General features: G+C 74.4%; 117 protein-coding genes, 1 pseudogene and 2 riboswitches (2 of these 120 only partly in view). Of the genes and pseudogenes, 44 read left to right on the top strand and 74 right to left on the bottom strand.

All coding sequences use genetic code 11. The features are described 5' to 3' along the window. Positions 1 to 1219: the final stretch of an AMP-binding protein gene (locus LIX60_RS00230; protein WP_227956629.1), read on the top strand. Its footprint begins 1523 nt before the window's first position; 1219 of the gene's 2742 nt are visible here — the last part of the coding sequence; its start codon lies beyond the left edge, outside the window; the stop codon is at positions 1217 to 1219. 33 nt (positions 1220 to 1252) lie between these two features. Here the strand turns inward: LIX60_RS00230 and LIX60_RS00235 are convergent, their stop codons facing one another. Then, a complete protein-coding gene (locus LIX60_RS00235) occupies positions 1253 to 2395 on the bottom strand; it encodes a site-2 protease family protein (RefSeq protein ID WP_227956630.1) in 1143 nt (380 codons plus the stop codon). 327 nt (positions 2396 to 2722) lie between these two features. Between LIX60_RS00235 and LIX60_RS00240 the strand changes: the two genes are divergently transcribed. Together LIX60_RS00240 and LIX60_RS00245 are read left to right on the top strand one after the other, a co-directional pair. Continuing rightward, complete coding sequence (locus tag LIX60_RS00240) at positions 2723 to 4525, top strand: serine/threonine-protein kinase (protein ID WP_227956631.1); 1803 nt, start codon at positions 2723 to 2725, stop codon at positions 4523 to 4525. Beyond that, the gene (locus LIX60_RS00245; RefSeq protein WP_227962982.1) at positions 4522 to 5523 is read left to right on the top strand and encodes a hypothetical protein; all 1002 of its coding nucleotides are present in this window, start codon (positions 4522 to 4524) and stop codon (positions 5521 to 5523) included. The genes LIX60_RS00240 and LIX60_RS00245 overlap by 4 nt, the downstream gene beginning before the upstream one ends. Before the next feature lie 93 nt (positions 5524 to 5616). Here the strand turns inward: LIX60_RS00245 and LIX60_RS00250 are convergent, their stop codons facing one another. The 5 genes from LIX60_RS00250 to LIX60_RS00270 form a co-directional block, all read right to left on the bottom strand. Beyond that, positions 5617 to 7707, bottom strand: coding sequence for an ABC transporter ATP-binding protein (locus LIX60_RS00250; RefSeq protein WP_374117767.1), 2091 nt, complete (start codon positions 7705 to 7707; stop codon positions 5617 to 5619). Further along, a complete protein-coding gene (locus LIX60_RS00255) occupies positions 7704 to 8138 on the bottom strand; it encodes a lasso peptide biosynthesis B2 protein (protein ID WP_227956632.1) in 435 nt (144 codons plus the stop codon). Before LIX60_RS00255 ends, LIX60_RS00250 begins: the two co-directional genes overlap by 4 nt. Continuing rightward, positions 8135 to 8392 carry a lasso peptide biosynthesis PqqD family chaperone gene (locus LIX60_RS00260; protein WP_043462551.1) on the bottom strand — a complete coding sequence of 86 codons (258 nt, stop codon included), beginning with the start codon at positions 8390 to 8392 and terminating at the stop codon, positions 8135 to 8137. The genes LIX60_RS00255 and LIX60_RS00260 overlap by 4 nt, the downstream gene beginning before the upstream one ends. 140 nt (positions 8393 to 8532) lie before the next feature. Then, positions 8533 to 10410: a lasso peptide isopeptide bond-forming cyclase gene (locus LIX60_RS00265; RefSeq protein ID WP_308100936.1), complete on the bottom strand. Its 1878-nt coding sequence runs from the start codon at positions 10408 to 10410 to the stop codon at positions 8533 to 8535. Between the two features lie 20 nt (positions 10411 to 10430). Beyond that, positions 10431 to 10541 (bottom strand): keywimysin-related RiPP, encoded by a 111-nt coding sequence (locus LIX60_RS00270; RefSeq protein WP_125626283.1) that lies wholly within the window; start codon positions 10539 to 10541, stop codon positions 10431 to 10433. A gap of 631 nt (positions 10542 to 11172) precedes the next feature. Between LIX60_RS00270 and LIX60_RS00275 the strand changes: the two genes are divergently transcribed. The 4 genes from LIX60_RS00275 to LIX60_RS00290 all read left to right on the top strand — a co-directional run bounded on the left by LIX60_RS00275 (position 11173) and on the right by LIX60_RS00290 (position 13645). After that, positions 11173 to 11574, top strand: a complete 402-nt coding sequence (locus LIX60_RS00275; protein ID WP_374117950.1) for a DUF2243 domain-containing protein — start codon at positions 11173 to 11175, stop codon at positions 11572 to 11574. Next, complete coding sequence (locus tag LIX60_RS00280; protein WP_227956634.1) at positions 11571 to 12446, top strand: cytochrome c oxidase assembly protein; 876 nt, start codon at positions 11571 to 11573, stop codon at positions 12444 to 12446. Before LIX60_RS00275 ends, LIX60_RS00280 begins: the two co-directional genes overlap by 4 nt. 92 nt (positions 12447 to 12538) lie before the next feature. Beyond that, positions 12539 to 12778, top strand: coding sequence for a DUF6411 family protein (locus tag LIX60_RS00285; RefSeq protein WP_043462553.1), 240 nt, complete (start codon positions 12539 to 12541; stop codon positions 12776 to 12778). Between the two features lie 228 nt (positions 12779 to 13006). Then, on the top strand, positions 13007 to 13645 hold the full coding sequence (locus LIX60_RS00290) for a hypothetical protein (RefSeq protein ID WP_227956635.1): 639 nt from the start codon (positions 13007 to 13009) through the stop codon (positions 13643 to 13645). A gap of 277 nt (positions 13646 to 13922) precedes the next feature. Here LIX60_RS00290 and LIX60_RS00295 read toward each other — a convergent pair whose 3' ends face one another. From LIX60_RS00295 to LIX60_RS00375, 17 genes are all read right to left on the bottom strand, one after another. After that, on the bottom strand, positions 13923 to 14138 hold the full coding sequence (locus tag LIX60_RS00295) for a ferredoxin (protein WP_176743609.1): 216 nt from the start codon (positions 14136 to 14138) through the stop codon (positions 13923 to 13925). Between the two features lie 2 nt (positions 14139 to 14140). Then, complete coding sequence (locus LIX60_RS00300; RefSeq protein WP_227956636.1) at positions 14141 to 15334, bottom strand: cytochrome P450; 1194 nt, start codon at positions 15332 to 15334, stop codon at positions 14141 to 14143. 167 nt (positions 15335 to 15501) lie between these two features. After that, positions 15502 to 17001: an NADH-quinone oxidoreductase subunit N gene (locus LIX60_RS00305; RefSeq protein WP_227956637.1), complete on the bottom strand. Its 1500-nt coding sequence runs from the start codon at positions 16999 to 17001 to the stop codon at positions 15502 to 15504. After that, positions 16998 to 18509 (bottom strand): NuoM family protein, encoded by a 1512-nt coding sequence (locus LIX60_RS00310; protein WP_227956638.1) that lies wholly within the window; start codon positions 18507 to 18509, stop codon positions 16998 to 17000. The genes LIX60_RS00305 and LIX60_RS00310 overlap by 4 nt, the downstream gene beginning before the upstream one ends. A gap of 5 nt (positions 18510 to 18514) precedes the next feature. Further along, positions 18515 to 20509 carry a proton-conducting transporter membrane subunit gene (locus LIX60_RS00315; protein WP_227956639.1) on the bottom strand — a complete coding sequence of 665 codons (1995 nt, stop codon included), beginning with the start codon at positions 20507 to 20509 and terminating at the stop codon, positions 18515 to 18517. Next, positions 20506 to 20811, bottom strand: a complete 306-nt coding sequence (locus LIX60_RS00320) for an NADH-quinone oxidoreductase subunit K (protein WP_019706390.1) — start codon at positions 20809 to 20811, stop codon at positions 20506 to 20508. The genes LIX60_RS00315 and LIX60_RS00320 overlap by 4 nt, the downstream gene beginning before the upstream one ends. Further along, positions 20808 to 21371 carry an NADH-quinone oxidoreductase subunit J gene (locus LIX60_RS00325; protein WP_227956640.1) on the bottom strand — a complete coding sequence of 188 codons (564 nt, stop codon included), beginning with the start codon at positions 21369 to 21371 and terminating at the stop codon, positions 20808 to 20810. Before LIX60_RS00325 ends, LIX60_RS00320 begins: the two co-directional genes overlap by 4 nt. A gap of 18 nt (positions 21372 to 21389) precedes the next feature. Next, a complete protein-coding gene (locus tag LIX60_RS00330) occupies positions 21390 to 22334 on the bottom strand; it encodes an NADH-quinone oxidoreductase subunit H (RefSeq protein WP_227956641.1) in 945 nt (314 codons plus the stop codon). Then, complete coding sequence (locus tag LIX60_RS00335; protein ID WP_227956642.1) at positions 22327 to 23757, bottom strand: hypothetical protein; 1431 nt, start codon at positions 23755 to 23757, stop codon at positions 22327 to 22329. Before LIX60_RS00335 ends, LIX60_RS00330 begins: the two co-directional genes overlap by 8 nt. Then, positions 23748 to 24098 carry an NADH-quinone oxidoreductase subunit A gene (locus tag LIX60_RS00340; protein ID WP_227956643.1) on the bottom strand — a complete coding sequence of 117 codons (351 nt, stop codon included), beginning with the start codon at positions 24096 to 24098 and terminating at the stop codon, positions 23748 to 23750. The genes LIX60_RS00335 and LIX60_RS00340 overlap by 10 nt, the downstream gene beginning before the upstream one ends. A 184-nt stretch (positions 24099 to 24282) precedes the next feature. Then, complete coding sequence (locus LIX60_RS00345) at positions 24283 to 25323, bottom strand: C40 family peptidase (RefSeq protein WP_227956644.1); 1041 nt, start codon at positions 25321 to 25323, stop codon at positions 24283 to 24285. A gap of 342 nt (positions 25324 to 25665) precedes the next feature. Next, a complete protein-coding gene (locus LIX60_RS00350) occupies positions 25666 to 26295 on the bottom strand; it encodes a DUF305 domain-containing protein (RefSeq protein ID WP_227956645.1) in 630 nt (209 codons plus the stop codon). Between the two features lie 84 nt (positions 26296 to 26379). Beyond that, on the bottom strand, positions 26380 to 26784 hold the full coding sequence (locus LIX60_RS00355) for a DUF6153 family protein (RefSeq protein WP_227956646.1): 405 nt from the start codon (positions 26782 to 26784) through the stop codon (positions 26380 to 26382). A 274-nt stretch (positions 26785 to 27058) separates the two neighbouring features. Then, positions 27059 to 27613 (bottom strand): TerD family protein, encoded by a 555-nt coding sequence (locus tag LIX60_RS00360; RefSeq protein WP_227956647.1) that lies wholly within the window; start codon positions 27611 to 27613, stop codon positions 27059 to 27061. Between the two features lie 368 nt (positions 27614 to 27981). Next, complete coding sequence (locus tag LIX60_RS00365; RefSeq protein ID WP_227956648.1) at positions 27982 to 29469, bottom strand: UDP-N-acetylmuramoyl-L-alanyl-D-glutamate--2,6-diaminopimelate ligase; 1488 nt, start codon at positions 29467 to 29469, stop codon at positions 27982 to 27984. 607 nt (positions 29470 to 30076) lie between these two features. Continuing rightward, positions 30077 to 30685: a hypothetical protein gene (locus LIX60_RS00370; RefSeq protein WP_019708382.1), complete on the bottom strand. Its 609-nt coding sequence runs from the start codon at positions 30683 to 30685 to the stop codon at positions 30077 to 30079. A 268-nt stretch (positions 30686 to 30953) separates the two neighbouring features. Beyond that, complete coding sequence (locus LIX60_RS00375; protein WP_043462573.1) at positions 30954 to 31316, bottom strand: helix-turn-helix transcriptional regulator; 363 nt, start codon at positions 31314 to 31316, stop codon at positions 30954 to 30956. 124 nt (positions 31317 to 31440) lie between these two features. On the opposite strand from LIX60_RS00375, the gene LIX60_RS00380 reads away from it, so the two are divergent. Then, entirely contained in the window at positions 31441 to 31689 is a 249-nt protein-coding gene (locus LIX60_RS00380) for a hypothetical protein (RefSeq protein ID WP_227956649.1), read from the top strand. A 64-nt stretch (positions 31690 to 31753) separates the two neighbouring features. Here the strand turns inward: LIX60_RS00380 and LIX60_RS00385 are convergent, their stop codons facing one another. Continuing rightward, positions 31754 to 32314 carry a hemerythrin domain-containing protein gene (locus LIX60_RS00385; protein ID WP_227956650.1) on the bottom strand — a complete coding sequence of 187 codons (561 nt, stop codon included), beginning with the start codon at positions 32312 to 32314 and terminating at the stop codon, positions 31754 to 31756. A 224-nt stretch (positions 32315 to 32538) separates the two neighbouring features. On the opposite strand from LIX60_RS00385, the gene LIX60_RS00390 reads away from it, so the two are divergent. Then, complete coding sequence (locus tag LIX60_RS00390) at positions 32539 to 34626, top strand: SpoIIE family protein phosphatase (protein ID WP_227956652.1); 2088 nt, start codon at positions 32539 to 32541, stop codon at positions 34624 to 34626. 66 nt (positions 34627 to 34692) lie between these two features. On the opposite strand, the gene LIX60_RS00395 is transcribed toward LIX60_RS00390, so the two are convergent. After that, a complete protein-coding gene (locus LIX60_RS00395) occupies positions 34693 to 34887 on the bottom strand; it encodes a hypothetical protein (RefSeq protein ID WP_227956653.1) in 195 nt (64 codons plus the stop codon). Here LIX60_RS00395 and ctaD point away from each other — a divergent pair. Together ctaD and LIX60_RS00405 are read left to right on the top strand one after the other, a co-directional pair. Beyond that, positions 34874 to 36637: a cytochrome c oxidase subunit I gene (gene ctaD, locus LIX60_RS00400; protein WP_227956654.1), complete on the top strand. Its 1764-nt coding sequence runs from the start codon at positions 34874 to 34876 to the stop codon at positions 36635 to 36637. The two genes, LIX60_RS00395 and ctaD, sit on opposite strands and share 14 nt — an antisense overlap. Positions 36638 to 36644: 7 nt before the next feature. Further along, entirely contained in the window at positions 36645 to 36998 is a 354-nt protein-coding gene (locus LIX60_RS00405) for a hypothetical protein (RefSeq protein ID WP_227956655.1), read from the top strand. 12 nt (positions 36999 to 37010) lie between these two features. Here the strand turns inward: LIX60_RS00405 and LIX60_RS00410 are convergent, their stop codons facing one another. The 3 genes from LIX60_RS00410 to LIX60_RS00420 form a co-directional block, all read right to left on the bottom strand. After that, a complete protein-coding gene (locus LIX60_RS00410; RefSeq protein ID WP_227956656.1) occupies positions 37011 to 38402 on the bottom strand; it encodes a lysine N(6)-hydroxylase/L-ornithine N(5)-oxygenase family protein in 1392 nt (463 codons plus the stop codon). Between the two features lie 402 nt (positions 38403 to 38804). After that, positions 38805 to 39254 (bottom strand): SRPBCC family protein, encoded by a 450-nt coding sequence (locus LIX60_RS00415; RefSeq protein WP_227956658.1) that lies wholly within the window; start codon positions 39252 to 39254, stop codon positions 38805 to 38807. Between the two features lie 145 nt (positions 39255 to 39399). Next, entirely contained in the window at positions 39400 to 39714 is a 315-nt protein-coding gene (locus tag LIX60_RS00420) for a multidrug efflux SMR transporter (protein ID WP_227956659.1), read from the bottom strand. Positions 39715 to 39981: 267 nt separating this feature from the next. Between LIX60_RS00420 and LIX60_RS00425 the strand changes: the two genes are divergently transcribed. From LIX60_RS00425 to LIX60_RS00435, 3 genes are all read left to right on the top strand, one after another. Then, positions 39982 to 40767 (top strand): CHRD domain-containing protein, encoded by a 786-nt coding sequence (locus LIX60_RS00425; protein ID WP_227956660.1) that lies wholly within the window; start codon positions 39982 to 39984, stop codon positions 40765 to 40767. Positions 40768 to 40812: 45 nt separating this feature from the next. Beyond that, positions 40813 to 41472 (top strand): class F sortase, encoded by a 660-nt coding sequence (locus tag LIX60_RS00430; protein ID WP_227956661.1) that lies wholly within the window; start codon positions 40813 to 40815, stop codon positions 41470 to 41472. Between the two features lie 256 nt (positions 41473 to 41728). Continuing rightward, positions 41729 to 41902, top strand: coding sequence for a hypothetical protein (locus tag LIX60_RS00435; protein ID WP_227956662.1), 174 nt, complete (start codon positions 41729 to 41731; stop codon positions 41900 to 41902). Between the two features lie 64 nt (positions 41903 to 41966). On the opposite strand, the gene LIX60_RS00440 is transcribed toward LIX60_RS00435, so the two are convergent. Together LIX60_RS00440 and LIX60_RS00445 are read right to left on the bottom strand one after the other, a co-directional pair. After that, a complete protein-coding gene (locus tag LIX60_RS00440) occupies positions 41967 to 42341 on the bottom strand; it encodes an RNA-binding S4 domain-containing protein (protein ID WP_227956663.1) in 375 nt (124 codons plus the stop codon). 59 nt (positions 42342 to 42400) lie between these two features. Further along, positions 42401 to 42997: a TetR/AcrR family transcriptional regulator gene (locus LIX60_RS00445; protein ID WP_227956664.1), complete on the bottom strand. Its 597-nt coding sequence runs from the start codon at positions 42995 to 42997 to the stop codon at positions 42401 to 42403. 56 nt (positions 42998 to 43053) lie between these two features. Here LIX60_RS00445 and LIX60_RS00450 point away from each other — a divergent pair, with 56 nt between their 5' ends. Further along, positions 43054 to 43413 carry an STAS domain-containing protein gene (locus tag LIX60_RS00450; protein ID WP_227956665.1) on the top strand — a complete coding sequence of 120 codons (360 nt, stop codon included), beginning with the start codon at positions 43054 to 43056 and terminating at the stop codon, positions 43411 to 43413. A 355-nt stretch (positions 43414 to 43768) separates the two neighbouring features. Here LIX60_RS00450 and LIX60_RS00455 read toward each other — a convergent pair whose 3' ends face one another. Continuing rightward, complete coding sequence (locus LIX60_RS00455; RefSeq protein WP_227956666.1) at positions 43769 to 44221, bottom strand: hypothetical protein; 453 nt, start codon at positions 44219 to 44221, stop codon at positions 43769 to 43771. Positions 44222 to 44569: 348 nt separating this feature from the next. Here LIX60_RS00455 and LIX60_RS00460 point away from each other — a divergent pair, with 348 nt between their 5' ends. Beyond that, the gene (locus tag LIX60_RS00460; protein WP_227956667.1) at positions 44570 to 46147 is read left to right on the top strand and encodes an SDR family oxidoreductase; all 1578 of its coding nucleotides are present in this window, start codon (positions 44570 to 44572) and stop codon (positions 46145 to 46147) included. A 112-nt stretch (positions 46148 to 46259) separates the two neighbouring features. Here the strand turns inward: LIX60_RS00460 and LIX60_RS00465 are convergent, their stop codons facing one another. Further along, positions 46260 to 47243 (bottom strand): aldo/keto reductase, encoded by a 984-nt coding sequence (locus LIX60_RS00465; protein ID WP_227956668.1) that lies wholly within the window; start codon positions 47241 to 47243, stop codon positions 46260 to 46262. A gap of 182 nt (positions 47244 to 47425) precedes the next feature. Between LIX60_RS00465 and LIX60_RS00470 the strand changes: the two genes are divergently transcribed. Continuing rightward, complete coding sequence (locus tag LIX60_RS00470) at positions 47426 to 48691, top strand: acetyl-CoA carboxylase biotin carboxylase subunit family protein (RefSeq protein WP_227962559.1); 1266 nt, start codon at positions 47426 to 47428, stop codon at positions 48689 to 48691. A 3-nt stretch (positions 48692 to 48694) separates the two neighbouring features. Further along, positions 48695 to 50722 (top strand): CocE/NonD family hydrolase, encoded by a 2028-nt coding sequence (locus tag LIX60_RS00475; RefSeq protein WP_227956669.1) that lies wholly within the window; start codon positions 48695 to 48697, stop codon positions 50720 to 50722. Between the two features lie 187 nt (positions 50723 to 50909). On the opposite strand, the gene LIX60_RS00480 is transcribed toward LIX60_RS00475, so the two are convergent. From LIX60_RS00480 to LIX60_RS00490, 3 genes are all read right to left on the bottom strand, one after another. Further along, positions 50910 to 51821, bottom strand: coding sequence for a helix-turn-helix transcriptional regulator (locus tag LIX60_RS00480; RefSeq protein WP_227956670.1), 912 nt, complete (start codon positions 51819 to 51821; stop codon positions 50910 to 50912). An 85-nt stretch (positions 51822 to 51906) separates the two neighbouring features. Next, positions 51907 to 52164 carry a DUF397 domain-containing protein gene (locus LIX60_RS00485; protein WP_227956671.1) on the bottom strand — a complete coding sequence of 86 codons (258 nt, stop codon included), beginning with the start codon at positions 52162 to 52164 and terminating at the stop codon, positions 51907 to 51909. 163 nt (positions 52165 to 52327) lie between these two features. Continuing rightward, positions 52328 to 53170 (bottom strand): SAM-dependent methyltransferase, encoded by an 843-nt coding sequence (locus tag LIX60_RS00490; protein WP_019708366.1) that lies wholly within the window; start codon positions 53168 to 53170, stop codon positions 52328 to 52330. A gap of 221 nt (positions 53171 to 53391) precedes the next feature. Here LIX60_RS00490 and LIX60_RS00495 point away from each other — a divergent pair, with 221 nt between their 5' ends. Further along, on the top strand, positions 53392 to 54156 hold the full coding sequence (locus LIX60_RS00495; protein ID WP_227956672.1) for a class I SAM-dependent methyltransferase: 765 nt from the start codon (positions 53392 to 53394) through the stop codon (positions 54154 to 54156). A gap of 588 nt (positions 54157 to 54744) precedes the next feature. Here LIX60_RS00495 and LIX60_RS00500 read toward each other — a convergent pair. The 3 genes from LIX60_RS00500 to LIX60_RS00510 all read right to left on the bottom strand — a co-directional run bounded on the left by LIX60_RS00500 (position 54745) and on the right by LIX60_RS00510 (position 55986). Continuing rightward, the gene (locus LIX60_RS00500; RefSeq protein ID WP_095756390.1) at positions 54745 to 55131 is read right to left on the bottom strand and encodes a DUF2267 domain-containing protein; all 387 of its coding nucleotides are present in this window, start codon (positions 55129 to 55131) and stop codon (positions 54745 to 54747) included. A gap of 296 nt (positions 55132 to 55427) precedes the next feature. Further along, complete coding sequence (locus LIX60_RS00505) at positions 55428 to 55610, bottom strand: hypothetical protein (protein WP_227956673.1); 183 nt, start codon at positions 55608 to 55610, stop codon at positions 55428 to 55430. A 22-nt stretch (positions 55611 to 55632) separates the two neighbouring features. After that, positions 55633 to 55986, bottom strand: a complete 354-nt coding sequence (locus tag LIX60_RS00510; RefSeq protein ID WP_227956674.1) for a PRC-barrel domain-containing protein — start codon at positions 55984 to 55986, stop codon at positions 55633 to 55635. A 286-nt stretch (positions 55987 to 56272) separates the two neighbouring features. On the opposite strand from LIX60_RS00510, the gene LIX60_RS00515 reads away from it, so the two are divergent. Further along, complete coding sequence (locus tag LIX60_RS00515) at positions 56273 to 56566, top strand: hypothetical protein (protein ID WP_227956675.1); 294 nt, start codon at positions 56273 to 56275, stop codon at positions 56564 to 56566. Positions 56567 to 56644: 78 nt separating this feature from the next. On the opposite strand, the gene LIX60_RS00520 is transcribed toward LIX60_RS00515, so the two are convergent. The 6 genes from LIX60_RS00520 to LIX60_RS00545 all read right to left on the bottom strand — a co-directional run bounded on the left by LIX60_RS00520 (position 56645) and on the right by LIX60_RS00545 (position 62471). Continuing rightward, positions 56645 to 57034, bottom strand: a complete 390-nt coding sequence (locus tag LIX60_RS00520) for a DUF2267 domain-containing protein (protein WP_308100955.1) — start codon at positions 57032 to 57034, stop codon at positions 56645 to 56647. 148 nt (positions 57035 to 57182) lie between these two features. Further along, the gene (locus tag LIX60_RS00525) at positions 57183 to 57605 is read right to left on the bottom strand and encodes an Hsp20/alpha crystallin family protein (RefSeq protein ID WP_039820952.1); all 423 of its coding nucleotides are present in this window, start codon (positions 57603 to 57605) and stop codon (positions 57183 to 57185) included. Positions 57606 to 57772: 167 nt separating this feature from the next. After that, a complete protein-coding gene (locus tag LIX60_RS00530; RefSeq protein ID WP_227956677.1) occupies positions 57773 to 58591 on the bottom strand; it encodes a MerR family transcriptional regulator in 819 nt (272 codons plus the stop codon). Positions 58592 to 58700: 109 nt separating this feature from the next. Beyond that, entirely contained in the window at positions 58701 to 59957 is a 1257-nt protein-coding gene (locus LIX60_RS00535; protein WP_227956678.1) for a glucarate dehydratase family protein, read from the bottom strand. Then, the gene (locus LIX60_RS00540) at positions 59954 to 60898 is read right to left on the bottom strand and encodes a 5-dehydro-4-deoxyglucarate dehydratase (RefSeq protein ID WP_227956679.1); all 945 of its coding nucleotides are present in this window, start codon (positions 60896 to 60898) and stop codon (positions 59954 to 59956) included. Before LIX60_RS00540 ends, LIX60_RS00535 begins: the two co-directional genes overlap by 4 nt. Positions 60899 to 60953: 55 nt before the next feature. Next, on the bottom strand, positions 60954 to 62471 hold the full coding sequence (locus LIX60_RS00545; RefSeq protein ID WP_227956680.1) for a sodium:solute symporter family protein: 1518 nt from the start codon (positions 62469 to 62471) through the stop codon (positions 60954 to 60956). 141 nt (positions 62472 to 62612) lie between these two features. Here LIX60_RS00545 and LIX60_RS00550 point away from each other — a divergent pair, with 141 nt between their 5' ends. Beyond that, positions 62613 to 63431, top strand: coding sequence for an IclR family transcriptional regulator (locus LIX60_RS00550; RefSeq protein ID WP_227956681.1), 819 nt, complete (start codon positions 62613 to 62615; stop codon positions 63429 to 63431). 120 nt (positions 63432 to 63551) lie between these two features. On the opposite strand, the gene LIX60_RS00555 is transcribed toward LIX60_RS00550, so the two are convergent. From LIX60_RS00555 to LIX60_RS00590, 8 genes and pseudogenes are all read right to left on the bottom strand, one after another. Further along, positions 63552 to 64661 (bottom strand): S1 family peptidase, encoded by a 1110-nt coding sequence (locus tag LIX60_RS00555; protein ID WP_227956682.1) that lies wholly within the window; start codon positions 64659 to 64661, stop codon positions 63552 to 63554. Between the two features lie 236 nt (positions 64662 to 64897). After that, positions 64898 to 65962 carry a hypothetical protein gene (locus LIX60_RS00560; protein WP_227956683.1) on the bottom strand — a complete coding sequence of 355 codons (1065 nt, stop codon included), beginning with the start codon at positions 65960 to 65962 and terminating at the stop codon, positions 64898 to 64900. 92 nt (positions 65963 to 66054) lie between these two features. Then, entirely contained in the window at positions 66055 to 66300 is a 246-nt protein-coding gene (locus LIX60_RS00565) for a DUF2277 domain-containing protein (RefSeq protein WP_227956684.1), read from the bottom strand. Between the two features lie 114 nt (positions 66301 to 66414). Next, positions 66415 to 67467 carry a phosphatidylinositol-specific phospholipase C domain-containing protein gene (locus LIX60_RS00570; protein WP_227956685.1) on the bottom strand — a complete coding sequence of 351 codons (1053 nt, stop codon included), beginning with the start codon at positions 67465 to 67467 and terminating at the stop codon, positions 66415 to 66417. A 569-nt stretch (positions 67468 to 68036) separates the two neighbouring features. Beyond that, a pseudogene (locus LIX60_RS00575) lies at positions 68037 to 68867 on the bottom strand (energy-coupling factor ABC transporter ATP-binding protein); the annotation flags it as partial. Continuing rightward, on the bottom strand, positions 68864 to 69613 hold the full coding sequence (gene cbiQ / locus LIX60_RS00580; protein ID WP_227956686.1) for a cobalt ECF transporter T component CbiQ: 750 nt from the start codon (positions 69611 to 69613) through the stop codon (positions 68864 to 68866). The pseudogene LIX60_RS00575 and the gene cbiQ, both read right to left, overlap by 4 nt. A gap of 6 nt (positions 69614 to 69619) precedes the next feature. After that, entirely contained in the window at positions 69620 to 70150 is a 531-nt protein-coding gene (locus LIX60_RS00585) for an energy-coupling factor ABC transporter substrate-binding protein (RefSeq protein ID WP_227956687.1), read from the bottom strand. Continuing rightward, complete coding sequence (locus LIX60_RS00590) at positions 70147 to 70854, bottom strand: energy-coupling factor ABC transporter permease (protein WP_227956688.1); 708 nt, start codon at positions 70852 to 70854, stop codon at positions 70147 to 70149. Before LIX60_RS00590 ends, LIX60_RS00585 begins: the two co-directional genes overlap by 4 nt. 28 nt (positions 70855 to 70882) lie before the next feature. Further along, a riboswitch (cobalamin riboswitch) is annotated at positions 70883 to 71075 on the bottom strand. Positions 71076 to 71306: 231 nt separating this feature from the next. Between LIX60_RS00590 and LIX60_RS00595 the strand changes: the two genes are divergently transcribed. Next, positions 71307 to 71507, top strand: a complete 201-nt coding sequence (locus tag LIX60_RS00595) for a hypothetical protein (protein WP_019708355.1) — start codon at positions 71307 to 71309, stop codon at positions 71505 to 71507. Positions 71508 to 71650: 143 nt separating this feature from the next. On the opposite strand, the gene LIX60_RS00600 is transcribed toward LIX60_RS00595, so the two are convergent. Next, positions 71651 to 72064: an SH3 domain-containing protein gene (locus LIX60_RS00600; protein WP_227956689.1), complete on the bottom strand. Its 414-nt coding sequence runs from the start codon at positions 72062 to 72064 to the stop codon at positions 71651 to 71653. Positions 72065 to 72189: 125 nt separating this feature from the next. Beyond that, positions 72190 to 73587, bottom strand: a complete 1398-nt coding sequence (locus LIX60_RS00605) for a hypothetical protein (RefSeq protein WP_374117769.1) — start codon at positions 73585 to 73587, stop codon at positions 72190 to 72192. 206 nt (positions 73588 to 73793) lie between these two features. Here LIX60_RS00605 and LIX60_RS00610 point away from each other — a divergent pair, with 206 nt between their 5' ends. Both LIX60_RS00610 and LIX60_RS00615 read left to right on the top strand, forming a co-directional pair. Beyond that, entirely contained in the window at positions 73794 to 75131 is a 1338-nt protein-coding gene (locus LIX60_RS00610) for a molybdopterin-dependent oxidoreductase (RefSeq protein ID WP_227956690.1), read from the top strand. Beyond that, a complete protein-coding gene (locus LIX60_RS00615; RefSeq protein WP_227956691.1) occupies positions 75095 to 75631 on the top strand; it encodes a hypothetical protein in 537 nt (178 codons plus the stop codon). Before LIX60_RS00610 ends, LIX60_RS00615 begins: the two co-directional genes overlap by 37 nt. Before the next feature lie 196 nt (positions 75632 to 75827). Here LIX60_RS00615 and LIX60_RS00620 read toward each other — a convergent pair whose 3' ends face one another. From LIX60_RS00620 to LIX60_RS00630, 3 genes are read right to left on the bottom strand one after another with little or no spacing between them, the layout of a single operon-like run. Next, on the bottom strand, positions 75828 to 76499 hold the full coding sequence (locus LIX60_RS00620; RefSeq protein WP_227956692.1) for a methyltransferase domain-containing protein: 672 nt from the start codon (positions 76497 to 76499) through the stop codon (positions 75828 to 75830). Further along, positions 76496 to 77146 (bottom strand): DUF2064 domain-containing protein, encoded by a 651-nt coding sequence (locus tag LIX60_RS00625; protein WP_227956693.1) that lies wholly within the window; start codon positions 77144 to 77146, stop codon positions 76496 to 76498. The genes LIX60_RS00620 and LIX60_RS00625 overlap by 4 nt, the downstream gene beginning before the upstream one ends. Then, on the bottom strand, positions 77143 to 77883 hold the full coding sequence (locus LIX60_RS00630) for a glycosyltransferase family 2 protein (RefSeq protein WP_227956694.1): 741 nt from the start codon (positions 77881 to 77883) through the stop codon (positions 77143 to 77145). The genes LIX60_RS00625 and LIX60_RS00630 overlap by 4 nt, the downstream gene beginning before the upstream one ends. Positions 77884 to 77997: 114 nt before the next feature. On the opposite strand from LIX60_RS00630, the gene LIX60_RS00635 reads away from it, so the two are divergent. Both LIX60_RS00635 and LIX60_RS00640 read left to right on the top strand, forming a co-directional pair. Further along, entirely contained in the window at positions 77998 to 78738 is a 741-nt protein-coding gene (locus LIX60_RS00635) for a response regulator transcription factor (RefSeq protein ID WP_227956695.1), read from the top strand. Further along, on the top strand, positions 78735 to 79871 hold the full coding sequence (locus LIX60_RS00640) for a sensor histidine kinase KdpD (RefSeq protein ID WP_227956696.1): 1137 nt from the start codon (positions 78735 to 78737) through the stop codon (positions 79869 to 79871). The genes LIX60_RS00635 and LIX60_RS00640 overlap by 4 nt, the downstream gene beginning before the upstream one ends. Here LIX60_RS00640 and LIX60_RS00645 read toward each other — a convergent pair. Beyond that, positions 79846 to 80919, bottom strand: a complete 1074-nt coding sequence (locus LIX60_RS00645; RefSeq protein WP_227956697.1) for an NAD(P)-dependent oxidoreductase — start codon at positions 80917 to 80919, stop codon at positions 79846 to 79848. The two genes, LIX60_RS00640 and LIX60_RS00645, sit on opposite strands and share 26 nt — an antisense overlap. Before the next feature lie 559 nt (positions 80920 to 81478). Here LIX60_RS00645 and LIX60_RS00650 point away from each other — a divergent pair. The 3 genes from LIX60_RS00650 to LIX60_RS00660 all read left to right on the top strand — a co-directional run bounded on the left by LIX60_RS00650 (position 81479) and on the right by LIX60_RS00660 (position 83503). Continuing rightward, a complete protein-coding gene (locus LIX60_RS00650; RefSeq protein WP_265584994.1) occupies positions 81479 to 82378 on the top strand; it encodes a permease in 900 nt (299 codons plus the stop codon). Next, a complete protein-coding gene (locus tag LIX60_RS00655) occupies positions 82375 to 83127 on the top strand; it encodes a TIGR03943 family protein (RefSeq protein ID WP_227956699.1) in 753 nt (250 codons plus the stop codon). The genes LIX60_RS00650 and LIX60_RS00655 overlap by 4 nt, the downstream gene beginning before the upstream one ends. A gap of 199 nt (positions 83128 to 83326) precedes the next feature. Next, the gene (locus LIX60_RS00660; protein WP_167466214.1) at positions 83327 to 83503 is read left to right on the top strand and encodes a hypothetical protein; all 177 of its coding nucleotides are present in this window, start codon (positions 83327 to 83329) and stop codon (positions 83501 to 83503) included. Between the two features lie 66 nt (positions 83504 to 83569). Here LIX60_RS00660 and LIX60_RS00665 read toward each other — a convergent pair whose 3' ends face one another. Then, positions 83570 to 84796 carry an acyl-CoA dehydrogenase family protein gene (locus tag LIX60_RS00665; protein ID WP_019708347.1) on the bottom strand — a complete coding sequence of 409 codons (1227 nt, stop codon included), beginning with the start codon at positions 84794 to 84796 and terminating at the stop codon, positions 83570 to 83572. A 153-nt stretch (positions 84797 to 84949) separates the two neighbouring features. On the opposite strand from LIX60_RS00665, the gene LIX60_RS00670 reads away from it, so the two are divergent. Further along, positions 84950 to 85594 (top strand): TetR family transcriptional regulator, encoded by a 645-nt coding sequence (locus LIX60_RS00670; protein ID WP_227956700.1) that lies wholly within the window; start codon positions 84950 to 84952, stop codon positions 85592 to 85594. A gap of 22 nt (positions 85595 to 85616) precedes the next feature. On the opposite strand, the gene def is transcribed toward LIX60_RS00670, so the two are convergent. Beyond that, entirely contained in the window at positions 85617 to 86207 is a 591-nt protein-coding gene (gene def, locus LIX60_RS00675; protein WP_227956701.1) for a peptide deformylase, read from the bottom strand. 211 nt (positions 86208 to 86418) lie between these two features. On the opposite strand from def, the gene LIX60_RS00680 reads away from it, so the two are divergent. The 5 genes from LIX60_RS00680 to LIX60_RS00700 all read left to right on the top strand — a co-directional run bounded on the left by LIX60_RS00680 (position 86419) and on the right by LIX60_RS00700 (position 90944). Continuing rightward, positions 86419 to 87657, top strand: a complete 1239-nt coding sequence (locus LIX60_RS00680) for a MurT ligase domain-containing protein (RefSeq protein WP_227956702.1) — start codon at positions 86419 to 86421, stop codon at positions 87655 to 87657. Positions 87658 to 87687: 30 nt separating this feature from the next. After that, on the top strand, positions 87688 to 88416 hold the full coding sequence (locus LIX60_RS00685; RefSeq protein ID WP_019708344.1) for a type 1 glutamine amidotransferase: 729 nt from the start codon (positions 87688 to 87690) through the stop codon (positions 88414 to 88416). A gap of 176 nt (positions 88417 to 88592) precedes the next feature. Further along, on the top strand, positions 88593 to 89618 hold the full coding sequence (locus LIX60_RS00690; protein ID WP_125624959.1) for a 6-phosphofructokinase: 1026 nt from the start codon (positions 88593 to 88595) through the stop codon (positions 89616 to 89618). Between the two features lie 132 nt (positions 89619 to 89750). Beyond that, positions 89751 to 90701 carry a cytochrome c oxidase assembly protein gene (locus LIX60_RS00695; protein WP_227956703.1) on the top strand — a complete coding sequence of 317 codons (951 nt, stop codon included), beginning with the start codon at positions 89751 to 89753 and terminating at the stop codon, positions 90699 to 90701. 84 nt (positions 90702 to 90785) lie between these two features. Then, on the top strand, positions 90786 to 90944 hold the full coding sequence (locus LIX60_RS00700) for a hypothetical protein (protein ID WP_227956704.1): 159 nt from the start codon (positions 90786 to 90788) through the stop codon (positions 90942 to 90944). Between the two features lie 286 nt (positions 90945 to 91230). On the opposite strand, the gene LIX60_RS00705 is transcribed toward LIX60_RS00700, so the two are convergent. Genes LIX60_RS00705 through LIX60_RS00750 form a run of 10 tightly spaced genes read right to left on the bottom strand, consistent with a single transcriptional unit; the run spans position 91231 to position 96843 of the window. Then, positions 91231 to 91494 (bottom strand): gas vesicle protein K, encoded by a 264-nt coding sequence (locus LIX60_RS00705; protein ID WP_227956705.1) that lies wholly within the window; start codon positions 91492 to 91494, stop codon positions 91231 to 91233. Between the two features lie 14 nt (positions 91495 to 91508). Further along, on the bottom strand, positions 91509 to 91766 hold the full coding sequence (locus LIX60_RS00710) for a gas vesicle protein (RefSeq protein ID WP_227956706.1): 258 nt from the start codon (positions 91764 to 91766) through the stop codon (positions 91509 to 91511). Further along, positions 91756 to 92715, bottom strand: coding sequence for a GvpL/GvpF family gas vesicle protein (locus tag LIX60_RS00715; protein ID WP_227956707.1), 960 nt, complete (start codon positions 92713 to 92715; stop codon positions 91756 to 91758). Before LIX60_RS00715 ends, LIX60_RS00710 begins: the two co-directional genes overlap by 11 nt. Next, positions 92712 to 93089, bottom strand: a complete 378-nt coding sequence (locus LIX60_RS00720; protein WP_227956708.1) for a gas vesicle protein — start codon at positions 93087 to 93089, stop codon at positions 92712 to 92714. The genes LIX60_RS00715 and LIX60_RS00720 overlap by 4 nt, the downstream gene beginning before the upstream one ends. Before the next feature lie 9 nt (positions 93090 to 93098). Next, complete coding sequence (locus LIX60_RS00725) at positions 93099 to 94145, bottom strand: SRPBCC family protein (RefSeq protein WP_227956709.1); 1047 nt, start codon at positions 94143 to 94145, stop codon at positions 93099 to 93101. A gap of 6 nt (positions 94146 to 94151) precedes the next feature. After that, positions 94152 to 94988 (bottom strand): histone protein, encoded by an 837-nt coding sequence (locus LIX60_RS00730; RefSeq protein ID WP_227956710.1) that lies wholly within the window; start codon positions 94986 to 94988, stop codon positions 94152 to 94154. After that, complete coding sequence (locus LIX60_RS00735; RefSeq protein WP_227956711.1) at positions 94988 to 95257, bottom strand: gas vesicle protein GvpG; 270 nt, start codon at positions 95255 to 95257, stop codon at positions 94988 to 94990. Before LIX60_RS00735 ends, LIX60_RS00730 begins: the two co-directional genes overlap by 1 nt. A gap of 1 nt (position 95258) precedes the next feature. Beyond that, positions 95259 to 95999: a GvpL/GvpF family gas vesicle protein gene (locus tag LIX60_RS00740; RefSeq protein WP_227956712.1), complete on the bottom strand. Its 741-nt coding sequence runs from the start codon at positions 95997 to 95999 to the stop codon at positions 95259 to 95261. Positions 96000 to 96002: 3 nt separating this feature from the next. Next, a complete protein-coding gene (gene gvpJ / locus LIX60_RS00745) occupies positions 96003 to 96488 on the bottom strand; it encodes a gas vesicle protein GvpJ (protein WP_227956713.1) in 486 nt (161 codons plus the stop codon). Positions 96489 to 96501: 13 nt separating this feature from the next. Beyond that, positions 96502 to 96843: a gas vesicle protein gene (locus LIX60_RS00750; protein ID WP_227956714.1), complete on the bottom strand. Its 342-nt coding sequence runs from the start codon at positions 96841 to 96843 to the stop codon at positions 96502 to 96504. A gap of 230 nt (positions 96844 to 97073) precedes the next feature. On the opposite strand from LIX60_RS00750, the gene LIX60_RS00755 reads away from it, so the two are divergent. Together LIX60_RS00755 and LIX60_RS00760 are read left to right on the top strand one after the other, a co-directional pair. Further along, a complete protein-coding gene (locus LIX60_RS00755; RefSeq protein ID WP_227956715.1) occupies positions 97074 to 99287 on the top strand; it encodes a catalase in 2214 nt (737 codons plus the stop codon). A 233-nt stretch (positions 99288 to 99520) separates the two neighbouring features. After that, the gene (locus LIX60_RS00760) at positions 99521 to 100219 is read left to right on the top strand and encodes a 1-acyl-sn-glycerol-3-phosphate acyltransferase (RefSeq protein ID WP_227956716.1); all 699 of its coding nucleotides are present in this window, start codon (positions 99521 to 99523) and stop codon (positions 100217 to 100219) included. A 165-nt stretch (positions 100220 to 100384) separates the two neighbouring features. On the opposite strand, the gene LIX60_RS00765 is transcribed toward LIX60_RS00760, so the two are convergent. Next, a complete protein-coding gene (locus tag LIX60_RS00765) occupies positions 100385 to 100690 on the bottom strand; it encodes a type II toxin-antitoxin system Phd/YefM family antitoxin (RefSeq protein ID WP_227956717.1) in 306 nt (101 codons plus the stop codon). Between the two features lie 79 nt (positions 100691 to 100769). On the opposite strand from LIX60_RS00765, the gene LIX60_RS00770 reads away from it, so the two are divergent. From LIX60_RS00770 to LIX60_RS00780, 3 genes are all read left to right on the top strand, one after another. Further along, positions 100770 to 101405: an ATP-dependent Clp protease proteolytic subunit gene (locus LIX60_RS00770; protein ID WP_227956718.1), complete on the top strand. Its 636-nt coding sequence runs from the start codon at positions 100770 to 100772 to the stop codon at positions 101403 to 101405. A 3-nt stretch (positions 101406 to 101408) separates the two neighbouring features. Next, positions 101409 to 101717, top strand: coding sequence for a hypothetical protein (locus tag LIX60_RS00775; RefSeq protein ID WP_227956719.1), 309 nt, complete (start codon positions 101409 to 101411; stop codon positions 101715 to 101717). 353 nt (positions 101718 to 102070) lie between these two features. Beyond that, positions 102071 to 102240, top strand: a riboswitch (cyclic di-AMP (ydaO/yuaA leader). Positions 102241 to 102243: 3 nt separating this feature from the next. Next, complete coding sequence (locus LIX60_RS00780; protein ID WP_227956720.1) at positions 102244 to 102792, top strand: C40 family peptidase; 549 nt, start codon at positions 102244 to 102246, stop codon at positions 102790 to 102792. A gap of 96 nt (positions 102793 to 102888) precedes the next feature. On the opposite strand, the gene LIX60_RS00785 is transcribed toward LIX60_RS00780, so the two are convergent. Next, complete coding sequence (locus tag LIX60_RS00785; RefSeq protein WP_227956721.1) at positions 102889 to 104046, bottom strand: 8-amino-7-oxononanoate synthase; 1158 nt, start codon at positions 104044 to 104046, stop codon at positions 102889 to 102891. A 146-nt stretch (positions 104047 to 104192) separates the two neighbouring features. On the opposite strand from LIX60_RS00785, the gene bioB reads away from it, so the two are divergent. The 3 genes from bioB (at position 104193) to bioD (ending at position 107622) form a co-directional block, all read left to right on the top strand. Further along, positions 104193 to 105419 carry a biotin synthase BioB gene (bioB, locus tag LIX60_RS00790; RefSeq protein ID WP_227956722.1) on the top strand — a complete coding sequence of 409 codons (1227 nt, stop codon included), beginning with the start codon at positions 104193 to 104195 and terminating at the stop codon, positions 105417 to 105419. Next, positions 105412 to 106773, top strand: a complete 1362-nt coding sequence (locus LIX60_RS00795) for an adenosylmethionine--8-amino-7-oxononanoate transaminase (protein WP_227956723.1) — start codon at positions 105412 to 105414, stop codon at positions 106771 to 106773. Before bioB ends, LIX60_RS00795 begins: the two co-directional genes overlap by 8 nt. A gap of 126 nt (positions 106774 to 106899) precedes the next feature. Next, entirely contained in the window at positions 106900 to 107622 is a 723-nt protein-coding gene (gene bioD, locus LIX60_RS00800; RefSeq protein WP_227956724.1) for a dethiobiotin synthase, read from the top strand. Between the two features lie 19 nt (positions 107623 to 107641). On the opposite strand, the gene LIX60_RS00805 is transcribed toward bioD, so the two are convergent. Together LIX60_RS00805 and LIX60_RS00810 are read right to left on the bottom strand one after the other, a co-directional pair. Continuing rightward, positions 107642 to 108016: a fic family toxin-antitoxin system, toxin component gene (locus LIX60_RS00805; protein WP_227956725.1), complete on the bottom strand. Its 375-nt coding sequence runs from the start codon at positions 108014 to 108016 to the stop codon at positions 107642 to 107644. Beyond that, positions 108013 to 108237 carry a hypothetical protein gene (locus tag LIX60_RS00810; RefSeq protein WP_019708323.1) on the bottom strand — a complete coding sequence of 75 codons (225 nt, stop codon included), beginning with the start codon at positions 108235 to 108237 and terminating at the stop codon, positions 108013 to 108015. Before LIX60_RS00810 ends, LIX60_RS00805 begins: the two co-directional genes overlap by 4 nt. A 110-nt stretch (positions 108238 to 108347) precedes the next feature. Between LIX60_RS00810 and LIX60_RS00815 the strand changes: the two genes are divergently transcribed. After that, positions 108348 to 108685 carry the start of an ABC transporter ATP-binding protein gene (locus LIX60_RS00815; RefSeq protein ID WP_227956726.1) on the top strand. It continues 475 nt past the right edge of the window, so only the first 338 of its 813 coding nucleotides appear in the window; it begins with the start codon at positions 108348 to 108350; its stop codon lies beyond the right edge, outside the window.

The following is a 108685-nucleotide window of genomic DNA, read 5'->3' on the forward strand; positions in this document are numbered from 1 at the left end:
CCTCGACCGGGACGACGTCACCGAGGACAGCAGCTTCACCGGCCTCGGCGGCGACTCCCTCTCCTATGTGGAGATGTCCGTACGGCTGGAGGAGGCCCTGGGCCGGCTGCCCGGCGACTGGCACACCCGGTCCATCCGCGAGCTGACGGCCCCCGCGCCGTCGCCACGGCGGGCCGGCCGGCGGCGCGTCCTGGAGACCGGCGTCGCCCTGCGCGCCGTCGCCATCGTCCTGATCGCCGGCTCGCACATACCGCTCTTCCTGATCCAGGGCGGCGCGCACATCCTGCTGGGCGTGGCCGGCTACAACTTCGCGCGCTTCCACCTCACGGCGGCGGCCCGCCCGGAACGCGTCCGGCGCCTCGGGCGCAGCATGGCGTACATCGCCGTGCCGAGCGTCGTGTGGATCACCGGGGCGGTGCTCTTCGCGGACGGCTACGACCCCGAGAACATCCTGCTGCTCAACAGCGTCGTCGGGACGCACGAGGGCCGGCAGGAGTGGCACTACTGGTTCGTCGAGAGCCTGCTGTACATCCTCGTCTTCCTGGCCTCCGTGCTGGCCGTCCCGGCGCTGGACCGGGCCGAACGCCGGTTCCCGTTCGGCTTTCCGCTGGTGCTGACGGCCCTGGCCCTGGTCACCCGCTACAACCTGCCGGGGTTCGACCTCCGGGCGCCGCACCTGACGGCCGTCGTCGTCTTCTGGCTGTTCGCCCTGGGCTGGGCAGCGGCCCGCGCGGGTACGGCCATGCAGCGCCTGCTGCTGACCGCGGTGGTGCTGGCCACCGTCCCGGGGCTGTTCCCGGACGGGGACGGCCAGGTGCTGCGGACCGCGGTGGCGATGACCGGGCTCACCCTGCTGATCTGGGTGCGGAACCTGCCGAGCCTGGGCCCGCTCAACCGGGTGGCGGGGCTGCTGGCCCACAGCTCGCTGTACATCTACCTCACCCATTTCCAGGTCTACCCGCTGCTCGAGGAGCACTCCCCGCTGCTGGCGCTGATCGCCTCACTGGCCGTCGGCGTCGCGTACGCCACCGTGGTCACCCGTCTCACACGGCGGCTGCCGGCCCTGCCCCGGCGCCGGGGGCGGGACGCGCCCCCGCCCGGCGGAGAGAGCGGGGAGAGCGAGAGGACTGAAGAGACCGAAGGGCGCAGGCAGCAACGCCCGCTGGGCACGGGCGGCGGTACCGGCCGCCCGGAGGCTTCCACGCCGGTCGCCGCGTAGCCGCCGCGGAGGGGGCGGCGGGACGGCCGGGCGTCAGGCCCGGGTCCCCCACGGTGTGGCCGAGGTCAGCCAGGTGGTGATCCTGCTGATGTCGGAGGAGGAGAGGATGCCGGCCAGCCTGCCGTCCTCCATGACGAGCGCGCGGCGGGCGGGGGCGGCCTGGAGAGCGGGCAGGAGCGGGGCCAGCGGGTCGCCCGGGGCGGCGGTGGGGATCTCCTCCAGGGGGAGCATCACCTCCGCGAGCCGGGTCGTGGCGCGTGCCGCGGCGGGTACCGCGCGGGCGTCGTGCAGCGTCACCAGGCCCGCCGGGGCCCCGTCGTCCCCGGTCACCGGGAACGCCGAGTGCCGGTAGCGGAACGCCGGGCTCTCCAGGAAGTCCTCGACGGTGGCGGAGGCCGGGGCGGTGACCGGGTCCGGGCTCATCGCCTCACGGACCGACACCCCGGACAGCAGTTCCCGCAGCCGCGCCTGGCCGCCCTCGACCGTGGCCGCCGCGACCAAGAACCAGCCGATGAGCACGAGCCAGACACCGCCGAATCCGGCGCCCAGCAGCACCAGGTAGAGCCCCAGGGCCACCAGGCTCCAGCCGAGGACGCGGCCCGCCGCCGAGGCGACCACCGTGGCGCGCACCGGGTCGCCGGTGCGCCGCCACACGGCCGCCCGCAGCAGTCTCCCGCCGTCCAGGGGCGCCGCCGGAAGGACGTTGAAGAGGGCGAGCAGGATGTTGATGCCGGCGAGCCAGGCGACCGCCTCGGCGGCCAGTCCCGGCCCTGCGGTGGCGCGGATCAGCGCGGCCAGGCCCGCGAACACGGCGCCGAGCACCAGGCTGACGAGCGGGCCCGAGCCCGCGATGCGCAGCTCGGCCCGGGGGTCCGGGGCCTCGCTCCGGAGACGGGCGACCCCGCCGAGCAGCCAGAGCGTGATGCTGTCGGCGTCGACCCCGTGGCGGCGCGCCACGAGGGCGTGCGAGATCTCGTGGGCGAGAAGGGACAGCAGGAAGGCCGCCGCGGTGACCAGGCCCACGGCCCAGTACAGCCAGCCCGGATCGCCGGGGTGTGCCTCCGGGAGGCGCCCCTCGGCCAGTCCCAGGGTGAGGAGGGCCAGGATGACCAGGACGCTCCAGTTCACTCCGATGCGGATCCCGGCCAGCCGGCCCAGCGAGAAGGTCTGACCCACGGCAGCGGCCTCCGAGCGCTCGGCGCGGTTCGCGGACGGCGCATGAGTACCCGCCGTGCGCGGGCGGAACCCCTCCCGCGGCGGCCGTGTCCGCCGGAAGGGTTCCGTCACGGCACGGGGTTCCGGGCCGCGCGGGGACCGGTGACCCGCCGGGCCGGTGGCAGCTTTGTGGACATTCTGTTACGGATTCGGCGTTCTCCGAATCGCCGGAGGCTGTCATAGTCCCGGCAGGGGGACGCAACGCACCGGTCCGGTACGGGGTGCGCGGTCCCCGAAGTCATCCATGACCGCAGGGGGGCGGCGATGACCGGATCCGGCAGTTCCGACGTGACTCTTCCTCAGGGCCCCGGCCCTGAGTGGACGGTTCCCGGCTACACGCACATCCGCGAGCTCGGCTCGGGCGGCGGCGGGCGCGTGGTGGTCGCCGTTCACGACGCCACCGGGCATCCGGTGGCCGTCAAATACCTGAACGAGGGCCTGGCCGAGGACGACGCGTTCCGTGCCGCCTTCCGCACCGAGGCCCATCTGCTGGGCGGCCTGCGCTCCCCGCATGTGACGGGGCTCTACGAGTACGTCGAGGCGCCCGAGGGGGCGGCCATCGTCATGGAGCTCGTGGAGGGCGTGCCGCTGCGTGCGCTGATCCGGCAGGAGGGGCCCACCGGCCCGGAGGCCGCGCTGCTGGTCCTCAAGGGCTCGCTGCTCGGTCTGGCCGACGCCCACCGGGCCGGCGTGGTGCACCGCGACTACAAGCCCGCCAACGTGCTGGTGACGGAGGAGGGCTCGTCGAAGCTCGTCGACTTCGGCATCGCCGGGCGCAGCGGCGACCGCCGCACCGGGGTCAGCGGCACCCCGCCGTACATGGCCCCCGAGCAGTGGAACGGGGCCCCGGCCACCCCGGCGACCGATGTCTACGCGGCCACGGTGACCTTCTTCGAGTGCCTCACCGGTGAGAAGCCGTTCGCCGGGGAGAGCCTGATGGAGCTGGCGCTGCGGCACACCACGGATCCCGTCCCCGACGAGCGGGTGCCGCAGCCCGTGCGCGGGCTGGTGCGGCACGGCATGGCGAAGGCGCCGGAGGAGCGCCCGCGGGACGCGGCCGCCTTCCTCCGGGAGCTGGAGGAGGTGGCCGGGCGCGCCTACGGTCCCGGCTGGGAGGAGCGGGGCCGGGGCCGTCTCGCCTCCCTCGCGGCGCTGCTGCCGCTGCTCATCCCGCGGGCCGCGGAGGCGGAGGGCGGGATCGGCTTCACCGACGCCGCCGTCACCACGCTGCCGGGTCAGCCTCCGGAGAGCGGTCCGACTCCCGGCGGCGGTCCCCCGGACGGCGGCGCCCCGTCCGGCTCAGGCGCGCCCCCGGACACGCTGGTCCTCCCGCAGGGCAACGACCCGCTGGGAGGCGCCGGGCCGGTGGGGCGCGACCCGCGCGGGCGGCTCGCCACCGCGGGCGCGCTGGTCGTCGCGACCCTGGTGGTGCTCGGTTCCCTGCTGCCCGGCAGCTGGGCCGGGGAGAACGGGACCACGGCCACCGCCACCACGGCTCCCACCGTTCCCGGCGCCACCGGCGGCCCGTCCGCGCCGCCCTCCGGCGCCTCGACCACCTCCCCCTCCGGCTCGGCCACGCCGGACGAGGGCGGGGGAAGCGCGTCCCCGGGGGCCACCACCGGCGGCACCGGTGAGCCTTCCGGGAGCTGGTGGCCGTCCGCGCCGACCGGGCCGGGGCCCGGGTCCGCCACGGAGACGGCGCCGCACACCGGCTCTCCCACGGGCGGTGCCACCACCGGTGGCGGGGCCACCCCGCCCGGGCACTCGCAGCCGCCGCCGGCCACGGTGCGGGACGTGACGATCCGCACCGGCTGGTCGGGCGAGACCCTCACCGGCCGGGTCACGGTGACCACCGACGGGGAGGGCCCGGTGGGCCTCTCCGCCCAGTGGTACGCGCAGGACTCCCGGAGCGCGCCGCGCCGCCCCTCCGGATCACCGGTGGCCTTCCGGATCAGCGAGGGCGGCGAGCCCTACACCGTCGCCAACGGGGAGGCCCGGCCCCTGGACTGCCGGTGGTACGTCCTGGAGGTGACCACCCTGTCGGGTACCGCCTTCAGGTCGGAACCGTGGTACGCGGACTGCCTGCGATGACCTCCGGCGCCCAGGGGCCGGGGACGCCCGGAGACCCTCCGGGACGGCCCTCCCCGCCCGGCCCCGAGGAGCCGCCGGAGGCGGAGACCGTACGGCTGCCGGAGGGCACCCCGCCGGAAGAGAGCCGCACGGGGCCCGGTGCCGCGGGCTCCGCGCCGCCGGGCCCCGTGGCCGGGGACGACCTCACCTACTCCGCCACCGTGCTCGACCACGCCTGGGGCTCCGTCGCTCCGGGACCCGGGCCGGAGCCGGAACCCGGCGGGGACCGGGGCCCGCTCCGGGAACGGACCCGGGTGCTGCCCGCGCCCGGGACCGGCACCCTGCCCGGGCCGGGGGAAGGCGCCGGTGGTGGCCCCGGCCCGGCGCACGGCTCCCCCCTCCCCGCCGGCGGCGCCGCGGGCACGGGGGGCGGCCGGTCCGGACCGCCGTACGCGCCGGACGGCGTTCTGCGCTTCGGCCCCGGAGTGCCCGCCCGGGCGCGGTGGTCCGACGGGGGTGCGCCGGCCGGCAGCCCGCCGCACCCGCGCACGCCGCCACCCGGCAGCCCGTCGGCCGGCCCCTGGCACGGCGGGCCCGCCCCGCACCGGCCGCCGCCCGCCCGCCGGGGTCCGCGGTGGCCGCGCCGGTACGCCCCGGCGGGCCTGATCCTGCTCTGCGTCGTGCTCTTCCTCGCCTGGGACCGGAGCGCGCCGGAGTTCGCGGTGACCGGGGTGACCGTACGGTCGAGCGGCCCCGGCGGCTGCGGCACCACCGCGGACGTGGTGGCGCGGGTGCGCACCAACGGGCAGCCGGGCACGATCCGTTACCGCTGGCTGCGCAGCGACGGCACGGAGTCCGGACCGCTGGTGGAGCGGCTCGTCCGGGGGCAGCGGGAGGCGCGGCTCCGGCTGAAGTGGACGTTCCGCGGCGAGGGCACCGTACGGGCGACCGCCGAGCTGCGCATCACCGCGCCGGGCCGCCGCACGGAGTCCGCCGCCTTCACCTACCGCTGCGGCTGACGGCCGGCGGGGGCCACCGGCTCCGCACAGCCGCACGCCGCCACCGGGCGACGCCGGGAACACCCGGTGAACCCGCTCGCCGTCGTCGGCGTCTCACGGCGCCGGGGGTCCGCCCCCGCCCGCCGGCCGGCCCGCGTCCGACGCGTCCGGCGCGTCCGACGCGTCCGGCGCGTCCGGCGCGTCCGGCGCGTCCGGCCGGAGAGGGTCGGGCTCCGGCACGGCGGAGGGCTCCGCGCGGCCCGCGAGGGCGAGCCGGCGGTAGGACGCGCTGCGGGTGAGCAGGTCCTCGTGGCGCCCGGTCGCGGCGATCACCCCGTTCTCCAGGAGGAGGACGCGGTCGGCGGTGCGGACCGTGGCCAGCCGGTGCGCGATGACGAGCAGCGCGCACTCCCGGGCCACCCCGTCCAGGGCGGTGCAGAGTTCGGCCTCGTTGACGGGGTCGAGATGCGCGGTGGGCTCGTCCAGCAGCAGCAGCCGGGGACGGGTGAGCAGGGCGCGGGCGATGGCCACCCGCTGCTGCTCCCCCGCGGAGAGCCGGCCGCCGTGGTCGCCGAGGGTGCTGTGCAGACCGTCGGGCAGGCGGTCGGCGACCTCCCGCAGGTTCGCCAGTGAGACGACGCGGTCGATCTCCTCCGGCGGGGCGTCGGGCACCGCGTAGGTGATGTTCTCCAGGAGGGTGCCGTGGACCAGGTGCGGTACCTGGCCGACGACGGCGAGCCGCTTCCGGCACTCCCGGCGCCCCAGCTCCCCGGCCGGACGGCCGTCGAACAGCAGGGTTCCGGAGTCGGGGTCGCGGAACCGGGCGATCAGCGCGAAGACGGTGCTCTTGCCCGCGCCGGAGCGCCCCACGAGGGCGACCCGCCCCCGGGGCGGCACGGTGAGGGAGAGGCCGCGCAGGACCGGACGGTCCGGGTGGTAGCCGAAGTGGACGTCGCGGAGGACGAGCGCCGCAGTCGCGCGGCCGGGCACTTCGCCCTCCGCCGCGCTCCCCGCACCGCGCTGCGTCCCGCCGGGGGCGCAGCTCTCCGCCCCAGTGCCCGTTCCGCCGTGGGCGGGGCCGGTGCGGCGGGGGCGCGGGGGCCGGTCGTCCTCCACCGGCAGGGCGAGCGCCCGGTCGATGCGCTGGAAGGCGCCCATGCCCTTCTGGAGGAGGCCGGCCGCCCGGAAGACCGAGGAGAGCGGCATCACCAGATAGGAGGCGTAAAGCAGGAACGCCACCAGGTCGCCGAGGGAGTCGGTGTCCGCCGCGACCCGCATCCCGCCGATGACGAGGACGAGCAGGAAGGAGCCCTGGACGGCGAGTTCCACCGCCGGGCTCATCACGGACGCGAGTTTCGCCGTGCGCACGCCCGCCCCGTACGCGGTGTCGACCCGCTCCCCGATCCGCCGTGCCTCGCGCTCCTCGGCCCGGTGCACCCGCACCATGGGCAGGGCGCGCAGGGCGCGTTCGAGGTCCGCGGCCAGTTCCCCGAGGGCGCCCTGCGTCCGTTCCGCGGCGGCCCGGATCCCGGAGAGCAGGGAGGTGACGACCGCCGCGGCCGCCGCGACGGTGAGCGTGACCAGGAGCAGCAGCAGCGGGTCGATCCACCACATCAGGGCCACCGCGCCGGCGGCGGCGAGCACGCCGACCACCAGGTCCACCAGGGCCTGGGCGACGACCTCGCGCAGGAGGCAGGTGTCGGTGGTGACCCGGGAGACCAGATCGCCGGCGCGGTGCTCGTCGTAGGTCTTCATCCGCAGCCGCAGCAGCCGGGCCACCAGGCCGTGCCGCAGTCCGCGGACCACGCCCTCGCCGGTGCGTTCGAGCAGGAAGCGGCCGCCGGCCCCGGTCACGGCCTCGGTGACGAAGAGCCCGGCCAGGGCGGGCAGCAGCAGCCAGCGCACCTCGCCCCGGCCGCCGGAGTCCACGAACTCCTTGGCGAGCAGCGGCTGGACGAGCCCCAGCGCGGAGGCGGCCAGCGTGAGGACGGCCGCCAGCGCGAGGCCCCGGCGGTGCCCGGCGGTGAGCTGGAACATCCGGCGGACGGCCGCCCGCACCGTGCGGTTCTCCGGGGCCGGTCCCGCGCCCGGCTCCGCGGGCTCCCCGCCGGCGGCGGGCGCGTGCGGGAGACCGGGCGGGTCCTGTCCGGCGGCGGGCGCGGGCGGTGCGCCGCGGGCGTCCGACGGCGCGGCGGGGAGCGTCATCCGGCGGCCCGCCGCCGTGGGGGAACGCTCAGCAGCCGGGTGAAGTAGCCGTCCGGCACTCCCTCGTCGACGGGACGGCCGTCCGCCTCCAGCCAGGCATGGGCGGTGAACGGGGGGACCACGCGCACCCCCGTGCACCAGGTCGGCCACACTCCCCAGATGCGGCACAGCAGCGCCGCCGCCAGCGAGCGGGGAAGGCAGCCCTGCGGGCCGGCGCAGAACAGGCTGACCGAGCACACCGCGTTCCGCGCCGCCAGGGTCCGCTCCGGGGAGGCCGGACGGGCCCCGCGGCGCACGCTTTCCAGCAGCCGGCGGATCCGGTGGGGCCGCAGCCGGGCCAGGAGGTACGCCGGCGGCAGGACGGCGCGCGCGGCCAGCCCGTGGGCCAGCGGCACGCCGGAGGGGCGGTCCAGGGCGGCGGGGGTGCTCACGCCGTCACCAGCCCCGAGTCGCGCAGCGTCTCGACCAGAGCGGCCACGTCGCGCGCGGCCTGCTCGCGTTCGATCTCGAACTCGGCCACGAGCGCCTCCACGGCGTCCTTCTCCTCGGCGCCGCGCAGCAGGGCCTTCACCACCAGCGTGCCGGTGGGGTTGAGTTCCCAGTAGCGGCCGCTGCGCTGGTCCAGCAGGACGGTTCCGTAGTCGGTCTCGGCGGTGGACACATCGGCGGCGAACTGCAACGGCATCTCTACCTGTTCCTTTCCCGCCCCGGCGCCGGTGCGCGGGGTGCGGAGTGGGCGTGCGGGGTGGGCGCGCGGTGCGCCGGCCGGCGGCTCGGGACGGCTGCTCGGGACGGCTGCTCGGGACGGCTGCTCAGGACGGCTGCTCAGGACGGTGCCGGCAGAGGGGGCCCCGGTGCGGGGCCGGAAGCGGGGCCGGCGGCGGGTGTGAGGGTGCGCAGCCAGACCTCGCAGGAGATGGTCGAGTAGAGCATCGCCTCGCGCAGGCCGGGGGTGGCGGGCCGCCGCGCAAGCGCCCGGAGCCGGCCGGCGTCGACCAGGCCGCGCCGGGCCAGTTCGGAGTCCTCCCAGAGGGCGTGGAGATCGGCCCGGTGCTCCCGGAGCCCGTTGGTGGCGTCCATCGAGGCGGTGGCCTTGGTGCGGCGGCTCAGGCAGACGTCCGGCACGACGCCGCGCATGGCCGAGGTGAGCAGGGGTTTGTACGAGAACGGGGTGACCCGGTCCGCCGGCCGGACGGCGAGGGCCGCCTCGATCACCCGGTCGTCGAAGAAGGGCGAGGCCATGGGCAGTCCGGCGCGGGCGGCCATCCGGTCCCAGATCCGCAGGATCCGGGTGCAGTCGCGGATGAGGTGCAGGTCGGTGTGCATACCGCGGTCGGGCGCCAGGGGGACGGCGTTCTCCGCGGCCCGGCCGAGGGCCCGCCGGATCGCCTCGCCGGCGTCCGGGGTGACCCAGTCGAAGAGCCGGGGCGGTGTGCCCCAGCCCAGGGCGCCGCTGACGGTCGGCGCCGGGGGCGCGTGCAGCTCGCGCCGGGTGCCGGCGAGCCACTCCCCGTAGGGGCGGGAGTCCAGCAGGGCCCGGGCGGTGTCGCGCAGCGGCCAGTTCCACAGGGCGCGGAAGCCGCGGAGCCTGCCGAGGGCCAGGAGCGGGCCGGTGCGCAGCAGCCGGTGGTAGTACGCCTCGGAGCACCAGGCGATGTGGTCGCCGCCGATGCCGGTGAGGTGCACTTCGCTGCCCCGGTCCGCGAGTCCGGGGAGGTGGTGCAGGACCCGGGCGCGGTCCATGACCCCGATGGTGGGCTCGTCCATCGGGTCGTCGATGTCGAGCAGACCGGTGTAGACGAGGGGGGACGCGTCGGCGTCCCAGACGACGTGATCGAGGTCCGGCAGGTGCTCGGCGGCCTTCCGCGCCCAGTACAGGTCGCTGTCGGCCGGGTCACGGCCGGGCCAGGTGCTCGCGATGACGCGGGCGGAGGTGCGCGCGGCGAGGAAGGTGACGCTGGTGGAGTCGAGGCCGCCGGAGAGGTCGCAGCTCACCGTGGCGGCGGAGCGGGTGCGGGCCTGTACGGCGTCCTCCAGGGCCGCACGCAGGTTCTCCGCGCCGGTTTCCAGGGAGTCGTCCGCCTCGGGCGGTGTCCACCAGCGTGCGGTCCGGCTGCCGCGGCCGCTCGGGGTGACGACGAGGGCGTCCTCGGGCGGTACGGAGGTCACGCCCCGCCAGACGGAGGTCTCCGCCAGCGGGTGCGGAACGGGCCAGAGCAGGCGGACGGCGAGTTCTTCCTCGTCCACCCCGGTCCCGGCGGCTTCGGCGAGGATGTCGGCGCGGTCGGCGGCGACGACCGCGCCGCCGACGGTGGCGTGGTAGACCCGGCGCAGCCCGGAGGCGGTGCCCTGGATCCGCAGCCGGCCGTCGAGATCGGCCACGAGGTGGAAGCTGCCGGGGAGCCGGCGGGCCAGTTCGCCGGCCTCGGTCAGGTCGCGCATCCGCTCGGCGCAGCGCTGGAGTTCGGCCGCCTCGGCCGGGCAGCAGCCGAGGACGGCGATGCCCGACCGGCGGGCGCGTACGGCGGTGATCTCCCGGTCGTGCCACCGGCCGGCCAGCCAGGGCCGGCCGGAGGGGTAGGAGAGCACCCGGGTGCCGGGGGTGATGAGGGAGCGGGCCGCGGCGAGGGCCTCCGCACAGTCCGGAAAGACCGTGAAGTGGCCCTCGCCCGGGCCCGCGATCCCGGAGGATCGAGGCATCATGGCTCAGGCGTCCGCGCGCCTCAGTTCTTGCTGAGGATCAGACGGTCGTTGCCGCTGTGCCCCAGCAGCCCCGTCTTCTCCCGGAACCCGCCCAGTTCGACCAGGACCGGCGCCTCGTAAGCCTTGCGCATGCTTTCCTCCCTTCGCGGGGCGGCCCGTCCCCGCCGTCCGCCGGACGGCGCCGGCAGCGGAGAAGGGAACGATTCGCCCCGCGCCCGCCGTCCCGGACCCCGGGTGGTGTCCGACGAAAACGGCTGGCTGCAGAGAGAATTGGCCATGCGGGACGGGCGGAACAAGGCCGTAACGGAATACCGCGCTCCAAACCCCCTGCCCGGGTGACGCACCGTCCGTCTGTTGTAAAAAACAGGACCCTACGGGCCGACCATAGGATTGCCGGACGAACATATGGCCGGATGCGCACCGGCTTCCTCCCGGCACCGCTCCGGCGGTTCCACGCGGTCAGCGGGCCGGCCGGCCCTGTCCGGCGCGGGCCCTGTCCGGCGCGGGGCCCCGGCGGTCCTTTCCGCCGCCTTCAGCGCCGGACCGCGCCCCTCTCGCCCCGCACACCGCTCGCCGTGCCCTCCGCCTGCCGCGTTCCCGACTCGGTCCGCCCCGCCCCGGGTAGGCGTTCCGGACATCCCCGTCCCCCCGCCGCAGCGCCGAGGAGAAGCCGTGAGTACACGCCAACGTGAGCCAGTGCGGCCGGGCGCACCGCTCTCCCGCCGGTCGCTGTGGGTGGCCGCGCTGATCGGCGCGGCACTCATGGCCGCCGCCGATGAGATCGTCTTCCACCAGCTGCTGGCCTGGCACCACTTCTACGACCGCTCCACCCCCGCCGTCGGGCTGCTCGCCGACGGACTGCTGCACACCGCCGAAGTCCTGGGCCTGGTGGCCGGTTTCGTGCTCTTCTCCGACCTCCGGCGGCGCGGTGCCCTCTCGCCGGGCCACGCGCGGGCCGGGCTGCTCCTCGGGCTGGGCGGCTTCCAGCTCTTCGACGGCGTCGTGGACCACAAGGTGCTCCGGACCCACCAAGTCCGGTACGGCGTCGAGCTCCTCCCCTACGACCTGGCGTGGAACGGCTTCGCCGTGGTGCTGCTGGCCGCCGGCGCGGTCCTGGCCGTGCGCGCGGACCGCGCGTCCCGGCGGTCCGCGGCGGCCCGGTGACCGGCCGGTACACGGCGCTCGCCGCCGGCGGGCCGGGCCTCTCCCCCGGGCAGCTGCTCACGGCGCTCGCCGCCTGGGCGGCGGTCGCCGGTTACCTGACGGCCGCCGCCCGGCTGCGCCGGCGCGGTGACCGCTGGCCGTGGCGGCGGGACCTGTCCTTCACCTGCGGCGGGCTGGCCCTGTCGGCCGCACCGGCGGTCCCCCTGCCGGGCGGTCCGTTCACCGCCCATATGGCGCAGCACGTGTCGGCCGGCATGGCCGCGCCGCTGCTGCTGGTCCTCGCCCGCCCCGTCACCCTGGCCCTGCGCGCGCTCCCCCCGGGACCCGCGCGGCGCGGGCTGCTCGCGGCCGTGCGGTCCCGGCCGGCCGCCTGGCTCGTGTTCCCCCCTCTGGCGGCGCTGCTGGACGTGGGCGGACTGTGGGTGCTGTACCGGACGGGCCTGTTCGCCGCCTCGCACCACGAGCCGCTGCTGCACGGCCTGGTGCATCTCCACGTGGTGGCGGCCGGACTGCTGTTCTCCTTCGCCGTCTGCGCGCCGGAGCCGCTGCGGCACCGCTGGAGCCTCGCCTGGCGCGGTACGACGCTGCTGCTCACCGGGGCGGCCCATGCCGTCCTCGCCAAGAGCCTCTACGCCGTTCCCCCGCCCGGCACCGGCTTCGGCACAGCGGATCTGCGCACCGGCTCGCAGCTCATGTACTACGGCGGTGATCTCGTCGAACTGGCGCTCGCCGCCGCGCTCGCCGTCCAGTGGTACGCCGCCACCGGGCGCGCCCGTTCGCGCGCCGGGCGCTCCACCGGGGCGCCCGGGGACGGTCCCGCCGGCGCTCCACGCCGCCCGTCACCGGCGGAGAGCGGCGGGGCGAGGCCCTGACCAGGTCCTTCGGGAGCGGTGCCGGGGCTTCGGGTGTGCCGGGCCCCGGGCCGGGTAAGCGCGGAAAACCGAAGAACGAGGAGGTTTCCGCCGTGGCCGTCGCCATTGTCGTCGTCTGTGTGGTTCTGGCCGTACTGGCCTTTCTGCTGCCGCGTTTCTCCCGCCATCCGGAACGCGGGACCCAGCGCTCCCTCGGAGCCGGAACCCGCGTGACGGGCAAGGCGCCCGGGCCGCTGGGCCGGCTGTTCAGCAAGCCGTTCCGCAGCAGTTCCCGTGCCGTGTCGCGGAGCGGGTCCGCCGGGCGCCGCGCCCGGTGGCGCATGCCGTTCTGAGCGGACACCCGGGCCGCCTCCTCACCGGGTGAGCCACAGCGGGAAGCGCCTCCGGCCTCCCGGTGCCGCAGCCGCCGCCGACCCCGGCGCGGCCGGCGGCACCCGGGAGGCCGGAGGCGTTCGCCGCACCGGTGCCGCCGGATCCCGGACCGCTCGGAGGGGCCGCAACTCCTCACGGCCGGGAGGGTCTTACCGGACCCTTAGGTGCGCCCCGTAGGGTGGCTCCCCATGACGGATGAGAGCACCACCACCCCCCGTACCGACAGCGACCCCGCAAAGGAGGAGGAGAAGACCGCCGTTCCCGGGCAGTCCGCGCGGCCCGTCGCGGAGAAGGAGATCCGCAAGGATGACGCGGCCGGGCCCGAGGAGCCCGTGACCACCGCGGAGGGCACCGCTCCCGCGGACGGCGCCGAGGACGAGGACGACGGGCCGGACGTCCCGGCGGACGCCGCCCCCGCCCGTACCGCCTCCGGCACCGGATTCGGGGCCGGCGCCGCCGCTGTCGTCAGCGCCGCGTTCGGCCTCTGCTCCCTCACCGGCACCTCGGTCGGCCAGATGCTGCACGCCCGCAAAGAGCTCATCGGCCAGATCGAGGCCAGCTCAGGTGGCGGCGGCGACCAGATCGAGGCCTACTACAGCGTCCCCTGGCACACGGCCGCCCTGCTCAACGGCATCTTCGCGCTGCTGGCGATCCTCGTCGGCGGCCTGCTGCTGGCCCTGCACGCCCAGCGCGCCGGCACCCGCTCCTGGGTGAAGTCCGTGGCGCTGGCCGGTCTCGTGCTCGGCGCGGTCGGTCTGCTCGTCTCGCTCGGCATGTACTTCGACCTGTTCGCCAACGCCCCCGAACTGCCCGGGGCGGGCTCCTGAGACCGCGGCCCGGCGGCCGCCACCCCCGTACCCCCGCGCCCGTCCTTCCCGGCCCCCGAGCGGGAAGGGCGGGCGGGCTTCGGAAAGACCTCCGGACGCGCGGCCCCGGACGGCCCCCGGTACCGTTGCGGAAGTTCCTTCCGGCACAGGGCGGTTGAGGAGAGACGGACGACCGCGGACCCGAACCGGCCGGGCCCGGCCCGTCCCCCCGCGGACGCCCCGGATCGCGGCTCCGGGGCGCCTGGACGGGGCGGGGCGGTGCCCCGCCCCTGGCGGCTCAGGGGCGGGGGGCGATCACCTTCCCGCCGTCGAGGACCTCGATCGCCATCACCGGGCACGAGTCGGCCACGTCCAGGACCTCCTCGTCCGGCTCGACGTCCGGCCGCACCGGGCGGGACCGGTCGGCGTCCATGGTGAAGAGGTCGGGCGCGGTGCCCGCGCAGACGGCGGAGCCCATGCACCGCTCCCGGTCCACTTCGATGTGCCAGGTCATGCTTACCACCCGATCGGCAGGGTGCGCGGTCCGCGCACGATCATCTGTGTCTTCCACTCGACGTCCCCGGCCGTGTGCAGTCCGGGGAAGCGGAGGATCAACGCCCGGAGGGCCTCCTGGAGTTCCAGCCGGGCGAGCGGTGCGCCCAGGCAGTGGTGGGCGCCGTGGCCGAAGCCGATGTGCTGGTTGGCCGGCCTGCGGAAGTCGAGCCGCCCGGGCTCGCCGAAGCGCAGGGCGTCGCGGTTGGCCGCCCCGACGGCGACCAGCACCGGTTCGCCCGCCCGCACCAGGGTGCCGCCGACCTCGATGTCCTCCGTGGCGTACCGGGGGAAGGCGGACCCGGCCCCGAGCGGGACAAAACGCAGCAGCTCCTCGACGGCGGCCGGGATCAGCTCCGGCTCCCCGCGCAGCCGTTCCAGATGCCGGGGGTGGTCGAGCAGGGTGAGAACGAAGTTGGGAATCTGGGTGGCGGTCGTCTCGTGGCCCGCGACGAGGATGCCGACGCAGAGGTCGGTGAGCTCTTCCTCGGTGAGCCGCTCCAGGTCGCCGTCGCGGGCGGCGATGAGCGCGCTCATCAGGTCGTCCCGCGGCTCCTCGCGGTGCCGGGCGATCAACCCGGCCATGTAGCCCCGCAGTTCCTCGCGCTTGGACAGGAACTCCTCCGCCGTCAGGGAGCTGGTGGACAGCGCCGCGTCGCTCCACTCGCGGAACCGCGGGCGGTCCTCCTCGGGGACGCCGAGGAGGCGGCAGATGACGGCGACGGGGATCGGCAGCGCGTACTCCTCGACGAGGTCGGCCGGCGGGCCGGTCTCCTCCAGCGCGTCGAGCAGGTCCTCGGCGAGGGCCCGGACGTCCGGCCGCAGCCGCTCCACCCGGTGCGTGGTGAACGCCTTGGCCACCAGGGCGCGCAGCCGGGTGTGGCCGGGCGGGTCCATGGCGAGCATGCCGTTGGCCATGGACACCGGGGACTGCCGGGGTTCGTCGCGGCGGGTGGCCTCGGCCCGGCTGAACCGGCGGTCGCCCAAGACCAGCCGGGCGTCGGCGTAGCGGGTGACGAGCCAGGCGGGCTCGCCGTACGGCAGCTGTACGCGGACCAGGCCGGGGGTCCGGCGGACGCGCTCGTAGGCGTCGGCGAGGCCGAGCCCGGTGGCCTCGTTGAAGGGATAGCTGATCGGTCCGGTGTCGGTCGTGGTCACTCGGGTCCCCTTTCCGGCTCCGCGTGGGGCGGCCGCCCGCGCCCGTAGGACCGTAGGAACGCCGCCGTTCCGGCGTCAACACACCCTTTTCGGCCGCTCGTCGCCGCCCCGGAGGGCGCTTCCGGAAGGGCCGGCCCGGGAGGCCCGGCCGCGCGGACGGGGCCGTTTCATCCGGCGAGCGGTCCGTCCAGGACGGCGAGGACCGGGCCGGCGGCCGGGCCGAGGAGGAGGGAGAGGGCCGCCGCGGCGACGGCGACCGCCGCGGCCGGAGCCGTCCACTCATCGGGGGCGAACGGGCCGCCCGGGTCGCCGGCCCCGTCCGGCACCTCGTTCCCGTCCCCGTCCCCGGCACCGGCACCGTGCCCGTTCCCGGGGGACGGACCGATGGCGAACGCGGGCGCGATCCACCGCAGGTAGTAGAAGAGCGAGGCGAGGGTGTTGACGGCGGCCAGGACCATCAGCCAGCCGAGGCCGCCGTCCAGCGCCGCGCCGAAGACCTCCAGCTTCCCCAGGAAGACCGCGGTGGGCGGGGTCCCCACCAGGCCCAGCAGGCAGACCGTCAGGGAGACGGCGAGCGCCGGCCGGTGCCGGGCCAGGCCGCGGTAGCCGTCGAGCGTGCGGATCCGGGGGAGGGCGCAGACGACGGCGAAGGCGCCGAGGTTCGTCAGCGCGTAGGCGGCGAGGTAGAAGAGCAGCGCCGGCTGGGCGAGGGAGTCGCGGCCCGCCACGGCGACCGGCATCAGCAGATAGCCGACCTGGCTGATCGCCGAGTAGGCGAGCAGCCGCCGCACGTCCCGCTGGAAGAACGCGGCCAGGTTGCCGAGGGTCATCGAGGCGGCGGACACCACGGCGACCAGCTCGGTCCATCCGGCCGACGTATCGGAGAACGGCACGGCCGCCAGCCGGTACAGCGCCGCCAGCGCCCCGATCTTGGGGACGGTGGTGAGGAAGGCGGCGACCGGCGCCGCGCTCCCCTGCACCGCGTCCGGCAGCCAGTAGTGGCCGGGCACCCCCGCGGCCTTGAACAGCATCCCGGCCAGCAGCAGGACCGTTCCGGCGGCCGTCAGCCCCGCGGACGCCTCCGGAAGCTCCGTCCGCAGCAGGGGGTAGGCGGAGCCGCGTCCCGCCGCGTACAGCACGGTGATCCCGGCCAGCATCAGCACCCCGAGCAGCGCGCCGACCACGTAGTACTTCAGGGCGGCCTCGGTGCCGGGCGCGTCCTTCCGGAAGCCCGCGAGGACGTACGAGGGGACACTCGCCAGCAGATAGGCGGCGGCGAGCAGCAGCAGGTCCTGCGCCCCGGCGAGCATCAGGGCGCCCAGCGCGGCGAGTTGCAGCAGGACGAAGAACTCGGACTGCCGCGGGTGCCCGTGCAGGGGGCCGAGCCCCAGCAGCGACACCAGCAGCGTGGAGCCGAGGATCACGATCCGGGCGGTGCCCGTGACGGGGTCGGCGGCGAAGGAGCCGGTGAAGGCGGTGGCGGGCGGACCGGTGGCGAGGACCGCCGCCGCCACGGCGCCCGCTCCGCACACCGCGCAGGCGAGGACGCCCACCAGCCACTGCCGGCGGCGCGGCAGCCAGGCGCCCAGCAGCAGTCCGGCGACGGCCCCGGCCGCGAGCAGCGCCTCCGGGATCAGCTCGACAAGGCTCTGTTCCATCCGGGTCATCGGGCGAGCAGCTCCATCACGCCGCGCGAGGCGGGTTCGATGACGTCCAGGACGAAGCGCGGTGCGATGCCGAGGAGGACGCCGAGGCCCAGCAGCGGTACGACGGCGACGCGTTCGGGTGCCCGGAGGTCGGGGAACGGCCGTCCGGCACCGGGCGCGTCGGGCAGCCGGAGCGGTCCGAGGAGCATCCGCTGCAGGGCGCGGAGGAAGAGGCCGGCGGTGAGGAGGATGCCGAGCACCGCGAGCGAGGTCTCCACCGGCCGGGAACCGAGACTGCCGGTGAAGATCTGGAACTCGGCGATGAAGCCGGAGAACCCCGGCAACCCGAGGGAGGCGAACGCGGCCACCCCGGTCAGCGCGGCGAAGACCGGGGCGCGGCCGGCGAGTCCGGAGTAGGCCGCCATCTCGTACGTACGGCACCGGTCGTACAGCACTCCGGCGAGCAGGAACAGCGCGCCGGTCAGCAGTCCGTGGCTGACCATCTGGAAGACGGCCCCGGTGACGGCGAGCCGGCGGGCCTCCTCCGCTCCGGCGCCCGTGGCCGCCGCCGCGCCGAACGCCAGGACGATATAACCCATGTGGTTCACGGAGGTGTAGGCGATCATCCGCTTGAAGTCGGTCTGGGCGAGGGCGACCAGCGCCCCGTAGAGCACCGACACCAGGCCCACGATCACGAAGACCTCGGCGTACTCGCGCCAGGCGCCGGGGAGGACGGGCATGGCGATGCGCAGGAAGCCGTAGGTGCCCATCTTCAGCAGGACGCCGGCCAGGATCGCCGAGCCCACGGCGGGGGCCTCGGTGTGGGCGGGCGGAAGCCAGGTGTGAAAGGGCACGGTCGGTGTCTTGACGGCCAGTCCGATACCGATGGCGAGCAGCACCAGGCCGCCGTACGCGGCCCGTCCCGCGAGCGGGTTCTCCCGGGTCAGCTCGACGATGTCGAAGGTGTGCGGGTCGGCGGCCAGAAAGAGGCCGATGAAGCCCAGGAGGAGGGCCAGGGAGCCGAGGAAGGTGTAGAGGAAGAACGTGAGGGCCGCGCGAGCGGCGTCCCGGTGGCCCCAGCCCGCGATGACGAAGTACATCGCGACGATCGACAGGTCGAAGAAGAGGAAGAAGAGGATCAGGTCCAGGGCGGCGAACAGCCCGAGGCAGGTGGTCTGCAGAAAGAGGAAGAGGGCGGCGAACTCCCGCACCCGGCGGGTCCCGCGCCGCGCCCAGGTGTAGCCGGCGCAGGCGAGGAACAGCACGCAGGTGAGGGCCATCAGCGGCAGGGAGAGCCCGTCGGCGCCGACGTGGTAGCTCACCCCCGCGTCAGGGATCCAGCGCACCCGCTGCTCGTACTGCATTCCGCCGGCGGCCCGGTATCCCGCCCAGATCACGGCGGTGAGGGCGAGTTCCGCCGCCGCTGCCGCCAGCCAGCCGCCGAGGAAGACGGCGCGCGGCACACGGCGGGGCAGGCAGAGCAGGAGCGCCGCCACCGCGGTGGGGAGCAGGACGAGAACGGTGAGCACGGCGGTCACCTCACAGCGACGAGGACGAGGGCGAGAGCGAGGACGGTGAAGGCCGCGACGGCCTGGGCGAGGTACTGGTGCAGCTGACCGGTCTGCGGCCGGCGCGCCAGCCGCCCCAGGGCCGCGGCCCCGGCGGTGATCCCCCGGACGAGGACGTCGAGCCACTCCTCCCGCCCCCCGGCGCGGCCGTCCGGCCGCCCGGTGGCGCGGGCGAGCCGCAGCGTCGCACGGGCCGCCGAGACGGTGGCCCGGTCCGGGCCCCGGGCGTCGAGGACGGCCACGGCCCCGGCGGCGCGCAGGGCTCCGTGCCCGGCCGCGCGGACGGCCCGGGCGAGGACGCGGTCGTCGAAGGCGGCCAGCACCCCGGCCAGCCGCAGTACGGGGCGGACGAGGAGCAGCCGGGCCAGTGCCTCCAGCCGCATCCAGTCGCCCCACCAGGCGGTGACGGCGGGCGGCAGCGGCAGCGGGCGGGCGGCCCGCCGCAGGACGGCGGCCGAGGCCGCCAGGACGAGGGCGGTGGACAGCGCCACCTCCCAGCCGTGCGGGGCCGGTTCGCCCGTGGTGCCGAGGGCCCGGGCGAACGTTCCCCGGGCGGGCTCGAACGCCAGGACGGCGAGCGCGGCACAGGCGAGAGCCAGCCCGCCCAGGGCCCAGGACGCCGGGGCGGGCAGCGCTCCGCCGCCGTCGCGGGCCGCACCGCCGTCACCGGGGCCGGTGCCGTCCCGTTCGGGTGCGGGCGCGGGCGCGGGCTGCCAGACGAACCACAGGGCCTTGACGCTGTAGACGGCGGCGACCACGGCGGCCGCGAGCCCTGCCGTGTACAGCGCCGTCCCGTGCTTCAGGGCGGCGGCCAGGAGCAGGTCCTTGGCTCCCCAGAGCACCAGCGGCGGCCAGCCCGCCAGGGTCAGCGCGGCGACGGTGAAGGTGACTCCGGCCACGCGGTGGCGGCGCGCGGCTCCGCGCAGCCCGGGCAGCGCCTTGGTGCCCAGCAGGGTCAGCCAGGCCCCCGCCACCAGGAAGGCCAGGCTCTTGGCGGCGGCGTGGCCGATGAACTGGAGCGTCCCGCCGGTGATGCCCCCGGTGCCGGCCGCGAGCACCATGAACCCGGTCTGGGCGCAGGTGGAGGCGGCCAGCAGCTGTTTGAGGTCGGTCTGGGCCACGGCGACCAGGCCGAGGAGCACGGCGGTGGCGGCGCCGGCCCAGGCCGTCACCGGCCCGCCCCAGCCCGAGGCCGTCAGCAGCGGTCCGGTCCTGAGGAGCAGATAGGCCCCGGCGGCGGCCATGGTCGCCGAGTGGAGCAGCGCGGAGACCGGGCTCGGGCCCTCCATCGCCCGGGAGAGCCAGAAGCTGAAGGGCAGTTGGGCCGATTTGCCGAGGGCCGCCACGATGACGCCCGCGGTGACGACGGAGAGCCAGGGGCCGGTGGTGCCGGACAGCTCGTCCAGGTCCAGCCCTCCGGTGCCGCCGGCGAGCGCGGCGCCCGCGGCGACGTAGAGGCCGAGGTCGGCGGCGCGGGTGGTGAGGAACGCGGTGCCGGCGGCCCGCGCCCGCGCCGGTTCCCGCCACCAGTAGCCGATGAGGGCCCAGGAGGTGGCCCCCATCAGCTCCCAGGCCATGAGCAGCACGGGCAGGGTCTGCGCCGTGACGGTGGTGAGCATGGCGCCGGAGAAGAGGAGCATCAGCCCGGAGAAGCGGGCCCGCGCCTCGCCGGGCCCGTTGCCCCGGCTGCTGAAGACGAGGACGGCCAGGGTGACCGCGGCCGTGGCCACGGCCACCGGGCCGGACAGCCCGTCCGCCGCCAGCCGCACCGGGAGCCCGTCCAGCAGCGGCGCCGCGGCGTCGGGCCGGGTGGTGGCGGCGGCGCAGGCCAGCCCCAGGGTGGCGGCGGCCGCGGCGACCGCCGTGCCGGGTGCCGCCCGGTCGGCGCGGCGGCCCAGGACGGCCAGGGCCGTGCCGGAGCCCAGCGGCAGGGCGATGAGGGCCCACAGCGGCCAGCTCACTCCTTCAGCTCCGCGGCCATGTCGGTCATGTCGATCTCCTGGGCGCGGAAGAGGGCGGTGACCACCGCGAATCCGACGGCCATCTCCACGGCCATCACGGTGACGGCCAGCACGATGAGCACCTGGCCGTCGGCGCCGGCGGGCGCGATGTGGTGCCAGACGGCCGCGGCGGCCACGATCAGTCCGCCCAGCATGAGTTCGAGCCCCATCATCAGCATCACGACCGACTGCTGGGTGAGCGCGCCGAACAGGCCGGTGCTGAACAGCGCGGCGGCGAGCAGCAGAAGCGTTTCCAGGGTCACCGCCGGCCACCTCCCGGCACCGGGTCGTCGGGCCGGCGGGCCTTCAGGTCGTCCCCGAAGCGGTCGTAGCGGCCGCGGCGGGTGGCCAGGACGACCGTGCCGACGATGGTGGCGAACAGGGCCATGCCCAAGGTCATCATGGTGAGCATGTGCGGCCCCATCAGCGACATGCCCAGGTCGTGGGTGGGGTCGGCGGGCGGCCGGCCGCGGCGGGCCGGCCAGGGGGCGAGCAGGATGCCCGCGGCGAGCACGGCGAAGACGGTCCCGCAGAGGACCGCCGCGCCCTTGGTGTTGTGCAGCATCGACATGGGCATCAGCCCGGCCGGGTTCATCATGTACATCACCATGAAGACGGCCATGAGGGCCATCTCGACGGTCATCATCAGCAGGATGACGACCCCCAGGTAGTCCAGCCCGAGGAGCATCACCACGCCGCCCGCGCACAGCAGCGAGGTGAGCAGGGCGTACGTGGCCCGGGCCATGGAGTCGAAGCGGAACACCATGACCCCGGCGGCGGCCGCGAGTACGGCCAGCACCCAGAACAGCGCGTGATCGAGCATCGGCGGATTCCGCTCCCTTCATCGGTTCAGGACGACGACGGCGACGGCCAGGGCCTGAAGCAGGGTCAGCGGGACGAGGACCGTCCAGGCGAACTCCGTGTACCGCTCCATCCGGACGGCGGGCAGGGCGCGCCGGACCGCGAGCAGGACGGCCAGCACGGCCGCCGTCTTCAGCAGCGTCCAGAGCCAGCCGGGCAGCAGCGGGCCGTGGCCGCCGCCGAGGAAGAGCGGCACGGCGAACGCGGCCGCCACCACCAGCAGCGTCCACCGCCCGCCGAGGAGGACCAGCCGCGCGGGGCCGCCGAGTTCGGCCGCGGCGCTGCCCGCCGCGTCCCGGCCCAGCGGATGGCCGAAGGGCCCCCAGAACGCCATGGCGACGGCGCTCACCAGATAGACGGCGAAGGCGGCCGGCATCCAGAGCGCGAACCACAGGCCCTCCTGCCGCGCCACCACCTCCCCGACCCGCAGCGACTCCGCGCCGAGCGCGGCCGTCGTGATCGCCAGCATGTGCGGCAGCTCGTAGGCCAGGCCCTGGGCGAGGAAGCGGTAGCCCCCGATCAGCGACAGCGCCGAGTTGGCCCCCCAGCCCGTGAGCCAGACGGCCGCCCAGGCCAGCACCTCCATGGCGTTGAACCAGACGATGCCGACGCCCGGGTCGGTGACGGGCCGGAACCCCAGGGGCAGTACCGCGCCCGCCAGGACCGCGGCGGTGGGGAGCAGCGCCACCCCCGCCCGGCGGAGCGCGCCGTCCGCGGCGGTGGTGGTCCGCGGCTGCTGCACCAGGAGCCGCAGCGCCTCCCGCAGCGGTGCGGCCGCCCGGCTCGCCAGTTCGCGGACGGAACCCGCCGGGCCCCGCTCGGCCGCCGCGGACACGGCCGCTCCGCACCCGGCCGTGACGGCGGCCAGGGCCAGCAGCGCGAACGGCAGCACGGCGGCCGCCCAGAGCGGTGCGGTCTCAGACACCGGCGGCCTCCCGCCGGTCGGCGGCCGGGAGCTCGTCGATGTCCGGGTCGAGACTGGCGACGACGATCCGCGCCCCGGCGAACTCGGCTCCGCTCAGCAGACCCGGGAGGACGTCCAGCAGCCCCCGCGACGGGGGCGCGGCACCGTCCAGGGTGCCGCGCGGGCCCGTCCGGTCGTCCCGCGCCAGGGGCCGTTCGTCGCCGAACTCCCCGGCGGAACGGCCGAGTTCGTCCAGCCACACCAGCAGGCGGTCGTAGGCGTCCCCGTCTGCGGTGTGCGCCGGCCCGGAGACGCCGGCGGCCCGGGCCTCCGCGGCGGGCAGCGGGCCGAGCCCGGCGGTCAGCAGCCGCAGCGCACGCGACCGCGCCACCCGGCGGGCCAGCGAGACGACGTCCTCGCGCAGCCGGTCCCCGGGTTCCGCCGACAGGGCGCCGTCCCGCAGCCGGCGGGCGCGGGCGGCCGGGTCGTCCCAGCCCGCGACGGCGAGGAAGCGGCCCAGGCTGTCCAGATGGGCGGCGCAGCGCCGGCGGGCGGCCTCGGACCGGGGGACGGTCTCCCCCCGGGCGGCGCGCAGCCACGGCTCGTCCCAGAACGGGTCCTTCCGGCGCCGCACGGGCAGGGTCTCCGTCCCGGCCCGCTGGACGACGTCGCCCTGCAGGACCAGACGCAGGATCAGCCCGGCCGGCCAGTCCGGCAGCGCGGGCCCGAGGGGCAGGCGCAGGCGGTCGAGCGTGAGGCCGTCCCGGTCCTCCGCCCGTTCGGCCATCGGGAGGCCCGCGGGTCCGGACATCTCGTGCGTCTCGTGCGTCTCGTGCGAGGAGTGGCCGCCGTGGCCGTCACCGTGGCCGCCGCTGCCGTCACCGTGGCCGCTCTCCTGCCGGCCGTCCTGACCGTCGGGATCGGCGTCACCGCCGTGACCGCCGCTGTCGCTGTGACCGCCCCGGTCCTCCTGGTCTCCGCCGTCATCGTGGTGACCGCCGTCATCGTGGTGACCCCCCGCCCCGTCATCCGTCCGTTCCCCGGGGCCGCCGCCGGGCCGCCCGTTCCGCCCCGCGGTGGGCTCATCGCCGGGCGGGGTCACGGCCGGTGCGAGGTCGTGCCGGGTCCCCGCGTCCTCTCGCAGCAGCCGGTGCCCGGTGTCCAGTGCCGCCGCCGCCTCGCCGGGGTGACGCACCGCCAGCCGAGCGGCCGGCTTCGGCACCCCCTCCCAGATCCCGTCGAGCCAGGAGTCCTCGCCGTGCGGATCGCGTTCCCCGGCGAGGACGAGGAGATCCGCGGCGGCGGGGGTCCCGCTCCGCGGCCATCCCCGGCGCCGCAGTTCGGCTTCGAGTTCCAGCCGGACGCGGGTGGCTCCCGGCAGGGCGACCAGCATGACCCCCGGGCGGCTCAGGGCGGCACGCCGGAGGCGGTCTCTCAGGTCCACCGGAAGGCCCCCTCGCGCCGGGCGTAGACCACGCCCGCGAAGAGAATGCCGAGGAAGAGGAACATCTCGGCCACGGCGCTCGGGCCCTTCTCGGAGACCACCCGGACCCACGGGTACATGAAGAGCATCTCCATGTCGAAGGCCAGGAAGATCATCGTGACGGGGTACCAGCGCACATGGAAGCGGGAGAAGGCGTGCTCGCCCGGGGACGGCCCACCGCTGAACGGCCCGGCCTCCAGCGGCTCGCGGTCCGCCGCCAGCCACAGCCCCAGCCCCCGGACCAGCAGCAGCCCTCCGGCCACCAGGCCCAGGAGCACGAGCACCGGCTCCCATACGTCCATGTCGTCCTCCTCCGCCACCGCCGGTACCCGCCAACGCCATGTCAACACATCCCGACAAAAGCGGCAATGAGGATGAATCACCTGCCGGAGGACACGGAAAAGCCCGCACCACTCGGGTGCGGGCTCGTCGGGGCCGGCTCCGGCCGGCGGTACGGGGGGCGGCGCCGGGCCGCCCCCGCGGCGCTCAGCCGATGCGGACGCCCCACATGAACGGCATGCCGCTGGTGCTCATCGGCTCGTACCGCACGCTGGTACCGGGCTTGGGGGCGTGGAGGATCTGGCCGTTGCCGGCGTAGAAGCCGACGTGGCTGAGGTCGCTGCGCATGATGACGAGGTCGCCGGGCCGCAGCTGGCTCTGCGAGTTGATGCGGGTGCCGGCGTTGGCCTGGGCCTGCGAGGTCCGGGGTATCGCGATCCCCGCCTGCTGGAACGCCCAGGACGTGAGACCGGAGCAGTCGAAGGAGTTGGGGCCGGTGGCGCCCCACACGTACGGCATGCCGACCCGGCTCTTGGCCGCCTCGAAGGCGGACGCGGCGCGGCCGGTGGCGCTGGACTGGCTGCCGAGCTCGGCGCGGGCGCTGGTGCGGTTCGCCCGCTCCTCCTCCGCGGCCATCGCGGCCTTCTCCTCGGCCGTCAGCTTGTTGAGGAGGCGCTGGGCCTTGGCCAGCTTGCCCTGGATCTCCTTCTTCCGGTCCCGGAGCTCCGTGCGGGTCTCCTCCAGGTCCTCCAGCTTGTCCGCCGCCTCGGCGCGCTGCTGCTGCAGCGTGCGCTGCTTCTCCTGCGCCTTCTTGAGCGTGGTGAGCTGCTGGCTGCTGAGCCGGTCGAGCGTGGAGGCCTTCTCGAGGTAGCCGTCCGGGTCGCTGGCGAGGAGGAGCTGGACCGACGGGTCGATGCCACCGCTGCGGTACTGCGCCGTGGCCATCGAACCCAGGCCGTTGCGCAGCTTGTTGAGCTCGGCCTGGCCGCGGGCCACCGTCTCCTGCAGCGACTCGACCTCCTTCTCGAGCTTCTCCTCTTTCTCGTTCGCCCCGTTGTACTTCTCGGTCGCCTGCGTGGCCTCTTCGTAGAGCCGGTCGACCTGCGCCTTGACGCCCTTCTTGTTCGGGTCGGGCATCGGGTCGGCCTGTGCCGAGTTGGTGGAGAGGGCGACCGCCGCGGCGGTGACGCCGAGAACGGCCGCGTAAGCGCGCTGGTTAGGCTGCTTGGGACGACGGTGGGACGCCACTGAGGGCAGCTCCTTCTTCCTCGGCCGCCTGCCGGGAGGTGGGGCGCGCTCCCGGCTCCGCGCAACTCTGCGGAATCGACGGTGCCTTCGCCGCCGCCCCCATTGGGCAGCCGACCACGCGAAGGACTCGACGCCGGATCTTAACCCGCTGGGTTTCACGGCTCAAAGCCCCGGGTATTTCCGCCCGTCGGGCTGTCCGCATTCGCCCGGACACGTCGCCTTTGGCCCCGGCGTACGCCGCCCGCCCGCGCCGCGCGGGCCGGCGGACGGCACCGGGAGCCCGTGGTCCCGTCCCGGTGCCGCCGCCGTCCGTCAACCGCCGCGGGAGGCCATCAGCGGCCGTCAGCGGCCGAGGAGATCCTTCATCCGGGCGATCTCCTCGCCCTGCGAGGTGACGATGGCCGCGGCCATCTTCCGGGCCGGCCCGTACTCACCCTGCTTCTGCTGGGTGCGGGCCATCGTCACGGCGCCCTCGTGGTGCTCGATCATCAGCTCCAGGAAGGCCGTGTCGAACGCCTTGCCGGAGGCGGACTCCAACCGCTTCATCTGCCCGGCGTCCATCATCCCGGACATCCCGTGGCCCTCGTGGGCCCCGGGGTCCATACCGCCGGGCATCCGCTCCTCGCCCCATGCGCCGAGCCAGCCGTCGAGGGTCTCGATCTCCGGCGCCTGGGCCTTCTCGATCTGCCCGGCGAGCTTCCCGACCTCGTCCGAGGCGGCGCGTCCGCGTGCCAGCCGCGCCATCTCCACGGCCTGTTCGTGGTGCGGGATCATCCCCTGCGCGAAGGCCACGTCGGCGGCGTTGTGCTGGGTCTCCGGCGCCGCGCTCGCGGCGGAGGGGGCGGGCCGGGCCCGGGTGTCGTCGCTGCTGTTGTCTCCGCTCTCTCCGCCGCAGGCCGCCAGCACCAGCGCGGCTGCTCCGGCGGCGGCCGCGCGGGCGGCGCGGCGGGAAAGGGTACGGGTGGATCGCATGGTCACAACTCCTGGAAGTCTGGGGGCAGGCATGGCCGCAGGAGGCGCCGACGCGTGCGTGCGCGGCGCCTCGGGAGGCGCGGCCTATATCCGCAGGAGCTGGAGTTCGGAGAGCGAGGGCGGCCCTCTGCCGCCCCGGGGAGCGGGCGGCCCGGCCGTGGCCGGTGTCCCCGCCGCACCGCGCACGGCGTACCGGGCCGGGGACAGTGGTGACGGGGCCGGGCCGGTGCTCACGGAGGCCGCCGCGCAGTCCGTCACGGCATGCGTCTCGTGCCCGCCGCAGGGGTCGTGGCACGCGCCGTCGGCCGAGAGCCGGGGGCCGGCCGGCCGCTCCCCGGAGGAAGCGGAGGAGTGCGGCGGCGCGAGGGCCGTGGAAGCCGGTGCCGCCGCCAGGCCGTGCAGGCCGAGAAGACCGGCGAGGACGGCGAGCACGAGGCACGCGCGGGTCCGCCCCGGAGGGCGCCGGACCGGGCGCTGTTCTCGGCTCACGGCGCCATGTTAGCGAGCCCGGACCGGCCGGTCCGGTGCTTCCCGGTGCCGGTACGCGTGACGCCGGACACCTCGTCCTCCGGGACGCCCGGGGGCGCGCGGGGACGGGGCTCCGTTCCGCGCCGACCGGAGCCCGGCCCGCGCCTTCGCCGGCCGGGACCTCCCGGAGGCCGCCGGCGCCGCGGCCCGGCTCCGGCTCATCCACGAACGGGTCATGCCGGAGCTGCGCCGAGCCGCGTCCCGTGCCGGGCGGCACCGGGGCGGCCGGGCCGGATCAGGGGGTCCGCTCCCCCATCAGCCGGGCGAAGGCGTTGGGGTCGGCGTCGTACCCGCGGAGGGTCTTGCGGAACTCCCAGGCGCCGTCGGCGTCCCGGCGGAACTCGGCGACGGTGGCGGCCAGGGCCCCGGAGACGCTCTCGAAGTCGTCCCGCGCCAGTTCGGCCGGCCCGTTGAGGATCTGCACGGCGCTGTTCCGCACCCCGCCGAAGGTCCGGCGGCCCTCGCCCTGCTGGATGGCCACGCCCACGACCACCCGCGCGAAGGTGGGCGCCATCCGGTAGAGCTCCAGGGTCATGGCCTCGTCGACCCCGAAACCGAGGCCGTTGCGGCTGTCGCGGGTGAGGGTGATGGTGCCGTCGGGCGACCGGCTGTCGAAGTGGACGAGGTACACCGGAGCACCGTACGGGTCCTCGGCCGAGTAGGTCCCGGCGACGATGTCGAGATCGCAGGTGGGTTCGCCGAGGGGACTGGGGTCCCACTTGACCGCCACCTGGACCTTCTCCAGGCCTTTGTTGAGATTGCCGTCGGGGCCCTTGCTGATGCTGCTCACGGGCTTCCCCTCCCCCGGGACGGTGCGTTTACGCGACGTGTACGGGCGCCATCGTATCGGCGGACCCGCCGGTTGGAGGCTGCCCCGCTCACCGGGGCCGGAAAAGCCTTGTGGGCTCCGGGAATCCGGCCGGACCGCCCGGTCCGGGTCCGGCGGTGCATCGGTGCGGCGTCAACCGCCGCTCGCCGTAGGCCCCGTGGGGCGGCTCCGGGTCCGGGCGCCCGGGCCCGGTCCCGGGCTCCGTCGCCGGAGAGCCGGGCCGGAGGAGCCGGCGGTCCGTCAGACCCGGTGCGGGGCGGGGCCGTTGGGGGCCGCCCCGGGCCCTCGTCGCGGCGGGCCGGCCCGCCGGTCCCGTCCCACCGGACGCCCTACCGGGGCCCGGCCAGTTCGCGCACCGTCGCCATGTCGCTGAACGGGAGCAGTTCCTCCCCCACGATCTGGAAGGGTTCGCTGCCCTTCCCCGCGACCAGCACGATGTCCTCCGGGCCGGCCTCGGCCAGCGCGAAGGCGATCGCCCGCCGCCGGTCGGCGCAGCGTTCGAAGGGGGTTCCCGAGGCTCTCAGGCCCTCGCTGACGTGGTCCAGGATGATCTCGGGATCCTCGCCACGGGGATTGTCCGAGGTGACGACGCACAGATCGGAGTGGGAGCCGGCGATCTCCCCCATCCGGGCGCGCTTGGTGACATCCCGGTCCCCGCCGCAGCCGAAGACCGTGATGATCCGGCCGGGCGCGAAGTCCCGGATGGTGGCCAGCACGTTGTCCAGGGAGTCCGGGGAGTGGGCGTAGTCCACAATCACGGAGGCCCCGTGCGGTGCCGTGAAGCGTTCGAACCGTCCCGGGATCGGGGGAAGCCGGTCGAGGGCGGAGAGCAGCCCCTCCAGCTCGTGTCCGAGGAGATGGCAGGCCGCGACGGTGGCCAGCGCGTTGGCGACGGAGTACCGGCCCGGTACGGGGATGGCCACGGGGTACTTGTGGCCGGCGTGGTGGAGGACGAACCGCGCGCCGAAGGCGTCCATGTGCAGGTCGGTCGCCCGGTAGTCCGCCTCGGCGTCGATCGCGTAGGTGGACACCGCCCCGGGCATCAGTGCCTCGATCCGGGCTCCCACCGGGTCGTCGGCATTGACCACCGCGCGCTCGCACAGTCCGCGGAAGAGGCGGAGTTTGGCCTCCGTGTAGCTCTCCATCGTTCCGTGGTCGTCCAGGTGATCCTGCGTCAGGTTGGTGAAGACGCCCACGTCGATGAAGGTGTGGTCGACGCGGTGGGTCAGCAGGCCCATCGACGTGGCCTCCAGGACCGCGCTCGTGGCCCCGCGGTCGCGCATACATCCCAGCAGGTACTGGAGATCGGGTGACTCCGGTGTACTCAGGGCCGATCTCGGCATCGGGATCAGTTCGTCGCCGATCCGGCTCCCGGCCGTTCCGATGACCCCGACCCTGGCGTTCTCGGCGATCCGCAGGACGGACTCGACCATGCAGGACACCGAGGTCTTGCCGTTGGTCCCGGTGACGGCGACCATGTCCATCCGCTGCCCGGGATCGCCGTGGTAGCGCGAGGCGACGGCCGCCGCGGCCGCCCGCGTCCCGGGCACCCGGACGACACACACGTCCCCGGCGGCCGCCCACACCGACTCCGGTGGTCCGGGCCGTCCTTCCTCGACGAGCACCGCCGCCGCACCGCGCGCGAGCGCGGGCCCGATGGCCTCGGGACCGCCCTCGCGGTGACCGGGGACGGCGATGAACAGCGAGCCGGGCGACACCCGGCCGGCGTCGAAGCGGACTCCGGCGGTGATGTCCGTCTCCGGATCGCCGCGGAGGATCTCGTGGTCGTGTCCGGCCAGCAGTGCGTTCAGCTTCACAGGCGTCCTTTCGGGGGCGCGGCGGACCCGCGCGTCCCGGCCGGGCGCACGGCACACCGGGGCCACCGCTGGTGCGGCGACGGGCGGGACGGAACGCGGAGCGGAACGGCGGGCCCGGCGTCGCCGGGTACCGGAACTCAATCCGGCGGGGTGGTCACGGGCGTTCCGGATCAGGAGCGGAGCCGTGCGGAGAGATCCGCGGAGGGGAGAGGAGGGCGGAGGGCCCGGGTGGGGGGTCGAGGGGTCGCCGGCGCTAGCCGTGTCCGTGCAGCGCCCGGCAGCCGGCGTCCGGCGCGGCGCCGGGTGCGGGACCCGTCACCGGGGTCGCGCCGTCCGGGCACGCGGCGCGGGGAGCCCTGCGCGGGCACTCCCCCACTCCGTCTGTGCGACCCATGGCCCCAGTGTACGTGCCGTGGCACCGGCCTGGTTCACGGCGCGAGCGGCGCCGGGCCGGGCCGGACGGCCGCCGCGGGGCCGGGGCACGGCGGCCGGCAGCGAGCGGCGGGCGGCGAGCAGCCGGGCGAACCACGTCAGGGGTGGCATCCGGAGAGGACGCCACCCCTGACGGGCGGACCGTTCCCGGCCGGCCGGACCGGGAAGGGGAGGTTCAGGACCGCGGGCGGGCGAACCAGGCCGCGCCGTCCTTCATCGCCGTGAAGGCGACGACCAGACCACCCGCGATGATCCACAGCAGGCCGGGCGGGAAGAAGTAGATGCCGGAGACGATCATCAGTGCTCCCACGACGATCGCGGCGATCCGGACACCGCTGCCGCCCTTGCCGAACTTGGCGGCGACGACGATCTCCGCGATCGACAGGATCAGCGCGAAGGCCCCGAGCCCGAGCAGGAGCCCGGCCGATATGCCGTCCTGCAGGCCCCCCTGCTCCTCAACGGCTTCGCGTACCTCGCTGTTGTTGAGCAGGGCGCCGCCGGCCGTCATGAACAGACCGCCGATGAGGCCCAGTCCGCCGAAGACGAAGAGCAGTACCCGTGCCGTCTTCAGGGTGCCGGACATCTGCTCCGGCATCTGGTTGCCGCCGGGATACCCGCCATAGGGCTGCCCGGGCTGCTGCGGGTAGGGCGCCTGGCCGTACCCCTGCCCGGGCTGCTGCGGATAGGGCGCCTGCCCGTATCCCGGCCCGGGCTGCTGGGGGGACGAAGGGTACTGCCCGCCCTGGGGCGGGCCGTACGGGTTGTTCGGACCCGTATCGCTCATGTCCGCATCCTTCCGGGAGTTTTCACATCACGACTGCCCTGTGCTGATCTCTTGAACCTATCGCGCACAACTTCCGCCCGTCAGGGGCCGGTACCCCTCACATCGCGATCCTCACGGAGCTGACGGCACGTCATGTCGGTTCGCGGGAAACGGCCTTCTCCACGCGCCCGGGGCGTGGCGGCCGTTGACGGCTGTGAGCGGCGGAGGACAGGGCGGACCACCCCCGCCACAGGAGGCGGCGCCCGAGTCCGGCCGGCGCCGCCCGGTGTCAGTCGCCGGCCGCCAGGACACCGGCCAGCGCCGCCAGGACGGACGGCGCGACCCGGTAGTACACCCAGGTGCCGCGCCGCTCGGAGGTGAGCAGTCCGGCCTCCCGCAGCTTCTTGAGGTGGTGGCTGACCGTGGGCTGCGAGACACCGACATCCGAGATGTCACAGACGCAGGCCTCCCCGCCGGGGTGCGAGGCCACCAGGGAGAACAGCCGCAGCCGGACCGGGTCGCCCAGCGCCTTGAACATCGCCGCGGTGCGCCCGGCCTCCTCGGCGGTCAGCGCGCGCCGGCTCAGCGGCGGGCAGCACGGGACCACGGGCTCCGCCACCGGCGTACGCGCCGGACCTCCGGAATTCGACATACGTCAATCCTTGCAGCCGCCCCGCCGCGGGACAAGGTGCTGCCGCGGCCCCCCTGCACCCCGCGGACCGCACCCGCCCGGCCCGGACGTGCGGGGCCCGGCCGGCGGCCGCACGATGAGTCCTATGACCGAGATCAACGAACCGCTCGTCGAAGCCCCGCCGATCGTGGTCTGGCCCGTCACCCCGGGGGAGCCGCCGTTCCGTCTGGTGGAGATCCGGGGGGAGGCCGCCGGCAAGGCCGAGTCGATCGTGGACGTCGTCACCCTCGCCCACGACGCCGGGCTGGTGCACGTCGATCTCGACGATCCCGCCGTGGTCCGGTGGGTGGGCGGCGGCAAGTACACCTGGGCACCGCACCACGGGTTCCTGTGATCCGCTGCCGGCAGCGGCCCGCCGGGGCTCCCCGTCCCTCCCGCCCCGTCGCCGGGCGGGGATTTCAGAGCCTCCCGCGTCCGCTCAGGGCGTCGCGGGCGCGGTCGACGAGCCCCGCCCCCGGGTCGAGAAGGCGGTTGGCGGGCGGGGTGTCGGGGGCGCCGGGGTGCGGGCGGGTGGGGGCGGTCCGCTTGGCCCGGCGGATCTTGCCACCCAGTTCTTGCAGCCGTTCGGCGGAGCAGACCTCGCGCAGCCGGGCGAAGAGGTGCCGCTCCTCGTCGTGGATGTGCGCGGTCACCTCGCTGATCAGCCGGATGACGAGCCCGTCGAAGTCCGGGTCGTCGGGCCTGCGGTCCTCCAAGTCCTTGAGAAGCCGCTCCACCTCGGCGTGATCGGCGATCTCCTTGTCGGCGAGCGCGGCGCCGCCCGGCACGCGCCGGCGCACCTCCGGATACAGGTACTGCTCCTCGGCGACCGCGTGCCGGACGAGTTCCATGGTGATCCGGTCCAGCACCCGCCTGCGCTCGGGACGGCCGGTGGGGACGCCCTGCAGACTCTCGAACAGCTCGTCGACCTCGCGGTGATCGGCCGTCAGTTCCGCGATGGCGTCCTCACCGTGGTTCATGCCCGCCTGCCCCTGCCTGGTCGGATACGTCGCCGGCCGCCCGACGTCACCGGCCGCCGGCGGACCGCGGGCGTTGAGTACCCCCACAGCGCACTCCCACACCCGCCGGGCACGCGCGTCCGGCGGTCCGGGCATCCGGCCGGGCGCCGGACCGCCCGCAGCGATATCCTATAGTCTCATTTATCCGTATTGCCGTGAATGACTGCTATCGGAAAGAGCGTGTCATGGCCTCAGCCCACCCGCCGGGGCTGCTCCGCCGGCTGCCCCGGCTCCTGCGGAGCCCGGACCCGCAGGCCATGCTCGCCGTCCTGACCGAGGACCGGGAGGAGGACGGCGAGCCGGCGCCACTGGTGCCCGAGCGCACCCGGATATACGTCGAGGGCGCCGCGCGCACCGAGGTGTTCCCCGCAGGTTCCGGACCCGGGCCCGCGAACCGGGCGTTCGACGAGGCGGTCGCGGAGGTGATGCGCACCGGACGGCCCCTGCGCGCCGGCGGACCGGACACCCCCGTGGCGCTGCTGCCGCTGTCCGCCGACGGCCGGGTCGCCGGTGTGCTGGCGGCGGGGCTGCGTCCCGCGGATCCGGCCGGGGGCTCCCCCAACGACTCGGCCCTGGAACTGCTGGCCGACGCCTGCGCGGTACGGCTGAACAGCTTCGCCCACCGTTCCGTCGAGGTCCTGGCCGAGGCGGCGCGGGCCACCCGGACCGGGGGCTTCGCCTGGGACCTCGCGCGGAACTCCGTCCGCTGGGACGAGCGGGCCTGCGACATCTACGGCGTCGACCCGGCCGAGTTCGACGGTGACGAGGAGACGTTCTTCGGCTCCCTCCACCCGGACGACCTCCCCGTGGTGCAGGCGGCCATCGCGGAGGTGACCGAGGCCGCCGTCACCTCGCCGGGGGCGGGCCCGGCCGGTGACACCGGCTCCTACCGGCTGCACTACCGCGTCGTCCACCCGGACGGCAGCCAGCACCCCGTGCTCGAACACGGCCGGGTGGTCCTGGGCGAGGACGGGCGCCCCGCCCGCGCCCTCGGGCTGGTGCTGCGGAGTCCGCCCGGTATGACCCCGGCCATGCCCTCCCTCTCCCCCGACCGCTCGCGGGACGCCTTCCTCTTCAGCCTGACCCGGGCACTCTCCAAGGCCGTGACCGTACGGGACGTCGCCCGGGTCATGACCGATCTGACCCGTCCCGCGCTGGGCGCCGCGAACGTCACCATCGGCGTCGTCGAGCACGGCGGGCTGAAGATCATCGGCCGGACCCCCGTCGCCCCGGAACTGCGCCATCTGCACGCGCCGGCCCGCCGGGCCATGGAACTGGCGCTGACGCAGGAGGAACCGTTGTTCCTGGAGGACCTCAACCGGCTGCGCGGCACGGGCGTCCCCGATCTGGGCGCCACCGGCCCCGTGCCACCGCGGGCCTGGGTCGTGCTCTCGCTCTCCTCCTCCGAGCGCCCCACCGGCGCCTGCCTCATCTCCTTCTCCGGCCCGCGCCACTTCGACCCGGGCGAACGCACCTTCTACACCGCCGTCGCGGCGATCCTGACGCAGAGTCTCGAACGCGCCCGGATGTTCGACTCCGAGCACCAGCGGGCCAGCGATCTCCAGACGGCGATGCTCCCCCGCCGTCTGCCCCCGCTCCCCTCACTCGCCACCCACGCCCGCTACCTCCCGGGCACGAGCGAGATGAACGTCGGCGGGGACTGGTACGACGTGCTGCCGCTCGCGGACGGCACCGCGGCCCTGGTGATCGGGGACGTCCAGGGCCACGACGCCCACGCCTCGGCGGTCATGGGCCAGCTCCGCGTCATCCTGCGCACCTGCGCCGACGCCGGGATGAACCCCGGAAGTGTGCTCGCCCGGGCCAACCGCGTCCTGGCCGATCTCGACACCGGCCGCTTCGCCACCTGCGCCTATCTCGTCCTCGACCCCTCCGACGGCTCCCTGGAGGGGGCCCGGGCGGGACATCCCCACCCCCTGCTGGTCTCCCCCGGCACGGCCGGTGAACTCCAGCTGGCGGGCGGCCCGCCGCTCGGCGTCATGCCGCACGCGCGGTACCGGACGACCAGGGCGCGTCTCGCCGACGAGGAGACCCTCGTCCTCTTCACGGACGGCCTGGTGGAACGGAAAGGCGCCGACATCGACGTCTGCATTGCGCAGATGCGCAACGAGCTCCGCGACTGGATGCGGGACACCGAACAGGAGTACGGCCGCACCGTGGGCCCGGAGGAGGTCACGGATTTCCTTCTCCGGGAGGACGGCGATCCGGGCCGTTCGGACGACGTCGCCCTTCTCGCGGTGCGCCGCACCGGCTGACATCCGCCCGCCCTCCCGGAATTCCCGCGCGGCACCGGAATACCGCCTGCGCCATTCGGGTGACACTCATTTGCGTTCCGGCCGCGCCCGTACAAGAGTCGAACTCACCGTCAGCCGGCGTCGCGTGCTATCAAGACGACGCAGCACGATGCCATCCCGCCGGTCGAGGCATCGGCGTGCTGCGCGAAAACCGGCGGACACATCCATTCCGACGTTGCCGACGCCGGTGGCGGAGAGGCGAATACTCATGGTCTCGGACACCCAGACGAGAGAAGTTCCGGCCGGACCGAGGCCCAGGACGCCGGGGAGAGTGGTCGTCGACTGGCTGACCACCACCGACCACAAGAAAATCGGCGCCCTCTACATGGTCTCGTCGTTCATCTTCTTCGTGGTCGGCGGAATCCTGGCTCTCGCCCTCCGGGCCGAACTGGCCCGGCCCGGCACGCAGATCCTCACGAACGAGCAGTACAACCAGGCGTTCACCATGCACGGCACCGTGATGCTGCTGCTCTTCGCCACACCTCTGTTCGCCGGTTTCACCAACGCCATCATGCCGCTGCAGATCGGCGCGCCGGATGTCGCCTTCCCCCGGCTGAACATGTTGTCGTACTGGCTCTTTCTCTTCGGATCGCTGATCGCCCTGGCCAGTTTCCTCACCCCGCAGGGTGCCCCCGACTTCGGCTGGTTCGCCTATACGCCGCTCTCCCGCGAGGAGTACTCGCCGGGCGTCGGCGGCGACATGTGGATCATGGGCCTGGCGATGTCCGGCTTCGGCACGATCCTCGGTGCCGTCAACTTCATCACCACCATCGTCTGCATGCGGGCCCCGGGCATGACGATGTTCCGGATGCCGATCTTCGTCTGGAACACCCTGCTCACCAGTGTCCTGATCATCCTGGTCTTCCCCGTGCTGGCCGCCGCCCTGTTCGCCCTGGAGGTGGACCGCCTCTTCGGGGCCCACATCTACGACCCGCAGAACGGCGGGCCGCTCCTCTGGCAGCATCTCTTCTGGTTCTTCGGCCATCCCGAGGTCTACATCATCGCCCTGCCGTTCTTCGGCATCATCACCGAGGTCATCCCCGTGTTCAGCCGGAGGCCGATTTTCGGTTATGTCGGCCTCGTCGGCGCGACGCTGGTGATCACCGGTCTCTCGGTCTCGGTGTGGGCGCACCATATGTTCGCCACGGGCGCGGTGCTGCTGCCGTTCTTCTCCTTCATGTCCTTCCTCATCGCGGTACCGACCGGCGTGAAGTTCTTCAACTGGATCGGCACCATGTGGAACGGCTCGCTGTCGTTCGAGACGCCCATGCTGTGGGCGCTGGGGTTCCTGGTCTCCTTCCTCTTCGGCGGTCTGACCGGCGTGCTGCTCGCCTCTCCGCCGCTCGACTTCCATGTCACCGACGGCTATTTCGTCGTCGCACACTTCCATTACGTGATCTTCGGGACCGTGGTGTTCGCCATGTTCGCCGGATTCCACTTCTGGTGGCCGAAATTCACCGGGAAAATGCTGGACGAGCGGCTGGGGAAAATCCACTTCTGGACGCTCTTCATCGGCTTCCACACCACCTTCCTCGTCCAGCACTGGCTCGGTGTCGAGGGGATGCCCCGCCGTTATGCCGACTATCTGGCGGCCGACGGGTTCACCCTGCTGAACACCATCTCGACGATCGGCTCCTTCCTGCTGGGCCTCTCCACGCTGCCGTTCCTCTACAACGTCTGGCGGACGACCAAGTACTCGCCGAAGATCCTGGTCGACGACCCCTGGGGCTACGGCCGCTCGCTGGAGTGGGCGACCTCCTGCCCGCCGCCCCGGCACAACTTCCTCACCCTGCCGCGGATCCGCTCCGAGTCACCGGCCTTCGACCTGCACCACCCGGACCTCGCCCTCATCGACGAGGAGGAGAACACCGGGCGGAGGGACATGATCGAACCCGGCAGGGGCGCCGCCCCGCCGCTCGGCGACGACCGCGGCCGGGGCCACGGTCCCGGCGACGGCCGCGGCAGGAGCTGAGGCCGGCGTGCGGCCCGATCGCGAGGAGATCAACGCCGGGCTCGCCCAGCTGGAGGGATACCTCCGGGGACGGACCCATATCGCCGACGCGCGGACCGAGGCCGAGGCGTTCGCCGACCGCATGCCGTGGCTGACGACGGCTCAGCGCGAGGAGATCGTCGGCGGCTACGTCGAGGACCGGCTCGCTCTCACCCGGCGCCTGCTGGAGCACATCCTGCAACGCTCCGCCGAGCTGCGGACCGAGTACACCGCTCGCTACGCGTCGCTGCGCCGCCGGGTGCTGTGCACGGCCGTCGCCGCCGTGCTCGGAGCACTGGCGCTGAGCGTCTGGGCGCTGACCGTCGCCGGTCTCAGTCGGTAGACCGCGCGGGCCTCAGCCGCTCGCGGGCGAGTCCGCGGCCTCCCCCGGCCCGCCGTCCCGTCCGCGACGGCCCGGGTCCGCGGGCGCGCCGAAGGTCGTCCAGGCCGCCCGGTCCGGTACGGGGCACACGGGACGGCCGGCGACGGCGTTGAGGATGGTGGCGGCGCGCCAGGCGCCCAGGGTGAGGTCGGGGGCGCCGACCCCGTGCGTGTGCAGTTCGGCGTTCTGCACGTACAGCGAGCCGGTGACGGCCGGGTCGAGCGCCACCCGGTACTCGCCGTCGATCCGGTACCGGCCCCGGTCGTCCCAGTCGACGAGGCCGGCCACCGGGTCGAGGAAGGCGGGGCGGACGGCCGCGTAGCCGGTGGCCGCGACGACGGCCGAGGTGCGGACCTCGAACCGGCTGTCCTGCTGGGCGTGGTGGCAGCGCAGCAGGAAGCCGCCGGGTACCGCCTCGGCCCCGGTGATCTCGACACCGGGGTGCAGGGCGGCGCGGGGCTCGGTGCCGCCGACGGTGCGCTCGTACAGCGCGTCGTGGATCTCCGCGAGCGTCTCCTCGCTGACGCCCTTGTAGAGCTGCCACTGCTCGCGGACGAGCCGGTCCCGCACCTCCGGCGGGAGCCCGCGGAAGTAGCGGATGTAGTCGGGGGTGAAGTGCTCCAGGCCGATCTTGGAGTACTCCATGGGCGCGAAGGCGGGGGTACGGGCCAGCCAGCGGACGTACGGACCGCCGGCGCCGTCGCCGTCCTGGTGGCGCAGCAGGTCGAGCACCACCTCGGCGCCGGACTGGCCGGCGCCGATCACCGTGACGTCGTCCTCGGCGGCCAGGCGGGCGCGGTGGGTGCGGTAGTCGGCGCTGTGCAGGACCCGGCCGCGGTGCCCGGCGGCCGGCAGCGGGCGCAGCACCTCGGGGAGCACCGGTTCCGTCCCGACGCCCAGCACGATCCGCCGGGCGGCCACCGAGGAGCGGTGGCCGGCCGCGGACCGGTGCTCCACCCGGAAGACGCCGGCCGGGCCGTCCCACTCCACCGAGGTCACCTCGGCGTCGAAGCGGCAGGACGGCAGGCGCTCGGCGGCCCAGCGGCAGTAGTGGTCGTATTCGCGCCGGGGGATGTGGAAGCGCTCGGAGAAGAAGAACGGGAACATCCGGTCGTGCGCCCGCAGGTAGTTGAGGTACGACCAGGGGCTGGTGGGGTCGGCCATGGTCACCAGGTCGGCGAGGAAGGGCACCTGGAGAACCGTTCCCTCCAGGAGCAGGCCTGGGTGCCAGGAGAACCGGGGCCGGGCGTCCAGGAAGAGGGTGCGCAGCCCGGGCACACCGTCGGCCAGGGCGGCCAGGGAGAGGTTGAACGGGCCGATGCCGACGCCGACCAGGTCGTAGGGGTGCTCGGCCGCCGCGGTCACCGCCGCTCCCCCGCCGGGCCGGCGGGGCCGGCGGGGTCCGCCGCCGGTGCCGCGGATGCCGCCCGTACGGAGCGTCCGGCCGCTCCGGGACGGCCCGCGCGAGCGGGTGATGTGCGCGGGACGGCGGCGTCCGGACGGTGCAAGGGCTCTCCCGGGCAAAGGGGTGCCGGACTGGGCTCACCGGCGGAAATCCAGGAGAGGCTAACCGGCCGGGCCCCGGATGCCAAGCGGACCAACTCCCGCGCGGGCGTTCCCGGTTCGGCGGCCGGGCCGCGCACAGCGGTGGGGCCCCGGCCCGGCGGCCCGGGGCCCCACCGCTGTGGTCCGCGCCCTCGCGGGGGCGGTTCCGGGCGGCCGGCCGTCGTGGAGGGGGGCCGCGGCCTCGCCACCCGGGTGTGCCGGTCAGACCTGGCCGCGCCAGGCACCGGTCTCGGCACCGCGGGACTCGATGAAGGACTTGAAGCGGCTCAGGTCCTGCTTGGCCTGCTTCTTCACGAAGCCCATCTTGTCCCCGACCGTGTCGGCGATGCCCTGCGGGTCGTGGTCGAGCTGGAGCATGACCTTCGTCCGCTGGTCGTCCAGGCGGTGGAAGGTGACCGCACCGGCCTGCTTGACCTCACCCTCGACGGTGGTCCAGGCGACGCGCTCGTCGGGAATCTGCTCGGTGATCTCGGCGTCGAACTCCCGCTTGACGCCCGCGATCTCCGTCACCCAGTGCGTCCGGGTCGGTGTCCGCTGCTCGATCCGCTCGACGCCCTCCATGAACCGCGGGAAGTCCTCGAACTGCGTCCACTGGTCGTACGCGGTGCGCACGGGGACCTCGACCTCGACGGATTCCTCGACCTTCGACATGTCGGTGTGCTCCTCACCTCGGGGGTTCCGTACACCGCTCCGCCTGCCCCGGGGTCCGCCGCCGATGCGTACCGGAATGGAAGAATCCGGTCATTCGGTTCGCGCCGCCGGGCCCCACCGGCTCTCCGGAGCTCCCGCACGGCGGTCAGTGGAGCAGCTTCAGTCCCGCCACACAGCCGATGATCCCCGCGAGCAGCAGCAGCTTGGCGACGGACACCGTCTCGCCGCCGGTCGCCATGGCCCACCCCGCCGTCAGGACGGCGCCGATGCCGACCCAGACCGCGTAGCCGGTGCCGACCGGCACCTCCCGCAGGGCGTAGGCGAGGCCCGCCATGCTCAGCGCCAGCGCCACCCCGAAGACCACGCTGGGCCAGAGCCTGCTGAACCCCTGGGACCGGTCCAGCGCCGTGGCCCAGACCGCCTCCAGCACACCGGACACGATCAGCACCGCCCAGGCCATCGCCCACTCCCGCACACCGTCGCGCCGCCGCGTACCGGTCCCCCGGGGGCCGGCCGCCTCCCCGGCCAAGATCTCACACGGCGTCCGCCGGGAGAGCCCCGGCCCGGCAGACGGAGGGGGTGCCGGAAAAGTTTTCCGGCACCCACCAATCCGCCCCGGCCCCGGTTCCGAATGAGGGGTGCAGGCGGATCACGGCAACGGGTCCGCGAACGAGACCGCGCACCGGCCGCTGCGACCGCAGGGGCCACCGGAAGGGATGCACCCGAAATGACAGCCAAGCGCACCACACGGCTTGCCGCACTCGTCGCCCTCCCCATGGCCCTGGCCCTGGGCACCTCGACGGCCGCGACGGCCGCCGGACCGCAGGGGTTCCAGATCGACCTCTCGCAGCTCAACAACTCCGGCGCCACCGGCACCGCCATGCTGAGCCTCGACGGCACCGAACTGACCGTCAAGATCGAGTCGCAGGGCCTGACGCCCGGCCAGCCGCACGCCCAGCACATCCACGGCTCCACGGAGGGGCACGACTTCACCTGCCCGGACATCACCGCCGACAAGGACGGGGACGGCATCGTCACCACCAGCGAGGGACTGCCCGTCTACGGCAACATCAACATCTCGCTGACGGTGGACGGCGACACGACCCCGGACAGCGGCCTCGCCGTCGACCGGATGCCGGTGGCCGAGGCCGACGGCACGCTCTCCTACGAACGCACCCTCACGGTCTCCCAGGACGTCGCGGACCACATCCAGGACCTGCACGTCGTGCAGCACGGTATCGACCCCAACGGCAACAACAAGTACGACTTCGGCGTCGGCAAGAGCGACCTGGACCCGAAGCTTCCGCAGGAGGCCACCGCTCCGGCCGCCTGTGGCCTGGTCAAGGGCGCCGCGGTCGGCTCCGTGCCCGCCGGCGGCGTGGAGACCGGGACGACGGCCTCCACGTCCGGTGTCCAGAGCCGCGGTGTGGCCGCCGTCGGCGCGGCGACGCTCGTCGCGGCCGCCGGCACCGTCGTGGTGACCCGGCGCAGGCGCGCCGCCCAGGACGGCTGACCCGAGGCCGCCGTGAGCAGCTACCCGAACCCCCGGAGGTCCCCCGTGAACCGTGGCCGCAAACGCGCCCTGTTCGTCTTCGTGTTCGTCGTGGTGTCGGCGACCCTCGTCGGCCTGATCCTGACCGTCCAGAGCCGGGCCTCGTCCGACAAGGCGGCGGGCACGGCCCCGCCCGCCGCTCCGGGTGACGGCGTGGCGCGGGGCGGCGGGCAGCCCGCCGGCAAGCCGGCCGGGGACGTCAAGCCGCTGGGCGCCTCCCAGCCGCGGCAGATCTCCATCCCCGGGCTGGGCGTCACCTCCACGCTGGAGAAGCTGAACCTGGGCGCCGACGGGGAGATGAAGACCCCGCGCGACCCGTTCAAGGCGGGCTGGTACGAGCCCGGGCCCGCGCCCGGCGCCCTGGGACCGGCCGTCATCGCGGGCCATGTCACCTGGAACGGTGAGCCCTCGGTCTTCCACAAGCTGTCCACGCTGAAGCAGGGCGACCGGATCGAGGTGACGCGCGAGGACGGCAGGACGGCCGAGTTCACGGTCGACAAGATCGGCCAGTATCCGAAGAACGAGTTCCCGACCGTCGAGGTGTACCGCAATCTCGACCACGCCGGGCTCCGCCTCATCACCTGCGGGGGCGAGTTCTCGGAGTCGGACAACCGCTACTCCGACAACGTGGTCGTCTTCGCCTCCCTGGCGGGCAGCCGCGCCTGACCGCCGCGGCGCCGCCGGGACCCGCCGCGTGCCGGTCACCGCACCCGGCACGCACGGCGGCGGCCGCCGGACTTCCCCCGGCGGCCGCCCCGCGCCGTACGCGGGGTACGGTCCGCGCCGTACGGTCGGAGGGCTCCGCGCCGTACGGTGACGCGACGGCGCCCCGGCCCCCCGGAGAGCCCGGAAACGTTTGCGAGATCATGGTCGCTGTACAGCACGGAACACCCCCGTGACCCGACCCTGAAGGACCATCACAGTGACCACGACGGCCGCCCATCCCCCGATCTACCAGCAGCTGGTGAACGAACAGGGCGACATCCTCGCCGACACCCGGTCCGCCGCCGAGGAGATCCTGCGCGAAGCGGCCGAGGCGCTGGACTGGAACGGACCCGGCATCCAGCGCCGCATCCGGGAACAGGGCCGCCGCTGACCGCCGCGGCCACGCCCCGGGCGGCCGCCCGGGGCCGGAGGGCCGCCCGCGGAGCCGTGCCGGTTCACCGGCCGCGCAGCCGCTCCGTCTCCCGCCGCTCCCGCTTGGTGGGGCGCCCGGCGCCGCGATCGCGGCGCGGGGCCACCACGAGCTCCTCGCGCGGGGGCGGCGGCGGGCTGTTGTCCACGTAGGCCTCCGCCGCGACGGGCGCCCCGACCCGCTTCCGCAGCAGGCGCTTGACGACCACGATCCGCTCGCGGCCGGCGACGCGCAGCCGCACCTCGTCCCCCGCCTTGACGGAGTGGGCGGGCTTGACGCGCTCGCCGTTGACCCGCACATGGCCGGCCCGGCAGGCGGAGGCGGCCATCGAGCGGGTCTTCGTCAGCCGTACGGACCAGATCCAGCTGTCGACGCGTACGGCTCCCTCGTCCGGCACCATGCCCCCGACCCTACCGCCGGGGCCCCCGCCGCACCCGGGGCCGGTGCGGACGTCAGCCGTCAGCGGTGCTGCTCGATGAGGAGCCGGGCCATCGCCCGGGCCCGGCGGGCGGCGTCGGAGTCCCCCTCGGTGGCGGAGATGATCGAGCCCTTCATCAGGATGTGCCAGGAGCGCGCGAAGTTCTCCGTGTCCCGGAGACCGGCCTCGTCGGCCAGCGTGCGCACCACGCTCCGTATGGTGTCCAGGTGCCGGATGCCGGCCCGGCCCAGCGGATGCTCCGACCGCATTTCCAGCAGCACGTTGATGAACGCGCAGGCATCGAACTCCGGGCTGCGGAACCATCCGTCGAAGACATCGAAAATCGCCAGCAGGCGCTCCTCCGGCGTATTCCCGAGACGCCGCGCCTCGGCCTCGACGAAACCGAGGGTCCAGTTCTTCTCCCGCATCTCCAGAAACGCCAGAACCAGCGCGTCCTTCGACGGAAAATGCCGGTAGAGGGTGGCTTTTGCCACCTTGGAGCGGCGAATCACCTCGTCGATGCCCACATCGCGGACACCGCGCCGGGAGAACAATGCGTAGGCCGTGCGCAGAATGCGTTCCCGGGTCGCTGCGGGAGATGCTGCGGAAAATGCGGTAGCTGCGATCTCGGTGGTCATCGTGCGCCCCAGTGTAGTCGTGGACAGGAGCGTAGAACTGTGCGCATCATGAGGCCATGCCTTCAGAGACAGACCTGTCTTCCTCGCCCCCCGTACACGCGGGGGTCCACACCATCATCCGGGCCCCCGACGGTGATGCCGTCGTGGCGCCGTGGGGAGAGGTCGACTACGACTCCGCGCCCCTTCTCTACCGGGCCGTGAACGGGCTGGCCGCCGGCGACGGCGGAGTGGTGCTGGACATGGCCGACGTCACCTTCATGGACATCGCCGGACTGCACTTCCTCCGGTACCTGCACTCCTACGGCGAAGAGCACCGGAGGGCGGTGACGACGGTCAACTGGGGCCGCCAGCCGCAGCGCGTGCTCACCCTGGCCGGCTCCCTCCTGGACGAGCCGCCGCTCGGGGCCGGCCGCTGAGCCGCCCCCTCTGACCCACCGACCCTCCGTCTGTCCGGCCGGGGCCTCGGGACCAGCACAGCGCTCCGGTCCCCGTGCGTCCGCGGCCGCTCCGGACGGCGCCGCCCGGGTGGACCGGATCCGAGTCCCCGGCGCGGGCCCGTCCCCGCGGCACCGCCGTCGCGCGCACCGCCGGCCGCCCGAGTGCCGCCGCCTCCCCCGTGCCTCTCCCTCGCGTCTCCCCTCCCGCGCCCTTCGCGCCTCCCTGTGCCGCCTCCCGCAACACGGAGGCCGCGGTCACGCCCGGCGCCCTGCCACGCACCACGGCCCGTCACCCCGCCGCGAGCGCAAGGGATACCCCGTTTCCGGCCGGGCCCTACGGCCTGGCGCGGTGCCCCGGGCGGCCGTGGGTGCGGCGGCGTTCCTTCAGCTCCGCCTCGTACACATGGCGGCGGCCCGCCATCAGGCGGTCGCGCACCCGCCGCTCCGTCTCCCTGAACTCGCGGTAGTAGCCGTCGTCGTACTCCTCCACGATCTGGAAGGTCCACCGGCCGGCGAGGACGTTGCGGCCGATCAACCCGTCCTGCACCTCGTCGGCCAGTTCGCGGTGTCCTCCGGCGTGCAGCAGGCGGACGACCTCGTCCAGCAGGAAATCGGCGTGGCCGGTGAGCTGGTGGAACGCGTAGAGCAGCCCCCGGGCCCGCTCGGTGTACTCCAGCGCCTCGGACAGTTTGCCCGCGGCCGCGACGGCGGTGTCGTCGGCGTCCTCGGGCCGCCGGTGCTGCGGATCGGGTCCGTCGGTCTGGTCCGCTGCGGTACCGGTTTCCATGGTCTCTCCGTGGGTTCTCTGCGGCGGGTGGGTCCCGCGTGGGCGATGAGGTGCGACGGGGAACGCGCGGGCCGGGGAACGTCCCGGCCACGCTCCGCGCCGTGTCCGGCACGGGTGCCGGGGCGCTCCGGGCCGCCCCGCGTGGGCGCGGCCCGGCCCGGGTTCTTCTTCCGCACGGTTCCCGGCTCATGCGCGCCGGTCCGGCGCGGGCCCGTCCGTCCCCCGTTCGGAAGAGCCGGGCTGGCGCCCCGCGCCGGGCGTGCCAGAGTGGGGGCGCGGCACGCCCGCCCGCGTCCGCGCCGACACCCGCCGCTGCCGCCGGCGGCGGGCCGAGACCGGGAGGCCGATGTGGAGACGGGGACGGACGGGGACCGGCCCCCGCAGCGCTGCCTGGTGACCGGCGCCACCGGATACATCGGCGGCCGGCTGGTCCCGGAGCTGCTGGCCGCGGGCTTCGCCGTACGCTGCCTGGCCCGCACCCCGGGCAAGCTCCGCGACCATCCCTGGGCCGGCCGGGTCGAGACCGTACGGGGGGATGTGACGGACGCGGAGTCGGTGCGGGCCGCGATGAGCGGGGTGGACGTGGCCTACTACCTGGTGCACGCCCTCGGTGCCGGTTCCGGGTTCGAGGAGACGGACCGCCGCGCGGCCCGGATCTTCACCGAGGAGGCGCACCGCGCCGGTGTCTCGCGGATCGTCTATCTGGGCGGGCTGACCCCGGCGGGGGTGCCCGAGCGGGAGCTCTCGCCGCATCTGCGGTCCCGGGCCGAGGTGGGACGGATCCTGCTGGACGGCGAGGTGCCGGCGGCGGTCCTGCGGGCGGCGGTGGTCATCGGCTCGGGCTCGGCCTCCTTCGAGATGCTCCGGCACCTCACCGAGCGGCTGCCGGTGATGGTCACGCCGCGCTGGGTCCGCACCCGGATCCAGCCCGTCGCGGTACGGGACGTGCTCCGCTACCTCGTGGGCTGCGCCCGGCTCCCCGCGGAGGTCGACCGCGCTTTCGACATCGGCGGTCCCGATGTGACGACGTACCGGGAGATGATGCGGCAGTACGCGCGGACGGCCGGGCTGCCCCGGCGGCTGATCGTGACCCTGCCGCTGCTGAGCCCGGGGCTCTCCAGCCACTGGATCGGGCTGGTCACGCCGGTCCCCGCGCCGCTGGCCCGGCCGCTGACCGAGTCACTGCGCCACGAGGTGGTCTGCCATGAGCACGACATCGCCCGCCATGTACCGGACCCGCCGGAAGGACTGACCGGGTTCCGGCGGTCGGTGGAGCTGGCCCTCCAGCGGATCAAGGAGGCCGACGTCGCCACCCGGTGGTCCTCGGCCTCCGTCCCCGGCGCCCCCAGCGATCCGCTGCCGACCGACCCGGACTGGGCCGGCGGTGATCTCTACACCGACGAGCGGGAGCGGCTCGTCGAGGCCTCACCCGAGGCCCTGTGGCGGGTGATCGAGGGCATCGGCGGCGAGCACGGCTGGTACTCCTTCCCGCTGGCCTGGGCCGTGCGCGGCTGGGCCGACCGGGCCGTCGGCGGGGTCGGCCTCCGGCGCGGCCGCCGGGATCCGCACCGGCTGCGCGTGGGCGACTCGCTCGACTTCTGGCGGGTGGAGGAGATCGAGCGGGGCCGGCTGCTGCGGCTGCGCGCGGAGATGCGCCTCCCGGGGCTCGCCTGGCTGGAGATGACCGCCGGGCGGGACGAGCGGGGCCGCACCGTCTACCGGCAGCGTTCGCTCTTCCACCCGCACGGCTTCGCCGGCCGTCTGTACTGGTGGAGCGTCTCCCCGTTCCACGCCGTGGTCTTCGGCGGCATGGCCCGGAACATCGCCTCCGCCGCCACGCGGTTGGCGCGGACGGAGGCCGGGACGGACGGGTTCCTCGCGCGAGGGGGGCGCCGCGGAGCCGGGGCCTCCCGGCCCCGGCGCTGAGAACCGCCTCCGGTGCCGCCCGCTTCCTTGCGGGCGGTCCCGGCCCGCCCCCGCCCGCCGCGGGCGGCGCCGCTCCGCGTACGGGACGGGGAGGACGGACCGGTCCCCGGGGTCACCAGCGGCTGTGCACCTGCGCCCGGATGCGGCGGTCGTACAGCTCGCGGACGGCGTCCAGGACGGGCCGCGGCAGCGGCGGCAGCGCGGCGGCCTCCGCGTTGGCCCGCGCCTGCTCGGGCGAACGGGCACCGGGGATCACCGAGGTGACGCCGGGCTGCTGGATGATCCAGCGGAGCGCGGTCTGGGCCGGTGTGGCGCCCTCGGGGGCCAGTCCGGCGAACTCGGCGGCGGCCTCGACGCCGGTGGCGAAGTCCACACCCGAGAAGGTCTCGCCCTGGTCGAAGGCCTCGCCGTGGCGGTTGTACGTCCGGTGGTCGTCGGCGGAGAAGACGGTGTCCCGGGTGTAGCGGCCGGACAGCAGCCCGGAGGCCAGCGGCACCCGGGCGATGATGCCGACGCCCGCCTCGGCGGCGGCGGGGAGCACCCGCTCCAGGGGCTTGAGCCGGAACGGGTTGAGGATGATCTGCACGCTCGCCGTTCCCGGGCGGGCGATCGCGGCCAGCGCCTCCTCGCAGGTCTCCACGCTCACCGCGTACGCGGCCACCCGCTTCTCGGCCACCAGGGTGTCGAGGGCGTCGAAGACGGCGTCCGAGGAGTACACCGGGGTGGGCGGGCAGTGGAGCTGCACCAGGTCGAGGGTGTCGACGCCCAGGTTGGCCCGTGAACGGTCGGTCCACGCACGGAAGTTGTCCAGGTTGTAGTGCTCGGGGAGTTGCTCCGCCCGGCGGCCCATCTTGGTGGCGGTGAAGATCCCCGCGTCGGGGCGCTCCCGGAGGTAGCGGCCGATCAGTTGCTCGCTGCGGCCGTCGCCGTACGCGTCCGCCGTGTCGAAGAAGGTGACACCGGACTCCACCGCGGCGTCCAGCACGGCGAGGGCGTCCTCCTCCCGGACCTCGCCCCAGTCCGCCCCGAGCTGCCATGTTCCCAGTCCGACGACGGACACCTCGCGGCCCGTCCTGCCCAGTACTCGCTGTTCCATGGGATCGATCCTACGTTCGCCCGGGTGGGGCCGGACCGGCCGGCGGGACGGCGGGGCGTCCGGGGAGCGGGCCGCTGACCGGGAAGATTGCGCGGGATGGGCCAGGGTAGCCGCTCCGTTTGTACGGAGATTCCCACAGGGCGGAGGAACTGGTGAGCCAAGCGAATGTTTTCGTCATCGGGATGGACGAGGGGAATCTGGACACGCTCCAGGACGTCCCCCTGGCGGTGAATTACCGTTTTCATCCGCTGCTGACCATCGAGGAACTCCAGGTCGGCGACATTCCCGTGGTGGAACTGATCGAGAAGGCCCAGGCGAAGCTGGACGCCTTCGAGGGAAGCATCGACGCCATCGTGGGCTACTGGGATTTCCCGGTGAGCACGCTGGTCCCCATTCTGTGCGAACGCTATGGACTGCACAGCACGAGCCTGGAATCCATCGTCAAGTGCGAGCACAAGTACTGGAGCCGGCTGGAGCAGCGGAAGGTCATCGACGAGCACCCGCGCTTCGCGGTGGTGGATCCGTTCTCGGAACCCGGTCCGCCGGAAGGGGTCTCCTTCCCGATGTGGCTCAAGCCCGTCAAGTCCTTCTCCTCCGAACTCGCTTTCGGCGTCAAGGACGAAAAGGAGTTCCACGAGGCGATCGGCGAGATCCGCGAGGGTATTTCGCGCGTCGGCAAGCCCTTCGAGTACATCCTCGACCAGCTGAAACTGCCGGCCGAGGTCGAGGAGGCGGGCGGTCGGGCGTGCCTGGCCGAGGAGTCGCTCACCGGCGAGCAGTTCGCCGCCGAGGGCTACGTCCACAACGGCGAGGTCACCGTGTACGGCGTCCTCGACTCCATCAACTACCCGGACTCCCCCTGCTTCCTCCGCCACCAGTACCCCACCCAGCTGCTGCCCGGGTCCGTCGTGGAACGGATCGAGGACGTGTCGAAGCGGGTCATCTCGCAGATCGGCATGGATTCCGCGACGTTCAGCATCGAGTACTTCTACGACAAGGAGACCGATGAGCTGAACCTGCTGGAGATCAATCCGCGGCACTCGCAGTCGCACGCCGAGATGTTCGAGTACGTCGACGGTGTGCCGAACCACCACTGCATGCTCAGCCTGGCCCTCGGCCAGGACCCGCGCCTGCCGCAGGGCGAGGGGCCGTACCAGGTGGCCGCCAAGTGGTACTACCGGCGCTTCGAGGACGGTGTGGCGCGGCGGGTGCCGACCGAGGAGGAGATCGAGCGGCTGCAGGAGGAGATACCGGGGGTGAAGATCGAGGTCGTGCCCGGGAAGGGCCAGCGGCTCTCGGACCTCCCCGGCCAGGACAGCTACAGCTTCGAGCTCGCCCATCTCTTCATCGGCGCGGACAGCGAGGAAGAGCTCTGCGAGAAGTACGACCGGTGTGTGGCGGCGCTTCCCTTCGAGTTCGACGCCGCACCCGAGGAGGAGCGCGACTGATTCATGCGAGCCGTCACCAGCCTGCCCTGCGCGATCAAGGAAGAGGAGCACGTCCGGATCCCGGTCTCGGACGGCACCCGGCTCTCGGCCCGGATCTGGCGGCCGACCGCCTCGGACGACGAGCCGGTGCCCGCGGTGCTGGAGTACATCCCGTACCGCAAGCGCGACCTCAGCTCCGTGCGCGACTCCATCCACCACCCCTATATGGCCGGTCACGGCTACGCCTGTGTACGGGTCGACATCCGCGGCACCGGCGAGTCCGAGGGCGTCCTCACCGACGAGTACCTGGAGGTGGAGCAGACCGACGCCGAGGACGTCCTCGCCTGGCTGGCCGACCAGCCGTGGTGCGACGGCCGCACCGGCATGATGGGGATCTCCTGGGGCGCCTTCAGCGCCCTCCAGGTCGCCGCCCGCCGGCCGCCGAGTCTGCGGGCGATCGTCATCGCGTCCTTCACCGACGACCGCTACGCCGACGACATGCACTACATGGGCGGCTGTCTGCTCTCGGACAACCTGGCCGAGGCGGGCACCATGTTCGCCTACGCGACCTGCCCGCCGGACCCCGCGCTCGTCGGGGACCGCTGGCGCGACATGTGGCGGGAGCGCCTGGAGAACAGCCGTCCCTGGGCCGCGGAGTGGCTGCGCCACCAGCGGCGCGACGCCTACTGGCGGCACGCCTCGGTCTGCGAGGACTACTCGGCCGTGCGGGTGCCGGTGCTGGCCTCCAGCGGCTGGGCGGACGGCTACTCCAACGCCGTGACGCGGCTGCTGGAGAACCTGGACGTCCCCCGCCGCGGGCTGATCGGCCCGTGGTCGCACAAGTATCCGCACCTGGGCGAGCCGGGCCCGGCCGTCGGCTACCTCCAGGAGGTCGTCCGCTGGTGGGACCACTGGCTCAAGGACAAGGACAACGAGGCCATGGACGGGCCGATGCTGCGCACCTGGATGCAGGAGAGCGTGCCGCCGTCGACGTCCTACGAGGAGCGCCCAGGCCGCTGGGTCGGCGAGCCGGCCTGGCCCTCCCCGCACATCGAGCGGCTGTCCCGTCCGCTGAGCCCGCACCGGATCGGCGCGCCGGGCGAGACGGCCGCCGACGGGACGGAGATGACGGTGCAGTCGCCGCTGTCCGTCGGGCAGTTCGCCGGCAAGTGGGCCTCGTACAACGCGCCGCCGGACCTCCCCTACGACCAGCGGGAGGAGGACGGCGGGTCGATGGTCTTCGACACCGATCCGCTGCCCGAGCGGCTGGAGATCCTGGGCGCTCCGACGGTGGAGCTCGACCTGTCGGTCAGCGAGCCGGTGGCGATGGTGGCGGCGCGGCTGTCGGACGTGGCGCCGGACGGTCGTGCCACCCGGGTCAGCTACGGCCTGCTGAACCTCACCCGCCGGGACGGCCGGGCCGCGCCGGAGCCGCTGGTGCCCGGGGAGCGTTACCGGGCGGTGGTGCAGCTCAACGGCACGGCCCAGGCCTTCCCGCCGGGGCACCGGATCCGGCTGTCGCTGTCGACCTCGTACTGGCCGCTGGCCTGGCCACCGCCGCGGCCGGTGCTGCTGACGGTGTACTCCGGCGCCAGCGCGCTGACGCTGCCGGTGCGGCCCGCGGCCGAGCCGGACGAGGTGGCGGCGCGGCCCTTCGACGAGCCGGAGGGCACGCCTCCGCTGGAGGTCACCCAGGTGTCCCCGCCCGAGCAGCGCTGGACCGTCTCCCGCGACCTGGTCGGCTACAACGCGTCGCTGGAGATCGTCAAGGACAACGGCACCGTGCGCTACGAGGGCATCGGCCTCGAAGCGGGCCGCCGCGCCTACGAGCGGTACGACTCGGTCGCCGACGACTTCCAGTCGGTGCGCGGCGAGTCGGCCTGGACGATGACGTTCCGCCGGGACGACTGGGAGGTGCGGACCGTGACCCGTACGGTGCTCCGCTCCACGGAGACGGAGTTCCTGCTGCACGCCACGCTCGACGGCTACGAGGGCGGGGAGCGGGTGTTCTCCCGCAACTGGAACGAGACGGTGCCCCGCGACCATCTCTGAGCCCCGGCTGCCCGGGACGGCACTCCGCACGGGCACGGGCGGGTACGTACAGCGGCCGGGCCCCCGTACCCGCGCGACGGCGCCCGGCGCGGGTCCCTCCCCGCCGGGCGCCGCGCGGTTCCGCCGCCGGGGCGGGCCCGGGGCGGGCACCGGGGCGCGGGCACCGGCTCGGACAGCGGCGCGCCGGTCAGTACTCCCGGTCGAGCAGGTCCCTGAGGAACTCCCGGCTCTCCTCCGGGGGTTCCGCCTCCGCGCACAACCGTTCCATGATCAGCCCGTACTGGTCGACGTCCTCCCGCTTGTCGAGGTACACCGCGCCGGTCAGCTGCTCCAGATAGACCTTGTCCGGCAGGTCCGGCTCCCGGAACCGCAGCAGCGTGACGGGGGTCCCGGCCGCGGCGTTCGCGCCCACGCTGAAGGGGGCCACCTGGAGCGACACGCTCGGCAGCTCGCTCACGGCCAGCAGGTGCTCCAGCTGAGCGCGCATCACCTCCGGGCCGCCGAAGGGCCGGCGCAGCACCGCCTCGTCCACGACCGCCCAGAGCTTCGGGGCGTCCGGCCGGGTGAGCAGCTTCTGCCGGGCGAGCCGCAGCTCCACCAGGCGGTCGATCGTGCGCCCGGGGGCGTCCGGGTAACCGATCCGGGTCACCGCCCGCGCGTACGCCTCGGTCTGGAGGAGGCCGGGCAGGAACTGCACCTCGTAGGTGCGGATGAGCTGGGCGGACTCCTCCAGGCCGATGTGCAGCTCGAACCAGTCCTCCAGGACGTCGCTGTACTCGTGCCACCAGCCGGGGCGGTTGGCCCGGCGGCCGAGGGCGAGGTAGTCCGAGCGCTCGTCCGGGTCGTGGACTCCGTAGAGGGTGAGCAGATCCTCCAGGTCACGGGTCTTGAAGCCCACCTGCCCGCGTTCGAGGCGGCTGATCTTCGCGTGGGAGGCGCGGATGGCCCGGCCGGCCGCCTCCGGGGTGATGCCGCGTTCCCGGCGCAGCCGCCGCAGCTGGGCACCGACCACGATGCGCAGCACGGTGGGCCCGGCCTCGGGCCGGTCCAGGTAGCGCCGTACGGGTAAGGCGTCGTCCGGTCCCGGGAGTGCGCTCACCGCGGCACCTCTCGCCCGGTGCGCGACCGCCCGGCCGGGGGGAGACGGCGGGCGGCCGGTCCCCCGCCGGCGGCCCTCGGGCCGGTCACGCCGACTGCTCCCGTCTCGCCAGGGCGTCGAAGTCGCCGTCCTTCGCCCCGCGGACGAAGGCGGCCATCTCCTCCCGGGTGCAGACCAGCACGGGCCCTTCCGGGTAACGGGAGTTGCGCACCGCGATCCCGCCCCCGGGGAGTACCGCGAGTTCCACGCAGTTGCCGCCCGGCGCGCTGCGGTGGCTCTTCCTCCATGTCACGCTCTCCAAGTCGTCCGCCCGGTCGGGCCGCTCGTCGTCGCCGGTTCCCATCCCAGCCCTCCTCCGCCGCCGGCGGACCGGTCCGCGTCCGCCCCGTGAACCCCTCGCACAACCCCTCATATGCCGTACGCGAGACTGTAGGTGCGGCCGCGTGCACCGCACCAGCCGGAGCACGGCGGTCCGGAGCCCCTCTCCGCGCGCGGTACGCGCCGGGTCAGGGCTTGCGGGCGACGCCCACGTAGAGCGGGATGTCGGTGTCGGAGAGGGTCTCCGCGCCCACGTCGACCGGATCGGGGCGCCAGCGCTGGACGACCTGGAGGCCCGGCTCCACGAGGTCGAGGCCGTCGAAGAAGCGCCGCACCTCGTCCTTGCTCCGCGGCGTCACGTTCGACCCCTTGGCCTTGAAGTTGTCCGAAACCTGTTTCAGCATGGCCGGTTCGAAGTCGTTCGTGGCATGGCTGAGCACGAGGTGGCTGCCCGGGGGAAGGTCCCGGAGGAGGCGGGCGACGATGCCGTACGGGTCGGCCCGCTCCGGAAGCCAGTGCAGCACCGCCACCAGGGTCACCGCGACGGGCTGTCCGAAGTCGAGCGTCGCGCGGAGCCGGGGGTGCTCCAGGATGCCGTCGGGGTCGCACAGATCGGCCTCGATGTAGGCGGTCCGGCCCTCGGGGGTGGACTCGTGCAGGGCCCGTGAATGGGCCAGCACGATGGGGTCGTTGTCGGTGTAGACGACCCGGCAGGCGGGGTCGGCGTCCTGGACGACCTCGTGGAGATTGGGCGAGGTCGGTATGCCGGTGCCGATGTCGAGGAACTGGCGGACCCCGGCCTCCCGGGCCAGGTACCGCACGGCCCGGTGCATGAAGGCGCGGTTCTGGTGCGCCACCAGACCGGCCACCGGCATCGTCTCCAGCAGCTGTTCGGCCGCCTTCCGGTCCTCCGGGTAGTTGGTCTTGCCGCCCAGCAGGACGTCGTACACGCGCGCGGCGTGCGGCCGGTCGGTGTGGAGTTCGACCGGCGGCCTGGACCGGGTCCGCATCCATTCCTCCGCGTCCGCCATGCTGCACCGCTCCTTCCCCGCCGCCCGCTGCCGGACGGACCGTCAACTATGCTGAGGAGCCTACTGTGTTGGGCCTCCGCGGCGGCCCGCTTCCACGGGCTCGCGCGGGCCGCCGGCCGCCGCGGCGGGCGGGCCCGGGCCGTACGCCGCGGCTGCCGGCACGCGGAAGCGTGGTCCGGGTTCCGTTTGGCCCGCGCCCTCCCCGGGGAACCCTCGGGGCCATGACCACACTCCGGGACGGCGCCCTCGCCGCCGCCTTCGACCGGGCCTCGGGCTCGTACGACCGCCTCGTCGCCGCCAACCCGGGCTACCACGCGCACCTGCGGCTGTCCGCCGGCCGGCTCGCGCTGCCCGCGCAGGGGGCCGGGATGCGGGTGCTGGATCTGGGCTGCGGCACGGGCGCCTCGACGGCCGCCCTGCTCGCCGCCGCGCCCCGCGCCCGGATCACGGCGGTCGACGCCTCGGCGGGCATGCTGCGGCAGGCGGCCGCCAAACGCTGGGACGGTGACGTCGAGTTCGTCCACGCCGCGGCGGAGGACCTGCCCCGCCCGGGCGCGGACGGCCCGTTCGACGCCGTCTTCGCGGCCTATCTGGTACGGAACGTGGCGGACCCGGACGCGGTGCTGCGGTCGGTACGGAACCTGCTGCGCCCGGGCGGGCGGCTGGCCGTGCACGAGTACACGCTGACCGGCACCCCGTTCCACCGGCTCGTCTGGTCGGCGGTCTGCTGGGGCATCGTGATCCCGGCCGGTTCCCTGCCCCGGGGCGACGCCTCGCTCTACCGTCATCTGTGGCGCAGCGTGCTGGACTTCGACACCGCCGGCGCCTTCCGCGAGCGGCTCGCGCGGGCGGGGCTGCCGCCGGTGCGGACCGCCCCGGTGACGGGCTGGCAGCGCGGGATCGTGCACACCTTCCTGGCCGAGCGGCCCGGCGGCGAGGACACCGGGGGCCGGGGCGGCGAAGGCCCCCGGGAGGACGGGGGATGAGTCCCGCTGCCGGAGCCGGCCGGCCTCACCGCGCTCCGGCCCGCCGACTCGTCGATGTACTGCTCGAAGGGCCGGGGGTCGGCCGTCAGACCGACACGGTCACCGGTCAGAGCGCTGTGCACCGAGGCATAGCCGATGCCCAGGCGGGCCAGTCGCTCGCCGCAGCGGCCTGAGGGTGTGCCGTCCGGTCCTGCGCCGGATCGCCGAAGAGGAAGCCACCTCCGGGGGCGCCGTCCACGGCGACACCCACGGCCGGTATCCGTCCTGGTGGCGCTGATCAACCGGATACCGCGCCCGAGGACCACCACGCTCCTCTCCCCCAGGCCTGGATCGCCGACGCCGTGCAGGACGCGGGACCGCCGCACCCCCGGCGACCGGGGACCGAAGCGGCTGGAGCCACGGAGATCACCGGTCACCCGGTCACCCGGTCACCCGGTCAACGGACGCTGACGGTCTCCCGGACAGGGGGACGAGCTCCGGGACCGGGACCGGGACCGGGACCGGGACCGGGACCGGGGCCGGGCCGAAGCCGACCGAAGCCGGGCCGAAGCCGGGCGGCCTCCTCCGCGCCGGCGGCCCGCCATCCTCTCAGCCGGCCAGCTCCGGGTAGCCGAAGAGACCTGCGTACTCCGCGGGCAGCCGGCTGAGCAGCGCGTCCCGCTCACCGCGGCCGATCCGGTCGGCCAGCGTGGACAGCACCGCGCGGGCGGCCACCTCGGCGCTCTCCTCGTCCTCGCCGGTGGCCTCGGCCACATGGGCGACGAACGTCCGCACCCCCCAGTCCCGGGCCGCGGCCTCCGCGTCGTTGATCATGTCGGCCAGCGGCTCGGGCAGCTGGTCGGCCAGATGACCCGCGATATCGGGCGTCAGCCGGGTGCCCAACGCGGTGAGGACGGCCCTGGTGACCCGGTCCGCTTCGTCCGCGCTGTATCCGCCGCGCTCGCGCACGGCTGCGAGGAAGGCTCCGTACGGCATGGGATGGCTCACTCCTTGTGTGGGCGGATGTCCGGGCCCGGCGCCAGGGATGCCGGCCGGGTCCGAGGCGATTCGCACCGTCCGCGGCGAATGTCCTTCTAGAGGTACCAGGGGCCCCCCGCTTCAAACAGCTTTCGCCCGGCTGCCCGGTCCCCCCGCCACGGCCGTCCGGCGGACCCCGCCGGGGCAGGTCGGGAGGGGGCCGGGAACCGTAAGCTCACGGGACGGCACGGGCCGCGGTGACCGAACGCGCGCCGGGCGGCGGAGGGCGGGGCCCGGGGCGGGAGACTCCGCGGTCACCGCGGCAGACGGTGCCGGGCCGGAGGCCGGCGGCGGCGGCCGATGCGCACACCGAGCAGCACCAGGTCGGCGAGGAAGACGGCCACCGCGATGACGAGCAGGAAGAACAGCCCCTCGACGACCACCCCGGCGATGCCGAGTCCTACCGCGACGAGGACCAGGAACAGGAACAGGGCCATGGAATCTCCGATACGGGGGCGCTCAGCGCCGGGCCAGCCGGCGTCCGCCGGCGCCCTGCCGGTAGGGGCGTTCGTAATGGGCGAAGACCGCCGCCTCCTCCTCGGCGAGGAGCTCGCCGTCCCGGTCGATCGAGGGCGCGTTCTTCACCTGCTTCCGCGAGACCCGGACCTTGAGATGGCCGGGCCCGACGGTGGCCCCGTCCAGCGGCACGAACACCAGCCGGCGCCGGGTCGGCAAGCCGACGAGGACCGCCGAGAAGGCCGGCTCGTCGGAGGCGGTGTCGACATAGACGGACTCCAGTTCCCCGATCCGCCGGCCCTCGGCGTCCAGCACGGCGTGGCCGCGCCAGTCCTTGATGTTCTCGGCCTCGAACACCGCATGTCCTCCGTTCTCCGCGGGCGCTTTCCGGTCCCGTCCCCCTCCGTCCTATCCGCACACGGCACCATCCGCGCGCCGGGAGCGCACGGGCGGCGGGATCCGTACGCCTGACGGGCTATCGGAAGGGGGCCCGGAGGATCACCGGCGCCGCGGACACGGAGGAGCGGCCGCCGCCCGGGGGCCGGAACCGGGCGGCCGGAATGGCCGGATCCGCGCGGTGACCGGGCGGTCCCGTCCGGCCGGTGGCCGGGGGCGGGTGTTCCCGGGGCCTATGCTGTGCCGGGTGGCGAACGAAGAAGTGCAGCGCCTGGCGCGGATACGGATGCAGGTGACGGGAGAGACCTTCGACGAGGCTCTCGCCGCCCTGGAAGGCCGTTCCGCCGGCACAGGACGCGAGGACCGGCCGGAGCCGGATCCGGAGACGGCGGAGAGCGCGGCCGGTACCGGCGCGACCGTCATCGACCTGGCCGGGCGGGAGAGAACAGCGGGCACGGCCCGCGAGAGCCGGCGCCGCACGCCCCCACGCCCGCGCAGAACGCCCGGGGCCGCGAACGGGCAGCGGGAGGAGAGAGGCTGACGGCCGGAGGCCCGCCTCGCCGGTCACCGCCGGCCCGGCCGCCCCGGTCCGCGCCGGGAGGGCCGGGCCGGCGGCGCGTCAGACGAGCTGCGCCCGGCCGAACAGCAGGGCGTAGCCGCCGGGAAGCCGGTCGATGATCCGGTCCAGCAGCTCGCCGTCCACCCCGTCGGCGAGGACGCTCAGAACCGAGCTGGTGTCCCAGCGGGCGGTCGCGGAGGTCGCTCCCTCGGTCCGGGCCGCGATCCCGTCCACGAACTCCGCGGCGGCCAGCGGCCGGCTCACCGGCCGCCGCGTGATGAGCACCCGGGCCGCCTCCGGCGGGAGCCGGCGGGCCAGCAGATGCCGCTCCGCCCGGCCGAGCTGACCGGCCAGCGCCGAGAGCACGACACGGATCACCCGTTCGGCTTCCCGCCGGGTCGGATACTCGCCGCGCTCCCGGACCTGCTCGGTGAACTCACTCCAGCGCATGCGCGCGCTCCTCCTCATTTCCCCTCACGACGACTGACAGACGGTGCGCGACGCCCGACGGCCCGGGTCCGTCGCGCACGCAGAACACGGCACGGCGCACAGGAGGGTGCCGCGGCCGCCACTGCGCGGCCACGGCACCCGCGGCGGGTCAGGAACGGAGCTCCCTGCGCTCGCTGCCGCCCGAAATCTGGATCTTGCGCGGCTTGGCCTGCTCGGCGACCGGGATCCGGAGGGTCAGCACACCGGCCTCGTAGGAGGCTTCGATCCGCTCGGTGTCGAGGGTGTCGCCGAGGAAGAGCTGCCGGCTGAAGCTTCCGGCGGGACGCTCGGCGGCGATCACCTCGGCGTCCTCGGGAGCCGGCGACCTGCGCTCGGCCCGCACGGTGAGGACGTTGCGCTCGACGTCGAGGTCGATGCTCTCGGGGTCGATCCCCGGAAGGTCGAAGTGGACGATGAAGTCCTCGCCCGACCGGTACGCGTCCATCGGCATGCCCGAGGGCCGGGTGACGTTGCCGAACATCTGCTGGGCGAACCGGTCCAGGTCGCGGAAGGGGTCGGTACGCATGAGCATCACGGGTCATCTCCCTCCGTGTGGCACTGCTTGCGATGCCCTACACACTTCTTATATACACCGCACGAGAAAACTTGACAAGCTGCCACTCAACTCCATCCTTTATGCAGGTCAGAGCGGGTGAACCGGTAGAGCCACATCTCCGTCTCCCTTGCCGGGAGAGGGGATCAGGCCGGGGTGACGGGTTCCTGGAGTTCGGTCACCCAGGTGTCGGGGCCACCCTCGCAGGAGAGGTAGAGCTCCCGGGGCGGGCCGGCGGAGTGGTGCCCGCTCGTGCCGATCCAGCGGGCCAGGGCCTGGACGGCGGGCATGACCGCGTCCATGGGCCCGCGGTGCACGACGGTCGCCGCCTTCTCCACCGCCGGGAGGTCCACGACGGCCAGTCCGTGGCCGCCGCCGGGGAGCGAGGCGATCTGCGCCGCGGCGTGGACGGTGACCGTCCCGTCCGGGTGCTCCTCGTAGAAGGCGAGGTCCGGGCCCGCCGGTACCACCCCCGCCGCGCGGAGCCGTTGGTGCAGTTCGCGGTAGAGCGGCTGGATTACCGGTCCGATGTCCTCGGGCCGGAACCCCGGCGCGAGGGCGGTCAGTTCGGCCACCCGGACCGCCGGAAGGGATTTCACCACGATGTCGTCGGTGGGCATTTGCCCCTCGCTCTCGATGAGACGGAGTCTCGCCTCGGCCCGGGCGAGCCGGCCCGCCGCCGCCCTTGCCTCCTCCTCCAGTTCCGCGTGGCGGAGTCTGAGCATGCCGCGCAGTTCTCCGGGGCTGACGTCCTCGTCGAGGATCTGCCGCACCTGCCGGAGCGTGAAGCCGAGGTCCTTGAGGGCGAGCAGGCGGTTGAGCCGGGTGAGCTGGCCCGCCTCGTAGAAGCGGTAGCCGGTGTACGGGTCGGTGCGGGCGGGGCGCAGCAGTCCGAGGGCGTCGTAGTGACGCAGCATGCGGACCGAGACGCTGCCGTGCCGGGCGAAGTCTCCGATGCTGAACATGACGCCTTCCAGTGCAGGGCCTGACACGGTGTCATGGTCAAGCAGCCACCCGGCGGACGCCCCTCCCCCGCCGTGGGTGGCGCGGTGGGCCGGAGCCGCGGGCGCCGGGCTACCAGCGTTCCGTGTTGGGCTGGAAGCTCCTCACATAGCGGCGCATATAGCTCGCGTCGTCGCGCTTCCGCAGACCGCAGCGGAGGTAGTCCTCGTGGGCGCGGGCGAGGGCGTCCTCGTCCAGTTCGACGCCGAGTCCCGGCCCGTCGGGCACTCTGACGGCGCCGTCGCGGAATTCCAGGGTCCCGGGGACGATGACGTCGGTCTCCTTCCACGGCCAGTGGGTGTCGCAGGCGTAGCTGAGATGCGGGGTCGCGGCGGCCACGTGGACCATCGCGGCGAGGCTGATCCCGAGGTGGCTGTTGGAGTGCATGGACAGGCCGATGCCGAAGGACCGGCAGAGGACGGAGAGGGCCTGGGTGTCGCGCAGGCCGCCCCAGAAGTGGTGGTCGGAGAGGACGACGCCCACCGCTTTCGCCCGGATCGCCGGTTCGAGGTCCTCGAAGCGGACCACGCACATGTTGGTGGCGAGCGGCATGCCCGCCTCCTCGGCCACCCGCGCCATGCCCGCGATGCCGGGGGTGGGGTCCTCCAGGTATTCGAGGACGCCGTCCAGGGCGCGGGCCACTTCGATGGCGGTGTCGGGTTTCCAGGCGCCGTTGGGGTCGATGCGCAGCGGGTGGCCCGGGAAGGCCGCGGCGAGGGCCCGGATGCCCTCGGTCTCCTGCGCGGGCGGGAGGACACCGCCCTTGAGCTTGAGGGAGCGGAAGCCGTAGGTGTCCAGCATGTGCCGGGCCTCGCCGACGAGGGCTTCCGGGGTGAGCACCTCCCCCCAGTCGTCGGCCTCCGCGCCCAGGTGGGCGCCGTACTTGTAGAAGAGGTAGGCGGAGAACTCGGCCTCGTCCCGGGCCCGGCCGCCGAGCAGATCGCAGACCGGGCGGCCGAGGAGCCGCCCCTGGGCGTCGAGGGCGGCCACCTCGAAGAGCGAGTAGACGCTGGCGAGGGTCTTGCCGGTGGAGAATCCGCCGGTGAGGCCGTGCAGATCGGTGTACACGGTCTCGCCGACGACGCGCTCGACCGTCCGGCGCAGGCCCGGCAGGTCGAACACGTCCCAGCCGGTGAGCTGTTCGGCGACCCGGCGGGCCTGGGTGAGGAACGCCTCGTCGCCGTAGGACTCGCCGAGCCCGGTCACCCCGTCCTCGCCGACGAGCCGCAGCACGCTGCGCAGCGCGTACGGTTCGTGCACGCCCATGGCGTTGAGGAGTGGCGGGTCGGCGAAGGCGACGGGGGTGAGGAGGGCCTCCCGTATTCTCATCGGCCGCCCGCCTCCAGCCCGGCGAGGACGGCGAGGCCGTGGTCGATGATCCGCTCCAGCCGCCGGAGCTGGCCGCCGGTGGGCTCGGCGAGCGGCGGCCGGACCGGTCCCACCTTCTGGCCGCGCAGCCGGGCGGCGGCCTTGACCAGGGAGACGGCGAAGCCGGGGGTCTCGTCGCGGAGGGCCACCAGGGGCAGGTAGAAGCCGTTCAGCAGGGTGTCCATGGTGGAGCCGTCGCCCTCGGAGAGGGCTCGGTGGAAGCGCTGGGCGATCTCGGGTACGCAGCCGTGGACGGCGGAGGAGTAGCGCTCGACGCCGATGGCGGCGTAGGCGCGGGCGGACATCTCGGCGGTGGGCAGTCCGTTGAAGAAGAGGCAGTCCCGTCCCCGGCCGCCGGCGGCGCGGACCGCGGTGACGATGCGGCTCATCCGCTCGATGTCCCCGTGGCCGTCCTTGATGCCGGTCACGGAGGGGACGGAGAGCAGGGAGACCGCTGACTCCTCGGTGAGGACGCTGGTGGCGCGGTGGTAGACGATGAGCGGCACGCCGGTGCCGCCCGCCGCGTAGCGCACATGGGCGACGAGGCCGGCGGGCGGGCCGGTGACGAGGTACGGGGGCAGCAGCAGGACGCCGTCGGCCCCGGCCGCCGCGGCCGCCGCGACACCCGCGCGGGCGGTCGCGGCGCCGCCTCCGGCCCCGGCCCAGACGGGGACCCGCCCGCCGGCGACGTCGAGCGCCTTCCGTACCAGGGCGTTCAGCTCGTCCGGCGCGAGCGAGCTGAACTCGCCGGTGCCGCATCCGACGAACAGTGCTCCGGCGCCCGCCGCCACATGGAACTCGACATGGTCGGCGAAGGCGTCGAGGTTGAGTTCGAGGTCGTCGGTGAAGGGGGTGAACGGAAAGGCCAGCAGGCCGTTCAGTTCTGCGGTGGACTGCGTCATCGGGTCCGTTCTCTCCTCGGGTGGGTGTCCGGCCGGGCCGCGGGCCGGCCCTGCGTCATACGGCGACGACGGGGTCCTCGGACGAGCTCTCCGGGCCGCCGGTGCCCTCGTCCTTGCGTCCGGCCGTGTCGATGATCTCGTCCGCGCGCGCACTCGGTTCCGGCGCGAGCAGGCCGAGCCCGGAGTAGAGGACCAGCGACACCAGGATGGGCGCGGCGACAATGGTCGTCTGCGTGCTGTCGAGCACGTAGTAGACGAGCGCGTAGGTGCCCAGTCCGGCGGCCCAGGAGACCAGGGCCGCGCGGGAGCCGCAGCGGCGGAACCAGGGCAGCATGCCGAGCAGCAGCGGGATGGAGATCGGGCCCATCAGCGCGGCGACCCAGGAGACGACGATGGCCAGGACACCGCCGAGGTTCTTGGCCTGGGTGGCGACGATCATGCTGAGGGTGATGAAGGAGAAGGTGGCGATCCGCGCGGCCAGCAGCTTCTCGCTCGCCGAGAAGTCGCGCGCCCGGCGCCACATCACGGGGAGCATGTCGCGGGTGATGACGGAGGAGATGGCGTTGGCGTCGGAGGCGACCATCGCCATGGTGTGGGAGAAGAAGCCGGCCAGGACCAGGCCGACCATGCCGGCGGGCAGCAGGGTCGTGGTCATCACCGCGTAGGAGGTGGTGGGGTCCTCCAGGCCGGGGACGATCAGCGGCGCCGCGAACATCGGGATCATCAGGACGAACGGCCAGACCAGGTAGAGCGCGGAGGAGAGGACGGCGCCCCGGCGGGCGGCGTGGGTGCTCGGCGCGGCCATGTAGCGCTGCGCCAGGTTCCACATGCCGCCGTTGTACTCCAGGGTCTTCACCAGGATGTAGACCAGCAGGAAGACGGTGGTGTACTTGGAGGTGGTGGGGCTGAGGTGCCCCTCCGGCAGATCGCCCCAGAAGGTGAACAGGGAGGAGAATCCCCCGAGTTTGCCGAGCACGACCCAGAGCATGACGAGGCCGGCGAGCCCCTGGATGAGGAACTGCCCGAAGTCGGTGAGGGCGTCGGCCCAGAGCCCGCCCGCGGTGCAGTAGATCATGGTGACGGTGCCGGTGATGACGATGCCGAACACCAGCGGCACTCCGGCGAAGGAGTTCAGCAGCACCGCGACGGCGAACCACTTCGAGGCCACGTCGAAGACCTTGAGCAGACTGCCGCTCCAGGCGAGGGCCTGCTGGGTGGGAACGTTGTACCGGCGGGCCAGGTATTCGAGCGGCGAGGCGACGCCGAGCCGTGAGGCGAGCCGGTTCCAGCGGGCCGCGAAGAGCCAGCTGCCGATGCCGACCCCGATGCCGATGGTCGCGAAGGCCCAGAAGTAGACGGTGATGCCGTCGGTGTACGCGACGCCCGCGAAGGCGACGAACATGACCGCGCTGTAGCCCGACATGTGGTGCGAGATGCCCGCCAGCCACCAGGGCATTTTGCGGCCGGCGATGTAGAAGTCCCGGACGTTGCGGACCCTGCGGTGGGACCACCAGCCGATGCCCACCATCACCAGGAAGTACCCGCACACCATGATCCAGTCGAGTATGTGCACTGCAGCGACCCCTCTCAGATTTCACATATGTGAATGGAGTCACCCAGGCGGACAGAGTTCGCACACCTGAATGGCGTTCGGGGAAGCTAGTATGACGTGGATCACGTGTCAACGGTTCGGACAGAGGAACAGAGGAGCAGCATGCCGCGACCGACCGCCCTCCCCGGCGCCGCCCGCACCGGGCCGGCCGGGGGCAGACCGGAGCCGGCCGGGGTGAAGTCGGCCCGCCGGGCCATCGATCTCATCGAGACCTTCGCGGCGAACGACGACTGGCTGACGCTCGGCGCGCTCCACGCCGCGACCGGACTCCCGCGCTCCAGCCTCCACGGCCTGCTGCGCACCCTCCACGAGTCCGGCTGGCTGGAAACCGACGGCGGCGGCGGTTACCGGCTCGGGGTGCGGGCCCTCATCTGCGGCACCGCCTACCTCGACCGCGACCCCGTCATCCCGTACGCCACCGAGGCGCTGGAGACCGTCCGCGACAAGACCGGTTTCACCGCGCACTACGCGCGCCGCGACGGCGACCAGGTGGTCTATCTGGAGACGCGGGAATCGCGCCGTTCGGCCCATCTGGTCTCGCGGGTCGGCCGCACCCTGCCGGCGCACGCCACGGCTCTCGGCAAGGTACTGCTGGCCGAACTCACCCAGGACGAGATCGCCGGGCTGATGCCGGTCCCCCTGCCCGCGCTCACCCCGAACACCCTCACCACCCTGGAGGCCCTGGAGGCGGCCTGCGCGGAGACCCGGGAACGCGGTTACGGCCTGGAGACGGAGGAGGGCACGCCGGGTGTGCGCTGCGCCGCCGCGGTCATCCCGTACCGCATCCCGGCCACCGACGCGATCAGCTGTTCCATGCCGACCGACCAGGTCACCGAGGAAGCGGTCGCCGGGGTGGGCGAGTTGCTGACCGAGGTGGCCGGGGATCTGGGACGGCGGCTGCGGCGGGCCGGCATCCGCTGAACGCGGGCACCTCGGCCCCGCGCCACGCGCGGCACGCGGCGGACCCCGGCACGGGAGGAGTGCCGGGGTCCGGTGGCGGATGGCCGGTGCCGGTGTGCCGGGCGGCCGCGGGCGCGGGCGTCAGCCGATGGCCGCCCCGGTGGCCCGGAGCGCGCCGGTCACCGGCTGGTAGAACGTCGTGCCCCCGCCGGAGCAGTCGCCGATGCCCCCCGAGACCAGGCCGAGCGCCGCCGTCCCGGCGAACAGCGGTCCGCCGCTGTCCCCGGGCTCCGCGCACATGTCGGCCTCGATCAGCCCGTGCACCGTGCCCTCTTGGTAGTTGACGGTGGCGTCGAGGCCGGTGACCGCGCCCGACCGCAGCCCGGAGGTGCTGCCGCCGCGCCGCGCCCGCTGGCCCACCACCGGGTCGGCGGCCCGGGTGATCCGCTGCGTCCGCCCCCGGGACAGGCCGACCAGGCTGGGGCTCGTGACGCTCGAGGAGGTGAGGCGGACGAGCGCGTAGTCCTCACCGGGGAACCGGGCCTGCGCGACCACTCCGATCCGCGGGCCGCCCCGGGAGGCGGACCAGCGCGCGCCCTCGCCGCCGCAGTGTCCGGCGGTCAGGAAGTGGGGCCTGCCGTCGACGGTCACGTTGAACCCCAGTGAACAGCGCTCCCGCTCGGTCCAGACGGGGTCACCGCCCACGAGGAACGGCGTGAACTCGCTGTCCGTGCGCTCGAGAACGGCCATCGCGCCGAACCGGCCGACGACGCCCTCCAGCCGGTCGAGGCGTGCCCCGGTGACGGTGCGGTCGGCGGTGACGACGACCTTGTTCAGCCGGGGATCGGCCGACCAGGCCGTCCCCGGCATCGCGGCCTCCTCGCGCAGGGCCGCGCGTACGGCGTCGAGTTCGGCAAGGGAGTGCCGTACCGTCCTCGCCTCGGCACCGGCCGCGCGCACCGTGTCCGCCGCGCCGTCGGTGAGGACGTTGACCACGAGCCGCCCGCTCCCCGCCTCGTAGTAGGCGCCCGCGGCCTCCTTCCCCAGCCGGGTGGTGAGCCGGGCCGAGAGTTCCCCGGCGGCGGCCGGGGTGATCACGGCCGGCGCGGGGCGGGGAACGGCGGCGCCGGCCTGCGGGAGGGCCGGCGCCGTGAGGGCGAGGAGCGCGGCGCCCGCGCCCGCGAGCACGGCGGGGGTCCGGGAGCGGCGGGTCCGGTGGCGCCGGGCCGGCCGGGGGGTACGGTGCTTCAACTCACTGCCTCCTGTGGGGGACGGGCCCGGCAGCGGGGACACGCACGGGCCCAGAGGGGGTTGGTGCGCGCAGGGGGACGGCAGCCCCGCGCACCCGAGGGCCCGCCGTACACCCGATCCTGGCGCAGCACCGCACCCGCCGCGCTGCCCCGGTGTCAAACGGGTGATCAGCTCCCCCGCCGGGAGGGGACGGTGTGCGCGGACCGGCCCACTACGGCTTCCGGCCCGGCCCCGCTCTACGAGGGTGCGCCCGGACGCCGCCGGCCGCGCCGGCCGGGAGGCCGCGCCGGGTCCGGGGCGAGCCGGTCGGCCTCGGCCCGGTCCGCCTCGGCCCGTGCCGCCTCGGCCCGCTTCCGGTCCCGTTCGGCCGCCTGCCGCGCCCGCTGCGCCGGGCCGCGGGCCGCCCGCTCGGCGCGTTCCGCGGCCGAGAGCGAACGTTTCGCCCGCCGCAGCTCCTCCGTGAGCCCGTGCACCTGCTCGCGCGCCTCCCGCAACCGCCGCCGTGCGGCGGCGAGTTCCCGCTCGGCGACGGTGGCCTCCTCCGCACTGCCGCGCGCGGCACGGGCCAGTTCCTCGGCCTCTCCGCGCGCCTTCCTCAGCCGCTGCCGCCGTTCGCGGTCCGCCCGCTCCTGGGCCCGGGCCCGTTCCGTTATGTCGGTGACCGAAGCCCGCCGTTCCCTCTCGTCCGGGCCGTCCGGGCCGTCCGCGTCATCCGCCCCCGTGCCGGCCCGGTCCCCACCGGCTCCGCCGCCCGCCGTGCGCCGGCCGGACCCGGGCTCGCGGGCGGCGGGCGCCGCGGACGGCGGACGCAGCTGGAGGACGGTGGCCTCGGGGAGCACGCCGAATCCCGACGGCGGCGGGAAGGCCCTCGTCAGCCGGCCCCGGGCCATGTCCCGGGCCGCGTCGGGGTCGGCGAGGGCCGCGTGCACGGTGTCCTCCACCTCGCGCAGCACGGCGTCCGACACCGGCCGGCCGGCGTCCGCGGTGAGCTGGCCGGCCCGCCGGGCCAGCGCGGCCACCAACTGCCGCTGCTGGCCGATGAGTTCCCGTAACCGGCCGCCACCGGCCGGCTGCTGGTGCGCGGTGCGCAGCTCCGCCCCCAGCCGCAGCAGCAGTTCGGTCCGCGACCGGTCCTCACGGACCAGCAGGTTGACGGCCCAGGCAGCCAGGGACGGGCGGCGCAGGGCACGGATCGCGCCGCGCTCGCCCCGGGGCGCGGCGGCGGCGGCCCGGTCGCGGGCCGCGATGAACTCTCCCGGAGGCAGCGCGTAGAGCTCTTCGGCCAGCTCGTCGACACCCATGCGGACATGGTCTCAGGACGGGACGGATTTCGGCCGATCTCCCCTGGCCGGTTCTGGACAGCCGGGGCCCCCGCGGGCTGCCCGGCCGCCGGTCAGCGGGACGGCGGGGTCTTCCCGCCGCCCGGGGCGGTGCGGCCGCGGACCTCCAGGGCGTCGAGGAGGTCGCGGGTGGCGGCGGCCACCGCCTCGACGGCCTCGTCGAACGCGGCCCGGTTGTGCGCCGCCGGGGCGCGGAAGCCGGAGATCTTCCGCACGTACTGCAGGGCGGCGGCCCGGACGTCGTCCTCCCCGGCGTCCTCGGTGTACGGCGGGCGGAGGGTCTTGATGCTGCGGCACATGGCTCCAGTGTGCGCCTGCCGGGGCCCGCCGGCGCGGCTTCCGTGAGGATCGTCCGGAGGCCGCGCCGGCGCGCCCGGCCGGGGCGGGGCCGGCGCGGCCGTGACCCGCCGCGCTCAGCCCCGGGGGACGACCAGGGACAGCACCTGCGGCAGCGGGTACCAGTCGGAGGTGACGATGCTGGCGTGCCGGGAGGCGAGCGTCGTCACCCGGTCCCGGGCCTCCGCCTCGGAGGGGTTGACGGCGTCGATGGCGGGGGCGACGGCGTGCGCCGCGGTCATGATCAGCAGATAGTGCCGCTGGTCGTACCAGGCCGTGTCGATGGCGCCTCCGGCGTAGTCGCCCGCGTTGCCGTCGAAGACGACGAACCAGGGGCGCAGTGACGCGTCGCCGTAGCGGCCGGTGCGCGGGTCGCCGGCCTCGGCGTGGTGGACGGCGGGGAAGGCTCCGGCCCGGTCGAGGGTGCCGGCGGCGGCGAGATCGCGGAGGTGTGTGGCGTATTCGCGGTCGGTCCACAGGGAGTCGAGGGGGTTCCCCTCCTCGACGGTCCCGGGGATGAGCTCGACCAGGAACCTGCCCGCGAGTTCGTCCCGGCCGGGCCAGCCGTCGGCCCGGACCGCGTCGTCCAGGGTGGCGTGGCCGCCGCGGACGTCGGCGGGGCGGAGCAGGGCGTCGCCGAGCTTCTCGCCGAGCAGGGCGTCGAACTCGTCCGGTCCCCGGCCGCGGTTGTCGGCGAAGCCGTCCTTCATCTCCACCTTGAGCACGACCGGTCGGTGGCCGGGGTTCGCGTCGTGCCAGGCGCGGATGTCGGCGAGGCAGCCAGCGAGGCTCTGGTTGCGCGGCTTGGTGCGCAGTTCCGCGGCGGAGGCGGCGTTCTCGCAGTTGTTGTCATTGCCGAACGGGTTCTCGTGGGAGACCCGCCAGCCAGCGCCCGCGGCGTTGGTCCAGACGTCGAGTTCCAGCAGCGAGGCGCCGGAGTCGAGGGCGTCGGCGAAGTACCGGTACTTCGCCTTCTCGTACGCGTTGTGCACGCCCACGGAGGTGGTGGCCGAGTAGGACGGACCCGCGGCCCGGGGGCTTCCCGGCGCCGCTTCGGCCGCCGCGGGGAGGGAGGCCAGGAGTGCCGCGGCGGCGGCCGCCGTGAGGGCACCGGTACGGATTCTGCTCATGCTGCGTACCCGCCTGTCGGAGTGAGGGGTGGTCAGGTACACGACAGGCTAGGGGTGTTGCGCGAGGGGCGGCAGAGGGCCGTCCGCTTCCGCCGGGCTGTTCCCCCGGCCGTCACGGCCGGGCCGCTCTCCGCCCGCCGGCTGTTTCCCCCCGGCCCCCGGCCCCGGCCCCGGCACGGCGGGGCACGGCCGCGCCGCCTCCCGTCCCCGCCGCCGGTACGGCTGTCGGCAGCCGGGCCCCGCGCCGGGGCACCGGCCGCTCCCCCGGCCCTCCGCCCCCGCTTCGGGCCCCGGGGCCCGGGCCGTCGGGATTCACCCGCGCCGGACCACGCCGCCACGGCCCTCGGCTGCGGCGGTCCCTCCCGGACCGCCCCGTGGACGGCCGCTCAGTCCGGTACGGCGGCCCCGGCCCCGCCCGGCGGCGCGCCCGGCCCGGGGCCGCGGGCGGCGGCGTTCTCCCGTCCCGACTCCCCTCCCGACTCCCCTCCCGGCTCCCCTCCCGGCTCCCGTCCGGGCCGGGAACCCCCTCCCGCGTCCGCCTCCGGGCGCGCGTCCGCCGTCGCGTCCCCGGCGGCCCACCACAGCAGTTCCTCCGCCGTCCGGGGGCCCCGCGCCGCCCCGTCCAGCAGCCCGTGGGCGCGCAGCACCCGGGCCGCCGCCTGCCCCCAGGGCCGGCGCAGCCCCGCCGCGGCCAGCAGCCCGCCGTCGGCGAGCAGCCGGTGGGCGGGCCCGGTGCGCGGGCCGTCCGGGGTGAGGATCGCGGCGTCGTCCGCCCAGCGCAGCGCGAGGTCCACGTCGTGGGTGGCCATGACGACGGTGGTGCCGGAGGCCCGCAGCCCGGCCAGGACCTCCAGGAGCTGCTCCTGGCCGTGCGGGTCGAGCCCCGCGGTCGGTTCGTCGAGGACGAGGATCCGGGGCCGCATCGCCACCGCCCCGGCGATGGCGGCCCGCTTGCGCTGGCCGTAGGAGAGCAGATGGGTGGGACGGTCGCGGAGCGCGGTGATGCCGAGCGCCGCGAGGGCCTCCGTCACCCGCCGCGCGACCTCCTCCTCCGGCAGCCCCAGGTTCACCGGTCCGAACGACACGTCCTGCCCCACGGAAGCGGCGAAGAGCTGGTCGTCGGGGTCCTGGAGGACGAGTTGCACGGAGGTGCGCAGCCGGGTCAGCGCGGCCCGGCCGCGGCCGACCGGGGTGCCGTCCAGGCGGAGTTCCCCGGCCGAGGGCCGCAGGCCGCCGCTGAGCAGCCGCAGCAGGGTGGTCTTGCCGCTGCCGTTGCGGCCGAGCAGGGCCAGGGCACGGCCGGGGCGGACCGCGAAGGTGACCCCGGTGAGCACCGGGGGGCCGTTCTCGTACGCGTATCCGGCGTCGACGAGTTCCACCACGGGCGGTACGGCGGTCACAACAGCAGCCTTTCGAGGACGAGGGTGGCCGCCGCCAGCGCGGCGAGCAGCAGGACGGACCCGGTGACGAAGGGCCGGGACACGGGGGCGCCGGTGACGAGGACACGGAGCGTCCCGTCGTAGCCGCGCCCCGCGAGCCCGTCCTGCATCCGCGCGGCGCGCGAGAAGGCGCGCAGGAAGACCGTCGCCCCCTGCCCGGCCAGCGAGCGCCAGGCGGCGGCGCGCGTGGTGTGGCCCAGGCGCGCGGCCTGGGCCTGCCGCACCTGCGCGAGGGTGTCCAGCAGGAGGAAGGTGATGCGGTAGGTCACCAGCGCGACGTCGGTCACGGCGGGGGGCACGCCGGCCCGGGACAGACGCGGCAGCAGATCCGACAGCGGTGTGGTGAAGGCGAACAGCAGGACGCCCAGCGAGGCGGCCGAGGTGCGCAGCAGCAGCTGCCCGGCCTGCGCGGGGCCGTCCGGTGCGAGGGACAGCAGGCCGCGCTCCCCGCCCAGTTGGACGAGGAGCGGCAGCGCGCCGGTGACGCAGAAGCCGAGCGGCACCCGGTACGCCCGCCAGAGCCGGCGCGGCGGCACCCGGGCCGGGCCGAGCAGTGCGGTGAGCGCGACGGCGGCGATGAGCGGCGCCCCCGGCCAGGGCGGCAGGCTCACCGCCAGGACGGTCAGGCCGAGGGCGAGGACCGCCTTGTCCAGGGGGTGGCGGCGGCGCCAGCGACTGCTGTGCGCCGCCGCGTCGATGGGCAGCACGCGGGGCTACGCGGCCGGGCGGCCGCCGGGACCGGACGGCCCCCCGCCGCCCCGTTCGCCGGACGCGGGCGCCGGGGCGTTCCCGGCACCGCCCGGGTCCCCGCCGGCCGGTGGCGCCTCCGCGGCCGCCCCCGCGTCAGGGCGCGCGCCGCCCCCCGGTTTCCCGGTACCCGCCGTCCGGGCCGTGCCCGCCGCGGCGGTACCGGGACCGGCCGTTCCCGCCGCTTCGCCGGCGGCCCGCGCCTCCCCCTGCCGGCGTCCCCGGCGCAGCCCGAGGCAGTAAGCCAGCACCCCGGCGCCGATCGCGGCCTGGAGGGCGAAGAGCGCCGACTCCACTTCCGCCGACGGGGGTTCGTAGAGCGGGGCGAACCAGGGTTCGTAGCCCGGCCGGAGTTCCTCGACCGCCGTCTCGGCCTGCGCGTCACTGCCGGTGAAGGGCTCCTCCATGCCGTCGCCGAGTCCCAGGACGAGCGGGAGGGCGGCCAGGACGGCGACAACGGCCAGCAGCAGCAGGTTGGTCCGGGTGTTCCGGCTCATCGGGTCACCGCCTCCTCGGACCGCTCCGGCCGGCGGCCGCCGGGGGCCGTCCGCACACCGAGCCGGGCCAGGGCGGTCCCGTCGGCCTGGCCCAGCAGCCGGATCACCAGCACGGTGAGGATGCCCTCGCTGACGGCGAGGGGGATCTGGGTGACGGCGAAGACGGAGCCGAACTTGGCCAGGGCGCCGGGCAGTCCGGTGGCCGGGTCCGGGAACGCCAGGGCGAGCTGGACGCTGGTGACGCAGTAGGTGCTCAGATCGGCGGTGAAGGCACCGGCGAACACGGCGGCGGCGAGCGGCGCGCCGAGTCCCCTCACCAGCCGGTAGGCGGCGTACCCGGCCCACGGGCCCACCACGGCCATGGAGAAGACGTTGGCGCCCAGGGTGGTGAGCCCGCCGTGCGCCAGCAGCAGGGCCTGGAAGAGCAGGGTGATGGTGCCGAGCACCGCCATGACCGGCGGCCGGAACAGGATGGCACCGAGCCCGGTGCCGGTGGGGTGCGAGCAACTGCCCGTCACGGAGGGGATCTTCAGCGCGGACAGGACGAAGGTGAAGGCACCGGAGGCACCGAGCAGCAGGGTGTTCTCCGGATTCTTCCTCACCTCGCGGCTCAGCGACCGTACGCCGTGGAGGACGAAGGGGGCGGCGGCGGCGCTCCAGGCGACCGCGTGCCAGGGGGGCAGGTAGCCCTCGGCTATATGCATGGGAAAGCGGACCTCTCCAGCACCTCGTGGATGGACGACGCGCCCTGGCCGGTCTCCTGGCTTACGGGTCATGCCGCCCGGACTCCGCCTTCCCGGGTGCCGCGGCGCTCCGCGGCATCCCAGTGGCTCCCAGAGGGTGGAACCGGACTTCCCGATCACAGTGGCGAGGGCCGCACCGGTTCTTCACCGGTTTCCCGTGCACCAAGGCCCTGTGACAGTAGTGCGCCGCGCGCGAGGAGGACAAGCCGGTCACCCTGCGGTACATCCCACACCGGACGGCGCACGGGAGCACGGCGCCACCCGGCTCCGCGGGCGGGGCGCCGGGGCAGCGGGTGAGCCGGCGCCCTTCGAAGGGCGACTGCCGGAGTGGTTCATACCGTTTCACGCCTTTTACCCCGGATACCCGTCCGGCGTCGGCGGGCCCTGCCCGCATTACCGAGGAGGTGACGGCCATGCCGGAGCCCGGCAGCAAGAAGTACGACCGGAAACGGGCGAAGCTGCGCAAGGAGGCCGAGGACAGCGGAGTATCCGACCAGCAGGCCACCAAGGCGGCGGACAAGACCCTCCAGAAGGACCCGTCCATGCGCAGCCGGGGCCCGCGGACCACGCGCGGCCTCGGGCCGAAGGGAGAGCGGCCGGAGAGCCTCGGCTGACGGCCGCGGACCCTGCGGCGGACCGCCCCGGGCGGCACTGGGCGGCACCGCGGCGGCCGGCGGAACGGCGGCGGGCCCGGTCCCGGCGGACTGCCTCCGCCGGGACCGGGCCCTTTCTCACACCCGGGTGTGAAGAGGTGGGGTCACCCCTTCGCCATACGGGCCTTCCTGCTGTTGGTCAGCGGGTGGTGGTGACGGTCGACGTCCTTGCACCACTTCACATAACCGTGAACGTGCACGTACTTCCCGCTCACCCAGGCTTCCTTGTGCCGCAGGTGGTACCAGATGGGGTCGCCGTGGATCAGCTGGGCGCGCACCTTGCACTTGATGCCGATCCGGTCGTGCCGGTGGAGCTGGCCCACCACCGAGGAGTCGGTGCTGGGGTACTGCCGCTCGTTGAGCGTCCCGGCCTTGACGACCCCGTACGGCTTGTGCGGATGGTTCTGCGAGTCGGCCTGGACGGATGTCGCGCCGAGCAGCGAACCGCCGACCAGAAGGGCCGAGGCGGCGGCACCGGCCGCGAGTCCCGCGGAGCGGGACCTGAGCGTGTGGAACATGGGCAACTCCTGTTCTGCCAGGAATGTGACAAGGCGTCGCTTTCCGTTCGCACCGGGCATGAAACCAAAAAGGCGGCAAGGTCCCCCTCGGGGGCGATACCGGTCAACACCCGGGCGACGTCTCGTCACCAACCCGTAAGCAGAACGTGGTTGAGAAAGAGCGCTGTCGCCGCCTGGAGCACCAGCCAGCGGCGGTGGTGGCGGGCCGGGAGGAGAGCGGCGGCCGGGAGGAGCCAGAGGGCGAAGGGCAGCCAGATCCGTTCCGTCTCGGCCTTGCTCATCCCGGAGAGGTCGGCCGCCGCGATCATGCAGAGGCCCGCCAGGGCCAGGAGCACGACACCGCAGGCGTCCAGCGAGCGCCCCGACCGCAGCCGGCGGGCCGTCTCGGCGGTGGCGGCCAGGGCGCGGCGCAGCCCGGCGACGGAGGCGGCCCCGGCGATGACGACCGCGTTGGCGAGGTTGCCGAAGAACCAGTAGCTGTACGGGCGGATCCGGGCCACTCCCTGGTAGTAGCGGGTGACCAGCAGGTCGTAGCCCTCGTACCACCAGAAGCCGGCCGCGGTGAACGCGGCGGTGACCGCGGCCACCCCGGCGAGTGCGGGGAGCAGCGGGCGCACGGTCCGGCCGTGCAGCAGGACGGCGGCCGCAGGGATCACCATCAGCACCAGCCCGTACGAGAGATGGACGGTGAGGCCGAGCAGCAGCCCTGCGGCCAGCGCGGTCGCCGCAGGACGGCGCGCCGCCGGACGGCACGCCAGGGCGAGCAGGGCGATCCCCCAGGCGGCGACGGCCGAGAAGTAGGCGTCCGCGGAGACACCCGCCCAGACCGCCGCCGGGGCGAGCACGGCGAACGGCGCGGCCCGGCGCGCCCACCGCTCCCCCGCCACGGCACGCAGCGTCACCAGGACGGCCGCGGCGGCCGAGCTGCCCGCGATCAGCACCCACACGGCGGCCCAGGCGCCACCGCCGAGCCCGATGCGGTCGAGGCCGACGAAGGTGAGCACGGCGCCCGGCGGATGGCCCGCCACATGGGCGGGCCAGTAGTCGGGCGAGGTGAGCAGGATGTGGTCGGTGAAGGTGCGCACGGCCGCGGCCGGGTCGGCGGCGATGCGGTCGACGGCGAGCAGGTACTCGTGCTTGGCGGTGAGCCGGCCGGCGACACCGCGCCGCCAGCCGTCGATCAGCGCCAGCGACAGCGTCCAGGCCAGCGAGGCCGCCCAGGTCAGGAGCAGCAGCCGGCGCCAGGGCAGCCGGCGGGCGAGCACCGGGCCGTAGGCGACGACGGCGGCCGCCACGGCGGGTGCCGCGACCGTGCCGGGGCCCGCGTGCGGCATCCAGTGCGCGTAGAGCGGCGGCCACTCGACGTACAGGACGTCCACGGAGCGCTGGATCAGGATGCCGGCGACGGCGACCGCGGCGACGAAGAGGGCGGCGGCGGCCGCGGTGAGGAGGTCCGCGCGGGCGGCGGACCGCCGCGGGCGCAGACGCTCGCGGCCGGGCGCGGGGGTGCGGAGGTGGGTCACGCCGTCACGCTAGGGGCCGCTCCGGCGCGTACGGCCGGACACACGCCCGGTGTCACCGTTCCGTCAGATCCTCACCGCCCCCGGTGTGATGTCAGCGTTTCGTCATGGCCGGAGCGGGGTTCCGGGGGGCGGCCCGGCCTACGGTCGTGGACGGCGGACGCGGGCCTCCTGCGCGCGTCCCGCGGAACACCACGGAGGGCGGCGCGATGGACGACGACGGCGGGAAGACGGCACGGGGGTCCGGCGGGGCGCGTCCCGTCCGCGGTAAGGCGACGGCGGCGCGGCCCGGCGGGCCGGGCGCCCGGGGGCCGGGCGGGCCCTTCCGGCCCGGCTTCTGGCGCAGTCCGCTGCGCGGGCCCCGGCTGACGTCCGTCCTGGGCATCGTGCTGCTGGTGGGGATCCCCGTGCTGTTCGTGACGGGGCTGCTGTCGTACGCGGCGTACAACCCGGATCTGGCCCGGAACGACCGCACCCCGGACAAGGGGCTGCTCGGCTTCTTCCTGTTCCCCTGGCCCACGGAGCCGCACTGGCTCTACCGGCTCACCCAGGGCGTCCATGTGACGCTGGGCGTCGCGCTGGTGCCGGTGCTGCTGGCCAAGCTCTGGTCGGTCATCCCCCGGCTGTTCACCTGGCCCCCGGTGCGCTCGGTCACCCATGCCCTGGACCGGCTGTCCCTGCTGCTGCTCGTCGGCGGCGGGCTGTTCGTCTTCGCCACCGGCCTTCTCAACATCCAGCTGGAGTACGTCTTCCCCGGCTCGTTCTACCCGCTGCACTTCTACGGCTCCTGGGTCTTCACGGCCGCCTTCGCCGCGCACGCCGCGCTCCGCGTGCCGCGCGCCCTGCGGGTGCTGCGCGGCCGCCGCGCCCGTACGGAGGAGGAGGCCGCCGCCATGGCCGCCCTCGCCGCACCGGAGCCGGCCGCGCCCACCCTCTCCCGCCGGGGCGCGCTCACCGCGGTGGGGGCGGGCTCGCTGCTGCTGGCCGCCACCACGGCGGGGCAGAGCCTCGGCGGGCCGCTGCGCTCCACCGCCGTCCTCGCCCCGCGCGGACGGGAGCCCGGCGGCGGTCCGAACGGCTTCCAGATCAACAAGACGGCGGCCGCCGCGGGCATCCGCGCCGCGGACATCGGCGCGGACTGGCGGCTGACGGTGCGCGGCGGGCCGCGCGAACTCGTTTTCACCCGGGCGGAGTTGCTGGAGCTGCCGCAGCACCGTGCCGCGCTGCCCATCGCCTGTGTGGAGGGCTGGTCGACCTCCGACCAGATGTGGAGCGGGGTCCGGCTGGCGGATCTGGCGGCCCTGGCCGGCTGGGAGCGGGACGCGCCCGGGGTGTTCGTCGAGTCGGCGCAGCGCTCCGGGACGTTCCGGTCGGCCGGGCTCCGCGCCAACCAGGTGCGCGACCCGCTCTCCCTGCTCGCGCTGCGGGTCAACGGAGCCCGGCTCTCGGCCGACCACGGGTATCCGGCGCGGGTGATCGTGCCCGCGAACCCCGGGGTGCACAACACCAAATGGGTCACCCGGCTCACTTTCGGGGGGAACCCGTGAGGCGCCTTCCGCCGCTCCGGGCCGGCGAGCCCCTGTGGTACCCGCCGCTGCTGCTGTGCTCATTCGCCGTGACCGCGTACGCCGGAACGCGCCTGCTGGGCGGCGACGACCCGCTCGGCGTCGTGCTGTGGGTCGTGGGAGCCGCCCTCCTGCACGACCTGGTGCTGCTGCCGCTGTACACCGCGGCGGACCGCGCGGTGGGGGCTCTGCCGCCCCCGCGCCGCCGGTCCGGGGCGGGCGGTGCCGCGCCGGACGCCGCCCGGCCCCGGACACCGTACCGGCCGGGGATCAACCACCTGCGGATTCCCGCCCTGCTGTCCGGGCTGCTGCTGCTCGTCTGGTGGCCGCTGGTCAGCGGCCCGCCGGCGCGGTTCGAGCGGAGTACCGGCCTGAGCGCCGACGGCTTCACCGAACGCTGGCTGCTGCTGACCGCCGCCCTGTTCGCGGTGTCCGCCGGCTGGGCCCTGCTCTCCGCGCTGCGCCGCCGCGCCCGGCGCTGAGGGACGGCGCTGCGCCGAGCGGGCCCGGCGCGCCCCGGCGCGCGGGGTACCGCCTCTCCGCCCCGTCTCCGCCTCCGCCTCTGCCTCCGTGGGTCGGGGCGGTCGGGGCGGGACGGTCGGACGGGACGGGCCGGGCCCGCCGCCGTACGGGATCCTCCCGCCCCGGTCGTCCCGGAGGCGGGAGGGTCCACGGCGTTCAGGGCGCGCGGCGCAGGGCGGTGAAGTGCCGGTGGGACGCGGTCCACTCCTCCGTGACGCACCACCCCTCGGCCCGCGCCCGGCGGGCCAGGGCGGGGCCGCCGACCCGCGCCCAGGGGAAGACGGCCCCCCGGGCCCCGTCGCCGTCGTCCAGATGGACCCAGGCGCGCTCGTCGACGTCCGCGCCCGCGGTTTCGACGAGCAGCAGCCCGCCGGGGGCGACGATCTGCGCGACCCGCCGCAGCAGCGCCGAGGGGTCGCCGCCGATGCCGATGTTGCCGTCGATGAGCAGCGCCGTGCCCCACCGGCTGTCACCCGGCAGCCGGTCGAAGACCGACCGGCGCAGCGCCGCGCCGCCCGCGCGCACGGTGCGCGCGACGGCCGCCGGGCTGGGGTCGATGCCGAGCCCGGGCCGCCCCAGCCGGGTGAGGGCCGCGACGAGCCGGCCGGGGCCGCAGCCGATGTCGAGGACGGAGCCCTCGCAGCGGCGCAGCACGGTCATGTCGGCGGCGTCGGCGCGCGAGCACCAGCGCTCCACCTCCAGCGGGACGAGCCCGCCGTCGTCCCGGCGCAGGAAGAGCGGGCCGCCGCCGGAGCGGAGCGCGGTGTCGTACGGTCCCGCGTGCCACGCGTCCGTGCGGGGCTCCGGGGCCGGGTTCGCAGCGCTCATCGGACGGGCGCCCGGTGCAGTCCGGCCAGGACTCCGGCGAAGTGGCCGCCCGGTGCGGCGGCCGCCGCCAGGAGCGCGTCCGCCGGGGTGTCCACATCGCGCAGCACGGGCAGATCGTGGACCCGCAGCCCGGCGTCCGTCAGCCGCCGCCGCTGCGCGGCGCCGGTTCCGGCCGTGGACATCGGGACGCCGCGCAGCAGCTCCGGCTCGGGCCGGGCGAGGCCGAGGGCCCAGAAGCCGCCGTCCTCGGCGGGCCCGAACCAGGCGTCGCAGTCCTCCCAGGCAGCGGGGGCCAGGGCGGGGGCCAGCAGGCCGGTGGTGATCTGCGGGGTGTCCATGCCGATGAGGAGGGCGGGGCCGTCGCAGTGGGCGAAGGCGGCGGCGAGCCGTTCGTCGAGCCCGCCCGCGCACTGGGGCACGACCTCGATGCCGGGCGGCAGCCACGGTCCGGTGCGGCCGTCGAGCACCAGGATCCGCCGCCGGGCGGGTGCGCCGAGCACCGTCCGCAGGGTGTCGCGGAGGGCGGCGGCGGCGAGCAGGGCGGCCTCGTCGGGGGTGTAGTGCGGTGTCAGCCGGGTCTTGACGCGGCCGGGCACCGGCTCCTTGGCGATGACGAGCACGGTGGTCGGGGCCTGTGGCGGGCTCATCGGCTCCCCGCCCCCGCGGCCGCCGGGGCGCGGCGTTCCGGCGCGGGCTCCCGCAGGACGGCGCGCATGTCGCGGACCGCGTGGACCGTGCCGCGCCAGGTGCCGGTCACCTTCGAGGCGCCGGTCCTGGGCCGGTACGGGACGTCCTGTTCCGCGATCCGCCAGCCGGCGTCGGCGGCCCGTACGACCATCTGCAGCGGATAGCCGCTGCGCCGGTCGGTGATGCCCAGCCCGAGGAGGGCTTCCCGGCGCGCGGCCCGCAGGGGGCCGAGGTCGCGCAGGCGGGCTCCGGTGCGGCGGCGGATCATCCGGGCGAGGACGGCGTTGCCCGCCCGGGCGTGGAGCGGCCAGGCCCCGCGTCCGGTCGGCCGTCTGCGGCCGAGCACCAGGTCCGCCTCCCCGGCCGTGACCCGGGACACGAGGGCGGGCAGCAGGCCGGGGTCGAGGGAGGCGTCGCAGTCGCAGAAGCAGACGATGTCGGCGTCGGAGGCGAGCAGCCCGGCGTGGCAGGCGGCGCCGAAGCCGCGCCGGGACTCCGTCACCACCGTGGCGCCGTGCTCCCGGGCGACGCCGGCCGAGCCGTCGGTTGAGCCGTTGTCCACGACCAGGGGCCGCCAGCCGGCCGGAACGCGGGCGAGGACCCAGGGCAGGGCCTCCGCCTCGTCCAGGCAGGGCAGCACGACGTCCACGCGCGGATGGCTGGTTACAGGCGTTGTCGAATCGGTCACGGCCACCACACTACGAAGACAAAAGCGACATATAGAACTTTGACTTCTTACGAAACCCGGACATCGGCTCCCGGCGGCCCCCATCCGCTCCCGCTCCCCGCCCCGGGCTGCGAGTCTGGCCGCATGCAGCAGACTTCACCGGGAGCCCGGGTCCTCGTGGTGGACGACGACCCCACCGTCGCCGAGGTCGTCACGGGCTACCTCGAACGCGACGGCCACGTCGTCGACCGGGCGGCCGACGGCCCCTCCGCCCTCGCCCGCGCGGACGCCCGATGGCCCGATCTCGTCGTCCTGGACCTCATGCTCCCCGGCATGGACGGGCTCGCCGTCTGCCGGGGCCTGCGCGAACGCGGCCCCGTCCCCGTCATCATGCTGACGGCGCGCGGCGAGGAGGACGACCGGATCCTCGGCCTGGAGGTCGGGGCGGACGACTATGTGACCAAGCCCTTCAGCCCGCGCGAACTGGCCCTGCGGGTGCGGTCGGTGCTCCGCCGCGGCACCGCCGGCGGCGTTCGGCCGCCCGGCCGGCCCCTGACGCACGCCGGGATCGGGCTGGACCCGGCGGCGCGGCGTGTCGTGCGGAATGGCACGGAAGTGTCGCTCACCGTACGGGAGTTCGACCTGCTGGCCTACCTGATGCGGCACCCGGGACAGGCGTTCGGGCGGGAGGAGCTGATGCGGGCCGTCTGGGGCTGGGAGTTCGGCGATCTGTCGACCGTCACCGTGCACGTCCGCCGGCTGCGCGGGAAGATCGAGGCCGACCCGGCCTCCCCCCGCCTGATCACCACGGTGTGGGGTGTCGGCTACCGCTTCGACGCCCCGCCGCCGGACCCGGCGCCGGCGGAGAGCGGGACCCGGCCGTGACCGACACCCTGCTGATCGCCCTGTTCGCCTTCCTCGGCGCGGCCGCCGCCGGCCTGGCGGGCGCGCTCGCCCTGCGGCTGCTGCGCCACCGCTCGCTCACCCTCTCGCTGACCGTCGTGGCCGCCGTGGCGGTGACCGCCATGCTGGCCGGGACCCTCGCCGTGGCCTGGGCGATGTTCCTCTCCCCGCACGACCTGTGGGTGGTCACCACGGTGTGCGCCATGGCCGCCGTGGTCTCCCTGGCCACCGCCCTCCTGCTCGGCCGCTGGGTGGTGGCCCGCAGCAACGCCCTCACGCTGGCCGCCCGGTCCTTCGGCGAGGACGGCGGCTTCGTCCCGCCCGCGGCCCCGGGCACGGCGGAGATCGACGCGCTGGTCCGCGAACTGGCGGCCACCAGCGAGAAGCTGGAGGCCTCCCGGGAGCGCGAGCGGGCCCTGGAGTCGTCCCGCCGGGAACTGGTCGCCTGGATCTCGCACGATCTGCGCACGCCGCTGGCCGGGCTGCGGGCCATGGCCGAGGCGCTGGAGGACGGCATGGCGGCCGACCCGGACCGCTTCTTCCGGCAGATCCGCACCGAGGTGGACCGCCTCAACGCCATGGTCGGCGACCTCTTCGAGCTCTCCCGCATCCACGCCGGCGCGCTGCCGCTCAGCCCGGTGCGGGTCTCCGCCGCCGAACTGGTGGGCGAGGCGCTCGACGGGGTGAGCCCGCTGGCCCGGGAGCACGGCGTGCGGCTGGTCGGCGAACGGGATGACGCCGTGGCGGTCGAGGTGGACGCACAGGCCATGTCCCGCGTCCTCGGCAACCTCATGATCAACGCCATCCGCCGGACACCGGCCGACGGCACGGTCGCGGTGTCCGCGCGGCGCGGCAGCGACGACACCTCCGTGGTCCTCTCCGTCACCGACGGGTGCGGCGGCATCCCGGAGGAGGACCTCCCCCGGGTCTTCGACACCGGCTGGCGCGGCACCCACGCCCGGACCCCTCCGGCGGGCAACGGGCCTCCGGCGGGCGCGGGCCTCGGCCTGGCCATCGTCCGGGGCCTGGTCGAGGCGCACGCGGGCCGGGCCGCCGTGCGCAACGTGCGCGGCGGCTGCCGCTTCGAGGTCACCCTGCCGGCCGCCCCGCCGTGACCGGCTCCCGCTGCGGCGCGCGGGCGAACTCCGCCATTCCCTCGGCGAACCCGACCGCGGGCCGCCAGCCCAGCTCGGTCATCAGCCGCTGCGAGGAGGCGGTGATGTGCCGCACGTCGCCCAGCCGGTACTCCCCCGTGACGACCGGCTCCGGACCACCGCAGGCGCGGGCCAGCTCGGCCGCCGTCTCCCCGACGGTGCGGGGCGTGCCGCTGCCGGTGTTGTAGGCCCGGAAGCTCCCCGCGGGGCGGCCGGGCAGCGCCGCCAGCACGGCGAGGTTGGCGGCGGCGACGTCGCGGACGTGGACGAAGTCCCGCCGCTGGCCGCCGTCCTCGAAGACCCGGGGCGCCTCCCCCCGGGCGAGGGCCGAGCGGAACAGCGAGGCGACCCCGGCGTACGGGGTGTCGCGCGGCATCCCCGGCCCGTAGACGTTGTGGTAGCGCAGCGAGACCGCCCGGCCGCCGGTGGCCCGGGCCCAGGCCGCCGCGAGGTGCTCCTGGGCCAGCTTGGTCGCCGCGTAGACGTTCCGCGGATCGGCCGGCGCGTCCTCGGCGACCGGTCCGGGCTCCAGCGGCAGGCCGCACTCCGGGCAGGCGCATTCGAAGCGCCCGGCGTCGAGATCGGCCGGCTCGCGGGGGCCGGGGCGCACGGTCCCGTGCCGGGGGCAGTCGTAGCGGCCCTCGCCGTAGACCACCATCGACCCGGCGAGCACCAGCCGCGGCACCCCCGCCGCCGCCATGGCGTCCAGCAGGACGGCCGTGCCGAGGTCGTTGCAGCCCACGTACTCGGGCGCGTCGGCGAAGTTCTTCCCCAGTCCGACCATCGCGGCCTGGTGGCAGACGGCCGACACGCCGTGCAGGGCGCCGGCGACGGCGGCCCGGTCCCGGACGTCGGCCCGGACCAGGCGGGCCTCCGCGGCCGGCGGCCGGCCGGCGTGGGCCCGTGGGTGCAGGCTGTCCAGAACGACGGGTTCGTGCCCGGCGGCGGCCAGGGCGGTGACGATGTGCGAGCCGATGAACCCGGCTCCTCCGGTGACGAGTACGCGCATGACGGTGACGCTAGGCGACGGAACCGCCCGGCGGGCCGCTCCGCGCCCGGTGGTCACGGATTCGTAAGACCCGGGGCCGGGCGCGAGGAGCCCGGTACAAGAGTGGCCCGTCCGGTGCGACGGGGGATGCACACCGGACGGGCACATGACCTTTCTACCGCATCACGGCCGCCTTATGCGGCAAAAACGTATTCGGTTTTACGCCAATGGTGGCCCGGCTCGGGAGCGCCCGCGCTCTCCGCCGCCCCCGGCGTTCCCGGCCGCCGTACGGCCTCCGGACAGCAGCACGGAGCGCTCCCCGATCGGCTGAAACCCGGCCGAACCACCCGGCACCGCTCCGTTCCGTGACTACGCTGAACACCCCCCGTCACCGACGTTCGAGGTCAGTGTGCAGAGCGCGGAAGAGCTGGTGAGCCCGGAGCCACCGCCGTCCACACCCCCGGCCGCGAGACTCCCCGGCCCCCCGTTCCGGGGCGGCGCGGCGGGCCGCGCCCTCACCGGCTTCGCCGGCCGGCTGCCCGGGACCACCACGCTCGCGGGCTGGGCCGCGGCGGTCGTCCTGATCGTCGCCGCCTCACCGTGGGCCACCCATCCGGCGGTTCAGGCGTGGCGCACGGTGAGCGTCGCCATCGCCGTGCAGGCCCTGCCCTTCCTGCTGCTGGGCACGGCCCTGTCCGGGGCGATCAACGCCTTCGTGCCGGAGCGGTGGTTCACCGGGATGCTGCCGCGGCGGCCCGCGCTGGCCGTACCGGTGGCGAGCGCGGCCGGAATGGTGCTGCCGGGCTGCGAGTGCGCCTCCGTACCGGTGGCCGGAAGTCTCATCCGGCGCGGGGTGACGCCGGCCGCCGCGCTGGCCTTCCTGCTGTCGGCGCCCGCGGTCAACCCGGTCGTGCTCACCGCCACGGCCGTGGCCTTCCCCGGCTCGCCGGAGATGGTGGCGGCCCGGCTGCTGGCCTCGCTGCTGGTCTCGGCCGTCATGGGCTGGCTCTGGCTGCGGCTGGGCCGCGAGGAGTGGCTGCGGCTCCCGGCCCGCCGCGGCGGGCACCGGCCCGGACGCCGCCGCCGGGAGGAGTTCCGGCTCGGGTTCCAGCACGACTTCCTGCACGCCGGGGGCTTCCTGGTGCTGGGCGCGATGGCCGCCGCGACCTTCAACGTGGCGGTGCCCCGCTCCGTGCTCGACGCGTTCGCGGACTCGGCCTGGCTGTCGGTGCTCTTCCTGGCCGCGCTGGCGGTCGTGCTGGCGGTCTGCTCCGAGGCCGACGCCTTCGTCGCCGCGTCGCTGACCGGCTTCTCCCCCACCGCCCGGCTGGCGTTCATGGTGGTCGGGCCGATGGTCGACCTGAAACTGATCGCGCTCCAGTCCGGCACCTTCGGCCGGGCCTTCGCCGTCCGGTTCTCGACCGCGACGGCCGTCGTGGCCGTCGCCGCGAGCGCGCTGACCGGGTGGTGGCTGCTGTGAGGCGCAACGTCCAGGTGCTGCTGCTGGTCCTGTCCGGCGCGGGGGTGCTGCACATCTCGCTGCTGACGGATGTCTGCCTGCGGTTCGTGAAGGAGGGGCTGCGCCCGGCGCTCGTGCTGTCGGGAGCCGTACTGGTGCTGCTGGGCCTGGTGGCGGCGGCCCGGGACGGCTTCCCGTACGACCGGCGGCGGCAGGCGGGCGGCCACGGCGGTGCCGGCGGCCACGGCCACGGCCACGGCCACGATCACGCGCGGGGCCCGGGGATCGCCTGGCTGCTCTTCTTCCCCGCGCTCAGCCTGCTGTTCTTCACCCCGCCCGCGCTGGGCGCGTACACGGCGGCCCGGGAGACCGGGGCGCCCGCCCAGGGGCCGGTGCGGAACTTCCCGCCGCTGCCCGAGGGGTCGCCCGTGCCGCTGACGCTGACCGAGTTCCAGCTCCGCGCCCGGCAGGACCGGTCGCGGAGCCTGGAGGACCGCACGGTGGCGCTCATGGGATTCGTCACACCCGCCCCGGACGGGGGGTGGTTTCTGTCCCGACTGCTGGTCAGCTGCTGTGCGGCGGACTCGCGGGCGGTGAAAATCAGGGTCCGCGGGGCCGTTCCGCCGCCCGCCGACTCCTGGGTGCGGGTCACCGGCCGCCGGCACCCCGGACCCGCGTCCGGGGAGGTGGCGATCGACGCGGAGATGGTGCGCCCGGTGCCCGGGCCGGTCAATCCGTACCAGGACTCCGCACCGCCTCCGACCAGGTGAAACACCGGTCCCTGAGGGGGCGCGGCATCCGGTTCCGGACATTGGCGAGGCCCCGCGCACGGGGGAGAACGCGGGGCCTCACTCTGAAGAACGGCCGGCACGGGGGAAAGGTTCCGGTCTCCGGGAAACTCTTTGCGGGGGCACGGGCCGGAAACCGGTGGAGAACCGGTTGTCACACCGGCGCCGTATTCTGGAGGACATGTCTACCCCTGGACCCTCTGTCCCCACGCGTCCGGCCGCCGACCACGCGAACGCGGCGATCCGCGCTTTCGTGGCGGGCCGCACCTCGTGGTCGGCGGCCGATCTCGCGGAGCTCGACCGGCTCCGCACGGAGTGGCGGCGCGCGCTCCGCGAGGAGATCACCCGGGCGGCCTGAGCCCTCTCCCCCGCCGGCCGGGCCGCGGATCACCCCGCGGCCGGCCGCGCCGCCGGAGCCGGTCCGTCAGCGGATCGGCATCCCCGACAGCGTCCGGGCGATGACCAGGCGCTGGATCTCGCTGGTCCCCTCGAAGATCGTGTAGATCGCCGCGTCGCGGTGCATCCGCTCCACCGGGTACTCCCGGGTGTAGCCGTTGCCGCCGAGGATCTGCATGGCCTGGGCGGTGACGGTCTTGGCGACCTCGCCCGCGTAGAGCTTCGACATCGAGCCCTCGGCCGCGGTGAAGGGCTTGCCGGAGGCCGCCATCCAGGAGGCCCGCCAGACCAGCAGCCGGGCCGCGTCGATCTGGGTGCGCATGTCGGCCAGCTGGAAGGCGATGCCCTGGTTGTCGATGATCGGCCGGCCGAACTGCACCCGGGTCTTGGCGTAGTCGAGGGCGACCTCGTACGCGGCGCGGGCGATGCCGACGGCCTGGGCGCCGACCGCCGGGCGGGACGCCTCGAAGGTGGCCATGGCGGCGTTCTTCACCCGCTCGCCGCCGCTCCTGGCGCGCTCGCGGGCGCGGGCCAGCCGCTCGTCGAGCTTCTCCTTGCCGCCCAGCAGGCAGCTGCCGGGGACCCGGACGTCCTCCAGGACGACCTCCGCCGTGTGCGAGGCGCGGATGCCGTGCTTCTTGAACTTCTGGCCCTGCGAGAGGCCCTTGGTGCCCGGCGGGACGATGAAGGAGGCGTGGCCCTTGGAGCCCAGCTCCGGGTCGACGACGGCCACGACGACGTGGACGTTGGCGATGCCGCCGTTGGTCGCCCAGGTCTTGGTGCCGTTGAGCACCCACTCGTCCTTGGCCTCGTCGTAGACGGCGCGGGTGCGCATGGCGGAGACGTCGGAACCCGCGTCCGGCTCGGAGGAGCAGAAGGCGGCGACCTTCACGTCGTCCGCGTCGCCGTACATCTGGGGCACCCAGGTGCCGATCTGCTCCTCGGTGCCGTTGGCGAGCACGCCGACGGCGGCGAGGCCCGTGCCGACGATCGAGAGGCCGATGCCGGCGTCACCCCAGAACAGTTCCTCCATCGTCATGGCGATGCCGAGACCGGTCGGGTCGAAGAACTGCTGGGCGTAGAAGTCCAGCGAGTAGAGGCCGATCTTGGCGGCCTCCTGGATGACGGGCCACGGGGTCTCCTCGCGTTCGTCCCACTCGGCCGCGGCCGGCCGCATCACGTCCGCGGCGAAACCGTGGATCCACTCCCGGACGGCCTTCTGCTCGTCGTCGAGATCGAGCGCGAACTCTGCCATGTCCCCTCCACCTGCTTGTTACTTGCGGTAACTATACCCTGTTACCGGCTGGTAGGCCCTGTCAAGCCCAGCCGCCCGTCCCGTCCCCGCCCGGGTGAAGTGTTACGTTGCGTCGCGGGGACCGAGCCGGAAGGACGGGGTGGGAGAGACGCCATGGAGACCAGTCAGCGGGAAGACCAGCAGCGGGCGGCCCGCCGCCGGCGCAAGGAACTGCTGGAGGCCGCGGACCGGGTGGTTCTGCGCGACGGCCCCGGCGCCTCGATGAACGCCATCGCCGCCGAGGCCGGGATCACCAAACCCATCCTCTACCGGCACTTCGGCGACAAGAGCGGCCTCTACCGGGCGCTGGCCGTCCGGCACACCGACGCGCTGCTCGCCGGTCTCCGGACCGCCCTCGACGCCCCGGCGGCCGACCGCCGCGAGCGCGTCGAGCGCACCCTCGACACCTATCTTGCGGCCATCGAGGCCCGGCCGCAGGTCTACCGCTTCCTCATGCACCCGGGCGAGGAGCCGAGCAGCTCCGAGCAGGGCTTCGACACCCGCCACTCCGCCCCGCTGCTGCGCCGGATGGGCGAGGAGCTCGCCCAGGTCATCGCCGAGCGGGTCGTCCTCGGCGACGACGGCGACGAGCGGGCCCGGATCTGGGGGCACGGCATCGTCGGCATGATGCACGCCGCCGGCGACTGGTGGCTGCGGGAACGCCCCGCTCCCCGCGCCCACTTGGTGCGCCACCTCGCCGATCTGCTCTGGGGGCAGCTGGCCGAGGCCGGCGACCGGACGGGCGGGCCCGGCTTCTGACGAACCGGCCGCCCGGAGCCGCTCAGCCACCCGGCCCGGCCGGGACCGCCGCCTGTGCCGCGGCCCGGTCCGGATCCCGGTTCCAGGCCGCGCGCCGGACCGCCCGCAGCGCCCGGCGGCGGCGCAGACCCGCGACCCGGTCCAGATAGAGCCCGCCGTCCAGATGATCCGTCTCGTGCTGGAGGCAGCGCGCGAAGAAGCCGCTGCCCGTCACCCGCACCGGGGCGCCCGTGCGGTCCCGGCCCTCGACGACGGCGTGGTCGAGGCGGCTCGTGCCGGCCTCGATCCCGGGCAGCGACAGACAGCCCTCGGGGCCGGTCACCGACACCCCGCCGGTCTCCACCAGCCGGGGGTTGACCACATGGCCGAGGTGCCTGCGGTCCTCGTCGTCCGGGCAGTCGTAGACGAACACCCGCAGCGGCACCCCGATCTGGTTGGCCGCCAGACCGACGCCGCGGGCGGCGTACATGCTCGCGAAGAGGTCCTCCACCAGCCGGGCCAGTTCCCCGTCGAAGGACGTGACCTCCGCGCAGGGCGTACGCAGCACCGGATCTCCCAGCAGCCGCACCGGCCGGACGGAGCCCGAACTGCCGGGAATCGCACCATGTCGCATGGCGGCCAGCGTACGGAGCGCCCGTCCGGGCCGGGACGGCGGGTAACAGCAAGGTGGCAGAAGGGTGGCAGGTTCGGGGCCGCGCCCGGATCTCGATAGGCTGAGCGGCGACCGATCCCTCCCGGCTGGTGATTCGGCGCGGAGGGGGCCGTTCCACCCGGCCGGCCGGGTGGCGGGGGTGCGGCGCCGGATGCGAGGAGGAGCAAGGACGATGGCAGGCAACTCGGACCCGCTGACGCCGCGGGCCAAGCTGGCCGTGACGGCGGGCAGGGCCGCGGCAGCGGCATCACGGGCGGTGGGCCGCGGCAGCGGATCCGTGATCGGCGGCAAGGTCGCGCTGCGGCTCGACCCGGACCTGCTGGCCCGTCTGGCGGGCCATCTGGACGTGATCCTGGTCTCGGCCACCAACGGCAAGACGACCACCACCCGGCTGATCGCCGAGGCGCTGCGTGCCAGCGGTCCCGTGGTGTCGAACGCGCTGGGCGCGAACATGCCCGCGGGCATCACCTCGGCGCTGGCGGGCGGTTCGGACGCCCGGTTCGGCGTCATCGAGGTCGACGAGAAGTACCTCGCCGGGGTCGCGCGGGACGTCACGCCCAAGGCCATCGCCCTGCTCAACCTCTCCCGCGACCAGCTCGACCGCGCCGCCGAGACCCGGATGCTCGCCGAGAAGTGGCGCGAGGGCCTGGCCGGCAACAAGGCGACGGTCATCGCCAACTGCGACGACCCGCTGATCGCCTGGGCCGCCTCGTCCTCCCCCAACGTGGTGTGGGTCGCGGCGGGCCAGGCCTGGAAGGACGACGCCTGGTCCTGCCCGTCCTGCGGCGGTGTGCTCCAGCGGCCCTCCGACGACTGGTTCTGTTCCGAGTGCGGCTTCCGCCGCCCGATGCCGAGCTGGGCGCTGGCCGGCGACCAGGTGGTGGACCCGCACGGCTCGGCCTGGCCGATCCGGCTGCGGCTGCCCGGCCGGGCGAACAAGGCCAACGCCGCGACCTCCGCCGCCGTCGCCGCGCACTTCGGGGTCCCCCCGCAGGTGGCGCTGGAGCGGATGTACGAGGTGCAGGCGGTCGCCGGCCGCTACGACGTCGTGCAGTTCCAGGGCCGCGACCTGCGGCTGCTGCTGGCCAAGAACCCGGCCGGCTGGCTGGAGACCTTCTCCCTCATCGACCCGCCGCCCACCCCGGTGATCCTCTCCGTCAACGCCCGCGGCGCGGACGGCACCGACACCTCCTGGCTGTGGGACGTCGACTACGGCCGGCTCGCCGGCCACCCGATCTTCGTCATCGGCGACCGCAAGCTGGACCTGGCCGTACGGCTGGAGGTCGCGGGGCTCGACTTCCGCGTCTGCGAGAACGTCGACGAGGCCGTGGGGCAGGCGCCGCCCGGACGCATCGAGGTGATCGCCAACTACACGGCCTTCCAGGACCTCCGCCGCCGCGTGGGCAACTGACCCCGCCCGAACCCCTTGAGGAATGCGAGCATGAGCGACAGCAGCCTGCGCCTGGTCTGGGTCTACCCGGACCTGCTGAGCACGTACGGCGACCAGGGCAACGTCCTGGTGGTGGAGCGGCGGGCGCGCCAGCGGGGCCTGGAGGTCTCACGCGTGGACGTCCGCAGCGACCAGCCGGTGCCCACCTCCGGCGACATCTATCTGATCGGCGGCGGCGAGGACCGGCCGCAGCGGCTGGCGGCCGAGCGGCTGCGCCGCGACGGCGGCCTCAGCCGGGCGGTGGCCAACGGCGCGATCGTCTTCTCCGTCTGCGCCGGCTACCAGATCCTGGGCCACGAGTTCGTCAATGACCTCGGCGAGAAGGAGCCGGGGCTCGGCCTGCTGGACGTGGTGAGCACCCGGGGCGAGGCCGCCCGGTGCGTCGGCGACGTCCTGGCCGACATCGACGGCCGGCTGAACCTGCCGCCGCTGACGGGTTTCGAGAACCACCAGGGCGTCACCCACCTCGGCCCGACGGCGCGCCCGTTCGCCCGGGTCCGCTTCGGCAACGGCAACGGCACGGGCGACGGCACCGAGGGCGCGTACAACGACACCGTCTTCGGTACGTACATGCACGGGCCGGTGCTGGCCCGCAATCCGCAGATCGCCGATCTGCTGCTCAAGCTGGCCCTCGACGTGAACGCGCTGCCGCCGACCGACGACCGCTGGTACGAGGCGCTGCGCCAGGAGCGGATCGCCGCGGCGACCCAGCCCGCCTGAGCCGGATCCGTCGCCGGGCGGGCCGGGAGCCCGGCGACGGTTGACGGCGGGATGAACAGTCCGGTCCGCTCCTCGGACAGCACCCCGCCCCGCCACCCCGCGCTTGTAGGGTGGCGGGGATCCAACCGGACGACGGCGTCCGGTCTCCGGTTGAGTTGCAGAGGTTTGGATACGCCATGCGTATTGGTGTGCTCACGTCCGGCGGCGACTGCCCCGGTCTGAACGCTGTCATCCGGTCGGTCGTGCACCGCGCCGTCGCGGACCACGGCGACGAGGTCATCGGCTTCAACGACGGCTGGAAGGGCCTGCTGGAGGCCGACTACCGCACGCTGGACCTGGACGCGGTGGGCGGCATCCTCGCCCGCGGCGGCACCATCCTCGGCTCGTCCCGCGTCCAGCCGGCCCATCTCGTGGACGGGGTGGAGCGGGCCCGGGGCCATGTCGAGGAGCTCGGCCTGGACGCCGTCATCCCGATCGGCGGCGAGGGGACCCTCAAGGCGGCGCGGCTGCTCTCCGACGCCGGGCTGCCGATCGTCGGGGTGCCCAAGACCATCGACAACGACATCGCCGGCACCGATGTCACCTTCGGGTTCGACACCGCGGTGGGCGTCGCCACCGAGGCGCTGGACCGGCTCAAGACCACCGCCGAGTCCCACCAGCGGGTGCTGATCGTGGAGGTCATGGGGCGGCACACCGGCTGGATCGCGCTGCACTCCGGCATGGCGGCCGGCGCCCACGCCATCGTCGTCCCCGAGCGGCCCTTCGACATCGACGAGCTGACCGCCCGGGTCGGCAAGCGGTTCCTGGCCGGGAAGAAGTTCGCGATCGTGGTCGTCGCCGAGGGCGCCAAGCCCCGCGCCGGCTCGATGGACTTCGACATCGGCGGCAAGGACATCTACGGGCACGAGCGGTTCGCCGGTGTCGCCCGGCAGCTCTCCACCGAGCTGGAGCACCGGCTCGGCAAGGAGGCCCGCCCGGTCATCCTCGGCCACGTCCAGCGGGGCGGCACCCCCACCGCGTACGACCGGGTGCTGGCCACCCGCTTCGGCTGGCACGCGGTCGAGGCCGTGCACCGCCGCGAGTTCGGCAGGATCACCGCACTCCGCGGCACCGACATCCGGCTGATCCCGATAGCCGAGGCGGTGGAGTCCCTCAAGACCGTGCCGCGGGAGCGGTACGCCGAGGCCGAGACCGTGCTCTGACCGGCCGGAACGCTCCGGAACGCCCCCGGCCGGGGTTCCGGCCGGGGGCGGTTCTACTCTGGTGGCTGCGGAGGGCGCGGATCGCGCGGAACCCCCGCGAAAGCGGTATTCCCGCGCAAGAGGAGAGAGCGGATGGACCACGGCGAACACGGCATGACCATGGACCTGCCGCCCTTCACCCTCGCCCGGGGCATGGAGTTCACGGGCGACCCGTTCTTCCTCGCCGCCTGCCTGGTGGCGCTGGCCCTCTACGGCTGGGCCGTGCTCCGGCTGCGGCGGCGCGGTGACGCCTGGCCGGTGGCCCGCACGGTCGCCTGGGTCTCGGGTCTGGCCAGCATCGTGCTGGTGATGTCCACCGGGCTTAACGAGTACGGCATGGTCATGTTCAGCGTGCACATGGTGCAGCACATGGTGATCAGCATGGTCTCGCCGATCCTGCTGCTGCTCGGCGCGCCGGTGACGCTCGCGCTGCGGGCCCTGCCGACGGCGCGGCGCGGCCACCGCGGCCCGCGGGAACTGCTGGTGGCGCTGCTGCACAGCCGCTATGTGCGGATCATCTCGCACCCGGCGTTCACCATCCCGATGTTCATCGCGAGCCTCTACGGGCTGTACTTCACCCCGCTCTTCGACTGGCTGATGGGCAGCACGGCCGGGCACATCGCGATGATGGTGCACTTCCTGGCGGTGGGTCTGGCCTTCTTCTGGCCGATCATGGGCGTGGACCCGGGACCGCACCGTCCCGGTTACATCATGCGGATGCTGGAGCTCTTCGCCGGGATGCCCTTCCACGCGTTCTTCGGCATCGCGCTGATGATGGCGACGGCGCCGATGGTCGGGACGTACGCCGATCCGCCCGTGTCGCTGGGGCTCGACGCGCTGGCCGACCAGCAGGCGGCGGGAGGCATCGCCTGGGCGTTCAGCGAGATCCCCTCGGTGATCGTGCTGGTGGCCCTGCTCTACCAGTGGCACGGCTCGGAGGAGCGGCAGGCCAGGCGCTCCGACCGGGCCGCGGACCGCGACGGCGACCAGGAGCTGACCGCCTACAACGCCTACCTGGCGTCACTCCAGTCACGCGGTCGGTAGCGGCGGAGGCCGCTTCGGGGTGACGATGGACTCCTGGCCGCGGTCCGCGCGTCCGCGCGGGGACCGCCGGGAGGAGGATGCGGTATGCCCGGATCGGTGAAGACCCTGACGGTCGCCACGGTGGCCGCCCTGGTCGTGGTGACCGCGTACACGGCGGCCCTGGGCGGCAGCGGCTGGCTGTGGTTCGGCTGGATCGTGCTGGCCGGGGTCACGGCCGGCGCGGTGGCGCTGCGGCGCCGGTGAGACGCCGCGGCGGCGTACGGGGCCCCCGGGCCCGCGGTTGTCCCCGGTGCGGACGGCGGACGGCCGGCGACGAGGGCCGGGGGTGAGCCGTCCGGTCACCGGCCGGGCAGGGGTCTGAACGCGTGGTCCGCCGCGGGTGCTCACCGGCCCGGCGGCCCAGCGGCCCGGAACGTCCGTGGCGGAGCGCCGCGCGGGACGTCGCCGGGGAGATCGCGCCGGGCCGGCCCGGCGCGGCAGTGCCCCGCTCCCGGTTCCGCACGGCGCGGGAACGGGGAACGGGGCGGGATCAGTCGCGGGGCAGCAGGGTTCCCAGGGGGCCCAGGTCGAGGTTGAGGTCCTCGGGGCGCAGCCCGAACCGTTCGCGGAGTTCGGCCATCCGCTCCTCCAGCAGCATCAGCGTCGTCCCGATGCGCTCGATCTGGTCCTCGGTGAGGTCCTCCTCCTCCACCCGGCGGATCGCCTGCCGCTCCATCAGCTGCCGGAGCAGTTCGACGACGGTGAGGACGAGGGCCACCAGGTCCCGGGCGACGGTGTCGGGCTCGATGTCCATCCGCCGGCCGCCGCTCACAGCGGTCCCTCGTCGGGCCACGGGGCGGGCATCCGCTCGCTGACCGAGGAGAGCAGCGCGTGCAGGGAGAGCCGGACCAGGGGCACCTCGGCGATGGCGATGACGATGTCGCCGCTGAGGACGACACCGGTCGCCAGCACCCGGTCCAGGAGGTCCACCAGGGGTACGCCGATCGGGCCGGCGGCTCCCTCGGGGCGTTCGTCCCAGGAGAGCGTGGTGGTCGCGGCCGTCCCGGCCGCCGTGTCAGCCGTCATCGTCGCCGTCCCCGGTGGCCGCGAAGGAGTAGGGCACCCAGGGCCCGGTGACCTCGATGTGCACGCCGTCGGTGCCGGGGTCCGCGCGCAGCCGCCGGAGGGTGGCGGCCACCGTCTCGTCGCGGTCCCGGTCCATGAGATAGGCGGCGTTCAGCAGGTGGGTGCGCGGGTCGCCGGCCGGCCGGACGTCGTGGACGCGCAGGCGCCGGGCCGCGGCCGAGATGCCGCGCAGGGCGGCGTCCACCTGCTCGGCCGCTCGCAGGGCGGCGTTCTGCCGCTCCTCCCGCGCACGGTGCCGGCCGCGGACCCGCGCCAGGTAGGCGCGGCCGGTGCCGGGGGCGGGGGTCCCCCGGTCCGGGGCCGTGCCGGTGTCCGCGGTGGTTCCCGGGTCCCGGGCGGCAGCGGTCCGGGGGGCGGACTCCGGGGCGGCGGGGAGCGGAGCGGCGCAGACCTTGACCCCCCACTCGACGCGTCCCGCGATCCGGTCGAACACGGCGTGCAGCCGCGGCTCCTTGGACCGCAGCGCCACGCGGACGCGTCCGTCCTCGCGGTAGAGGGTGGCGAGCGGAAAGGGGATCGCGGAGGCGTGGTCCGCCACCGCGGCCACCACGGCGTGGTGCGCCCGGGCGCAGAGCTCCAGCTCGCCGGGGTCGGACAGCCGCTTCCGCAGCGCCTCCTCCGAGAACGCGGCCGCCGGCACGTCCTGGACGACCGCCGTCAACGCGCCCACGGGGAGGGCCCGGAGGGGCCCTCCGCCGCGGTGGCCGGGGGTGGTGGCGAGGGCCGGGGCGGGATCGCCGCCCCGGCAGACCACGAAGACGCAGGTGAGCGTGGACCCGGCGGAGGCCGGCGGGGCGGCCGGGCCGGCCGGGGCTCCGGCGGGAACCACCCGGGTCTCGGGGGTGCCGCCGGCGGGAGCGGTGGCGGACGGGGACGGGATCGCGGTCATGCCCGGGCACGCTCCCTCTGTCCGGCGCCCCGCTCCTCCGGCTCCCCGGAGCCCTCTTCCAGTGCCGCGATCCGGTCCCGGAGTGCCTGGTTCTCCTCGGTGAGCCGGTCCTGCTGGGCACGCGTGGAGAGCGCGGGGTCCGTCTCCCACCAGTTGATGCCGGCTTTGCGGGCCGTGTCGACGGAGGAGACGAAGAGCCGGATGCGGATCGTCAGCAGTTCGATGTCGAGGAGGTCGATCTTGATGTCACCGGCGATCACGATGCCCTTGTCGAGGACGCGTTCGAGAATGTCGGCGAGATTGGCCGTGGTGGGGCCGTAGGTGCAACAGGCTCCGGAACCCGGTGCGTGCGGGGTCTCAATTGTCGTGGTCATGGTGCCCGCTCACTCCTCTTCCTCGTCCTCCGCTTCGTACTCCTCGTCTTCGTCCTCGTCCTCGTCCTCTCCTCCGTCCTCGTATTCGTCCTCCTCGTCCTCGTCCTCTTCGTCTTCGTCCTCCTCGTCTTCTTCTTCCTCGTCCTCCTCCTCGCCCTCTTCGCCCTCCTGCTCCTCCTCGCCCTCTTCGCCTTCCTGCTCCTCCTCCCCCTCCTCGCCCTCGCGTTCCTCCTCTTCCATCGCGTCCTCGTGGCTGCGGACCACCTCGCCGTCGCGGATCTCACCGCGCCAGCCCTCGGGCTCCTCCTCCGCGCCCAGCGTCACGTACCGCTGGAAGTGCTTGAGGTCGAGCCGCAGCCGGCGGCCCTGGGCCCGCCAGATGTTGGCGGTCTTCTCGAAGAAGCCGGAGGGGTAGTACTCCACGACGACCACGATGCGGGTCAGATTCGGCGCGAGTTCGTGGAAGGAGACGCATCCCCGGGTGGTGCCCTTGGCGCCCTCGGAGTTCCAGACGATGCGCTCGTCCGGGATCTGCTCGTCGATCGTCGCCTCCCAGCCGCGGGTCGACGGGCCCACCTTGGCCTTCCAGTCCGAGGTCGTCTCGTCCGACTTGGAGACGTGGCGTACGCCCTTCATGAAGTCGCTGAAGTCCTCGAACTGGCACCAGTAGTCGTAGCAGGTGCGCAGCGAGAGGCCGATGTCGAGGGTCTCGACGATATTCGTGACCTTGACGTCACCGGGCTTCTTCTTGCCCTTGCTCTCGCCGCCCCCGGCGCCGACCGCTTCCTTGGCCTTGCCCACGACGTTGTCCTTCACTCCCTTGGCCTTCTCGCCCATGAACGCTTTCGCCGGGGATTCCCCGCCCAGCACGCGGGCGCCGACCTTGGGCAGCGAGCCGCCGTTCTCGGCCGCGTCGGTGAGCCGTCCGGTGAGATCGGACAACCGGCCGCCGGCCGATTCCACCAACCGCTGCGACTTGGCGCCGAGGTAGTCACCGAATTCCTTACGGAGCCGGTCGACACCGGAGCCGTTCCCGTTCTGGTCCTTCTCGGGCATGATCCGCTACCTCCGACGGCCGGACCGGGCGGCCGACTTCTCCGCCGCGGCCTTGCGAGCAGGTGACTTCTTCGCTGCGGTCTTCTTCGCCGGAGCGCTCTTGTTGGCGGGAGCCCTTCTCGCCTGGGGCTTCTTCCGCGCCGGAGCCTTCTTCGCCGGGGCCTTCTTCCGGGCTCCCCCGCCGGCCTGCTTCTTGGCGGCCGGCTTCTCGGCGGTTTCCTTCTTCGGCTGTGCCTTCTTCCGCGCGGGCTTCTTCTCCGCGGGCTTCTTCTGCTCCGGCTTCCGGGCTTCCGGCTTCTTCCCCGCCCGCTTTCCGCCGGATTTGGGGGCCCGCCGCTTCTTCTCGGCCTGGGGCTCCTCTTCTTCTTCCTCTTCTTCCTCCTCCTCGGGCTCCTCTTCTTCTTCCTCTTCTTCCTCCTCCTCGGCTTCGGGGCCCTCTTCTTCTTCCTCCCCCTCGGGCTCCTCCTCTTCCTCCTCCGCCTCGGGGCCTTCCTCCTCCGGCTCCTCTTCCTCTTCGCCTTCCTCGGTGTCCTCCTGGAGGGCGCGGGTCCGCTCCTGGATGGCGTCCGCCAGCGAGTCGAGGCGGCGGTTGGCCGCGGCGGCGGCCGCCGCCTTGCCCGCGGACAGCAGTTCCCCGCGCACCTGCTCGCCCAGTGAACCGAGCTGCGGGGACGACGTCAGTTTGCGCACTCCGTCGGTGACGAGGCTCTGCGGGCTGATCCCCATTCCCCGGCCGACGAGGAGGGAGGCCAGCCCCAGGACGAGCTTCGCCTTCCGGGTGCGTCCCAGGAGGTAGCCCCCCACGACTCCCGCCGCCAGGGCGGATTTGGTGTTCTCGTTCATCAGCGGTGTCCCATTCCTCTTTCCGCTCCTACCACGGCAGTTCCGGATCGCCGTTCCAGCAGATCCAGCAGTCGTTCCTCCTCGCGCTCGAACTCCTCCATGCCGATCTCCCCGTTCTCCAGTGCCTGGTTGAGCACGACGAGTCGCGCGCGGACGGCCGCGGGATCGTGCAGTTCGTCCTCCGCGGCGTCCGTCATGCGGTTGGCGATCCACACGACGCCCCGCACGGGGGCCAGCGGCAGCAGGGCCAGCTCGGTCAGGAGCCCCATGTCAGGCCGACGCCGGTACGGAGGCGGGGTCGACGAAGCTGTAGCAGGGCAGCGGTCCGGTGAGCCGCAGTTCCACCGCGTCCCGGTGCTCGGCGGCCAGCCGCTCCACCGCCGCCCGGAACGGGGCCTCGTGGTCCCGGCCGACGAGGAAGGAGACGTTCCGCACGCACCCCTGGACCTCGGGGCCCTCGACGCGTTGTTCGGCCAGCGGGGCACAGGCGCGCAGCACCTGGTCGGTGGCGGTCTTCGCCCGGCGGGCGAGCCCCGCGGCCACCGACTCGCCCAGCCGGAGGCTGCCCTGGTAACTCGGGCGGCCGCGCACCTCGTCCCGGAGCCGCCGGACGCGCTCGTCCTCCCGCAGAAGGGCGGCCAGCCCGCCTTCCACCGGCGACGCCTTGAGGTTGAGTTCGCACCGGCCGTCGAGCCGGGTCAGCGCGGCGGACCGCTCCCGTTCACCGGCGGCGAGGTCCCGCAGCACGGTGTCCTCGTCGGGCGCCACCATGCCGAACCGCATCGGGAGCACGGGGCCGCCGGCGGCGAGATCGAGCAGCAGTTCCTGGTGCGCCATCAGATCCCGGCGCCGGGCACGGAGACCGGGCGGCGCCGGGCTGACGACGGCCGCGATCCCGCCGTGGCCGACCAGCCGCAGCGGCCCGGGCGGGTCGCCGACCCCCCTGCGCCCGGCCGGCAGGGCGCGTCCGGCCCGGACGACGCCATAGACGTACAGACCCGGTGCGCTCACGGTTCAGCCCTTCTTCGACGAGCGGGTACGGGTGGTGCCGCGGCTCGCCGTGGACTCGGTGCGCCGGCGGGAGGCGGTGCGTTTGCGCGGTGCGGGCCGCTCCTCCGCCTCCGTCTCCTCGTCCTCTTCGGAGTCGCCGCCGACCACGTCCCGCACCTTCTCGCCGAGCGCTCCGGCGGCCTTGCCCGCCTTCTTCCTGCCGACCGCGCCCGCCACACCGCCACCGCCGCCGAACAGCTCGGGGACGGTCCGGCTGCGGCTGTCGGACTCCAGATCGAGGCGGTTGCAGGCCTCGGCGAACCGCAGATAGGTGTCGACACTGGCCACCACGATGCGCGCGTCGATCTTGAGGATCTCGATGCCGACCAGGGAGACCCGGAGGAAGATGTCGATCACCATGCCGCGATCGAGGATCAGTTCGAGGGTGTCGTAGAGCGTGCCTGCGCGCGGCACGCACACCATGCCGTCGTTGTAGGTGGTCGTGGTCATGGGGGAGGTCCTCTCAGGGGTGGCCGGCGGGCCAGTCGTCCGACGCACCGCGCCGGAAGCGGCGGACCCTGCGGTACTGGAGCAGTTCTCCTGCCCGGTCGACGTCCACCTGGTAGGTGGCGAGCAAGCTGGTGGTGTCGGGGACGCGCTGGAGTTCCAGGACGTCGATGTCGACCCGCCAGCCGTCCTCGGTCCGGCACACCGCGGACACGCCTTCCGCCGGGTAACCGATCAGACCGGCCAGATCGCGGCACGCGTTCTGGGCCGCTTCCACCGGGCCGGTGCGGGACTCCCGTCGCGGCTCGGCCGCTTTCGTACCGGTACGCCGTGTACGTACCTTTTGCTCTGCTGCCATGCGCACCAGTGTGTTCACAGGGCGTGCGGGGCCGCACACGCTGATGGGCCGGACGGATCACCGGGGCCTCTCCCCGGGAGCGGCCGGCGTCTCCCGGCAGCCGGGGGTCACGGGACCGCACCCGGTGAACGGGCCGGATGCCCGAACCCCGTGGGGCGCCACGGTGTTTGGGGACACGCCCTCAGGTCACGCGCAAGACGTTGTCGTCATGAGGCACGGAGGAGCGAACGATGGAGCAGCGCCACCCCCTTCCCGGACGTCCCGGCAGTGAGCCGCCCCCGCTGGAGGAGCCCACCGAGCCCCGTGAACCGCTGCCGCCCAAGCACGACCAGAGCGGCCCGGAGACCGTCGGCCCCACCGGGCAGGCCACCGGCGCGGACCGTGCCGCGATGGCGCAGGGCGGCGCGTATCTCACCACCGCCCAGGGACTCCGGCTGCCGGACACCGACCACTCCCTGAAGGCCGGTCCGCGCGGTCCGGTGCTGCTGCGGGACCACCATCTGCGGGAGAAGATCACCCACTTCGACCACGAGCGCATCCCCGAGCGGGTCGTGCACGCCCGCGGCGCCGCCGCCCACGGGGTGTTCCGGGGGTACGGCACCGCGGCGGGCGTGACGAAGGCGGCCTTCCTGGCCAAGGACGCCGAGACGCCGGTCTTCGTCCGGTTCTCCACCGTGCTCGGCTCCCGGGGATCCGCGGACACCGTCCGGGACACCCGGGGCTTCGCCGTGAAGTTCTACACCGGCGAGGGCGTCTTCGACCTCGTCGGGAACAACATCCCGGTGTTCTTCATCCAGGACGCCATCAAGTTCCCCGACATCATCCACGCGGGCAAGCCGCATCCGGACCGGGAGATCCCGCAGGCGCAGAGCGCGCACGACACCTTCTGGGACTTCGTCTCGCTGCACACCGAGGCCACCCACCACACGCTCTGGAACATGTCGGACCGCGGCATCCCGCGCTCCTACCGGATGATGGAGGGCTTCGGCATCCACACCTTCCGGCTGGTCGACGCCTCGGGCGGCACCACCCTGGTGAAGTTCCACTGGAAGCCGAAGCTGGGAGCGCACTCCCTGGTCTGGGAGGAGGCGCAGATCGTGGGCGGGGCCGACCCCGACTTCCACCGGCGCGACCTCGCCGACGCGATCGAGGCCGGCGCCTTCCCGCAGTGGGAGCTCGGCATCCAGACCTTCCCCGACACCCCCGAGCAGACCTTCGCGGGCATCGACCTGCTGGACCCGACGAAGATCGTGCCGGAGGAGCTGGCACCGGTGCAGCCGATCGGGCTGATGACCCTGAACGCCAACCCCTCGAACTACTTCGCCGAGACGGAGCAGGTGGCCTTCCACCCGGGCCATCTGGTCCCGGGCATCGACGTCACCGACGACCCGCTGCTCGCCGGGCGGCTCTTCTCGTACCTCGACACCCAGATCTCCCGGCTGGGCGGCCCCAACTTCGCGCAGATCCCCGTCAACCGCCCGCACGCGCCGGTGAACGACATGCTGCGGGACGGGATGCACCAGACCGCCGTGCACCGCGGGGTGGCACCGTACCGGCCCAACTCCCTCGACGGCGGCTGCCCGTTCACCGCCGGAGCGGACGCGGGCGGATACACCGAGGTGCCGGTGGAGGTGCCGGCCGCGCCGCGTGGGCGGGAGGCACCGGCCTCCTTCGACGACCACTTCAGCCAGCCGCGGCAGTTCTGGCTGAGCCTCTCACCGGTCGAGCGCGAGCATGTGATCGCCGCGTACACCTTCGAGCTGAGCAAGTGCTACGAGAACGCGGTGAAGGAACGGGTCCTGCGCACCCTGGCCACTATCGACCCCCGGCTCTGCGAGGAGGTCGCGCACGGGCTCGGCCTGCCCGCCCCGGAACCGTCCGGGCCGCTGGCCGAGGTGGAGCCCTGCCCGGCGCTGTCCCAGGTCGGGCAGGAGTGGCCGGTCGCGGGGCGGGTCGTCGGCATCGTCACCGGGGAGAGCGGTGACCTGGACTCCGTGCGGGCCGTCCGGCAGGCGGTGTTCGACCGGGGCATGGTGCCGCTGGTCGTCGCTCCCCGGGGCGGCGTGCTGGAGGACGGGGCCGGGGAGCCGGTCACCGTCCAGCGCACGTTCGCCAACGCCCGTTCCGTCGAGTTCGACGCCCTGCTGCTGGCCGGAGCCCCCGCCGCGGGGGCGGACGCCCACGGAGCGCGGGACGCCAAGGCCGGGAACGGCGGCGCCGGCGCGCCGGTCGACCCGCGGGTGCTGCTGATGACCGCCGAGGCCTACCGGCACGCCAAGGCCGTCGGCGGCTGGGCGGACGCCGGGCGGGTCTGGGAGGCGGCGGGCATCGACCCGGGCGCGCACGGGGTGGTCGGCGGCGACAACGGCCGTGACGTCCTGGACGGCGTCGTCCGGCTGCTCGCCCGGCACCGGGTGTGGGACCGCTTCCCCGCCACGGTCTGAGCCGCGCCCTGCCCGGCTCCGCCGCCGTGTCCGCCCGTCCGGGGCGGGGACCGGGCGGGCCGGGCCGTCGGCACTTCTGACGTCCCGTGACCAGTGCCGAATGGACCCGGAAGGGGGCCGGTCAGAAGTGGTCACACGCGGCAACACCTGCCCATAAACTGATCCCCTTCCTTCCACCCTGGACCTCACGGGACGCAGCCCAGGGCCGATACGGTGCAGTCGGGAGCCGACCTGTGTTCTATTACGTGCTCAAGTACGTGCTTCTCGGGCCGTTGCTGCGGCTGACCTTCCGCCCCCGGATCCAGGGCCTGGAGCATGTGCCCGAGGACGGGGCCGCGATCGTCGCCGGCAACCACCTGTCCTTCTCGGACCACTTCCTGATGCCGGCCATCCTCCGCCGCCGTATCACCTTCCTCGCCAAGGCGGAGTACTTCACGGGTCCCGGGATCAAGGGCCGGCTGACGGCCGCCTTCTTCCGCAGCATCGGCCAGATCCCGGTGGACCGGTCGGGCCGGCAGGCCGGGCAGGCCGCGATCACCGAAGGGCTCAAGGTGCTGGGAAGCGGCGAGCTGCTCGGGATCTACCCGGAAGGGACGCGTTCGCACGACGGCCGGCTCTACAAGGGCCGCGTCGGGGTGGCCGTCATGGCGATCCGGGCGGGGGTTCCGGTGGTGCCGTGCGCCATGCAGGGAACGTTCGAGATCCAGCCGCCGGGGCGCCGGCTGCCGCGGCCCGGCCGGGTGACGATCCGCTTCGGCGAGCCGATGGACTTCTCCCGCTTCGCGGGCATGGAGGGCGAACGGGCGGTGCTGCGCGCCGTGACCGACGAGATCATGTACGAGATCATGAAGCTCTCCGGCCAGGAGTATGTCGACCTCTACGCGAACGAGGCCAAGGCGCAGCAGAAGGACCGGTCCGGCTCCCGCGACTGACCGCACCGGAAAACCCGGCGGTGCGGAGACTCCCCGCCCGCCGGGTGCGCGGCGCTGCGGGGCGCCGGCCCGTGCCGGTCCGGACACCCGTGGACAGCGGTCCGCGTACCCGGTCCTCCCCTCCCCCGGCGTCCCCATGCCCTCGGCCGGCGCCGGCGGCACCCGTCAATGACCGTGCCCGCCCGGCGGATTGCCCGGCTCCGCGCCGCGGTGCTCCGCCGCGATGCCGAACCGGCTCCGTTCGCCCGCAGCGGACGTGAGGCCGGGGCGGAGGGCCGACACCGTGCTGATCACCGGCTCCTCCGCAGCGGCCTCTTGCTGCTCCAGAAGCTGCAGGTCAGCGGCCGACACCAGAGCCACGAGCGGCTTGCCGTGACGCGTCACGACCACCCGTTCACCGCCGTAGACGACACGGTTGATCAACTCGGCCAGCTCCGCGCGGGCTTGCGTCACCGGAATCTCATAAGCCATGCTCCCCATCGTACGAGACGTACAGGACGTACATTTTCGCCGGAACGGCGATCACACAACGGAAGAAGGGGGAGCAGCCGTGGAGTCTCCGACCGCCCGCTCCGTGCTGCCGCAGTTCACCGAGCGCACCAGCCGCGGGATCCGCACGCTGGACCCGTACTCCCGGCTTCTGGAGGAGCGCATCGTCCTCCTCGGCACCGAGGTCGACGAGACCTCGGCCAACGACGTCATCGCCCAGCTGATGCATCTGGAGCACGCCGCGCCCGGCCGCGGCATCTCCCTGTACATCAACTCCCCCGGCGGCTCCCTCACCGCGATGACCGCGATCTACGACACGATGCTCTTCGTCGGCTGCCCCATCGAGACGATCTGCCTCGGACAGGCGGCCGAGGAGGCGGCCGTGCTGCTCGCCGCGGGGGAGCCCGGCCGGCGGCTGATGCTCCCGGGCTCCCGGGCCGTGCTCCGCCAGCCCTCCCTGGCCGAGCCCGTGCGGGGGCAGGTGGACGACCTGGAGATCAGGGCCCGCGAGGTGGCCCGCGCCCGCGCCATGCTGGAGGAGATGCTGGTGCGGCACACCGGGCAGCCCGCGGAGCGCGTCGCCTCGGACATCGAGCGGGACAGGATCCTCACCGCCGGCGAGGCCGTCGCCTACGGACTCGCCGACCGGATCGTCGCGAACCGCAAGGGGTCCGCCGCCCCCGTGGACCGGGGGTGAGCCGTGTCCCTGCCCGAACTGCCGCCGCTGCCCGCCCTCACGCGCGCCGAGGGCGAGCTGATCGACCGCTACCTGGAGGCGGCCGACCTGCTGGGACGGATCAACCCGGCCCGGGGCACCGACACCTACGGCAGCCTGCGGGCCGCGCAGGCGCTGGTCGACCGGGCCGTCCGGCTGCGCGACGCGCTCTCCGTGATGCACGCACGCGGCGAGACGGAACTGCACGCGGCCACCCTGGGCCGGGCCCTGCGCGTCCTCGACGGGGAACGCCGGACCCGGCGCGTCACCCTCCCGCCGGAGAACACTGGCTGACGGAACGCCACGGAGTGCCGCGACACGCGTCACCGACCGTCCTCCCCCGACCGGGCTGCTCTCCGCGGGACATGACGGGCCGTGCGGCGTGCGGCGTGCGGCGTGCGGCGTGCGCCAGGCGTCGGTGAACCCTCGGCCGTTCCGGGCATCACGCCTGGTCGGGGCGGGGCCGGGGACCGCGTTCGGCCGTCAACAACACGGCCATTCCACCTGGTTGGGGCAAGAGTGAGAACTTTCACATAAGCTCGGATCGGTGACGAAATTCGACCTGGAGTGCGTAACCATCGCCGAGACGACAAGCCCCCGCCGCCGAGGCGGGGCGGCCCGGGCGGACGCCGAGTCCTGCCACCGTCCCGGGCGACAGGTCGATTCCCCTGACCGGCAGGAGTGGAGGACCCGGGCAAGCCGGGCCCGGCCGGAACCCTCCGGCCGGCCCTTGGGGTGAAGCCGCGATCGCGGCCGGGCATCTTCGTTCTGCCCGAACCCGACAGGTCATCCTTCACAGGCGGCTGACGAAGGGTTGCGCATGTCCGCGCACGTTCACGTCCAGACGCACGACAGCACCACCGGCTTCACCGGCACCACGGGCATCGGCGGCACCGGCCGGAAGCCCGCCGGCACCACCGCGCGCATCTCCCGCGCGGGCGCCGTATCGGCGCTCACCCTGGCCGCGGTCACCGGCACCGTCCTCGCACCGGGCGCCGCGTCCGAGGCCCAGGCCGCCACCGCCCGGTCGAAGGCGCTCTCGGTCGCCGCGGCACAGAAGGGCGACCCCTACCAGTACGGCGCCGCGGGCCCGCACCGCTTCGACTGCTCCGGCCTGACGCTGTACGCGTACAAGAAGGCAGGCAAGAAGCTGCCGCGCACGGCCCAGGCCCAGTACAACAAGACCGGCCGCGTCTCCGCCCCGAAGCGGGCCAAGGGCGATCTGGTGTTCTTCCACTCCGGCGGCAGCGTCTACCACGTCGGCGTCTACGCCGGCAGCGGCAAGGTCTGGCACTCCCCCAAGACCGGCTCCGTCGTCAAGCTGGAGAAGATCTGGACGAAGAGCGTCCGTTACGGCCGGGTGCGCTGAGCGCCACCGAGCCGCCCCGCCTGCCGCCCTCGCCGCCCCGCCCGCCGCCGTCGCCGCGCCGGAACGCGGACCGGCCGGCGGAAGGGGGCGGCCGGGTCAGCCGGCGGGCGCCGCCGCGACGATGACGGCCACCGCCCGGTCGATCTGATCATCCGTCAGGTCGGCGCGGGCGGTGAGCCGCAGCCGCGAGACGCCGTCGGGCACGGACGGCGGGCGGAAGCAGCCCACGGCCAGCCCGCCGGCCCGGCAGTCCGCCGCCCAGCGCAGCGCCGCCTCCGGGGACGGCGCCCGTACGGAGACCACGGCCGCGTCCGGGCGGACGGACGCCAGACCGGCCGCCGTCAGCCGCTCGTGCAGGGAGGCGGCGACGGCACGGGCCCGGGCCGCCCGCTCCGGTTCCCGGCGCAGCAGCCGGAGGGCGGCCAGCGCGCCGCCGGCGGCGGCCGGGGCCAGCCCGGTGTCGAAGATGAACGCCCGTGCGGTGTTGACGAGATGCTCGATCACCCGGGCCGGTCCCAGCACGGCACCGCCCTGGCTCCCGAGCGACTTGGACAGGGTGACGGTCACGACCGTGTCCGGTGATCCCGCGAGCCCGGCGGCGTACGGGGCTCCGCGCCCGCCCTCCCCCAGCACGCCCAGCCCGTGGGCGTCGTCGACGATCAGGGCCGCCCCGCGGTCGCGGCAGACCGCGGCGAGCCGGTCCAGCGGCGCGGCGTCGCCGTCGACGGAGAAGACCGCGTCGGTGAGGACGACGGCCCGGCCCTCGTGCCCGTCGAGCACCTTGGCCGCGGCGCCGGGATCGGCGTGCGGGACGACGGCGGTGACCGCCCGGGAGAGCCGGCAGCCGTCGATCAGCGAGGCGTGGTTGGCCGCGTCGGAGACGATCAGGGTGCCGCGCGCGGTCAGCGCGGTGACGGCTGCGAGATTGGCGGCGTAGCCGGAGGACAGCACCAGCGCGGCCTCGAAACCGCAGAAGTCCGCCAGTTCCGCCTCCAGTTCGGCGTGGAGCCCGGTGCTGCCGGTCACCAGCCGGGAGCCGGTCGCGCCGGCCCCCCACAGCCGGGCCGCGTCCGCGGCCGCGGCGGTCACCGCGGGGTGGCGGGCCAGTCCGAGGTAGTCGTTGGACGCCAGATCGAGCAGCGCAGACGCGGCCGGACGGGGGCGCAGCGCGCGGACGAGACCGGCCCGCCGCCGGGCGGCCGCCTCCTCGTCGATCCATCCGAACGGGTCCCGGTCGTCCTGGTCCTGGGGCATCGGCCATCCCTCGTGTCTGTTGGGTCTGCCCAAAACCTAGCCCGGCTCCGGACGGGACAGGGTGTGGCGATACACACACCCCGATCCTGCGGTGTTGTGGGATCTCTCCTTGGCCCGGGACCCTCCGGTAGGCAAAGATCTCGGCCATGGAGCTGCTGACAACGCTGGTGGACAAGGGGCTGCGCCGCGAGCCGCCCACCCGGGACGAGGCGCTCGCCGTGCTGGCGACGTCCGACGACGACCTGCTCGACGTGGTGGCGGCCGCGGGGCGGGTGCGCCGCCAGTGGTTCGGGCGGCGGGTGAAGCTCAACTATCTGGTCAACCTCAAGTCGGGACTCTGCCCGGAGGACTGCTCGTACTGTTCGCAGCGGCTGGGGTCGAAGGCGGAGATCCTCAAGTACACCTGGCTGAAGCCGGAGGAGGCCGCCGCGGCGGCCGGCGCCGGTGTGGCCGGCGGCGCCAAGCGCGTCTGCCTGGTGGCGAGCGGACGCGGTCCGACCGACCGGGACGTGGACCGGGTGTCGGACACCATCGCGGCCATCAAGGAGCGGAACGAGGGCGTGGAGGTCTGCGCCTGCCTCGGGCTGCTCTCCGACGGTCAGGCCGAGCGGCTGCGGGCCGCGGGCGCGGACGCGTACAACCACAACCTCAACACGTCCGAGGCGACGTACCAGGACATCTGCACCACGCACGACTTCTCCGACCGCGTCTCCACCGTGCGGCAGGCGCAGGGCGCGGGGCTGTCGGCCTGCTCCGGCCTGATCGCGGGCATGGGCGAGTCCGACGAGGACCTGGTCGACGTGGTGTTCGCGCTGCGCGAGCTGGACCCGGACTCCGTGCCGGTCAATTTCCTGATCCCCTTCGAGGGCACACCGCTGGCCGAGGAGTGGAACCTCACGCCGCAGCGGGCGCTGCGCATCCTGGCCATGGTCCGCTTCGTCTGCCCGGATGTGGAAGTACGGCTCGCGGGCGGCCGCGAGGTGCATCTGCGGTCCCTGCAGCCGCTGGCGCTCCACCTCGCCAACTCCGTCTTCCTGGGCGACTACCTGACCAGTGAGGGGCAGGCGGGACAGGCGGACCTCGACATGATCGCCGACGCGGGCTTCGAGGTGGAGGGCTCGGACACCGTGACCCTGCCGGAGCACCGGGCGGGCGCGGCCGGGGCGGGCTGCGGCGGACACGACGGCGGCTGCGCGCCCCGCGGGGAGACGGCCGAGGAGGGCGCGGCCCCGGCCGCCGGGGCGCCCGCCCCGGAGCGTGCGGACGCCGCTCCGGCCACCGCACCCGCCGACGCGCCGGCGGGCGCTCCCCGTACCGGCCTGGTGGCGGTGCGCCGCCGCGGCGCGGGCACCGATCTGCCGCCCAATGCCTGAGCCGCTCCCGCACCCGCCGGCGGGCCCGGCCGCCCCGGGCGGGCCTGCCGCGGCGGCGCCGCTGTCCACCGCCGAACTGCTGGAGCTGGACCGGCGGCACGTCTGGCACCCGTACGGCCCGATGCCCGGCCGTACGGACCCGCTGGTCGTCGAGTCCGCCTCCGGGGTGCGGCTGCGGCTGGCGGAACCGGCGGAGGGCCGGGAGGAGCTGGTCGACGGGATGTCGTCGTGGTGGTCGGCCGTGCACGGCTACGGCCACCCCGCGCTGACCGGAGCCGCGCACGCGCAGCTGGACCGGATGAGCCATGTGATGTTCGGCGGGCTCACCCATGAGCCGGCCGTCCGGCTCGCCGCACGGCTCGTGGAGATCACCCCGGAGCCGCTGCGCCACGTCTTCCTGGCCGACTCGGGCTCGGTGGCGGTGGAAGTGGCCGTCAAGATGTGCCTGCAGTACTGGCGTTCGCTGGGGAAGCCCCGCAAGCAGCGGCTGCTGACCTGGCGCGGCGGCTACCACGGCGACACCTGGCAGCCGATGTCCGTGTGCGACCCGGACGGCGGCATGCACCACCTGTGGTCCGGGGTGCTGCCCCGGCAGGTCTTCGCCGACGCGCCGCCGCCCGGCTTCGGCGCCGGCGTGGACCCGGCGTACGCGCAGCACCTGCGGGGGCTGATCGCGGAGCACGCCGAGGAGCTGGCGGCCGTCGTCGTCGAACCGGTGGTGCAGGGCGCGGGCGGGATGCGGTTCCACTCCCCCGGCTATCTGCGGGTGCTGCGCGAGGCGTGCGACGAACACGGCGTGCTGCTGGTCCTGGACGAGATCGCGACCGGCTTCGGCCGGACCGGTGAGCTGTTCGCCGCGGACCACGCGGGCGTCGCGCCCGATGTGCTGTGTCTCGGCAAGGCGCTGACCGGCGGGATGATGACGCTGGCGGCGACGCTGTGCACCGCGGAGGTGGCCGAGGGCATCTCGCGGGGTGAGGTGCCGGTGCTGGCGCACGGCCCGACCTTCATGGGCAATCCGCTGGCCACGGCGGTCGCGGGAGCCTCCGTCGACCTGCTGCTGGCCCGGGACTGGCGCGGCGAGGTGCGCGGGATCGAGCGCGGGCTGCGGGAGGGGCTGGCCCCGGCGGCGCGGCTGCCGGGCGTGCGGGAGGTCCGGGTGCTGGGCGCCATCGGTGTCGTCCAGCTCGACCACGACATCGACATGGCGGCGGCGACGCGCGCCGCGGTGCGCGAGGGCGTGTGGCTGCGGCCGTTCCGCGACCTCGTCTACACGATGCCGCCGTATGTCACCGGTGAGGACGACGTGGCCCGGATCTGCGCGGCGGCGTACGCGGCGGCAGCGGCGGGCTGACCCGGCGCACGGCCCGGCCGCGCCGAGGCGGCCGGGGGCGCGGAACACACGGGGCGCGCGGGCACGCGCGCTCCTCGTACGGCAGCGCGGCGGCACGGCGGCGCGGCAGGAACGGAGCGAGGGAACATGGCCGTCACCGTCGTCAGCGGCACCGGTACCGAGATCGGCAAGACGGTGGCGACCGCCGCGCTGGCCGCCGCCGCGCTGGCGGCGGGCCGCACCGTCGCCGTGCTCAAGCCGGCCCAGACCGGCGTGGCGCCCGGTGAGCCGGGGGACGCGGCGGAGACCGCCCGCCTCGCCGGCCCCGTCACCACGGCCGAGCTGGCCCGCTACCCCGAACCGCTGGCCCCGGCGACGGCCGCCCGGCGGGCGGGGCGGCCCCCGGTACGGCCTGCGGAGATCGCCGAGGCGGCGGAGAAACTGGCCGCCGGCCACGATCTGGTCCTGGTCGAGGGCGCGGGCGGACTGCTGGTCCGCTACGACGGTGACGGCGCGACCTTGGCGGACGCGGCCCGGCTGCTGGACGCGCCGGTGCTGGTGGTCGCCGCCGCCGGGCTGGGCACCCTCAACGCCACCGCGCTGACGGCGGAGGCCCTGCGCGCCCGGGGGCTGGACTGCACAGGTGTTCTCCTGGGGAGCTGGCCCGCCGAGCCGGGTTTGGCGGAGCGCTGCAATCTGGCCGATCTGCCCGCGGCGGCCGGGGCCCCGCTGCTGGGCGCGCTCCCGCACGGGGCCGGCGCCCTCCCGCCCGCGGAGTTCCGTGCCCGCGCCGGCCGCTGGCTCGCCCCCGCGCTGGGGGGCACCTGGGACGCCGCGGAGTTCACCGCACGGCACCGGCCGCCGCGGTGAGCCGCCGCCCGGCCGCCCGCTACGCCAGGCTCCAGCTCCGCAGTTCCTCCGCGATGGCCTCCACGCCGGCGGTCCCGTCCTTGACGAGGCGGGCGAGATCGCGGACCTGCTCCGGCGAGGTGCTGACCTTCAGCCCGCTCGCGACGAGATAGGCGTAGGCGACGGCCGAGGCGAACATGGCGTTGGACCGCTCCAGCGCCGGCACATGGAGCAGCAGTTGCAGCAGGGCGGCCGCGCGGCTCTGCGGATCGGTGTAGACCGGGACGCCGAATATCTCCGCCTCGTGCCGGCTGACGGCGGCGACCAGGGCGCCCCAGTCGGTCACGGCCGGATCGCCGGGGGTGTTCTGCTCGGCCACCATGAGCAGCCAGGAGAGATCGATACGGAAGGTCAACGGCGGGTGCGCTCCTCGCCGAACTCCTCCGCGAAGACCGATTCGTACTGCTTCATGAAGTCGGCGGCCGCCTCGACGAAGGTCCGGCCGGCCTCCCCGGCGTCCTGCCGGACGAGCTCCTCGATGTAGCGGTTCACGCTCACGCCCCGCTGGAGGGCGCGCTGCCGCGCGGTCTCGGCGGTCGTCTCGTCCACACGGACGTTCAGCTGGGTCTTGGCCACCCCACCAAGCTAGCACTTGCGCGCTATCATCAACAAGGGGTACCGGCCCGTCCAGCGGGCCCCTACCCTCGGGATCTCCGGGGGACGCCACACCGAGCCGGGAGACGGCCATGCCCACGCTTGTACAGGAGACCACCCACGACTCCACGGACGGACGGCCCCCGGCCGCCCGGGCCGAATCGCTCACCAAGGCCTTCGGCTCCGGCGAGACGGCGGTCATCGCGGTCGACGCCGTGGACGTCACGATCGAACGGGGCCGGTTCACTGCGGTGATGGGCCCCTCCGGTTCCGGGAAGTCCACGCTGATGCACTGCCTGGCCGGGCTGGACTCGGTCTCGGCCGGCCGGGTCTGGCTGGGCGGCACGGAGATCACCGGGCTCAAGGAGAAGGATCTCACCCGGCTGCGGCGCGACCGGATCGGCTTCATGTTCCAGTCGTTCAACCTGCT

Source organism: Streptomyces sp. S07_1.15 (genome assembly GCF_020739505.1).
Classification (GTDB): domain Bacteria; phylum Actinomycetota; class Actinomycetes; order Streptomycetales; family Streptomycetaceae; genus Streptomyces; species Streptomyces xinghaiensis.

Excerpts from the sequence above, each read along its gene's own strand:
- LIX60_RS00325 (WP_227956640.1), bottom strand. The coding sequence starts at position 21,371 with ATGCTCGATCACGCGCTGTTCTGGGTGCTGGCCGTACTCGCGGCCGCC.
- LIX60_RS00685 (WP_019708344.1), top strand. The coding sequence starts at position 87,688 with ATGAGCGACAGCAGCCTGCGCCTGGTCTGGGTCTACCCGGACCTGCTG.
- LIX60_RS00505 (WP_227956673.1), bottom strand. The coding sequence starts at position 55,610 with ATGGCCCTGTTCCTGTTCCTGGTCCTCGTCGCGGTAGGACTCGGCATC.
- LIX60_RS00700 (WP_227956704.1), top strand. The coding sequence starts at position 90,786 with ATGCCCGGATCGGTGAAGACCCTGACGGTCGCCACGGTGGCCGCCCTG.
- LIX60_RS00695 (WP_227956703.1), top strand. The coding sequence starts at position 89,751 with ATGGACCACGGCGAACACGGCATGACCATGGACCTGCCGCCCTTCACC.
- LIX60_RS00470 (WP_227962559.1), top strand. The coding sequence starts at position 47,426 with ATGGACGAGGGGAATCTGGACACGCTCCAGGACGTCCCCCTGGCGGTG.
- bioD (WP_227956724.1), top strand. The coding sequence starts at position 106,900 with ATGGCCGTCACCGTCGTCAGCGGCACCGGTACCGAGATCGGCAAGACG.
- LIX60_RS00730 (WP_227956710.1), bottom strand. The coding sequence starts at position 94,988 with ATGAACGAGAACACCAAATCCGCCCTGGCGGCGGGAGTCGTGGGGGGC.
- LIX60_RS00295 (WP_176743609.1), bottom strand. The coding sequence starts at position 14,138 with ATGACCTGGCACATCGAAGTGGACCGGGAGCGGTGCATGGGCTCCGCC.
- LIX60_RS00350 (WP_227956645.1), bottom strand. The coding sequence starts at position 26,295 with ATGCGATCCACCCGTACCCTTTCCCGCCGCGCCGCCCGCGCGGCCGCC.
- LIX60_RS00455 (WP_227956666.1), bottom strand. The coding sequence starts at position 44,221 with ATGGAAACCGGTACCGCAGCGGACCAGACCGACGGACCCGATCCGCAG.
- LIX60_RS00375 (WP_043462573.1), bottom strand. The coding sequence starts at position 31,316 with ATGTCGAATTCCGGAGGTCCGGCGCGTACGCCGGTGGCGGAGCCCGTG.
- LIX60_RS00370 (WP_019708382.1), bottom strand. The coding sequence starts at position 30,685 with ATGAGCGATACGGGTCCGAACAACCCGTACGGCCCGCCCCAGGGCGGG.
- LIX60_RS00660 (WP_167466214.1), top strand. The coding sequence starts at position 83,327 with ATGTCTACCCCTGGACCCTCTGTCCCCACGCGTCCGGCCGCCGACCAC.
- gvpJ (WP_227956713.1), bottom strand. The coding sequence starts at position 96,488 with ATGACCACGACCACCTACAACGACGGCATGGTGTGCGTGCCGCGCGCA.
- LIX60_RS00620 (WP_227956692.1), bottom strand. The coding sequence starts at position 76,499 with ATGAGCGCTGCGAACCCGGCCCCGGAGCCCCGCACGGACGCGTGGCAC.
- LIX60_RS00665 (WP_019708347.1), bottom strand. The coding sequence starts at position 84,796 with ATGGCAGAGTTCGCGCTCGATCTCGACGACGAGCAGAAGGCCGTCCGG.
- LIX60_RS00595 (WP_019708355.1), top strand. The coding sequence starts at position 71,307 with ATGCCGGAGCCCGGCAGCAAGAAGTACGACCGGAAACGGGCGAAGCTG.
- LIX60_RS00540 (WP_227956679.1), bottom strand. The coding sequence starts at position 60,898 with ATGACGCAGTCCACCGCAGAACTGAACGGCCTGCTGGCCTTTCCGTTC.
- LIX60_RS00780 (WP_227956720.1), top strand. The coding sequence starts at position 102,244 with ATGTCCGCGCACGTTCACGTCCAGACGCACGACAGCACCACCGGCTTC.
- LIX60_RS00385 (WP_227956650.1), bottom strand. The coding sequence starts at position 32,314 with ATGAACCACGGTGAGGACGCCATCGCGGAACTGACGGCCGATCACCGC.
- LIX60_RS00525 (WP_039820952.1), bottom strand. The coding sequence starts at position 57,605 with ATGCTCATGCGTACCGACCCCTTCCGCGACCTGGACCGGTTCGCCCAG.
- LIX60_RS00585 (WP_227956687.1), bottom strand. The coding sequence starts at position 70,150 with ATGAGCCGGAACACCCGGACCAACCTGCTGCTGCTGGCCGTTGTCGCC.
- LIX60_RS00520 (WP_308100955.1), bottom strand. The coding sequence starts at position 57,034 with ATGCGCTGGAGTGAGTTCACCGAGCAGGTCCGGGAGCGCGGCGAGTAT.
- LIX60_RS00715 (WP_227956707.1), bottom strand. The coding sequence starts at position 92,715 with ATGACCGCGATCCCGTCCCCGTCCGCCACCGCTCCCGCCGGCGGCACC.
- LIX60_RS00750 (WP_227956714.1), bottom strand. The coding sequence starts at position 96,843 with ATGGCAGCAGAGCAAAAGGTACGTACACGGCGTACCGGTACGAAAGCG.
- LIX60_RS00420 (WP_227956659.1), bottom strand. The coding sequence starts at position 39,714 with ATGGCCTGGGCGGTGCTGATCGTGTCCGGTGTGCTGGAGGCGGTCTGG.
- def (WP_227956701.1), bottom strand. The coding sequence starts at position 86,207 with ATGCGACATGGTGCGATTCCCGGCAGTTCGGGCTCCGTCCGGCCGGTG.
- LIX60_RS00710 (WP_227956706.1), bottom strand. The coding sequence starts at position 91,766 with ATGACGGCTGACACGGCGGCCGGGACGGCCGCGACCACCACGCTCTCC.
- LIX60_RS00550 (WP_227956681.1), top strand. The coding sequence starts at position 62,613 with ATGCCGCGACCGACCGCCCTCCCCGGCGCCGCCCGCACCGGGCCGGCC.
- LIX60_RS00450 (WP_227956665.1), top strand. The coding sequence starts at position 43,054 with ATGCCTTCAGAGACAGACCTGTCTTCCTCGCCCCCCGTACACGCGGGG.
- LIX60_RS00720 (WP_227956708.1), bottom strand. The coding sequence starts at position 93,089 with ATGACCACGACAATTGAGACCCCGCACGCACCGGGTTCCGGAGCCTGT.
- LIX60_RS00680 (WP_227956702.1), top strand. The coding sequence starts at position 86,419 with ATGGCAGGCAACTCGGACCCGCTGACGCCGCGGGCCAAGCTGGCCGTG.
- LIX60_RS00530 (WP_227956677.1), bottom strand. The coding sequence starts at position 58,591 with ATGTTCAGCATCGGAGACTTCGCCCGGCACGGCAGCGTCTCGGTCCGC.
- LIX60_RS00785 (WP_227956721.1), bottom strand. The coding sequence starts at position 104,046 with ATGCCCCAGGACCAGGACGACCGGGACCCGTTCGGATGGATCGACGAG.
- LIX60_RS00490 (WP_019708366.1), bottom strand. The coding sequence starts at position 53,170 with ATGGCGGACGCGGAGGAATGGATGCGGACCCGGTCCAGGCCGCCGGTC.
- LIX60_RS00765 (WP_227956717.1), bottom strand. The coding sequence starts at position 100,690 with ATGGCTTATGAGATTCCGGTGACGCAAGCCCGCGCGGAGCTGGCCGAG.
- LIX60_RS00245 (WP_227962982.1), top strand. The coding sequence starts at position 4,522 with ATGACCTCCGGCGCCCAGGGGCCGGGGACGCCCGGAGACCCTCCGGGA.
- LIX60_RS00305 (WP_227956637.1), bottom strand. The coding sequence starts at position 17,001 with ATGACCCGGATGGAACAGAGCCTTGTCGAGCTGATCCCGGAGGCGCTG.
- LIX60_RS00635 (WP_227956695.1), top strand. The coding sequence starts at position 77,998 with ATGCAGCAGACTTCACCGGGAGCCCGGGTCCTCGTGGTGGACGACGAC.
- ctaD (WP_227956654.1), top strand. The coding sequence starts at position 34,874 with ATGGTCTCGGACACCCAGACGAGAGAAGTTCCGGCCGGACCGAGGCCC.
- LIX60_RS00560 (WP_227956683.1), bottom strand. The coding sequence starts at position 65,962 with ATGGGTGTCGACGAGCTGGCCGAAGAGCTCTACGCGCTGCCTCCGGGA.
- LIX60_RS00625 (WP_227956693.1), bottom strand. The coding sequence starts at position 77,146 with ATGAGCCCGCCACAGGCCCCGACCACCGTGCTCGTCATCGCCAAGGAG.
- LIX60_RS00250 (WP_374117767.1), bottom strand. The coding sequence starts at position 7,707 with ATGACGCTCCCCGCCGCGCCGTCGGACGCCCGCGGCGCACCGCCCGCG.
- LIX60_RS00600 (WP_227956689.1), bottom strand. The coding sequence starts at position 72,064 with ATGTTCCACACGCTCAGGTCCCGCTCCGCGGGACTCGCGGCCGGTGCC.
- LIX60_RS00645 (WP_227956697.1), bottom strand. The coding sequence starts at position 80,919 with ATGCGCGTACTCGTCACCGGAGGAGCCGGGTTCATCGGCTCGCACATC.
- LIX60_RS00735 (WP_227956711.1), bottom strand. The coding sequence starts at position 95,257 with ATGGGGCTCCTGACCGAGCTGGCCCTGCTGCCGCTGGCCCCCGTGCGG.
- LIX60_RS00275 (WP_374117950.1), top strand. The coding sequence starts at position 11,173 with ATGGCCGCCGCCGATGAGATCGTCTTCCACCAGCTGCTGGCCTGGCAC.
- LIX60_RS00690 (WP_125624959.1), top strand. The coding sequence starts at position 88,593 with ATGCGTATTGGTGTGCTCACGTCCGGCGGCGACTGCCCCGGTCTGAAC.
- LIX60_RS00290 (WP_227956635.1), top strand. The coding sequence starts at position 13,007 with ATGACGGATGAGAGCACCACCACCCCCCGTACCGACAGCGACCCCGCA.
- LIX60_RS00390 (WP_227956652.1), top strand. The coding sequence starts at position 32,539 with ATGGCCTCAGCCCACCCGCCGGGGCTGCTCCGCCGGCTGCCCCGGCTC.
- LIX60_RS00615 (WP_227956691.1), top strand. The coding sequence starts at position 75,095 with ATGGGTCACCCGGCTCACTTTCGGGGGGAACCCGTGAGGCGCCTTCCG.
- LIX60_RS00380 (WP_227956649.1), top strand. The coding sequence starts at position 31,441 with ATGACCGAGATCAACGAACCGCTCGTCGAAGCCCCGCCGATCGTGGTC.
- LIX60_RS00535 (WP_227956678.1), bottom strand. The coding sequence starts at position 59,957 with ATGAGAATACGGGAGGCCCTCCTCACCCCCGTCGCCTTCGCCGACCCG.
- LIX60_RS00565 (WP_227956684.1), bottom strand. The coding sequence starts at position 66,300 with ATGTGCCGCAGCATCAAGACCCTCCGCCCGCCGTACACCGAGGACGCC.
- LIX60_RS00500 (WP_095756390.1), bottom strand. The coding sequence starts at position 55,131 with ATGCCGTACGGAGCCTTCCTCGCAGCCGTGCGCGAGCGCGGCGGATAC.
- LIX60_RS00485 (WP_227956671.1), bottom strand. The coding sequence starts at position 52,164 with ATGGGAACCGGCGACGACGAGCGGCCCGACCGGGCGGACGACTTGGAG.
- bioB (WP_227956722.1), top strand. The coding sequence starts at position 104,193 with ATGGAGCTGCTGACAACGCTGGTGGACAAGGGGCTGCGCCGCGAGCCG.
- LIX60_RS00755 (WP_227956715.1), top strand. The coding sequence starts at position 97,074 with ATGGAGCAGCGCCACCCCCTTCCCGGACGTCCCGGCAGTGAGCCGCCC.
- LIX60_RS00445 (WP_227956664.1), bottom strand. The coding sequence starts at position 42,997 with ATGACCACCGAGATCGCAGCTACCGCATTTTCCGCAGCATCTCCCGCA.
- LIX60_RS00425 (WP_227956660.1), top strand. The coding sequence starts at position 39,982 with ATGACAGCCAAGCGCACCACACGGCTTGCCGCACTCGTCGCCCTCCCC.
- LIX60_RS00440 (WP_227956663.1), bottom strand. The coding sequence starts at position 42,341 with ATGGTGCCGGACGAGGGAGCCGTACGCGTCGACAGCTGGATCTGGTCC.
- LIX60_RS00590 (WP_227956688.1), bottom strand. The coding sequence starts at position 70,854 with ATGCATATAGCCGAGGGCTACCTGCCCCCCTGGCACGCGGTCGCCTGG.
- LIX60_RS00475 (WP_227956669.1), top strand. The coding sequence starts at position 48,695 with ATGCGAGCCGTCACCAGCCTGCCCTGCGCGATCAAGGAAGAGGAGCAC.
- LIX60_RS00465 (WP_227956668.1), bottom strand. The coding sequence starts at position 47,243 with ATGGAACAGCGAGTACTGGGCAGGACGGGCCGCGAGGTGTCCGTCGTC.
- LIX60_RS00670 (WP_227956700.1), top strand. The coding sequence starts at position 84,950 with ATGGAGACCAGTCAGCGGGAAGACCAGCAGCGGGCGGCCCGCCGCCGG.
- LIX60_RS00340 (WP_227956643.1), bottom strand. The coding sequence starts at position 24,098 with ATGGACGTATGGGAGCCGGTGCTCGTGCTCCTGGGCCTGGTGGCCGGA.
- LIX60_RS00725 (WP_227956709.1), bottom strand. The coding sequence starts at position 94,145 with ATGCCCGAGAAGGACCAGAACGGGAACGGCTCCGGTGTCGACCGGCTC.
- LIX60_RS00610 (WP_227956690.1), top strand. The coding sequence starts at position 73,794 with ATGGACGACGACGGCGGGAAGACGGCACGGGGGTCCGGCGGGGCGCGT.
- LIX60_RS00260 (WP_043462551.1), bottom strand. The coding sequence starts at position 8,392 with ATGCCGTTGCAGTTCGCCGCCGATGTGTCCACCGCCGAGACCGACTAC.
- LIX60_RS00795 (WP_227956723.1), top strand. The coding sequence starts at position 105,412 with ATGCCTGAGCCGCTCCCGCACCCGCCGGCGGGCCCGGCCGCCCCGGGC.
- LIX60_RS00705 (WP_227956705.1), bottom strand. The coding sequence starts at position 91,494 with ATGGACATCGAGCCCGACACCGTCGCCCGGGACCTGGTGGCCCTCGTC.
- LIX60_RS00495 (WP_227956672.1), top strand. The coding sequence starts at position 53,392 with ATGACCACACTCCGGGACGGCGCCCTCGCCGCCGCCTTCGACCGGGCC.
- LIX60_RS00265 (WP_308100936.1), bottom strand. The coding sequence starts at position 10,410 with ATGATGCCTCGATCCTCCGGGATCGCGGGCCCGGGCGAGGGCCACTTC.
- LIX60_RS00415 (WP_227956658.1), bottom strand. The coding sequence starts at position 39,254 with ATGTCGAAGGTCGAGGAATCCGTCGAGGTCGAGGTCCCCGTGCGCACC.
- LIX60_RS00270 (WP_125626283.1), bottom strand. The coding sequence starts at position 10,541 with ATGCGCAAGGCTTACGAGGCGCCGGTCCTGGTCGAACTGGGCGGGTTC.
- LIX60_RS00570 (WP_227956685.1), bottom strand. The coding sequence starts at position 67,467 with ATGAGCAGAATCCGTACCGGTGCCCTCACGGCGGCCGCCGCCGCGGCA.